Source organism: Moraxella ovis, from assembly GCF_900453105.1.
Lineage (GTDB): Bacteria > Pseudomonadota > Gammaproteobacteria > Pseudomonadales > Moraxellaceae > Moraxella > Moraxella ovis.
Genome location: NZ_UGPW01000001.1, coordinates 1,152,827 through 1,268,169 on the forward strand (window position 1 = coordinate 1,152,827; position 115,343 = coordinate 1,268,169).

At 45.7% G+C, this 115,343-nt stretch carries 103 protein-coding genes, 1 other RNA gene and 4 pseudogenes (2 of these 108 running past the window's edge); 47 read left to right on the plus strand and 61 right to left on the minus strand.

Annotated features, from left to right (window positions below; all coding sequences use genetic code 11):
- The 7 genes from DYD54_RS05525 to DYD54_RS05555 all read right to left on the minus strand — a co-directional run.
- Positions 1-153 carry the 5' portion of a hypothetical protein gene (locus DYD54_RS05525; RefSeq protein WP_063514083.1) on the minus strand. The gene continues 324 nt to the left of window position 1, outside the view, so only the first 153 of its 477 coding nucleotides appear in the window; the start codon lies at positions 151-153; its stop codon lies off the left edge, out of view.
- 41 nt (positions 154-194) lie between these two features.
- Positions 195-446 (minus strand): hypothetical protein, encoded by a 252-nt coding sequence (locus tag DYD54_RS05530; protein ID WP_063514084.1) that lies wholly within the window; start codon positions 444-446, stop codon positions 195-197.
- A gap of 391 nt (positions 447-837) precedes the next feature.
- On the minus strand, positions 838-2,478 hold the full coding sequence (locus DYD54_RS05535; RefSeq protein ID WP_063514085.1) for a dihydrolipoyllysine-residue acetyltransferase: 1,641 nt from the start codon (positions 2,476-2,478) through the stop codon (positions 838-840).
- 11 nt (positions 2,479-2,489) lie between these two features.
- Complete coding sequence (gene aceE / locus DYD54_RS05540; RefSeq protein WP_063514086.1) at positions 2,490-5,315, minus strand: pyruvate dehydrogenase (acetyl-transferring), homodimeric type; 2,826 nt, start codon at positions 5,313-5,315, stop codon at positions 2,490-2,492.
- Positions 5,316-5,668: 353 nt separating this feature from the next.
- Complete coding sequence (bfr, locus tag DYD54_RS05545; RefSeq protein ID WP_063514087.1) at positions 5,669-6,142, minus strand: bacterioferritin; 474 nt, start codon at positions 6,140-6,142, stop codon at positions 5,669-5,671.
- 42 nt (positions 6,143-6,184) lie between these two features.
- Positions 6,185-6,679 carry a bacterioferritin gene (gene bfr / locus DYD54_RS05550; protein ID WP_063514088.1) on the minus strand — a complete coding sequence of 165 codons (495 nt, stop codon included), beginning with the start codon at positions 6,677-6,679 and terminating at the stop codon, positions 6,185-6,187.
- A 415-nt stretch (positions 6,680-7,094) separates the two neighbouring features.
- Positions 7,095-7,289: a (2Fe-2S)-binding protein gene (locus DYD54_RS05555; RefSeq protein ID WP_063514089.1), complete on the minus strand. Its 195-nt coding sequence runs from the start codon at positions 7,287-7,289 to the stop codon at positions 7,095-7,097.
- A gap of 302 nt (positions 7,290-7,591) precedes the next feature.
- On the opposite strand from DYD54_RS05555, the gene DYD54_RS05560 reads away from it, so the two are divergent.
- Complete coding sequence (locus tag DYD54_RS05560; RefSeq protein WP_063514090.1) at positions 7,592-9,004, plus strand: L-serine ammonia-lyase; 1,413 nt, start codon at positions 7,592-7,594, stop codon at positions 9,002-9,004.
- Between the two features lie 76 nt (positions 9,005-9,080).
- Here the strand turns inward: DYD54_RS05560 and DYD54_RS05565 are convergent, their stop codons facing one another.
- The 12 genes and pseudogenes from DYD54_RS05565 to xthA form a co-directional block, all read right to left on the minus strand.
- A complete protein-coding gene (locus DYD54_RS05565; protein WP_063514091.1) occupies positions 9,081-9,482 on the minus strand; it encodes a DUF4377 domain-containing protein in 402 nt (133 codons plus the stop codon).
- Positions 9,483-9,714: 232 nt separating this feature from the next.
- A complete protein-coding gene (locus DYD54_RS05570) occupies positions 9,715-10,347 on the minus strand; it encodes a 3-oxoacid CoA-transferase subunit B (protein ID WP_063514092.1) in 633 nt (210 codons plus the stop codon).
- A 9-nt stretch (positions 10,348-10,356) separates the two neighbouring features.
- The gene (locus DYD54_RS05575) at positions 10,357-11,058 is read right to left on the minus strand and encodes a CoA transferase subunit A (RefSeq protein ID WP_063514093.1); all 702 of its coding nucleotides are present in this window, start codon (positions 11,056-11,058) and stop codon (positions 10,357-10,359) included.
- 31 nt (positions 11,059-11,089) lie between these two features.
- On the minus strand, positions 11,090-11,878 hold the full coding sequence (locus DYD54_RS05580) for a 3-hydroxybutyrate dehydrogenase (RefSeq protein ID WP_046696598.1): 789 nt from the start codon (positions 11,876-11,878) through the stop codon (positions 11,090-11,092).
- A gap of 23 nt (positions 11,879-11,901) precedes the next feature.
- Positions 11,902-13,284 carry a GntP family permease gene (locus DYD54_RS05585; protein ID WP_063514094.1) on the minus strand — a complete coding sequence of 461 codons (1,383 nt, stop codon included), beginning with the start codon at positions 13,282-13,284 and terminating at the stop codon, positions 11,902-11,904.
- Positions 13,285-13,405: 121 nt separating this feature from the next.
- Positions 13,406-14,582: pseudogene (locus DYD54_RS05590) on the minus strand (thiolase family protein).
- Positions 14,583-14,610: 28 nt separating this feature from the next.
- Positions 14,611-15,948, minus strand: coding sequence for a short-chain fatty acid transporter (locus DYD54_RS05595; protein WP_063514095.1), 1,338 nt, complete (start codon positions 15,946-15,948; stop codon positions 14,611-14,613).
- A gap of 287 nt (positions 15,949-16,235) precedes the next feature.
- A pseudogene (locus DYD54_RS05600) lies at positions 16,236-16,790 on the minus strand (malate:quinone oxidoreductase); the annotation flags it as partial.
- Entirely contained in the window at positions 16,786-16,986 is a 201-nt protein-coding gene (locus DYD54_RS05605) for a malate:quinone oxidoreductase (RefSeq protein ID WP_063514097.1), read from the minus strand. The pseudogene DYD54_RS05600 and the gene DYD54_RS05605, both read right to left, overlap by 5 nt.
- Before the next feature lie 187 nt (positions 16,987-17,173).
- Complete coding sequence (locus DYD54_RS05610) at positions 17,174-17,356, minus strand: NF038104 family lipoprotein (RefSeq protein ID WP_046699990.1); 183 nt, start codon at positions 17,354-17,356, stop codon at positions 17,174-17,176.
- Positions 17,357-17,507: 151 nt separating this feature from the next.
- The gene (gene argJ / locus DYD54_RS05615) at positions 17,508-18,722 is read right to left on the minus strand and encodes a bifunctional glutamate N-acetyltransferase/amino-acid acetyltransferase ArgJ (RefSeq protein WP_063514098.1); all 1,215 of its coding nucleotides are present in this window, start codon (positions 18,720-18,722) and stop codon (positions 17,508-17,510) included.
- A gap of 189 nt (positions 18,723-18,911) precedes the next feature.
- Positions 18,912-19,727 carry an exodeoxyribonuclease III gene (xthA, locus tag DYD54_RS05620; RefSeq protein WP_063514099.1) on the minus strand — a complete coding sequence of 272 codons (816 nt, stop codon included), beginning with the start codon at positions 19,725-19,727 and terminating at the stop codon, positions 18,912-18,914.
- A gap of 118 nt (positions 19,728-19,845) precedes the next feature.
- Here xthA and DYD54_RS05625 point away from each other — a divergent pair, with 118 nt between their 5' ends.
- The 4 genes from DYD54_RS05625 to DYD54_RS05640 are packed head-to-tail and all read left to right on the plus strand — an operon-like array spanning position 19,846 to position 21,631.
- A complete protein-coding gene (locus tag DYD54_RS05625; protein WP_063514100.1) occupies positions 19,846-20,289 on the plus strand; it encodes a thioesterase family protein in 444 nt (147 codons plus the stop codon).
- Positions 20,289-20,609 (plus strand): ATP-binding cassette domain-containing protein, encoded by a 321-nt coding sequence (locus DYD54_RS05630; protein ID WP_084260625.1) that lies wholly within the window; start codon positions 20,289-20,291, stop codon positions 20,607-20,609. Before DYD54_RS05625 ends, DYD54_RS05630 begins: the two co-directional genes overlap by 1 nt.
- A complete protein-coding gene (locus tag DYD54_RS05635; RefSeq protein ID WP_084260626.1) occupies positions 20,594-20,968 on the plus strand; it encodes an ATP-binding cassette domain-containing protein in 375 nt (124 codons plus the stop codon). The genes DYD54_RS05630 and DYD54_RS05635 overlap by 16 nt, the downstream gene beginning before the upstream one ends.
- A gap of 30 nt (positions 20,969-20,998) precedes the next feature.
- Entirely contained in the window at positions 20,999-21,631 is a 633-nt protein-coding gene (locus DYD54_RS05640; protein ID WP_228703618.1) for an ABC transporter permease, read from the plus strand.
- Between the two features lie 26 nt (positions 21,632-21,657).
- Here the strand turns inward: DYD54_RS05640 and DYD54_RS05645 are convergent, their stop codons facing one another.
- From DYD54_RS05645 to DYD54_RS05655, 3 genes are all read right to left on the minus strand, one after another.
- Complete coding sequence (locus DYD54_RS05645; protein WP_063514102.1) at positions 21,658-22,524, minus strand: SDR family oxidoreductase; 867 nt, start codon at positions 22,522-22,524, stop codon at positions 21,658-21,660.
- A 117-nt stretch (positions 22,525-22,641) separates the two neighbouring features.
- Entirely contained in the window at positions 22,642-23,607 is a 966-nt protein-coding gene (sohB, locus tag DYD54_RS05650) for a protease SohB (RefSeq protein WP_063514103.1), read from the minus strand.
- A gap of 119 nt (positions 23,608-23,726) precedes the next feature.
- Positions 23,727-25,580, minus strand: a complete 1,854-nt coding sequence (locus DYD54_RS05655) for a potassium/proton antiporter (protein WP_063514104.1) — start codon at positions 25,578-25,580, stop codon at positions 23,727-23,729.
- Positions 25,581-25,993: 413 nt separating this feature from the next.
- On the opposite strand from DYD54_RS05655, the gene aspS reads away from it, so the two are divergent.
- Genes aspS through DYD54_RS05670 form a run of 3 tightly spaced genes read left to right on the plus strand, consistent with a single transcriptional unit; the run spans position 25,994 to position 29,459 of the window.
- A complete protein-coding gene (aspS, locus tag DYD54_RS05660; protein WP_063514105.1) occupies positions 25,994-27,790 on the plus strand; it encodes an aspartate--tRNA ligase in 1,797 nt (598 codons plus the stop codon).
- A 14-nt stretch (positions 27,791-27,804) separates the two neighbouring features.
- On the plus strand, positions 27,805-28,716 hold the full coding sequence (locus DYD54_RS05665) for a lysophospholipid acyltransferase family protein (RefSeq protein ID WP_063514106.1): 912 nt from the start codon (positions 27,805-27,807) through the stop codon (positions 28,714-28,716).
- Positions 28,713-29,459 carry a hypothetical protein gene (locus DYD54_RS05670; RefSeq protein WP_063514107.1) on the plus strand — a complete coding sequence of 249 codons (747 nt, stop codon included), beginning with the start codon at positions 28,713-28,715 and terminating at the stop codon, positions 29,457-29,459. Before DYD54_RS05665 ends, DYD54_RS05670 begins: the two co-directional genes overlap by 4 nt.
- A gap of 67 nt (positions 29,460-29,526) precedes the next feature.
- On the opposite strand, the gene DYD54_RS11405 is transcribed toward DYD54_RS05670, so the two are convergent.
- A complete protein-coding gene (locus DYD54_RS11405) occupies positions 29,527-29,694 on the minus strand; it encodes a hypothetical protein (RefSeq protein WP_162888273.1) in 168 nt (55 codons plus the stop codon).
- Between the two features lie 187 nt (positions 29,695-29,881).
- Positions 29,882-31,378 carry a DUF3360 family protein gene (locus tag DYD54_RS05675; RefSeq protein ID WP_063514983.1) on the minus strand — a complete coding sequence of 499 codons (1,497 nt, stop codon included), beginning with the start codon at positions 31,376-31,378 and terminating at the stop codon, positions 29,882-29,884.
- A 405-nt stretch (positions 31,379-31,783) separates the two neighbouring features.
- Here DYD54_RS05675 and DYD54_RS05680 point away from each other — a divergent pair, with 405 nt between their 5' ends.
- The 4 genes from DYD54_RS05680 to DYD54_RS05695 all read left to right on the plus strand — a co-directional run bounded on the left by DYD54_RS05680 (position 31,784) and on the right by DYD54_RS05695 (position 36,519).
- Positions 31,784-31,984, plus strand: a complete 201-nt coding sequence (locus DYD54_RS05680; RefSeq protein WP_084260627.1) for a DNA gyrase inhibitor YacG — start codon at positions 31,784-31,786, stop codon at positions 31,982-31,984.
- 30 nt (positions 31,985-32,014) lie between these two features.
- Positions 32,015-33,178: an aspartate aminotransferase family protein gene (locus DYD54_RS05685; RefSeq protein ID WP_046696610.1), complete on the plus strand. Its 1,164-nt coding sequence runs from the start codon at positions 32,015-32,017 to the stop codon at positions 33,176-33,178.
- Positions 33,179-33,348: 170 nt separating this feature from the next.
- A complete protein-coding gene (locus DYD54_RS05690; protein ID WP_063514108.1) occupies positions 33,349-34,995 on the plus strand; it encodes a phospholipase D family protein in 1,647 nt (548 codons plus the stop codon).
- A 147-nt stretch (positions 34,996-35,142) separates the two neighbouring features.
- On the plus strand, positions 35,143-36,519 hold the full coding sequence (locus tag DYD54_RS05695) for an MFS transporter (protein WP_063514984.1): 1,377 nt from the start codon (positions 35,143-35,145) through the stop codon (positions 36,517-36,519).
- Between the two features lie 283 nt (positions 36,520-36,802).
- Here DYD54_RS05695 and rpiA read toward each other — a convergent pair whose 3' ends face one another.
- The 7 genes from rpiA to DYD54_RS05730 form a co-directional block, all read right to left on the minus strand.
- Positions 36,803-37,468, minus strand: a complete 666-nt coding sequence (rpiA, locus tag DYD54_RS05700; RefSeq protein WP_063514109.1) for a ribose-5-phosphate isomerase RpiA — start codon at positions 37,466-37,468, stop codon at positions 36,803-36,805.
- Positions 37,469-37,593: 125 nt separating this feature from the next.
- Positions 37,594-37,690: signal recognition particle sRNA small type (ffs, locus tag DYD54_RS05705), an RNA gene on the minus strand.
- 63 nt (positions 37,691-37,753) lie between these two features.
- On the minus strand, positions 37,754-38,257 hold the full coding sequence (locus DYD54_RS05710) for a SixA phosphatase family protein (protein ID WP_063514110.1): 504 nt from the start codon (positions 38,255-38,257) through the stop codon (positions 37,754-37,756).
- Positions 38,254-39,579 carry an NAD(P)H-dependent glycerol-3-phosphate dehydrogenase gene (locus DYD54_RS05715; protein ID WP_063514111.1) on the minus strand — a complete coding sequence of 442 codons (1,326 nt, stop codon included), beginning with the start codon at positions 39,577-39,579 and terminating at the stop codon, positions 38,254-38,256. The genes DYD54_RS05710 and DYD54_RS05715 overlap by 4 nt, the downstream gene beginning before the upstream one ends.
- Before the next feature lie 49 nt (positions 39,580-39,628).
- A complete protein-coding gene (locus tag DYD54_RS05720; protein ID WP_063514985.1) occupies positions 39,629-40,207 on the minus strand; it encodes a nitroreductase family protein in 579 nt (192 codons plus the stop codon).
- A gap of 11 nt (positions 40,208-40,218) precedes the next feature.
- Positions 40,219-41,322: a cell division protein ZapE gene (gene zapE, locus DYD54_RS05725; protein ID WP_063514112.1), complete on the minus strand. Its 1,104-nt coding sequence runs from the start codon at positions 41,320-41,322 to the stop codon at positions 40,219-40,221.
- A gap of 8 nt (positions 41,323-41,330) precedes the next feature.
- Positions 41,331-41,978, minus strand: a complete 648-nt coding sequence (locus tag DYD54_RS05730; protein ID WP_063514113.1) for an alpha/beta hydrolase — start codon at positions 41,976-41,978, stop codon at positions 41,331-41,333.
- 225 nt (positions 41,979-42,203) lie between these two features.
- Between DYD54_RS05730 and DYD54_RS05735 the strand changes: the two genes are divergently transcribed.
- Positions 42,204-42,557: a hypothetical protein gene (locus DYD54_RS05735; RefSeq protein WP_063514114.1), complete on the plus strand. Its 354-nt coding sequence runs from the start codon at positions 42,204-42,206 to the stop codon at positions 42,555-42,557.
- Between the two features lie 165 nt (positions 42,558-42,722).
- Here the strand turns inward: DYD54_RS05735 and DYD54_RS05740 are convergent, their stop codons facing one another.
- From DYD54_RS05740 to DYD54_RS11905, 3 genes and pseudogenes are all read right to left on the minus strand, one after another.
- Positions 42,723-43,094, minus strand: a complete 372-nt coding sequence (locus DYD54_RS05740) for a winged helix-turn-helix transcriptional regulator (protein WP_063514115.1) — start codon at positions 43,092-43,094, stop codon at positions 42,723-42,725.
- Between the two features lie 41 nt (positions 43,095-43,135).
- Entirely contained in the window at positions 43,136-43,756 is a 621-nt protein-coding gene (locus tag DYD54_RS05745; RefSeq protein WP_063514116.1) for a hypothetical protein, read from the minus strand.
- Between the two features lie 77 nt (positions 43,757-43,833).
- Positions 43,834-44,001: pseudogene (locus tag DYD54_RS11905) on the minus strand (hypothetical protein); the annotation flags it as partial.
- Between the two features lie 261 nt (positions 44,002-44,262).
- On the opposite strand from DYD54_RS11905, the gene DYD54_RS05750 reads away from it, so the two are divergent.
- From DYD54_RS05750 to DYD54_RS05770, 5 genes are all read left to right on the plus strand, one after another.
- Positions 44,263-44,688: a hypothetical protein gene (locus tag DYD54_RS05750; protein WP_063514117.1), complete on the plus strand. Its 426-nt coding sequence runs from the start codon at positions 44,263-44,265 to the stop codon at positions 44,686-44,688.
- Between the two features lie 397 nt (positions 44,689-45,085).
- Positions 45,086-47,080, plus strand: a complete 1,995-nt coding sequence (locus DYD54_RS05755) for a BCCT family transporter (RefSeq protein ID WP_063514118.1) — start codon at positions 45,086-45,088, stop codon at positions 47,078-47,080.
- A 136-nt stretch (positions 47,081-47,216) separates the two neighbouring features.
- Positions 47,217-47,417 (plus strand): tautomerase family protein, encoded by a 201-nt coding sequence (locus DYD54_RS05760; RefSeq protein ID WP_063514119.1) that lies wholly within the window; start codon positions 47,217-47,219, stop codon positions 47,415-47,417.
- A 302-nt stretch (positions 47,418-47,719) separates the two neighbouring features.
- Positions 47,720-48,091, plus strand: coding sequence for a nuclear transport factor 2 family protein (locus DYD54_RS11575; protein ID WP_218563645.1), 372 nt, complete (start codon positions 47,720-47,722; stop codon positions 48,089-48,091).
- A gap of 227 nt (positions 48,092-48,318) precedes the next feature.
- A complete protein-coding gene (locus DYD54_RS05770; RefSeq protein ID WP_063514120.1) occupies positions 48,319-49,101 on the plus strand; it encodes a hypothetical protein in 783 nt (260 codons plus the stop codon).
- A gap of 50 nt (positions 49,102-49,151) precedes the next feature.
- On the opposite strand, the gene DYD54_RS05775 is transcribed toward DYD54_RS05770, so the two are convergent.
- The 6 genes from DYD54_RS05775 to DYD54_RS05800 all read right to left on the minus strand — a co-directional run bounded on the left by DYD54_RS05775 (position 49,152) and on the right by DYD54_RS05800 (position 56,507).
- Positions 49,152-50,912: an amino acid ABC transporter ATP-binding/permease protein gene (locus DYD54_RS05775; RefSeq protein ID WP_084260630.1), complete on the minus strand. Its 1,761-nt coding sequence runs from the start codon at positions 50,910-50,912 to the stop codon at positions 49,152-49,154.
- A complete protein-coding gene (gene cydD / locus DYD54_RS05780) occupies positions 50,909-52,738 on the minus strand; it encodes a thiol reductant ABC exporter subunit CydD (RefSeq protein ID WP_084260631.1) in 1,830 nt (609 codons plus the stop codon). The genes DYD54_RS05775 and cydD overlap by 4 nt, the downstream gene beginning before the upstream one ends.
- Positions 52,739-52,842: 104 nt before the next feature.
- On the minus strand, positions 52,843-53,148 hold the full coding sequence (locus tag DYD54_RS05785) for a hypothetical protein (RefSeq protein ID WP_063514121.1): 306 nt from the start codon (positions 53,146-53,148) through the stop codon (positions 52,843-52,845).
- Positions 53,149-53,163: 15 nt separating this feature from the next.
- On the minus strand, positions 53,164-53,592 hold the full coding sequence (locus DYD54_RS05790; RefSeq protein ID WP_063514122.1) for a hypothetical protein: 429 nt from the start codon (positions 53,590-53,592) through the stop codon (positions 53,164-53,166).
- A 54-nt stretch (positions 53,593-53,646) separates the two neighbouring features.
- Complete coding sequence (locus DYD54_RS05795; RefSeq protein ID WP_084260632.1) at positions 53,647-55,662, minus strand: DUF262 domain-containing protein; 2,016 nt, start codon at positions 55,660-55,662, stop codon at positions 53,647-53,649.
- Positions 55,662-56,507 carry a DUF7834 domain-containing protein gene (locus DYD54_RS05800; RefSeq protein WP_147285072.1) on the minus strand — a complete coding sequence of 282 codons (846 nt, stop codon included), beginning with the start codon at positions 56,505-56,507 and terminating at the stop codon, positions 55,662-55,664. The genes DYD54_RS05795 and DYD54_RS05800 overlap by 1 nt, the downstream gene beginning before the upstream one ends.
- Positions 56,508-56,634: 127 nt before the next feature.
- Between DYD54_RS05800 and DYD54_RS05805 the strand changes: the two are divergent.
- A pseudogene (locus DYD54_RS05805) lies at positions 56,635-56,733 on the plus strand (IS3 family transposase); the annotation flags it as partial.
- Between the two features lie 72 nt (positions 56,734-56,805).
- Here DYD54_RS05805 and betA read toward each other — a convergent pair.
- Together betA and betB are read right to left on the minus strand one after the other, a co-directional pair.
- Positions 56,806-58,518: a choline dehydrogenase gene (betA, locus tag DYD54_RS05810; RefSeq protein ID WP_063514125.1), complete on the minus strand. Its 1,713-nt coding sequence runs from the start codon at positions 58,516-58,518 to the stop codon at positions 56,806-56,808.
- Between the two features lie 38 nt (positions 58,519-58,556).
- Positions 58,557-60,074, minus strand: coding sequence for a betaine-aldehyde dehydrogenase (gene betB, locus DYD54_RS05815; protein ID WP_063514126.1), 1,518 nt, complete (start codon positions 60,072-60,074; stop codon positions 58,557-58,559).
- A gap of 345 nt (positions 60,075-60,419) precedes the next feature.
- Between betB and betT the strand changes: the two genes are divergently transcribed.
- The 3 genes from betT to DYD54_RS05830 all read left to right on the plus strand — a co-directional run bounded on the left by betT (position 60,420) and on the right by DYD54_RS05830 (position 63,055).
- Entirely contained in the window at positions 60,420-62,447 is a 2,028-nt protein-coding gene (gene betT, locus DYD54_RS05820; RefSeq protein WP_063514127.1) for a choline BCCT transporter BetT, read from the plus strand.
- Positions 62,448-62,564: 117 nt separating this feature from the next.
- Entirely contained in the window at positions 62,565-62,846 is a 282-nt protein-coding gene (locus DYD54_RS05825) for a helix-turn-helix domain-containing protein (RefSeq protein ID WP_063514128.1), read from the plus strand.
- Entirely contained in the window at positions 62,846-63,055 is a 210-nt protein-coding gene (locus tag DYD54_RS05830) for a hypothetical protein (RefSeq protein ID WP_063514129.1), read from the plus strand. The genes DYD54_RS05825 and DYD54_RS05830 overlap by 1 nt, the downstream gene beginning before the upstream one ends.
- Positions 63,056-63,141: 86 nt before the next feature.
- Here the strand turns inward: DYD54_RS05830 and fumC are convergent, their stop codons facing one another.
- Positions 63,142-64,533 (minus strand): class II fumarate hydratase, encoded by a 1,392-nt coding sequence (gene fumC / locus DYD54_RS05835; RefSeq protein WP_063514130.1) that lies wholly within the window; start codon positions 64,531-64,533, stop codon positions 63,142-63,144.
- A 132-nt stretch (positions 64,534-64,665) separates the two neighbouring features.
- Between fumC and DYD54_RS05840 the strand changes: the two genes are divergently transcribed.
- On the plus strand, positions 64,666-65,229 hold the full coding sequence (locus DYD54_RS05840) for a 5-formyltetrahydrofolate cyclo-ligase (RefSeq protein WP_063514131.1): 564 nt from the start codon (positions 64,666-64,668) through the stop codon (positions 65,227-65,229).
- 4 nt (positions 65,230-65,233) lie between these two features.
- Here DYD54_RS05840 and pdxA read toward each other — a convergent pair whose 3' ends face one another.
- Entirely contained in the window at positions 65,234-66,301 is a 1,068-nt protein-coding gene (gene pdxA / locus DYD54_RS05845) for a 4-hydroxythreonine-4-phosphate dehydrogenase PdxA (protein WP_063514132.1), read from the minus strand.
- 120 nt (positions 66,302-66,421) lie between these two features.
- Here pdxA and dnaB point away from each other — a divergent pair, with 120 nt between their 5' ends.
- The 11 genes from dnaB (at position 66,422) to DYD54_RS05895 (ending at position 80,883) form a co-directional block, all read left to right on the plus strand.
- On the plus strand, positions 66,422-67,912 hold the full coding sequence (gene dnaB / locus DYD54_RS05850) for a replicative DNA helicase (RefSeq protein ID WP_084260736.1): 1,491 nt from the start codon (positions 66,422-66,424) through the stop codon (positions 67,910-67,912).
- Positions 67,913-67,938: 26 nt separating this feature from the next.
- Positions 67,939-69,096: an alanine racemase gene (gene alr, locus DYD54_RS05855; RefSeq protein ID WP_063514133.1), complete on the plus strand. Its 1,158-nt coding sequence runs from the start codon at positions 67,939-67,941 to the stop codon at positions 69,094-69,096.
- 99 nt (positions 69,097-69,195) lie between these two features.
- Complete coding sequence (argF, locus tag DYD54_RS05860; protein ID WP_063514134.1) at positions 69,196-70,116, plus strand: ornithine carbamoyltransferase; 921 nt, start codon at positions 69,196-69,198, stop codon at positions 70,114-70,116.
- Between the two features lie 159 nt (positions 70,117-70,275).
- On the plus strand, positions 70,276-70,845 hold the full coding sequence (locus DYD54_RS05865) for an SIMPL domain-containing protein (RefSeq protein WP_167541390.1): 570 nt from the start codon (positions 70,276-70,278) through the stop codon (positions 70,843-70,845).
- On the plus strand, positions 70,748-70,987 hold the full coding sequence (locus DYD54_RS11410) for an SIMPL domain-containing protein (RefSeq protein WP_323807411.1): 240 nt from the start codon (positions 70,748-70,750) through the stop codon (positions 70,985-70,987). The genes DYD54_RS05865 and DYD54_RS11410 overlap by 98 nt, the downstream gene beginning before the upstream one ends.
- A gap of 79 nt (positions 70,988-71,066) precedes the next feature.
- The gene (locus DYD54_RS05870) at positions 71,067-72,134 is read left to right on the plus strand and encodes a L,D-transpeptidase family protein (protein WP_063514135.1); all 1,068 of its coding nucleotides are present in this window, start codon (positions 71,067-71,069) and stop codon (positions 72,132-72,134) included.
- A 202-nt stretch (positions 72,135-72,336) separates the two neighbouring features.
- Entirely contained in the window at positions 72,337-75,924 is a 3,588-nt protein-coding gene (gene putA / locus DYD54_RS05875; RefSeq protein WP_063514136.1) for a bifunctional proline dehydrogenase/L-glutamate gamma-semialdehyde dehydrogenase PutA, read from the plus strand.
- 389 nt (positions 75,925-76,313) lie between these two features.
- Complete coding sequence (gene nrdA, locus DYD54_RS05880; RefSeq protein ID WP_063514137.1) at positions 76,314-78,590, plus strand: class 1a ribonucleoside-diphosphate reductase subunit alpha; 2,277 nt, start codon at positions 76,314-76,316, stop codon at positions 78,588-78,590.
- A gap of 122 nt (positions 78,591-78,712) precedes the next feature.
- On the plus strand, positions 78,713-79,045 hold the full coding sequence (locus DYD54_RS05885; RefSeq protein WP_063514138.1) for a YbaB/EbfC family nucleoid-associated protein: 333 nt from the start codon (positions 78,713-78,715) through the stop codon (positions 79,043-79,045).
- Position 79,046: 1 nt separating this feature from the next.
- Entirely contained in the window at positions 79,047-79,640 is a 594-nt protein-coding gene (gene recR / locus DYD54_RS05890; protein WP_063514139.1) for a recombination mediator RecR, read from the plus strand.
- A gap of 7 nt (positions 79,641-79,647) precedes the next feature.
- Positions 79,648-80,883, plus strand: a complete 1,236-nt coding sequence (locus DYD54_RS05895) for a ribonuclease D (protein WP_084260636.1) — start codon at positions 79,648-79,650, stop codon at positions 80,881-80,883.
- Between the two features lie 76 nt (positions 80,884-80,959).
- Here DYD54_RS05895 and DYD54_RS05900 read toward each other — a convergent pair whose 3' ends face one another.
- Positions 80,960-85,351: an NAD-glutamate dehydrogenase gene (locus tag DYD54_RS05900; RefSeq protein ID WP_063514140.1), complete on the minus strand. Its 4,392-nt coding sequence runs from the start codon at positions 85,349-85,351 to the stop codon at positions 80,960-80,962.
- Positions 85,352-85,614: 263 nt separating this feature from the next.
- Between DYD54_RS05900 and xseA the strand changes: the two genes are divergently transcribed.
- From xseA to DYD54_RS05915, 3 genes are read left to right on the plus strand one after another with little or no spacing between them, the layout of a single operon-like run.
- Entirely contained in the window at positions 85,615-87,132 is a 1,518-nt protein-coding gene (gene xseA / locus DYD54_RS05905; protein ID WP_063514990.1) for an exodeoxyribonuclease VII large subunit, read from the plus strand.
- A gap of 43 nt (positions 87,133-87,175) precedes the next feature.
- On the plus strand, positions 87,176-87,298 hold the full coding sequence (locus tag DYD54_RS11910; protein ID WP_084260737.1) for a nitroreductase family protein: 123 nt from the start codon (positions 87,176-87,178) through the stop codon (positions 87,296-87,298).
- Positions 87,299-87,307: 9 nt separating this feature from the next.
- On the plus strand, positions 87,308-87,814 hold the full coding sequence (locus DYD54_RS05915; RefSeq protein ID WP_147285073.1) for a nitroreductase family protein: 507 nt from the start codon (positions 87,308-87,310) through the stop codon (positions 87,812-87,814).
- Between the two features lie 44 nt (positions 87,815-87,858).
- Here the strand turns inward: DYD54_RS05915 and DYD54_RS05920 are convergent, their stop codons facing one another.
- Together DYD54_RS05920 and gpmI are read right to left on the minus strand one after the other, a co-directional pair.
- Positions 87,859-89,184, minus strand: a complete 1,326-nt coding sequence (locus DYD54_RS05920) for a S41 family peptidase (RefSeq protein WP_063514141.1) — start codon at positions 89,182-89,184, stop codon at positions 87,859-87,861.
- A gap of 17 nt (positions 89,185-89,201) precedes the next feature.
- Positions 89,202-90,773, minus strand: coding sequence for a 2,3-bisphosphoglycerate-independent phosphoglycerate mutase (gene gpmI / locus DYD54_RS05925; protein ID WP_115265739.1), 1,572 nt, complete (start codon positions 90,771-90,773; stop codon positions 89,202-89,204).
- Between the two features lie 258 nt (positions 90,774-91,031).
- Here gpmI and DYD54_RS05930 point away from each other — a divergent pair, with 258 nt between their 5' ends.
- A complete protein-coding gene (locus tag DYD54_RS05930; protein ID WP_063514143.1) occupies positions 91,032-91,727 on the plus strand; it encodes an AzlC family ABC transporter permease in 696 nt (231 codons plus the stop codon).
- Positions 91,728-91,736: 9 nt separating this feature from the next.
- Positions 91,737-92,066, plus strand: coding sequence for a branched-chain amino acid transporter permease (locus DYD54_RS05935; protein WP_063514144.1), 330 nt, complete (start codon positions 91,737-91,739; stop codon positions 92,064-92,066).
- Here the strand turns inward: DYD54_RS05935 and DYD54_RS05940 are convergent.
- The 3 genes from DYD54_RS05940 to uvrB form a co-directional block, all read right to left on the minus strand.
- Positions 92,043-92,636 (minus strand): uracil-DNA glycosylase family protein, encoded by a 594-nt coding sequence (locus tag DYD54_RS05940; protein ID WP_063514145.1) that lies wholly within the window; start codon positions 92,634-92,636, stop codon positions 92,043-92,045. The genes DYD54_RS05935 and DYD54_RS05940 overlap by 24 nt on opposite strands.
- 98 nt (positions 92,637-92,734) lie before the next feature.
- Positions 92,735-93,319: an OmpW/AlkL family protein gene (locus DYD54_RS05945; RefSeq protein ID WP_063514146.1), complete on the minus strand. Its 585-nt coding sequence runs from the start codon at positions 93,317-93,319 to the stop codon at positions 92,735-92,737.
- A 178-nt stretch (positions 93,320-93,497) separates the two neighbouring features.
- On the minus strand, positions 93,498-95,627 hold the full coding sequence (uvrB, locus tag DYD54_RS05950) for an excinuclease ABC subunit UvrB (protein ID WP_063514147.1): 2,130 nt from the start codon (positions 95,625-95,627) through the stop codon (positions 93,498-93,500).
- Between the two features lie 228 nt (positions 95,628-95,855).
- Between uvrB and DYD54_RS05960 the strand changes: the two genes are divergently transcribed.
- From DYD54_RS05960 to ppk2, 6 genes are all read left to right on the plus strand, one after another.
- Positions 95,856-96,020, plus strand: coding sequence for a rubredoxin (locus tag DYD54_RS05960; RefSeq protein ID WP_036362848.1), 165 nt, complete (start codon positions 95,856-95,858; stop codon positions 96,018-96,020).
- Positions 96,020-97,021, plus strand: a complete 1,002-nt coding sequence (locus tag DYD54_RS05965) for an alpha/beta fold hydrolase (RefSeq protein ID WP_084260638.1) — start codon at positions 96,020-96,022, stop codon at positions 97,019-97,021. The genes DYD54_RS05960 and DYD54_RS05965 overlap by 1 nt, the downstream gene beginning before the upstream one ends.
- Positions 97,022-97,075: 54 nt before the next feature.
- Positions 97,076-97,678, plus strand: a complete 603-nt coding sequence (locus tag DYD54_RS05970) for a fumarylacetoacetate hydrolase family protein (protein WP_063514149.1) — start codon at positions 97,076-97,078, stop codon at positions 97,676-97,678.
- Between the two features lie 78 nt (positions 97,679-97,756).
- A complete protein-coding gene (gene purD, locus DYD54_RS05975) occupies positions 97,757-99,034 on the plus strand; it encodes a phosphoribosylamine--glycine ligase (RefSeq protein WP_063514150.1) in 1,278 nt (425 codons plus the stop codon).
- A 143-nt stretch (positions 99,035-99,177) separates the two neighbouring features.
- Complete coding sequence (locus DYD54_RS05980; RefSeq protein ID WP_063514151.1) at positions 99,178-100,530, plus strand: ABC1 kinase family protein; 1,353 nt, start codon at positions 99,178-99,180, stop codon at positions 100,528-100,530.
- Positions 100,531-100,767: 237 nt separating this feature from the next.
- The gene (gene ppk2, locus DYD54_RS05985) at positions 100,768-101,766 is read left to right on the plus strand and encodes a polyphosphate kinase 2 (protein ID WP_370446609.1); all 999 of its coding nucleotides are present in this window, start codon (positions 100,768-100,770) and stop codon (positions 101,764-101,766) included.
- A gap of 22 nt (positions 101,767-101,788) precedes the next feature.
- Here the strand turns inward: ppk2 and DYD54_RS05990 are convergent, their stop codons facing one another.
- The 8 genes from DYD54_RS05990 to DYD54_RS06025 form a co-directional block, all read right to left on the minus strand.
- Entirely contained in the window at positions 101,789-102,124 is a 336-nt protein-coding gene (locus DYD54_RS05990; RefSeq protein WP_063514153.1) for a hypothetical protein, read from the minus strand.
- A gap of 67 nt (positions 102,125-102,191) precedes the next feature.
- Positions 102,192-102,533: a hypothetical protein gene (locus tag DYD54_RS05995; protein ID WP_063514154.1), complete on the minus strand. Its 342-nt coding sequence runs from the start codon at positions 102,531-102,533 to the stop codon at positions 102,192-102,194.
- A 37-nt stretch (positions 102,534-102,570) separates the two neighbouring features.
- Positions 102,571-102,903, minus strand: coding sequence for a 2Fe-2S iron-sulfur cluster-binding protein (locus tag DYD54_RS06000; protein ID WP_063514155.1), 333 nt, complete (start codon positions 102,901-102,903; stop codon positions 102,571-102,573).
- A gap of 103 nt (positions 102,904-103,006) precedes the next feature.
- Complete coding sequence (nrdB, locus tag DYD54_RS06005; protein ID WP_063514992.1) at positions 103,007-104,137, minus strand: class Ia ribonucleoside-diphosphate reductase subunit beta; 1,131 nt, start codon at positions 104,135-104,137, stop codon at positions 103,007-103,009.
- A 157-nt stretch (positions 104,138-104,294) separates the two neighbouring features.
- The gene (locus tag DYD54_RS06010; protein ID WP_063514156.1) at positions 104,295-105,176 is read right to left on the minus strand and encodes an EamA family transporter; all 882 of its coding nucleotides are present in this window, start codon (positions 105,174-105,176) and stop codon (positions 104,295-104,297) included.
- A gap of 17 nt (positions 105,177-105,193) precedes the next feature.
- Positions 105,194-106,087, minus strand: coding sequence for an SEL1-like repeat protein (locus tag DYD54_RS06015; RefSeq protein WP_063514157.1), 894 nt, complete (start codon positions 106,085-106,087; stop codon positions 105,194-105,196).
- A gap of 106 nt (positions 106,088-106,193) precedes the next feature.
- A complete protein-coding gene (locus DYD54_RS06020; protein WP_063514158.1) occupies positions 106,194-107,435 on the minus strand; it encodes an O-succinylhomoserine sulfhydrylase in 1,242 nt (413 codons plus the stop codon).
- A 148-nt stretch (positions 107,436-107,583) separates the two neighbouring features.
- Complete coding sequence (locus tag DYD54_RS06025; protein WP_063514159.1) at positions 107,584-108,516, minus strand: branched-chain amino acid transaminase; 933 nt, start codon at positions 108,514-108,516, stop codon at positions 107,584-107,586.
- A 169-nt stretch (positions 108,517-108,685) separates the two neighbouring features.
- On the opposite strand from DYD54_RS06025, the gene DYD54_RS06030 reads away from it, so the two are divergent.
- Both DYD54_RS06030 and DYD54_RS06035 read left to right on the plus strand, forming a co-directional pair.
- On the plus strand, positions 108,686-109,522 hold the full coding sequence (locus DYD54_RS06030; protein WP_063514160.1) for a threonine/serine exporter family protein: 837 nt from the start codon (positions 108,686-108,688) through the stop codon (positions 109,520-109,522).
- Position 109,523: 1 nt separating this feature from the next.
- Positions 109,524-109,976, plus strand: coding sequence for a threonine/serine exporter family protein (locus tag DYD54_RS06035; RefSeq protein ID WP_063514161.1), 453 nt, complete (start codon positions 109,524-109,526; stop codon positions 109,974-109,976).
- Between the two features lie 63 nt (positions 109,977-110,039).
- On the opposite strand, the gene DYD54_RS06040 is transcribed toward DYD54_RS06035, so the two are convergent.
- The 3 genes in view from DYD54_RS06040 to DYD54_RS06050 are tightly spaced (at most 9 nt apart) and all read right to left on the minus strand, a layout consistent with a single transcriptional unit that may run on beyond the window.
- Entirely contained in the window at positions 110,040-111,656 is a 1,617-nt protein-coding gene (locus tag DYD54_RS06040; protein ID WP_063514162.1) for an efflux transporter outer membrane subunit, read from the minus strand.
- A gap of 9 nt (positions 111,657-111,665) precedes the next feature.
- Positions 111,666-114,815, minus strand: a complete 3,150-nt coding sequence (locus DYD54_RS06045; protein ID WP_063514163.1) for an efflux RND transporter permease subunit — start codon at positions 114,813-114,815, stop codon at positions 111,666-111,668.
- An 8-nt stretch (positions 114,816-114,823) separates the two neighbouring features.
- Positions 114,824-115,343 carry the 3' portion of an efflux RND transporter periplasmic adaptor subunit gene (locus tag DYD54_RS06050; RefSeq protein WP_063514993.1) on the minus strand. The gene runs 881 nt beyond the window's last position, so 520 of the gene's 1,401 nt are visible here — the last part of the coding sequence; its start codon lies beyond the right edge, outside the window — the gene reads right to left on this strand; it ends in the stop codon at positions 114,824-114,826.

The following is a 115,343-nucleotide window of genomic DNA, read 5'->3' on the forward strand; positions in this document are numbered from 1 at the left end:
ATCAGCGTGGTAACGCATTAGACCTTTGTTCTTTTGGCCTTGATAATCGATCTGGCATAACCAATCACCAACCACATCAGCACGTGTAAAGCTCATCGCATGACTTGGCAGTGCCAAAGCCATCAAGATGGCACTTATTAATAATCCTCTCACTGATACTCCTTATTCGTGTGTCATCATCGTTCATGGGTGAATTAAAGTACGTGCTTGCAATAACCCTGTTCTACAAGCAAAAAATCTTCCTCTACAGATGTGTAGATATAGGTATTCTTGTCAATAAATTTAATCTTTGATGACAGATCATCAACCATAGATTTCTCTAATTCGGCACGATTGATGACGGTGTTAAATATCATAAAACCATATTTTGATATGCCTGTACTTTCTTCGTCATAGTTTGGCATGTCCACTTCATAATAACTGATAACAACATCATAGAAGCTCATGACATCATCATCGAGCGCCCACTTAGAGATGAGTTTTGTCTTGTTGATTTGATAATATTCAGACGCCTCATATCATCAAAATACATCACGGAGTTTTCGCTATGTGTGCCATCCGCTCGATTCTCGATGACGGATTCGGCACGAAACTGCAATCCTGGATCATGATCATAACATTCTCATTTGCCGATCAAATCATCCTTAGTAAAGGAAATGTCTGCAAAAGCTGTATTGCTGATGCAAGTCGAAGTAATCACAGCTAACGTCAATGATTTGAAAAATAACTTCATGCATAAGTCCAAGCAAAAAATTTAGTATAGCCAAACAATGCCTATTTTACAATCATCCATACACAAAAAAGGCGGCATGACACCACCTTTTTTGTTTGTTTTTATTAAAGCAAGATTTTACGCGGGTCAGCCAACAGCTTAGCAATATAGCGAGTGAACACCGCCGCATCCGCTCCGTTAATCGTACGGTGGTCGTACGATAGAGACAACGGTAGCATAAGACGTGGCTCAAACTCTTTGCCGTTCCAGCGTGGCTGATAAGTAGATTCAGAAATTCCCAAAATCGCCACTTGCGGATGGTTGACAAGTGGTGTGAAATAAGTACCACCCATGTTGCCTTGGCTTGAAATGGTGAATGACGCACCTTGCAAGTCTTTGGCAGACAGTTTCTTATCACGGGCTTTTTTGGCAAGCTCGCCAATCTCAATGGCAAGCTGGCGAATGCCTTTGGCTTGGGCATCACGAATCACAGGCACAATCAAGCCATCATCAGTCGCCACTGCAATACCCATGTTCACCGATTTACGGATAATCATTTGGGTGTTGTCATCCGACACGTGGCTGTTGAATTTAGGGTGCTGGGTCAGAGCATACGCCACCGCCTTAACGATAAACGCCAAAATGGTAAGGCTGACGCCTTGTGCCTTAAACTCGGCTTTTAACTCGTTACGCATGGCTTCGGTGTCGGTAATGTCCGCCAAATCAAACTGCGTAACCTGTGGCAAAAGCGTGTTTAGGTTAAGCTGCGGAATAGAGACTTTTTGTAGGCGCGTTAGATCAACCGTCTCAATCTCACCCCAGATTTCTTTATTGCTCATGTCAGGCAGTGGTGGCAAGCTGATCGCTGGACCGCTTGCAGCAGGTGCTGCTTTTGGTGCAGCTTGCGCACCCGTCATCACCGACTTGACATAGCCGAATAGGTCTTCTTTTAGGATGCGACCGTGGGCAGCTGTACCTTTGACGGTGCTGATGTCTACGCCCAGTTCACGTGCAAGCTTACGTACCGCAGGCCCTGCGTGAGCGTCTTTGGCTCGTGCGTTAACTTCTGCTTCTGGCAGTTTGGCGCTGCTTGATGATGCAGGTTTTGGCGACTCATCTTGGACAGGTGCTTTTGGCGCTTCTTGTTTTGGTGTATCTTTTGGCGCAGCTTCTGCTTTGGGTGCTGCCGCCCCTTCTGCCTTGATGACAATAAAGGCTTGACCATTAGATACACTATCACCAGCATTGACTAAGATCGACTCGACCACACCACTGACAGGTGCTGGCACTTCAACCGATGCTTTGTCAGATTCTACCAACAGCAGTGGCTGATTCTCTTCCACTTGATCGCCAACGCTCACCATAATCTCAGCGATCTCAGCACTATCAACACCTAGATCAGGTAGATTATGGGTTTGGCTACCACCAGCAGGTGCAGACTGAGCTGATTCGGCAGGCTTAGCCTCTTCTTGAGCAGGGGCTGGTGCTTCTGATGTCTTCGCTGGTTCGTCGTTTGGGCTTTCAGAAGCTGCCGCGCCATCCGAAGCTTCAACGCTAAGTAAGACGCTGCCTTCGCTAACACTGTCGCCAACATTGATGGCAATGCTGGTTACCTTGCCAGAGATAGGCGACGGTACTTCTACCGACGCTTTGTCTGATTCTACTAGGATAATGTTGTCATTTTCGTTGATGATGTCGCCAACTTTAACCAAAATTTCGGCGACTTCAGCACTATCTACACCCAAATCAGGGGCTTTAATTTCCATTGATCGTCTCCTTATTTAGGTTCTGCGACATTGTTGTCATTTAGGATCGGTGCATCTGCTTTATTTTCGGCACGCCCTTCGCTGCTGATGGCGTCATCAGAATCTTCCACAAAATCTGGAACTGGCGTTGGGTTTTCGTTCACGGCAGCGGCAGGCGCATCCGGGAAATAATCATAATGCGGCTGTGGTTGCCATGCAGGTGCTTGATCCACATCGATGTCAAAGCTGTTGATTGCATCTTGAACCAGACGAACATCGATCTCGCCTTCATCAGCCAACTTCTTCAGTGTCGCCACGACAATGTGTTCAGCATTAACATGGAAGAAGTTGCGCAGCTGCTCACGGCTATCAGAACGACCAAAGCCATCCGTGCCCAAAGTGGTGTATGGGCGACTGTCAGGTAGCCAGCCACGGATTTGCTCTGAGTAGTTACGCATGTAGTCAGTTGCCGCGACCACGATGCCTTGATGTGAAGCAAGCTGTGAAGTTACCCATGGGGTCTTAGCTTCTTGGGTTGGGTGCAGACGATTGTAGTCGTCGCATGCCATGCCATCACGAGTCAGCTCGTTGAAGCTGGTGACGCTCCACACGTTTGCCTTGATGCCAAAGTCGTCATTTAGGATACGAGCGGCTTTTTGAACTTCGCGTAGGATAACACCAGAGCCCAGAAGCTGAACTTGGCTTGAGCCATTGTCTTCTAGCAGGTACATACCGCGTTTGATACCTTCTTCGACACCTGGTGGCATGGCTTCGTGCTCGTAGTTCTCATTCATCAGTGTGATGTAGTAGTATACGCGCTCACCTTCGCCATACATGCGTTTTAGACCGTCATGCATGATAACGGCAAGCTCATAGCCGAAGCAAGGATCGTATGTAACACAGTTAGGCACGGTGCCAAATAGAATGTGGCTGTGACCATCTTGGTGTTGTAGGCCTTCACCGTTTAGCGTGGTACGTCCTGCAGTCGCCCCGAACAAGAAGCCTTGTGCCTGCATGTCGCCAGCCGCCCAAGCTAGGTCGCCCACGCGCTGGAAACCGAACATTGAGTAGTAGATGTACATCGGAATCATCGGCAAGGCGTTGGTTGAGTAGCTGGTTGCAAGGCTAATCCAAGAACTCATCGCGCCTGCTTCGTTGATACCCTCTTCTAGCATGTGACCGTCTTTGGCTTCTTTATAACCCATCAGTGCTTCAGCGTCTTCAGCGACGTAGTTTTGACCGACTGATGAATAGATACCAAGCTGACGGAACATGCCTTCTAGACCGAACGTACGTGCTTCATCTGGTACGATAGGCACGACATATTTGTTCAGTGCTTTGTCTTTTAATAGTGCTGACAATAGACGCACGAATACCATTGTGGTCGATTGTTTTTTGCCTTTTGAGCCTTGTAGTACTTGATCAAAGATAGACAGCTCTGGGATTTGTAATGGTGTGTGACCACTACGACGTGCCGGCAAGTGTCCGCCCAATGCTTGACGACGACCCATTAGGTATTTGTATTCTGCTGAATCTTCTGATGGACGATAAAATGGCAGCGTCTTAAGATCTTCATCGGTAAATGGCAGATCAAAGCGATCGCGGAAGTATTTTAGACCACTTTCGTCAAGTTTTTTGATTTGGTGGGCTTTGTTAACCGCTTGGATTTGGTTTGATAGACCATAGCCTTTGACGGTTTTTACTAGAATAACCGTTGGCTGGCCTTTGGTTTTCATGGCTTCAGCATAAGCAGCATAGACTTTTTTCGGGTCGTGACCGCCACGGTTTAGACGCTGAATCTCATCATCGGACAGATCTTTTACCAGTTCTTCAAGCTCTGGGTATTTACCGAAGAATTCTTTGCGGGTAAATGCACCATCACGCGCTTCGTACAGCTGATAATCACCATCAACCACTTCTTCCATGCGGTGTTTTAGTACGCCTGTGGTGTCTTTAGCAAGTAGCGGATCCCAATGATCACCCCAGATCACCTTGATCACTCGCCAGCCTGCGCCGCGGAATACAGATTCTAGTTCTTGGATGATTTTGCCGTTACCGCGCACAGGACCGTCTAGACGTTGCAAGTTACAGTTGATGACCCAGATTAGGTTGTCAAGCTTCTCACGGCCTGCCATTGAGATCGCACCCAAGCTTTCAGGTTCGTCCGTCTCGCCGTCGCCCAAGAATGCCCATACTTTGCGGTCTTCGTCTTTGATGAGGCTGCGGTGCGTTAGGTATTTTTGTGCGCGTGCTTGGTAGATAGACATCAATGGACCAAGGCCCATCGATACTGTTGGGAATTGCCAGTAGTCAGGCATCAAATATGGGTGTGGATAGCTTGATAGACCTTTACCGCCCACTTCGCGGCGGAAGTTTTTGAGTTGGTCTTCGCTTAAGCGCCCTTCTAGGAATGAACGCGCGTACATGCCTGGTGCGCCGTGACCTTGATAATAGATCATGTCGCCGCCAAAGTTCTCATCAGGTGCACGCCAAAAATGATTAAAACCTGTCTCATACAGTGTCGCAGATGATGCGAAAGTCGCCAAGTGACCACCCAGCTCATCGTCATTTTGGTTAGCACGCATCACCATCGCAAGCGCATTATAACGAATCAATGCGCGCAGCTTACGCTCCATGTGAAGGTCGCCAGGATAGTTCGGCTCATCTTCAGCAGGAATGGTATTGATATAAGCAGTGTCTAATCGGTTAAACGGTAAGCCTTCTTGTACCGCCATGTTGTATAGTGCTTTTAGTAGAAATTGAGCGCGTTCTTTATCAGCGTTTTTGATAACCGAGGCGAATGCGTCAAGCCACTCTTGGGTTTCGACATGGTCGGCATCTTTATAATAAGTGGTCATAAAGGTATCCTAATTAAAATTTAGCCAAATATTGGCGGTGAATTTAAAATGTACAATCGTCGTCGCGTTGCCAGTCAAGTAAATTACACGTCTTTTATGGCAAAATGATGAAACTATTAATAGCACACTTTAAAGATCATTTATATTATAAAGGCTTTTTCCAAAAAAGTTTATCGTTTTTAGAAAATGAAAAAATTATCAATATTTTTTTAAAAAATACTTATTTTAAATCAATTCATTATGGCATATTTTTATATTATAAATAAGAATTATACTTATTTAGAGTCATTTTATTGCCATTACAAGAACCGACAAACCCATATATGGTCTGTCGGTCATAGATCATGCCCAAATCAATCTTCAGTGGATTGGATTTGGATGTAATTTTGAATGCCGATGTCTTCGATTTTCTCTTGTTGAGTCTCAAGCCAGTCTTCGTATTCTTCGTTACCGTCTTTTAGTCTGATCAACAGCTCACGAGAAACGAAATCGCGTTTTTCGGTGCATACGCCGATGGCATCAACAAGCACGTCATGCTTACGTTTCTCTAGACGTAAATCACATGCCAAAATCTCTTCTACGTTCTCACCGATGAGCAACTTGCCAAGCTCTTGCAAGTTCGGCAGACCTTCTAATAGTAGGATGCGTTCAATAAGCTCATCAGACCATTTCATCTCTTGGATGGACTGCTTATAAAATGCGTCGTTTAGCTCTTTAACGCCCCAATTCTTCACAATGCGTGCATGCAAGAAATACTGGTTAATCGCGATGAGCGACTGACCCAGCACGCTGTTAAGTGCGCGGATGACTTCTTTATCACCTTTCATGGTTACCCTCCTAACAAATGTCCAAATTTAGCAATCTGCAAGTTAGTGTGCAGCGCCAACCATTTTCGGTTCAGCAGTCTGGCTTTGTAGGTAGTTTTGAAGACCCATAAGCTCGATTAGGCGAAGCTGTTTTTCTAACCAGTGCGCGTGATCTTGTTCGGTATCTTCTAATTGGCGCACCAGCATATCACGAGTGACATAGTCGCGCTCAGCTTCACAGATGGCGATACCTTCTTTTAGATGCTCTTGAACGGTGTATTCTAAGTTGAGATCAGACTGTAGCATGGCAGGCACGTCAGCACCAATGTTAATCTCGCCCACTTGCATGTTAGGTATGCCGCCTAGCATGATGATGCGATTGATGATAAGGCGTGCATGCAGTGTCTCATCTTCCATCTCGTGATAGATGCGATCGTGCAGCTTGCCAAGTTCCCATTCCGCATACATTTGAGAATGGATAAAATATTGATCGCGCGCGCCTAATTCGCCAGTTAATAGAAAGTTTAGATAATCAATGACTTTTTGAGAAGATTTCATCTGTTGCTCCTGTTTGTGTTAAGAATACAAGACGATGGATGTAGCTACCCATCATCAAGTTGAGTATATATTAACATAAATACGACAAATATCACCCTAATAATTGTATAACAAATGAACTGATAACGGAATGCAATCTGCGAATGGCTCTCACATTGAGAACGTATTTAACTGAGGTTTTGACATAAATTTAAGATAAAATCATTCTCAAATAGGTATTATAAGTATTTGATTTCACTAATATAAATAAAAGAATAACAGCTCACAATAGCAAGCTGTTATCATTTAAGGATAATTTTATTTTATTAGTTTAATAATGATTATCGATTAGTAGGATCAATCAATAAGAATGATTGTCACATGGATGCGTCCTGCATTACTTATAGAAATATTAGCGCAACATATTTAACTTCAATTAACCTGCCATGACATCAATCACAGGCAAGCTGGCTTGATGTTCGTCAATCAGGTCTTGCACCATAGGCACACAACAGCCGCAGCAAGTGCCGACCTGTAATGCATCTTGAAGACCTTGTAGGGTGTTGATGCCTTGGGTCATGGCGGTGTTGATTTGAGTGTCTTTTACATCGTGGCAGATACATACGTACATGATGGTCTCCTGTAATAAGCGGTGATTGACCGCCCTTCCTCATGCTAATGATAAAAATCAAAGCCCGTCATTGATTTGATGAATACTATAACAGGAACAATTCTTGTTTTCAACATTTTTTAAGAATTTTTCTTATTTAATAAAGAAAACAAATAACAATCGCATTAATGGTAAATAAAACAAAACATTCCTGACTATTTTAGTCGGAAATGGATGAATATATCAGTATGTAAACAGATTTATTTTATGGCATAATATCGCTGATAATTTGTCTATACCTAAAATCTTAAAAAGGAATTCGCATGATTAGTGTTTTTGATTTATTTAAAATTGGCATAGGCCCTTCAAGCTCGCACACGGTCGGACCTATGGTGGCGGCGAACCGATTTCTAGAATTGCTTGGTGACGATGTGCATTTGGTCAATAGCATACGGGTGGATCTGTATGGTTCACTGTCCGCCACGGGCAAGGGACATGCCACAGATACCGCAGTGATGTTAGGATTGCTCGGTCATCAGCCGCGCACCATGGACACGACGAAGACGGATGATTATTTAGCGCCCATCATGAATGATGGTGTCTTGCTGCTGGGCGGTGTCAGGCAAATCTCGTTTAACTATGGCAGTGACATCGTCTGGTATGATGAAGTCACCCTGCCCCATCATCCTAACGGCATGAGCATTAGTGCTTTTTTGGATGATGATAAAATTATCTCGCAGACTTATTACTCTATCGGCGGCGGCTTCGTCGTGGATAAGGATGAGATCATGGCTGATGAGCCCATAGATGAAGACATTAATTTTCCTTATCCTTTTGAAATGGCGTCAGAGCTGTCCGCCATCTGCGAAGCCAAATCTCTAAACATCGCCGAGCTCATGATGCTAAATGAATCAGTAATTCGCCCAGAAGAAGAGATTAAAGACTATCTAACCGAGATATGGGAGGTCATGCAGGCATGTGTAACCCAAGGCTGTCAAAAAGATGGCATCTTGCCAGGCGGGCTTAATGTCAAACGACGCGCCAAGGGTCTATATGATCAATTATCCAAAGAATATGGCCGCTCTTCTGATGGTGGCCTTTTGGCGATGGACTGGGTGGATTTGTATGCCTTGGCGGTCAATGAAGAAAACGCTGCAGGCGGTAAGGTCGTCACCGCGCCGACCAATGGTGCCGCAGGAATCATTCCTGCTGTACTGCACTACTATCGTGGTTTTATCCCGTCGTTCAGCCATCAAGGGGTGCGTGAGTTCTTATTGGTGGCAGGTGCGATAGGCGCGCTCATCAAACACAACGCTTCAATCTCAGGTGCAGAAGTCGGCTGTCAAGGCGAAGTGGGTTCTGCCTGTGCCATGGCGGCGGCTGGCTTGGCTCATGTGATGGGCGGGTCAGTTGCGCAGTGCTTGAACGCTGCTGAGATTGGGCTTGAGCATAACTTAGGTCTTACCTGCGACCCGATAGCAGGATTGGTGCAGGTGCCTTGCATCGAGCGCAACGCCATGGCATCGGTTAAGGCGATCAATGCGGCGCGTCTTGCACTTCGAGGCGATGGCTCGCATCATGTGTCACTAGATAAAGCCATCCTGACCATGAAGGAGACTGGTCGCGACATGATGGATAAATACAAAGAAACCGCACGCGGTGGTCTGGCCGTCTATGCTGATAGTCGCATTCCTACTGCCAGCATTGGCATTAATGTGGGCTTTAGTCAATGCTAAAATGTCGATAATACTAATATTTCACCCAAACAAAAAGATCTCTAATTGTAGAGATCTTTTTATGAAAGACAAGCGATTAGTTGATAATTTCTGGTGTTTTAGAGATTAGCTTGTTTAGTGTCCATACAGGTTTTACATTATTGCCTTCGGCAACCCTTGTTTGCTTAACATCTAGCACATAACGGAAACCTTCTTCGTATTCAAAACCTTGGATTTCACCGCTTAGCACGTTAAAGTTACGATCGATGGTGCGACGATATTGTAGGCATTCGCCAGCAACTTTAGTACCAGTTGTACTGGTTAGTTCGCACACAGCTTTACGTGGTGCGATCTCTACTTGGAAGCTCGGGATTTCAATGATTTTAACTTCTTTGGTTTGACCTTCTAAAGTCATGACACGCGTATCATTTAGGTTGTTTGATGCACAACCTGTCAGGGCAATAGCGGCAGCGGTCAATGCGATGGCAAATTTTTTCATGATTAATCTCCTTGATTGTGATTTATTGATAAAAATTAATATCAATATAAAGTTAGAAAATCTTAATCTTAACTCTGTATTAATTTAAGTAAAATATTTACTCGATTTAAATAATAGCACGCTAATATTGCTATGATGTAACAGATTCACGGTAACATTGTATAATAAATAGGCAATGCACAAAAAAGACAGCATAAAATTAAGCTGTCTTTTTATGTCATATGGTGTGATATTAAGATTGGTGTACGGTAACCGGTGTGGCATTTTGAACATCTTCAAATGTCACGCCATCAGCAAGCTCCACCAAAACAAGCCCCTTATCGGTAACGTCATACACCCCAAGTTCGGTAATGATGCGATTAACCACGCCCTTACCTGTCAGAGGAAGCTGGCACTCAGGCAAAATCTTCGGCTCGCCATGTTTATTGACCTGCTCCATAAGCACAATAACACGCTGGACACCTGCGACCAAATCCATCGCTCCGCCCATGCCCTTGACCATTTTGTTTGGTATCATCCAATTTGCCAAATCGCCCTTTTCGGAAACTTCCATTGCCCCTAGGATGGCAAGATTGACCTTGCCGCCCCGTATCATGCCAAAAGACTGCGATGAGCTAAAAAAGCTCGCCCCCTGTTGAGCGGTTACCGTTTGCTTACCTGCGTTGATTAAATCAGCATCAATCTCGCTTTCGGTGGGGAACGCCCCAATGCCCAAAAGTCCATTTTCTGATTGAAGCATGACCGTCATGCCATCTGGAATGTAGTTGGCAACCAATGTTGGCAAACCAATGCCCAAATTCACATAATAACCGTCTTGTAATTCCAAACTGGCACGGCGTGCCATTTGCTCTCTTGTCCAGGCCATGATTTTCCCCTATGATTGTTGTCTAATGGTGCGTTGTTCAATGCGTTTTTCGGGCGTGGCATTGACCACGATACGATGTACATAAATGCCTGACAGATGAATCTCGTCAGGGTCAAGCTCGCCTATCTCCACAAGCTCTTCGACTTCCACGACCGTGATTTTACCTGCGGTCGCGACATCGGGGTTGAAGTTACGGGCAGTTTTTCTAAAAATGAGATTGCCCATTTTGTCCGCTTTATATGCCTTGACAAGCGACACATCAGCGACAAGTGAGCGTTCCATGAGATATTCTACCCCGTCAAATTCAAGCACTTCTTTGCCTTCAGCAACCTTTGTTCCCACGCCTGTTTTGGTAAAAAAAGCAGGAATGCCCGCCCCGCCTGCACGAAGTTTTTCGGCAAGCGTGCCTTGTGGGGTAAGCTCCACTTCAAGCTCGCCTGACAAAAATTGGCGTTCAAATTCCTTGTTTTCGCCCACATAAGACGCGATCATTTTTTTGATTTGGCGACTTTTTAGAAGTAGCCCAAGCCCAAAATCATCCACGCCTGCGTTATTACTGATACAGGTTAGGTTTTTTACGCCTGTGTCTCTCAGGGCGGCGATCAGGGCTTCGGGGATGCCGCACAGCCCAAACCCACCCACGGCAATCGTTTGATCATCTTTTACAATATCAGCCAGAGCGGTTTGGGCGTTGTCATATACTTTTGTCATGATGACTCCTAAGGTTAAAAGTATGGTTGATTTATTTCATTGACCAGCCATGACTGGCAATAAAGGACTGTCCTGTAAATACATTGGTTGGAAAACTTGCCAAAAACAATGCCAAAGCTGCCACATCATCAGTGGTAGTAAACTCACCATCCACAGTAGAGCCTAACATGATATTTTTTACCACCTCTTCTTCACTAATGCCTTTTTCACGAGCCTGTTCAGGGATTTGTTTTTCTACCAATGGTGTTTTGACAAAACCAGGACAGATAACATGAGAGCGGACATTATGTTTTGCTCCTTCTTTGGCAAGCGTGCGGCATAATCCCAAAAGTCCATGTTTGGCGGTAACGTAAGGGGATTTTAAAGCTGATGCTTCGTGAGAATGCACCGAACCCATATAAATGACAGTGCCAGAGTTTTTTGCATACATATGTTTTAGGGCGGCTTTTGTGGTCAAAAAAGCACCATCCAAATGTATGGCAAGCATTTTTTTCCAATCATTATAAGCAAGCTTATCAATGGGATTGATGATTTGAATGCCTGCATTGGATATTAAAGTATCCAAAGCCCCATATTCTGCCACAAAATCATCAATGGTTTGATTTACCTGATTTTCTTGTGTGACATCCAGCAATATGGCTTTTGCTTGACCACCTAAGGTTTTTATTTCATCGCAAACACCATGGGCGTGGTCTAAGTTTATGTCAGCCACACCAATCGTTGCCCCTGCTTTTGCAAATTCAAGTGCAATTTGCCTTCCAATACCACCACCTGCCCCTGTAATAAAAGCGGTTTTGTGTTTTAGGTCATGATTTATCATTCATACTCCTTTGTGTCATGATATTAAAAAGAATCAAAGAATGTGCCCAGCATAATAACACATATGGTTGCTAGAATTGGAATAGCTATGGTAACAATAGCAAGATTTACATAAGATTGCTTGTGTGTTAGGTGACAAATGGCAAACAATGTAATGACCGCACCAGAATGTGGTAGGGTATCTAGACCGCCTGCCGCCATGACAGCAACTCTATGTAGCAACTCTGGATCTATGTTATGCTCAATGGCAAGTCTCAGGTAATCTTCGCCGAGCGTTTGTAGGGCGATGCTTAGCCCACCTGATGATGAGCCTGTAATGCCTGCCAAAACACTCATGGCAACCGCTTCAGAAACCAAAGGGTTGTTTGGTGAAATGTTAAGAATGTTATCCCGCATGATGGCAAATCCCGCCATCGTGGCAATGACTGCTCCATAACCGACTTCTGATGCGGTATTAAAAATAGGCAGCATGGAGCCATAGACGCCTTTATTAACTGATTCTTGTAGCTTCTTGAAGTGTCTTAAATTTAATAAAATAAGTACAGAGCATGATGTTAATAGAGCGATGATGATAGACCATAAGCCAAGATTGGCTTTGATTTCAAGTTCGGGGAATTTGGCAGTAATCGCCCCAAAATCCATGTTGGGAAACACGCCATAAGTCAGTAAAGCATTGATGGCAATCACTAAAATAAGTGGAAGTGCCGCCAACACAAATGACATGTTGGAACTTAAAAGTTTGGTGTCATCATCTATATGGTTGCCATAGCCTTCTCCTGTTTTTTTGGCTAAGTTGGCACGGCTTTGCAACCACCAAGTTCCCAATACAAACATGATACAAGCACCAATTAACCCCAAAATAGGTGCGGCAAAGGCATTTGTCTGATAATACGGAATAGGGATGGCATTTTGAATAGCAGGCGTGCCAGGTAAAGCGGTCATGGTAAAGGTAAACGAACCAAGAGCAATACTGGCAGGTATTAAGCGTTTAGGTATGTCTGCTTGCCTAAATAGAGCTTTTGAAATGGGATAAATAGAGAAAGCAACCACAAAAAGTGACACACCGCCATAGGTCAAGATGCCACAAACCAAAACTACCACCAAAATTGCCCTGCTAGCACCTAATTTTTCGGTAATAGTATTGGCAATAGTCGTAGCTGCACCAGAATCCGCCATGAGCTGTCCAAATAACGCTCCTAATAGAAATATGGGGAAAAATTTTAATAAATATCCGCCTAGCGCCTTCATGAATGTTTCAGTGTAGGCAGGCAAAAGCAAAGTGCCATCCCCGGATAGAATAACCGCCAATGCTGCCATGAGTGGAGCTAATATTAATACAGACCAACCTCGATAAGCAAAGTACATTAAAAGCACAAGAGAGATAATAATAGCCAGAATACTCATGATAAATCACTCCATGATTGTCATGTTTGGATTGGGTTGATTTTTTTGTGAGTTTCATAAACATCATAAAACATTGAGTAAAAACCCACTAAATTAACCCTGTACAGTCCTTGAAAATCAAAAATCAAGGCAACTCAATCGCCATAGCCACCGCCTCACCGCCACCGATGCACAGGCTTGCAATGCCTTTTTTACCACCCACTCGTTTTAGGGCGTGAATGAGCGTTACCAAAATTCTTGCCCCTGATGACCCCAAAGGATGCCCTAAGGCACACGCACCACCATGAATATTAACCTTATCAGCGTCCAATTCAAAAGCATCAATGGCAGATAATGTGACCATGGCAAAGGCTTCGTTAATCTCCCATAAATCTACGTCTTTTGCCATCCACCCTGCTTTATCAAGCACCTTTTGCACCGCGCTGACAGGGGCAATGGTAAACTCGCTTGGGTGCTGGGCGTGGCTTGCGTGGGCAACAATCCGAGCCAGTACAGTCAGGTTATTGGCTTTGGCAAATTCAGCGCTTGCCACCAGCACCGCAGACGCGCCGTCTGAGATAGAGCTTGCATTGGCAGGGGTGATTGTGCCGTCTTTGGCAAAGGCAGGTTTTAGGGTTGGGATCTTATCGATATTGGCGTTGGCAGGCTGTTCGTCCGTATCCACCACGACATCGCCCTTGCGAGTGCTGACGGTAACAGGGCAAATTTCGTCTTTAAAATAACCGTTATCAATGGCATTCATGGCTTTTTTTTAGCGATGAAATGGCAAACTCGTCCATTTGGGTGCGAGTATAGCCCTTTTTGTCCGCCATTTCTTGGGCATATACACCCATGAGCTTGCCTGATTCGGCATCTTGTAAGCCGTCAAAAAACATCAAATCAAGAACTTCACCATGCCCCATACGAAAGCCCCCACGAGCCTTAGGCAAGGCATATGGGGCGTTGGTCATGGAGTCCATGCCTCCTGCGATGACGGCAGATTTGTCGCCTGCTTTGATGGCATTGCAGGCGGTCATGACAGACATGAGTCCCGAGCCACAGACTTTATTTATCATGGTTGCCCCCACGCTGTCGGGCATATTGGCAAGTCGCATGGGTTGGCGAGCGGGGGCTTGTCCCACACCTGCTGACAGCACGCATCCCATGATGACCTCATCTATCTTATCATCGGACACGCCTGCTTTATCCAGCACCGAACGAATGGCAACCGCCCCAAGCTGTGGCGATGATAGACTGGCAAACGCCCCTTGAAACGCCCCCATGGGCGTGCGAGATGCTGAGATGATGACCGGATTTGACATAAAAACTCCTTATTTGTTTGTCAAAAAATTAAACTAGAAAATAAAACCCACCTGCTATAATCAATCCTGATACAATCAGCACCATAAGACAATAGCCCATAATCGCCCTTGCGTCAAGACTTGCAATGCCTAACAATGGCAACGCCCAAAACGGCTGTATCATGTTCGTCCATGCATCACCCCAAGCAATCGCCATGGCGGTAACCTCAGGCTTAACCCCAAGGGCAAGACCTGCTGGCATCATGATAGGACCTTGCACCGCAAACTGACCACCCCCTGACGGCACAAAGACGTTCACAACCCCTGCACTCAAAAACGCCAATATGGGAAAAGTGTCGCTAGATGCATGATTTAAAAAGAAATTGGTAACTTGCGTGCCAATGGATATGCCGTCCGCATTCGCCCCTGTAACCACACCCATGATTCCCCCATAAAAAGGAAACAACAGCACAATGCCTGTAATACCACTGATACCGTCATTGACGGCACGATAATAGCGTTCTAGCGTACCATGAGCAAGTAGCCCAATGAATAAAAACAATCCAATGACGATATTTAAGCCAAAATTCATGCTTTTGCTAAATTCTACGGCAAAATACCCCACTGCTAACATCATCAAAAGTATCATCATCAGACGGTTATCGTCTAGTTTTTGGGCGGGCGTGTTGGTTGGTGGTGGCACGAAAGGATTGTCCTGTATTAATTCTGGATCAACAAGCGTTGGATTTTTTGGGTGCATGAGTGCATTTAATATCGGCACAATGAGCAAAATCAGCCCTGCAATAATAAGATTGTAAGATGAAAAAATGGTTGCAGAAATCGGCACGACATCACTCAATGTACCACCAGATAATTTGGCAAGTGTCTCACCGCCCGTGCTTAATGTGAGTGGCACAGAACCTGATAGTCCACCATGCCACACCAAAAATCCTGAATAAGCAGAAGCCACAAGCAGCGGATAATCCACGCCTCGCACTCGTTTGGCAAGGGCTTTGGCAAATACTGCCCCAATCACCAGTCCAAAACCCCAATTTAACAAACAACCAATCATCGCCACCAAAGTAACAACCACAATCGCTGTTATAGGTCGATGAACTTTACTTGCCAGCTTATCCAATAGCTTTTGAAAAATAGGGGCGTTGGCAAAGGCATAGCCCGTTACCAAAATCAGTGCCATTTGCATGGCAAAGCTATGAAGCGACCACAAACCATTACCCCAATGATGAGCCAACGCCAAAGGGGATTGACCCTTCAAGACAATCCCTGCAATAAAGGCAATGAATGTCAAGACCACAGAAAAGACAAAAGGGGATGGTAAGTAGCGATTGACCAGTTGTACGCTAAGGTTGGTAAGAGTGGCAAACATAAACATTCCTTGTTATAACTAAAAACTAAACCAAAATTCATTTTTTATTATCCTAAACCAACTTACTATTCTCTGCAAGCACTTTTTAAGTATTCAACCGCTTTAAAACAATAAAAAAGAGCGAATCTTAGTCCGCTCTTTTTTATTGTTTTAAAATATTATGCCGCTGGTTTTTGTGCGTCAGGTTCGATCACAATCACTGGCTTTTTGGCATCAGGAGATGGATTGAACTGGGTTGGTGCTGGTACGGTAGCGCCATCTTTTGGTGCAGGCAGTGTGCCGGTCTTTGAGGCGTACACCAGACCTAGAGTGCGACTGGTCTCGGTACGTACTTGGTCTAGTGGCGCAGGGTTTTTGGCTAAATCTTGACCGTATGATGGGATGATTTGTACCAGTTTATTACTCCACTCGCCTTCTACCTTGACTGGGAATGCTTTTGCCAGTAGATCAAGCATCATATAAGGCGAGGTAGATGCGCCAAGCAATGCGGTCACAGAGGCATCTTGTGAGACAAATAGCTCAGTACCGAACTGTAGCTTGGTTTTTTCACCTGGGGCGGTTTTGATGATCTGAACACGCTGACCGCCTTGGGCTTCAGTCCAATCTTCCCACTTGGCTTCTGGGTAGTATTTTTGAAGTTCGGCAAGTTTTTGATTGTCAGACAATGACACTTGGCTAACCAGATATTTCACCAAGTCCAAATTCTCAAGACCGGCGGTTGCCATTGGTACGGCATTGTCTTTGGTGGCTGATGCCATTAGGTCGGTTTGTGAGCCATTTTTTAGGAACTTATTAGAGTAAGTTGCAAATGGGCCAAACAAGACATATTTTTTGCCGTCAATCTTGCCAATTTGGCTCAAGCTCAGTTAGGTAAGTACCAAGCGTTGCCGACATGATGCCGCCACCGATCAATACCACATCGACGGTCTCACCATTAGCAGCGACTGACTTTGAGGCCACAGGACGATATAAGAATGCAATGATGGCAATCAATAGAATTGCCAACAAGATTGCAATCGTAATCAATATTTTTTTCATAAAAAATCCAAAGGCGAAATCGCCTTATGTTGTGAAACAAAAAAGATTTGGGTTACATTAATCGGTCATAAACCAATTGATATAAGCCAAATCCATGCTAAAAATGTGCTATTATATACGAAATAAACCAAAAAACTTAATTTTAAAACTTTATATCATTTTAAATTAGCAAAAATTAACAATAAATCTAATCATCGTCCTTTTTGCTGTCGCCTGGCACGACCGCTTTGACGACTTTGGTGGTGCCTTTAACCACACCTTTGGTCGTTTTGTAGGCGACTTTTACGGGTACGGTGACAACTTTATGGACGCAGCCTTGTAGGATAAAGGCAGATAGAGCGATGGTTAGTAGGATAGAAATCTTTCTCATGATACATCTCAAATGATGGAAAATTGGCGGTATTTTAGTGGTTTGTGATGATTTTTACAAACAGTTTTTAAATTAACTTAGTGACTGCATACAATTTGGGGCAGTTTTCACCACCCCAATGAAACAATCATGACAATAGGAACTGAAAGATTTAGCTGCGATAATCAGCATTGATACTGACATACTCATGCGACAAATCACAAGTATAAACCGTATCGGTACAATCACCCTGCCCCAAATCGATGCTGACGGTTATCTCAGGGCGACTCATGACCACTTGCCCCTGCTCTTCGGTATAACCGTCCGCCAGTCCGCCACGCTGACAAATGGCAATCTCGTCTAGCGACACGCTTACACGGCTTTGGTCAAATGGCACGCCTGCATAACCCACCGCCGCCAAAATCCGCCCCCAGTTCGGGTCGGACGCGAAAAATGCCGTCTTGACAAGGGGTGAGTGAGCCACCGCATAAGCGACTTTGGCACAGTCGTCCGTACTCTTACCGCCTGCTACCTTGACCGTGATAAACTTGGTCGCCCCTTCACCGTCTCGTACGATGAGTTGGGCGATTTTTAACATCACATCTTTAATAGCTTGGTAAATGGCTTGATAATGGGTATGGTTTTCGCTGTCTATCAAGTCCCCCACCTTGCCTGTAGCGATGAGTGTACAACAGTCATTGGTGGACGTATCGCCGTCAATGGTAATGCGGTTGAAGGATTGATTAGTCAAATCCACCAAGATTTTCTGTAACAGCTCTGGGCTGATATGAGCGTCTGTCGCCACAAAGCCAAGCATGGTCGCCATGTTCGGGCGTATCATACCCGCCCCTTTGCTGATGCCTGTTACCGTGTAAGTCGTGCCGTCTATCGTGGTCTGCACGCTATGTCCTTTGGGGGTGGTGTCGGTCGTCATGATGCTGTGGGCAGAGCTTAGCCAGTTATCGGCTGTCAAATCCGCCAACGCCTTATCCAGCCCTGCAATAATCCGCTCGCTCGGCAAGGTCTCGCCTATCACGCCCGTAGAGTATGGTAGTACTTCGCACGCATTCACGCCTGTTTTGTCCGCCAACGCCTGACAAGTCGCCAACGCCCTATCTATGCCGTCCTGCCCTGTGCCTGCATTGGCGTTGCCTGTATTGATAAGTAAATAGCGTGGCGTGTGCGTTTGGATATGTTTACGCACCACTTGCACAGGGGCTGCCACAAAGTAGTTTTGCGTGGTAACAACCGCCACGCTCGCCCCGTCCTCTATCTCAAACACCGTCAAATCACGGCGGTTTGCATAGCGGACACCTGCTTCACAAATGCCGATTTTTACACCATCAACGGGTAACAATGGCACAAGACTAACATCACCGACTGGCATGGGCTTCTCCTTAGATTTTTAAAATAAGTAACGATGAATTGTACCAAAGGCTTTCGCATTTTGCGAATGGGAAATTTATGTTTTTGGAGCTATCTGATTTATGTTCTAAATTTCACCTAGGTAAATATAGGAACATAAATAAAAAGCGACATACAGCCGCTTTTTATTTATGTTTGTATTAAAACGACTTTATAAACCGAACTTCGCCCAAATTGGCGCATGGTCAGACGGCTTTTCAAGTCCGCGAATGTCATAACTGATGCCAGCATCCACGCAGTCCGTGATAAGCCCGTCAGTGCATAGGATATGATCAATGCGCAGACCACGCTTTGGCGTGTCTTCAAAGCCCTTTGAGCGATAATCAAACCAGCTAAATTGATCGGCATTATCTGGGTTGAATTTACGATAAGTGTCGTGCAGATTGCGACTCATTAGGTCACTGTACCATTCGCGCTCTTCTGGTAGGAATGAGCAGGTACCATTTCTAAGCCAGCGCTTAGCATTCGCATCGCCAATACCCACATCATTATCATGCGGAGAGATGTTCATGTCGCCCATGACGATCAGCTCGCGTCCTTGTCCTTTTAGCTCATCGATATAAGTATTCAAATCCGCATAAAAAGCACGCTTCATCGGGAATTTCGTCTCGTGGCTGCGATTCTCACCTTGGGGAAAATAGCCATTAATTACATCAATCTCACGCCCATCAATGTCAAAGCGTGCATGAATCAGACGTCTTTGCGCGTCTGGATCGCCAAATGGGAAGCCTTTTTGGACGAAGATCGGCGCATTTTTGGATAATATCGCCACGCCATAATGTGCTTTTTGTCCAAAAAATTCCACATGATAGCCCAAGCTTTGCACATCTGCCAAGGGGAATGCTTCGTTATGCACTTTGGTCTCTTGTAGGCCGATGATGTCAGCACCCAGCATATCACGCACGGCGATCAGCTGATGAGGTCTGGCACGAAGTCCGTTAATATTAAAACTTACAAAAGTGGTCATGTTTGGCTCTTTATTGCTTCTTAAATCATGGCATATTGTAACAAATTCTTGTGAAAAAATTTTAAAAATTTATCAAAGTCAGTGTACAATAATTTCAAATTCTAGCGAGGAAACATGAATGAGCACACCGATTTTTCATGCCAATTATAAGGTTTATATCAACCACACGGATGCAGGTGGCATTGTCTATCATGCCAATCATTTGACCTTTTTTGAAAACTGTCGTAGGGATTGGCTCACATCGCTTGGCTTTGATGGCTATTTTTTTGACACAGACGGCATGGCAACTGGCACGGACGGACATACGGGCAAGGTGCATTTTGTGGTGAGCCGTGCTGATTTGACGTATAAATCACCACTATTGGTGGATGATATGATTGTCGTTACGGTAACGGATGTGGTCAAAAAATCCGCAAGCCTTATTCTAAGCCAGCACATCTACCGATGTGATGATGATTTCAAAAATGGCAAAATCGCCACCGCAGGCGTGATTACCCTTGCCTGCGTGATGAACAGCGAGAAAGGCATTCGTCCGCATCGCCTGCCTACGGCATTTCGCTGATGGCAGTCTCTCTACTTAGTGTTAATCGGCTGTCCTATCATGCCGCTGATCGCACGCTGTTAGATGATGTGACTTTTGATTTAAATTTTGGTCAAAAAGTTGCCCTAGTCGGTCGCTCTGGCTCTGGTAAATCGGTGTTGTTACAAGCCTTAGCCGATTTGTTACCTTTGGATAATGCCGTTACCGATAGGATTATGTTAAATAAAAATGGGAAACTAACATCCCTTAGTCAAATCCCCCCCCACCCGATTATCGCTCTGCCGTTGCCCTATTTCATCAAACGCCCAGTCTATCGGACGGCACGGTGCTTGACAATCTAACCGCCCCCTTTGATTTTAAATACCACCAAAACAAAACCTTTGATAAAAATTGGCATTTACAAAAACTTGCCACACTTGGCAAAAATGACAATTTTATCGACCAATCAACCCATGAGCTGTCAGGGGGCGAACGCCAAATCGTGAGCTTTTTGCGAACGTTGCAATTTAACCCAACGGTTGCCCTATTTGATGAGACCACGTCCGCCCTTGATGATGAAACGGCACATTTGCTCATTGGGTTCGTGCTAGATTGGCATGATGACACCAAAGCCTTGATTTGGGTTACGCACACACCAAGCGAACAACAAGCGTTGGGGGCGGATTTGTGGCGTATGGATAATGGTGTGTTGGCGGTGTAAATTATAACAATCACACTTACCCTAACCGACATCGCCCTAGCCAGCACCCTACTGCTTATCACGATAGGCGTGTCGGCATACCTGCGACTTGGCTTAGTCGGTACGCTCATCATGGCAGGGGTGCGGACGGTCGTGCAGTTGTCCATGATTGGGCTGATTTTGGCGTGGGTGTTCGCTCGGGAGAGTGAGTGGCAGGTGCTTGCGATTTTAACCATCATGACACTCATTTTAAAGGTGTCGCCTTGGTATCGCCCCCAGTACATCATACCGATTTTGGGGCTGATTTTGGGCAATTCTTTGACCGCCATATCCTTGACCACCAACGAACTTGTGAACGCCATGCACGACAAGCAAGCCCTTATCAAATCTCGCCTATCGCTGTCGGCGACCCCCTTTGAAGCGGTGCATGAGCTTGTCAAATCGGCGGTGCTAAATGGCCTAACCCCAACCATCAATTCCATGCTCGTGGTTGGACTGGTGAGCCTGCCAGGGATGATGACAGGGCAGATACTGGCAGGGGCTGACCCCACACAGGCGGTACACTATCAGATTGTTACCATGTTTTTTATCTGTGCGGGCAGTACGCTGTCGGCGGGGCTGGTGGTTCAGCGGTTTTTTGATGAACGTGGGCGGTTTGTGGTGAATGCAAAAACAGCTCCATGATAGAAGCTGTTTTAATTTAAGCAAGATTACAAAAACTTCGTAATCAGTCGCAATGGCAAATATTTCATGCCCAGCCCAATCGGTAGCCACGGCCACGCAGGGACATAGGCTTCATCGACTTTAGCTTCAATGGCTTTGACAATCACGTCTGCCCCTTCGTCTTCTTCGACTTCAAAGGGCAGATATTTTGCCCCGATATTTAGGTCGGTACGCACATAACCAGGGTAAATGGTGGACACCGTAATCGGCAGTTTTTCGCTAATGGTGTCGGCTCGTATCCCCTCGGCAAGAGCTGCCAAACCTGCCTTAGCGGCGGCGTAAGTGGTCAAATGACGTGGCAGACCACGCACTGCAGACATGCTAGATATGACCACCAAATGACCGCTGTTTTGACGGCGGAAAATCTGCATGGCGGATTCACATTGAGCAAGGGCGGAGATAAAATTCGTCTCGGCAGTCGCACGATTAATGGCAAACCGCCCATGCCCAATGACACGACTGTCGCCCACGCCTGCGTTTACGATGATTTTATCAAGTATGCCGCCATCATTTTCGATGTCTTTGACAAATTCTTCAAACACGTTAAAAATATCATCATAGGCTGTCACATCAAGTGTGCGCACATAGACCTTGATGCCAAATTCTTTTTCAAGCTCGACTTTTAAGGCTTCTAGTCGGTCAAGGCGTCTGGCACAAATCGCCAAATCATAACCCAAAAAGGCAAATTTACGAGCCATCATTGCCCCAAGCCCCGAGCTTGCCCCTGTAATCAGTACGGTTTTGCCTTGACCGATACCACGAATATCATTCAAATCTTTAATTTTATTAAACTTATTAGCAACCACTCGCCCGAATTTATCGGCTTTGGCAAATACTTCTTCTAATTTTTTCATAATAAATCCAAAAAATAATGAAATAAAAATAGCGAATCAAATAAGCTCGCTATTTTAACGTATTTTTAATAAAATTCCCAATGGTTTAATGTGTACAATCAATCACATGCACAGCGCTTATGGACGGTTTAGCTTGCTGATTAGCTTGGCTGCTGATGCACCCGCACCATCTATCAAGGTATCAATTGATGAGCTCATTTGTTCGGTCAATCCCAGCTTTTCTGCCAATGTAGGCTTACTTCGTAATTGTAATGAATATACATTGTGGTTATCCATAAGATTAAGGACATAAGCATCAGAAGTACCCACTTCATCCACAAGGTTCAACGCAAGTGCATCTTCGCCGAACCAAAATTCACCTGTAGCGATCTTATCGACATCAAGGCTTGGGCGATGTTTTTTGACGAATGCTTTAAATAACTCGTGGATTCGGTCGATTTCCTCTTGATATTTGGCGCGATCTTCGTCAGTGTTCTCGCCGAATACTGTCACGGTACGCTTATACTCGCCTGCTGTGAACATCTCATAGCCGATGTTGTGTTTTTTCATCAGTTCGTGAAAATTGGGTAGCTGGCTTACCACACCCACCGAGCCGATGATGCCAAAGTCAGAGACAATGATTTTATCTGCGACACAGGCCATCATGTAGCCACCGCTGGCTGCGATTTTATCCACGCATACTGTCAAGCCTAACCCTGCTGATTTGATGCGATCAAGCTGTGCTGCCGCCAGACCATAAGCATTGACCTGACCGCCGCCACTTTCTAGGCGCAGAACCACTTCATCGCCTGCTTTGGCTGTTGTGATGATGGTGCTGATCTCTTCGCGCAGATGCGCAACCGCGCTTGCTTTGATGTCACCATCAAAATCTAGCACGTAGATGGTGTTGGCATCATCTGCAATATCAGATTGATCTGTGCCTTTTTTGCTTGATTTGGCCAATTTACACAGCTTAGAGAAGCATGACTGTTTGTCTTCTTTGGCTTCTTGGGTTGCCTCGAATTGCTTTTGGCGTTTTTGCTTGACTTTATTTAGGTGAATGATTTGTAATTCAACGGGTTTTTTTGATGAATGAAATAGCATAAATTTTCCTGCGATTTATAAAAAGTATAATGTGATGAAATGAGTTAAGTTTACATAGGGCTTAATGCGTCAATTTACAGCAACTTATACAAAAAATAACAAACTAAAGCCCGTGCGGTCTAATCATCGGACAGATTCTTTAGGCCGATGCCGCGCAGTCGTCCTCGACCGTCAATATCACGAACGATCAGCGACCAAGAGTAATTTAAGCGCACCTCATCTCCTTTGACGGGTTCTGTCTTAAAGTGCGCCATCATGAACTCTTCGACAGTTTTGTCGCGCGCTTCGCTTAATTTTTCCATCAGCTCATCATCAATGCCTGACAGCCCTACCGCATTAGGTGGTAAGGTGAATATGTCAAGTGCTGTCGCCATGGGTGCCATTTTGCCCAGACGATTCTGACTAAGTGCGCGCGTGGCGAGATTATAAAACGGCAGATCCATGATACGTGCATGCGGTGACAGCAGCCAATCCCCGTAGAATTCGCTGTTCTTTTGGTATTGTGTGGCGAAGTTGTTGAAGACTTTGGCGATGTTCGCAGCCCAGTCGCCTGACAGTGCATACCACACGATGTCACCGACTTTTAGAACGGTGTCTTCATCAACCTTAATCAAATGCTCTCCGCGCACCACTGCAAATACAGCAATCTCATGCGAATTAACCTTACTTGAGATGTCTTGGGGGTGACGCCCGATGGCAAAAGCACCAACTTTAACCTCAAATTCATAGAGTGTGATGTTCGCCTGATCGCCCACCCAGATTTCATGTTCCGCCTTAGGCTCGGCATCTGTCGGCACCCACACCTTAAAGACGCGCGACATGAACGGAATGGTCGCGCCTTGTGCTAGTAGCGACAGGATAACGACGCCAAAGGTAATATTAAACGCCAAACTTGCGCCCTGTACGTTGCTCATCACAGGAATGATGGCAAGTGTAATAGGCACCGCACCGCGCAAGCCAACCCATGAGATAAATCCGATTTCTTTTAATCGAAACCCAAAAGGTAAAAGACTCGTAGCCACGGCAACAGGACGCGCAACAAACAACAAAAACAAGAAAATAATCAATGAATAATGCCAAACTTTCAGCATCTCAGATGGTGTGACGAGTAGCCCCAATACAACAAACAGTATCGCCTGAGACAGCCAAGCGAAGCTATCCATCACGCGCAGTACATGCTCGGTGGCACGTACCTTGGTATTACCGATGATGATACCGGTCAGATACACCGCCAAAAATCCACTACCACCCAGCAGGTTTGTAGCACCGAACACCGCAAGGCCAGCTGACAGAATCAAAATGGCATACATACCATCTGCTAGATACACCTTTGGCAGCAGGCGAGAGATTGCCCAGCCAGCCGCCAGACCTACCATCAAACCCACGCCAATCTGCTGAATGAGCATGGCGATCACACTGCCAATGCTCTGACTCTGCGGATCTAGATTTAGCGCGATCATCACCGTTACTAATAGAATCGCTAAGGGGTCGTTCGCGCCTGACTCTAGCTCTAGCGTCGCCTGTACACGGTCATTTAACTTGACCCCGCCATTACGCAGTAGACTAAATACCGCTGCCGCATCGGTACTACCGACAATCGCCGCCATCAAAAGGCCTAATCGCCAATCAATGTCCAAAAGCCAAGTGGCAAAAAACCCAAGCGCAAGAACAGTCGCCAATACACCCCAAGTCGCCAAAGTGATGGCGGGTCTTAATCCCACACGAAATGAGTTCAATGATGTTCTAAGACCACCGTCAAGCAAGATGCAAGCAAGCGCTGCCTGCCCAATAAAGTTCGCCACTGCATATTCTTGGAACTGAATGCCAAGCACGCCCTCTTCGCCTGCAAGCATCCCCACGCCCAAGAAAAAAAGTAATAAAGGAACTCCCAGACGCGCCGAGAGCGTGCTGGTCATGATGCTAATAAAAAGCAGGGCTGACCCCACCAGATAAATAATATTTAACGCATCCATTGGGCGTGATTTCCCCCTTGTTTTTGGCGATTGGATTGATGAATTTACTGTCTTTAAAATAAATTATTAAACAAAAATTAAAACTTCTTAAAAACAGTCAATCGTAACACAATTTTTACCCAAAATTCCATAGAAAATTCATTCGTTTAGCGTATTTTTCAATATTTTGATTTTTATATCTTGGGCATTGTTTAGAATATACGGCGTTGGAAGATAATCATAAGCCATAATGAAACACTTGCACAGACGGCAATAAATCGGCATAATGTGGCGTTTTTATTTATTTTTATTGAAAATCTTGGTTTTTAACAAATTTAGATTAACATTTTGGCGTATTTTTGCTAAAATCCTTAAATCTATCTTTGTATTTTATTTTTAGATTTTTATCGTTTCGTTTTTAAGGCAATTACTCTATGATGCGCAGTCATTATTGCGGTCTTGTGACCGAAGAACTCATTGATCAAACCATCACCATCGCAGGCTGGGTACATCGTCGTCGTGACCACGGTGGCGTGATTTTCCTAGACATGCGCGACCGTGAAGGCTTATTGCAAGTCGTGATCGATCCAGATACCCCAGAAGCATTTGCAACTGCTGATGCTGCGCGATCTGAATACCTACTAAAAATCACAGGCCGTGTTCGCCGTCGCTATGAAGGCACCGAAAATGACAGCATGACCAGCGGTCAAGTTGAGCTATTGGGTAAAGAGATTGAGCTGCTTGCTAAGGCAGACACCCCGCCTTTCCCGCTTAATGATGACAGCGTTAACGTTTCAGAAGAGTTGCGCTTAAAATATCGCTTCTTGGACATTCGTCGCCCTGAGATGCTAGATCGCCTGCGTTTCCGTTCAAAAGTCACCAATCTGATTCGTAACTACCTAGATGAGCATGGTTTCTTGGATGTTGAGACACCTATTCTAACTCGTGCCACGCCAGAAGGTGCGCGTGACTATCTGGTACCTAGCCGTGTATCTAATGGCGAGTTCTATGCCCTGCCACAATCACCGCAGCTATTTAAGCAGCTGTTAATGGTGGGCGGTATTGATCGTTACTATCAAATCGCTAAGTGCTTCCGTGATGAAGACCTTCGCGCTGACCGCCAGCCAGAATTTACCCAAATCGACATCGAGACTTCATTCCTAGATGATAACGACATCATGGACTTGATGGAAGGCATGACCGTTAAGCTGTTTGATGAATTGCTTGGTGTGAAATTTGACAAGTTTGAACGCATGCCTTATTCAGTGGCAATGCGTGACTACGCTTCTGACAAGCCAGACCTTCGTATTCCACTTAAACTGGTGGATGTGGCTGACATCATGCAGAATGTTGAATTTAAGGTGTTCTCAACCCCTGCTAAAGACCCCAAAGGTCGTGTTGTTGCATTACGTGTGCCTAATGGCACAGAAATCAGTCGTAAGCAGATTGATGAATACACCAAATTCGTTGGCATCTATGGCGCGAAAGGTTTGGCATACATTAAAGTAAACGACGTTAACAACATCAATAACGGCGTTGACAAAGAATCTGGCCTACAATCACCAATCATCAAGAACATGACCGATGAAGTACTTGTAGAGCTTATCAAGCGTGCAGGCGCAGAATCTGGAGACATCATCTTCTTTGGCGCTGACAAAGCAAAAGTAGTCAATGATGCGATGGGTGCACTGCGTGTTAAGCTTGGTCATGACCTAAATCTATTAACTTCAGAATGGGCGCCGCTGTGGGTGGTTGATTTCCCAATGTTTGAAGAGACCGATGATGGTAAATGGACTTCTGTTCACCATCCATTCACACTGCCAAAATCAAGCGTAGAAGATGTTAAAAACAACCCAGGTGAGGCACTGTCTGTCGCCTATGACATGGTACTAAATGGTACCGAAATCGGCGGTGGCTCACTACGTATCTACACCCTTGAGATGCAAAAAGCCATCTTCGAAGCGCTTGGTATCGGTGAAGAAGAAGCCGAAGAGAAATTCAGCTTCCTATTAAATGCCCTAAAATATGGTGCGCCACCTCATGGCGGCTTGGCATTCGGTCTTGATCGTCTGATCATGCTGATGACGGGCTCATCATCAATTCGTGATGTGATCGCCTTCCCGAAAACCAAGACCGCAGAATGCCCATTAACTCAAGCGCCTGCTGCTGTAGACAGCAAGCAACTTCGTGAACTTGGCATTCGCATCCGAGAAAAAGAAAAGTCGGAATAAGGCATCTTTTTTTGATGTACGGTTTAATTAGATTTGTGCCACTACCGCTCATGCGCGTGGTGGCACAAATTGCCGCTTGGCTCGCCAAATTGACGAATGCCAGCATCTATCGCAGTATTGACAGGAATCTGATGTTGGTCAATCCCAATATTATAGATGCAGACAGAGTTCAATTAGCGACAGAAGCGCTTCATCATCAGATGATTAGTACTGCTGACAGCTTAAAGAGTTGGGCAATGCCTCCAGAATGGTCTATCAAGCAGATTAAAGCCGTACATAATATTGAGATACTAAAAGAAGGATTATCTCATCCTAAGGGCATGCTTGCCATCGTACCCCACATTGGTACGTGGGAGATGATGAATGCATGGATTAATCAATTTGGCAAGCCTGTCATCATGTACAAGCCAGCCAAATCTGAAGCCATGGATCAATTCATCCTGCAGGGTCGCCAAAGATTGAATGCCACCCTCGTACCGACCGATGGCACAGGTGTTAAGGCGATATTTAAGACCTTAAAAGAAGGTGGCTTTAGCATTGTCCTGCCTGATCATGTCCCTGATCCTTCTGGCGGAGTTATTGTGCCATTTTTTGGGATACCGACATTAACCAGTACCTTAGCCTCAAAGCTTGCCCAAAAGACGCAATGCGCTCTTGTGGGCCTTAGTTGCATTCGCCGTGATGACAATGATGGCTTTGAGATCTTTTGCTATCGCTTAGATGATCCTGATTTATACAACAAAGACATCAAAGTTGCAACTTTGGCATTAAATAACGCCATGCAGCGTATGATCGAGCCGCATTTTAGTCATTATATGTGGGGCTATCGACGGTTTAAATTCACGCCTTTTGGTGAGAATCCTTATCTACTGTCTTTTGATCATCTATATCGCCAAGTAATCACCTATAAGGATGGGCACTCATGAGTGATACCAATTATATCATTTGCATGAAATGGGGCACCAAATACGGCTCAGAGTACGTAAACCGCCTTTATAATATGGTGGCGCGCAATCTGACCCTGCCGTTCACTTTTGTCTGCCTGACGGACGACTCAAGCGGTATTCGTGATGAAGTGGTGTGCTACCCCATCCCCGAGCTAAACCTACCAAGCAACATCCCAGAGCGTGGCTGGAAAAAACTCACCACATTCAAGCCTGATCTATATGGACTTAAAGGCACAGCATTATTTTTAGATATTGATATCGTCATTGTGGATAATATTGACTGCTTCTTTACGCATCAAGCAGAACATGATGACAGCGTGATGATTATCAGAGACTGGAAAAAGCCTTGGCGCATGGTGGGTAACAGCTCTGTCTATCGATTTAAGGTTGGTTATAATACCTACCCTAACCTTCTAAGTCATTTCGAACAGAATTTTGAAAAAATCCGCAACGAAGTAAGGCATGAACAAGCCTATCTGTCAAATTATCTGCGTGAGCACCATCATCTTGAATACTGGGATCCAACCTGGTGTGTCAGTTATAAATATCACTGCTTACAAAAGATTCCTCTGGCATACTTTAAACCACCTGTGAAGCCAAAAGATGCCAAGATTGTCATATTCCATGGTGAAATTAACCCACCTGATGCGATCAATGGCGGTGGCGGCAAATGGTATCGCCACGTTCTGCCCAGCCAATGGATTAAGGATGCATGGCAATAATTATAATTAACTTACCCGTCTTGAAAAATAAAAAAGCACTCAAATGAGTACTTTTTTATCGTCATGATTAACGCTTAAACATGTCACCTTGGCGGTTCTTTTTGACGTATTCGATCATGCAGTCGCGAAGTAGCTGGCTTGCGGTACGGTTATTGTCACGCGCTGCCTGCTTAAATTGTTCTACGAGATTTTTATCGACGCGCATGTTAAATGTGGTTTGTTCGTTATGTGCCATGATGGACCTTATTGGATGAAACAAGAAAATAAAACAGGCCGCAATTATAACAAGCTTTGTGTATTTTGCAAGGGTTTTGGGCGTGATTTTGCATAAAATTCGCACATTTTTTGTACATTTTATGTCATCACAAAATCCATGCAATGAAAAAGCCGCTCAATGATGAACGGCTTTTGTTAAGAGTTAATTAAACTCTAAATTGTGGTAAGAACGCATCGATACCAGGGAACATACCCACGGCACCCATCGCCACACACAGAATGATAAACCCTACCAAAGGAATCATCACACGTCCAGAGAAGCCCAGATCGCGGCTACGCTGCTTGTCACCAATTAGACCTAGGTTGTCTAGCAACATAGTCAAAGACCAACCAAACACAGGGTTAACTAGCGCTGAGGCGAATACGACAATCGCAGCTGATTGCGTGGTTTTACCTTTACGGGTCATCTCCATGCCAGCTTCTAGTAGTGGCACGAATACCGCAACGATAAGTGCTGTACTAAGCACAGGCTGCCATACCGCCAAGTCCATTGGATAGCCCCAAATCGCTGCTACGATACAGAACACTGCTGTCAAGATCGCACCCGCTGGAATAGGACGCTTGGCGATCGCTGCAGGAACAATATAAGTACCCCATGATGAACAGAAGTTCGCGCCACCCAGTACTGAGCCTGTAATCTGACGAGCAGAACAGCCGACCATGGTGTCATCGATGTTCATGTAAGTACGCTCACAGCGTGGTGGATAGCTGATTTTTTGGAATACTTGATGGCCCAAGAAGTCAGGCGACCACATGGCAACTGCCAGCACCGCGAATGGGAAAGCAACGATAAATGCTTTTAAATCAGGTAGACCCAGTGTCCAACCAGTATCTTCACCCCACCAATACATTGGGCTTAGCGGCGGCAAACCAGGATCAGTCTTAAATTCAAATGGCGCACCTAAGAAGAATGCCAAAGCGCCTGCCAGTGCACAGCCAATCGGTACGGCAAGCCAACGTTTTTGGAAATGCTCAAGTAAGGCATACATCACAATGGTTGCGATGATGATGACAAAGGCAATGTGTGGTAGTCCAATCTTGTCCGCCCAAGCAATCATGTTCTTAACCTGCGCAATGGTCCCAACGAAGCCCAAATAGAGCAACAGACCCCCTGCCACGCCGTTACTCGTCAGGCGCGCCATGAGACTGCCGCCCTTGAATAAGGCGAGAATCACACCAAACACACCCATCAATAGACCAAAAGCAAGCGGGTGGCCGCCAGCGGCGACAACGATAGGAATCAAAGGAATCAAAGGACCGTGCGTACCGGCTAGGTTTGCGGTCGGCAAGAGAAAGCCTGATAGGATAAGCACAAAGAATGCTGCAATCAGCAATTCATAACGTACGTTTTCAAGAACGAATGCCTCAGATAGACCCAAAGGTGCCGCAAAAGCTGCGGCCATCGCACCAACCATCACAATTTTACCGATGGTGGCCGCCATTGCTGGGATGGCGTCTTCTAACTCAAAGCGATAATCACGGAAAGGTAAATTTGCACGCCAACGTTTTGGTTGCATGATTTGTAGCTCGTGCTGCAAATATTCACCACGTGTGGCAAATTCTGAACTAGGTTTGTGAAGTTCGACGTAGCTTTTGCCGCCTAAATCACTAAGAACGCCGTTACCAGCTACTGAATCATCAATTTTATCAGTCACAATACATACTCCTTACCATTGTGATGATTTGAAACATCCAACAATCCTGTCCTTCCCATCATCTTGATGCTGGAAAAACACTTTTTGGATGCCGATTATCTTTTTAAAACGAGCATCGATAAGCAGCTGTATGATGAATTTCTAAAAATAACCAAACCTTGGATGACGTCATAATCAAACAAATTGCCATTGAAATTTGTTCATTTTTTGAAATATCTCTAAACACTATTTAAACCGTAAATACAGTGCCATCCATGTCCGCGGATGATTATAGCTTGTCTGATTCGTTATGTCATGCATTATTTTTAAAATTTCTAAAAATTTAGCCACATATCCGTGATAAATTGCCGCTTTATGATACAATAATTTCAAATTTTAATATCAAAACCGATCATGAATCACCCACAAATGTACCCTTGCCCAACTTGCAAAACCCCAACAAAATGGCAAGACAATCCTACTAAGCCTTTTTGTTCCAAGCGTTGCCAGCTTATAGACTTGGGCGAATGGGCATCTGCGAATTATAAAATCGCAAGCAGCGATACGCCATTTAGCGATGAACTCAACGATCCACAAAGCTCAACCATTAATTAAAATTGTTAGTAAATGTAAATAGGAATTATCATGAGTTATTTAATGCCGACATACGCTCGCCAGTCTGTTAATTTCGTGCGTGGCGAGAGCTCTTATTTGTTCGATGATCAGGGCGTAGCGTATTTGGATGCATTGACAGGTATTGCGGTATGTGGACTTGGTCATTGCCATCCTGCCATTAGCCAAGCGATTAAAGAACAGGCGGATACACTGATTCACACCAGTAATTTATTTGGCATTCCTTGGCAAGAAAAAGCAGGCGAAATCCTATGCCAAAAAGCAGGTATGGATGAGGTATTTTTTGGTAATTCGGGTGCCGAAGCCAATGAATGTGCGTTAAAGCTTGCCAGACTCTATGCGCACAACAAAGGCAAACAACGCCCGAAAGTAATCGTGATGGAGCATGCCTTTCATGGTCGCACCCTTCTAACTGTTACCGCTACCGCCAATCCGAAGGCTCGAGAGGGTTTTTATACATTGAATGATGACTTTATTCGTGTGCCATTTGGTGATAGCGATGCTGTGCGCGCATTAAGCGGTGATCAGGACATTTGTGCTGTCTTTGTTGAGCCAATTCAAGGCGAAGGCGGATTGCATACACCGCCTGAGGGTTATTTAGAAGCGCTGTCAAAAATCTGCGATGAGAATGATTGGCTATTCATGCTTGATGAGGTGCAGACAGGAAATGGTCGCACAGGCAAACACTTTGCCTATCAGCACAGTAGCGTCAAGCCCGATGTGCTTACCACCGCCAAAGGTCTGGGTAATGGTTTTCCTGTAGGGGCGTGCATGGTGTCAGGCCGTGCTAAGGGGTTGTTTGCGGCTGGCTCGCATGGCTCAACCTATGGTGGCACGCCACTGGGCTCTCGCATCGTTTGTGCTGTGTATGAAGCATTAACTGAAGAAGTTCTGGGTAACGCCGCAAAGCAAGGTCAAGCCATCAAGGATGCCGTCATTGCTAAATATGGCGATAAAGGCATTACCACGCGTGGACTTGGTATGATGATTGGCATTGTCATGCCAGATGGTGTGGATTGCAGTCGCCTGGTGGATATCGCCCGTGATCGCCATCAACTGATCATCAATGTCACCGGCGGTAATGTCATTCGCCTATTGCCAGCGCTTAACATCAGCGTGGACGACACAAATGCTCTTATCGAGAAGCTAACCGCCCTGCTTTATGAAGTTTTGTAAGTCATCATAGCAATAAAAAAACGCCCAATTTAGGGTGTTTTTTTATTGCTTGGGATTTTCGCCATTATATTTATACATTCACAATTTTACTATAATCAAGGGCTTTATATTTATCAAATATTTGCTATTATAGGGCGATTTTTTGTCTTTTGGTGATGGTGAGGTCTGTCATGATTAACGCACTTCATGCGTCTTATACTCGTTTGATTGCGATTGGGCTGTGTGCAGCATTGCTTAGTGCGTGCCAATCTTTGCCGAACGTGGCACACCTTGATAAAAGCCTTGCCATCACTCAAAAATCACAACTCGCCCATGCACAACAGATTCAGACCCAAAGAGTGCCTGTCGCAGTATCTGGGTCAGATTTGCGGCTTGGTGATGTCATTGATGAACAACGCCAAGATAACCCCTATCTATCAGGATATTATCCCATCGCCACTGGTGCTAATGCCTTTGCATCGCGCAGCATCCTATCAGACATGGCAACCAAGACCATCGATATCCAATATTACATCTGGCATAATGATGAAGCTGGACAGATAATGGTTAAAGACCTATGGGAAGCTGCAGAGCGTGGCGTGATGGTGCGCCTTTTGCTCGATGACTTTAACAGCTCGCCTAAGCTTGATGAGCTGTTGCTTGCCTTTGCTAAGCATCCCAACGTTGCGGTGCGCCTTGCCAACCCTATGGTGTATCGCAAGTTTCGCACGGTGAATTACCTAACCAGCCCTACTCGCATCAATCGCCGCATGCACAATAAGAGCATGACCTTTGATAATCAGCTTAGTATCATTGGCGGGCGCAACATTGGCGATGAATACCTAAATAACGCCAAAAATAACAACTTTGCTGACATGGATGTTCTACTGATCGGACCTGTGGTGGATGACATTACCACAAGCTTTGAGGAGTATTGGGCGGCGGCATCAAGCTATGACATCGAAACCATCGTCAAACCATCAGGCAAGACCATTACGGATGTGATAGATGCCGCCATCTTACAGAATAATTATGCCGCCATGGGTCAGCAAGCTCATGCCCTAAGAACGTATCGCCGTGCTGTGGAGACATCTACGATCAGCGAAGATCTGTTGAATAAGCGTGTGCCATTTCGCTGGGCGAAGATTGAATTCTTGGCAGATGATGCTGGTAAACTTACCAAGACCGCTGATCTGGATGCGCATTTGGTGGGTTTATTACAAGAAAGATTGGGCCGACCTAATCAGCGGCTCAGCATCATCTCATCCTACTTTGTGCCGACCAGAAATGGCGTTCGTACATTGAAACACCTTGCCAAAAGCGGCGTAAAAATCAGCATATTAACCAATTCATTCGACGCAACCGACGTCGGCGCGGTGCACGCAGGCTATGGGCATTGGCGTCATGACCTGCTAAGCGCTGGTGTTGACCTGTACGAACTTAAATCCACCGCTGTCAATGACAAACAGGACGACAATAAATTTTGGCGCACCAAACAAATCACCACTACCAGCCTTCACGCCAAAGCGTTCGCTGTGGATCATGAGCAAGTTTTTATTGGCTCTTATAACATCGATCCACGTTCTGCCAACTTTAATACCGAGCTTGGCGTGATAATCTACGATGAGAGTCTGGCAGAGCAGTTGCACAATGCCCTGCGCAATCAACGCCTACTCAATCAAGCCTACAAGGTCGTCTTGACCAAACAAAACACCTTAGAATGGCACACGTTAGAGGATGGGGAATACTTCATTCATAAGAGCGAACCGAACATGAACCTAAAAGATCGGGCTGGCGTTGCCATCATGGGAACGATGCCGATTGATTGGTTGTTATAAAAGATTGGCAATACTATTTTGGATCCAGTGGCATCATTTGGTGTAATTAATTGAAATTTTGGTATTATTTTTGTAAAAATTAAGATACAATTTGTATAGATGTTCGCCCAATTATTCAACGGGCGCATCCCAAAGATGGTTTTAATTATGCACACTCACACAACTGAACTTCTAACCTCAAAACATTATCACATCATCGGCATTGCAAGCTTATGCGCAGGCATTGCTTTTTTTGATTTTGCCTTATTTATTTACTTGTCCGATTTATTATCCAAAGTGTTTTTTGGTAAGATTTCTGAATTCTGGGTGAGTCAATTGCACCTGTTCACGCTATTTGGTGCAGGTTACCTTGCTAAACCCATTGGTGGAGTCATGCTTGGCAGATTGGGGGACACCCAAGGCAGGCGGATCGTACTAATTACAGGACTATTCGGCGCGACCATCTTTACGTTTGCCATTGCACTGCTCCCCACTTATTCATATCTTTGGATATTTGCATCGCTTGCGCTTATTACCGCCAGATTCTTTCAAGGGTTTGCGATTGGTAGTATTGTGCCTGCATCATGGGTTTTTGCCACAGAACACCTACCTAGCAAGAACCTAGGGCTTGGGTGTGGCATCATTTGCGCAACCTGTATGCTGTTCTTATTAGCACTGATGGGATTGGTGAATTTTGTGGAAAACACCTTAAGCTCCGATCAGATGTTGAGCTATGGTTGGCGCATTTTGTTCGTGATTGGCGGTATTATTAGCCTATCAGCGACCTTATTAGTGCGACAGTTTGATGAGACGCCCATATTCAAGTCACTATCAACGCCTAACAAAGAGCTTGATTCGTGCATCGATGGCATCAGCCTTGAGAATGAACCCATCACGAATAATCAAGCCAGCTCTACAGCCCTTCATAAGCCCACTAAGCTTGAAACCATCAAATCCTTATTCAAATATAACAGCTTTGGGTTTGGTGCTGCGATTTTGGTCTCATGGATCATCGCTAGCTTATCTATCTTCATCCCGATGCTACTTACCCCACTTATTGTCAGTAACTTTCGTATTTCTATGGATGACATTTATTTTGGTAGTGTCATCGGATTGATCTTTATGATGTTCGGCGCGGTTTTCTTTGGGTTCTTGGTGGATAAAATGAACGCTGGGCGCGTACTTTTGTTTGGTGGCATGTTTCTTATCAGCCAAGCACTGCTCTTCTTTTATCATCTGCGTGCTGGTGGTGAGTTAATATTGGCATGCTTCGCCTCACTTGGCTTTGCCAGCGGTCTGATTGGCGCTCTTCCTTCGGTGCTGACCAGATTGTTCCCAACCAAGATCCGCCTAACTGGCATTGGCCTGTCTTATAATCTGGTGCATTCCTTGGTGGGTGGTGTTTTACCATTTGCGCTGGGTTATGCCAGTTTCTATTTTTCGTTCGCCCCTGCCGTATATCTTACGTTGATTGGACTTTTGGCAATATTTATTAGCTTCTTTGTGTATTACATTCCCCGCTCGAACAGGGATCTGAGTCGTTAGCGTTAATTAGAAACGCATCCCAAGTCAAAAGATAAATCGTCTCCCACTGAATAGACGGAATGAAACGACGCAAAAATCTCACATCGGAGATCAGCACATAGACCAATGCTGCTGTCATGATTGATATGATCAGATGGGTGCTATTTCTTAACAGCTGCTTTAACTTATCAAATGCGTTGTCTTTCATTTGCTTTTTAAACATTGGGTGATGTGGTTATTAATAAAATATCACATATTATAAAACCCGCCAATGACGGGTTTTTGATGCATGTCTTACCTGATATTAAAACCGTACGGTATCCACGCCTTCGTCGCCTGCCTTTAGCATGATGTTCGCTGACTGCGCTGCAAAGATGCCATTACAGACCACGCCAACGATGTTATTTAGCGTCTTTTCAAATTCGTCAGGGTTACTGATGTCCAAATCATAAGTGTCCAAAATCACATTGCCATAATCGGTAACAAATCCTTCACGATAGACCGGATCACCGCCTAACTTGACCAGCTCTCTGGCAACGTATGATCGCGCCTGTGGCAAGACTTCTATTGCAACTGGGAATTTGCCAAGCTTTTGCACGACCTTAGAATCATCAACCATGCACACAAAAGACTTGGAAGCTGCTGCGACAATTTTTTCGCGTGTAAGCGCACCGCCACCGCCTTTGATCATGTTGCCCTGCGCATCAATCTCATCTGCACCATCGATATACAGATCAAGCTCACCCACAGTGTTTAGATCAAAAATCTCAATGCCTAAAGCGCGAAGCTTATCTTCGGTGACTTTAGATGATGATACTGCGCCTTTTAGTCGAACATCTGCCAATAACTCAATCAAGCAATTCACCGTGCTGCCCGTGCCAACACCTAAAATCATGCCATCTTCGATGTAGCTTAAGGCGGCTTTGGCAGCGGCTTGTTTTTGGGTGAGTTTTGGATCGACTGTGGTCATGATGCACCTATGACTAATGTTTATTGAGGAAATATTATTTTACGATAATTACATCAAAAATGATAGCATTCATTAAAATAATGAATAAAATCATATACTTATATGAAATTTAGGCAAAAAAATGACTTCATCAGCACATCTTCGGCACACTTTGTATCTACTACCGTTGCTACCTTCCGGTCCTGGCGGGGTTCATAGTACACAGTTGCGAAGCTACCGATGAAGCCAAGCCCATATTATACTTAAAAAATCATAATTTGCAAGTATATTTTTACGTTGCGCTGATCAAGGCTGTATTGGGATGAATTGGGCAATCTGCTTAGCAAGTTCGGGGGCTATGACTTCGGTGCCAAACACGCGGCATTCAGCCAGCTCAAAGCCACTAGGTGACAACCCATCTAAAATCGCCGCCATGCGTGCAACGATCGGCATATGACAAACGATGATTACCGTAAGCTCATCGGTCTCCATGCCAAACTTATGACGGATGGCGCAGTCAATATCATCAAGTCCGATGTTTGGATCATCATCCGGCGTGATGCTGCTGATGGTGATAAAGGCAGGATTCTGTTCTGCATCCACCAATGACTCAAGGATAATCGTTGCGGTCTGATTAGCGCGGTTATATGGACTGGCAATGATCACATTAACGGGCGATTCTTTGCTGTAATTTACCAAAAAATCTGCCGTCTCATGAGCTTGCTGTCTGCCAAAATCTGTCAAATCGCGACTAGCATCATCAGCACAATATGGCCCTGCTTGACCATGCCTTACAAAGATTAGCTTCATGTTGGCTCTCCATCATTGTCATTATCAACCTTAGCGGACTTGGCGTCTTTACTTGCCTTTAGCACTTCATCGAATTCTTCACTAAGGCGCGCGTTACTCTCATCGTGCGGCATGACGAATTCAACATCACTTCTAAATCCAGCCTCCATGAGATTTAAAGCGATACCAAGCGGTGCTTTATCTTCATATAGCACAGCATGCAGCGCATGAGTGATGGGCATGTAGATGCCCAGCTCTTTGGCGCGCTCATTGACTTGAAGGATGGTATTTACCCCTTCGGCTGTCTGTCCTAGTTTTTTGATGGCGTTATCAAGGCTGATGCCCTTGCCAAGCATGTTGCCAATGCGATAGTTGCGACTAAGCACTGAATTACAAGTGGCGTATAAATCCCCGACACCTGATAAACCCAAGAAGGTCAAAGGATTGGCGCCTACCGCCGCACCAAACCGACTCATCTCCGCCAAGGCGCGCGTCAATAGCATCGCCTTAGTGTTATCCCCTACATCATAAGCCGCTGCCATGCCCATGGCGATGGCATAGATGTTCTTCAAGGCGCCACCAAGCTCCACCCCTTTGACATCATCAGAGGCAAATACTCTAAAAAATGCACTGTGTAACGCTTCTTGCACTGCCATACGAAGCGCTTCAGAATCACTGGCGATCACGGTGGCAGATGGCATATTATCCATGATCTCAAGTGCAAGGTTGGGTCCGCTCACCACACCAAAATTCACCTGTGGCAGTACATCAGTGATAATGTCACTCATCATGGCGAAGGTGTATTTCTCCATGCCTTTAGTCAGTGAGATGACTGCCTGATGCGTGATGTATGGCTTGATCTGATGTAGCATCTCTCTAAACGCCGAGCTTGGCACAGCCACAAAGATGATGTCTTTGTCCTCAACCGCTGATTTTAGGTCATGGCTGAATTTAAGATTCTCATCGAGCTTATGATTAGGCAGGTATTTTTTGTTAATGCGGTTTTTTTTCATCGCTTTGACAGTGGCTTTATCGCGCACCCAAAGGGTTGTATCACAGCCATTACGCGCTGCCATGTTTGACATGGCCGTACCAAAGCTGCCACCGCCCAAGAACACCAATCTCAGCGGCGCGCCATCTTGAGTGTTTGATTCATCAATGCCAAGCTTAGAAGGGTCCATTTTTTTCTTTTTTAAGCCTGCAAATTCAGCGATGTTCGAGATGATGGGCGCGTTCTCTATGCCGGAATCTTTGATGGCATGCACCGCTTCATCAATGCTACTGCTTGCAGCATCGACGATTTTTTTTACTTTTGGATTGTTAATCGCTTTGGGTAATTTCATGGCAAGCCCTTTGATGATTGTTATGATCCATTAATATGATAAACATGAATTAATCGCGAAAGCTCACAAAGTCATTGATGTCAATGCTCTCACGCACAGGCATCTGTACGTCGCTTGAGCCAACATAAACAAACCCACAAATCGTGTCTTTATCCGCCACATCAAAATGCGCTTTTACTAATGGTTCATTACAAAGTGGCCCTGTACGCCACACCGTGTGATAGCCCAATGATTCTAGTGCAAGCAGTAGGTTCTGAATGGCGGCACCTGCACTCAATAACTGCTCAAATGGTGGGACTTTTTCGTGTTCTTTGACGTCAGTCGCCACCGTGATAATCATTGGCGCGCGCATTGGCATGTTTAGTAGCTTTTGGCGTGCGGTGTCATCAAGGGCATCAGCTGGCGCGTTTACTTCTTCTGCTTGTAATAGCACTCTGCCAAACTCAATCAAAGCCCGTCCAGTAAGCACGGTAAATTTCCAAGGCTTTAGCTGCTTATGATCAGGCGCAGCAAAAGCAGCTTGCAATGCGGCAGCAAGCTCGTCATCGTTTGGTACGGGTAGAACAAGCTTACCGATGCTGCGACGCTGATGTATGGTGGTTAATACGGTGTTGTTTTGGTTATTCATGGCAATTCTCATCATCTTTCTACTCGATGCTCTTCAGCAAGATAATCCTCAGACTGCATCTCAAGCAGGCGAGAACGCGTACGCTCAATCTCAAAGGCAAGCTTCTCACCTTGATACAGCTCCAATATCGACTGTTCGGCACGCACCAGCAGCTTCACACGGCGGTCATAGAACTCATCGACCAAGTAAATAAAGCGGCGCACAGGATCCATCAAAGTATCGTTCAATGCAGGCACGTTATCGACCATCACTGTATCAAAATCATTGGCAATCTCGATAAAATCCGCCGCTGAACGTGGTTGCATACATAGGGCGCGAAAATCAGCAAGCAGCATGGTTTCTGTACGTTTGATGATGGCAATCTCACGACCTGCAATGGTGATTGGCGCATCTGTCACCGTCTGCCCTGCCGCCAAAGTATCAAAACGCTCTGACAGCCAGCCTTTGGTATCATCTGACAGAGGATAAGTGTATAGCTTGGCTTGTTTTAATAAACGTAAGCGGTAATCAATACCAATATCAATGTTCATCACGGTGGTGTTTTTTTCGACCTGCTCGATGGCTGGCAAGAATCGATTACGATGAATGCCGTTCTTATACAGGCCTGCCGGCTCAATGTTCGATGTCGCAACTAGGGTAATGCCACGCTCGAACAGCATGGTAAATAAATCACCCAAGATCATCGCATCAGACACATTCGACACAAAAAACTCATCAAAACAAATAACGATCGCCTCTTCGTGGATGATGTTGGCAACTTTTTGAAGCGGATCAGATTGACCTTGAAGCTTGACCAGCTCGGACTGTACAAGCTGCATAAAGTGGTGAAAATGCATGCGCATCTTACGCTTGATGGGTAGGCTCTCATAGAACATGTCCATCATCCACGTCTTACCACGGCCAACCCCGCCCCACATGTATAAACCCTTTGGTGGTATTGGTTTTGATTTGAACAGGCTGGCAAAAAATCCTTGCTTGTTATTCTCATCTGCACGCACAATTTCGTGATGCAGATTGTCAAGATAAGTCATCGCCTGTAGCTGTACCTGATCTTCACTAAAATTCCCTGTTGCAAGTGCCGCTCGATAACGCTCTAACGGAGTCTGAATGGTCATAACTATCCTTAAATCTTGGTATGTGCCGCTAAGGCATTCTTTAAATCAGTGAGCTTACCATGAAAAAGATGCCCAACGTCTGGCATCACAGTGCTATCAAATCCTCGTTCGTTGGCAAATTGCTGCAGCAGACTAGGCGCAACCAACCCATCCTTATCGCCATAGATAACAAAAGTATTATTGGCTTCGATGGACAACTGACTGGCATCGTTACGAACGATGGAAGGTGCGATCAATGCAAGGTTATCAAGGCTAACATCATCAAATACTGATGATTTATGAATCAGATCCGCCATGCGACATGCCACAAAGCCGCCAAAGCTAAACCCGCCCATCCACAATCGTCTGGCCCCAGTCTTCGTCAATGCCCAAGCCAACACCGTCTGAGCATCGACAAACTCGCCATCGCCATACTCTGAAACACCTGTCGAGCGCCCCACCCCGCGATAGTTAAAACGCACCACATCCATGCCCGCATCACGGCAGAACCTGTACATGGTACTTACCACTTTATTATTCATCGTACCGCCATCTAATGGGTTGGGATGACAAATAAGCGCAAGCATGTCAGAAGGCTGTCTGTCCCCATCCTGCCAAATCGCATCGACTTCGAGTACGCCATGAGGTGCATTTATAAGCGTGATTTCGTTTTTCATGATAAAAATTTAATAAAAATTTACTTAAATTCTGCATTATAACACAATTTTTTGATAAATGAGTTGTGTGGATTCTGTGCATTTTTTGATAAATACCGCAATGATTGCTAAGGCTGGGTAATCTTATTCACAAATTTATTACAAGGTCTGCCATGAATATTAAGTATAATCGAGCCAATCTCATGGTATTTGAGATTACTCCATTATTACCCATAAGGAAAACCCATGAAAAAATTAGCTCTTATCGCATCAGCAGCTATATTATTAAGTGCTTGTGCCAGCACCCAAAGCACATCGCCGGTCATCGCCCGTGGAGACGCGACTTTCGAGACGACAGGACTTGGCAAAACCAAACTCATCGCCCAAGAAAACGCCCTAAACGCCGCCAAAAAGCAATGTGGCATACGCACCCCTGTTATCGTTAAAGACAGCACCACCTATAATGGTGTCATGGATGAGCGCACGGGCCGTGTCATCGAACAAGGCATCAACGTGGTCGGTGCGATTTTTGGTACTGCGGCACCTGGGCTTAGCCGCGATGATGATTATGAGTACAACATCAGCTTTAAATGCCAGTGAGTCCAAACCAATCTAAGCCAACTACAAAACAGCGTGATTAAACTCTAATACAAATCGCTGCACAAAAAAACGCAAGCTTTTATCTTGCGTTTTTTAATTTAGTCGAGATGCATTGCGATCAAAGACTCTGTATTTGCGCAATCCAACAAATTGATGGCTTATTTATCATGCTGTTTTTGGTGGGTTTTGACTTGCCAAAATATCATTCAAATTGACTTCAAGCCACTCCACCAAATCCGCCACTTTGTCGCTTGCCTGTTTTCCCCAGTCGGTCAAGGTATATTCTACATGGGGCGGAACGGTGTCAAAGGACTTGCGAATGAGCATACCGTCTGATTCTAGCTGTTTTAGGGTCTCAGACAGCATACGCTCGGACACGCCTTCTATCTCGCGGCGTATCTCGCTAAATCGTTTCGTGCCTGATTGTAACACAACCAGCACCAAAATTCCCCAACGGCTCGTTAGGTGGTTTAAAATCGCACGGCTTGGGCAGTCTTTGGCAAGAACTTTGCCTCGGTCATCATCGTGGTGTTGCATGGGTTTACCTTTTATTAAATTAAACATTCTGGTTTGAAAGCTTAAAAATCTTGTTTTTTATCATTTTTCAACTCCTCCAAAAATATTGCACAATTGTCTTTTTGGCTTTCGTGCATATATATTTCTGAAATGTTTTTATGACAAAAGTGATGACAATTGAAGAATAATATAATATTAGACTCTTCTTTATCATCCAGATTTGTAATAATTTTTCTGCTTTTAGTAATTATATAGGATTTACATGGACTGACATTAAAAATAATCGTTATAAAACCTTCAGGTTTGCCAAAATAAACTGGAACATTTGATATTATTAGTACAGGTTCGTTAAATTTATACTCTTTAATAAAAATTTCCCTTTCTTTATATTTTTTAATAATTTCATTTGACCAAGATTTCTGATTTTGTAAGCTAATTTTATATAAAAAAGCAAATAGATTCTTATGTTTTTTTATTTTTTCTAAATCCTCTTCGCAAAATCCAATCTCTTTCATTGCAAGTCCAGCCATAGTAACTAAACCGCTTAAATATCCTTGTTCAAATTCAAAAAAATCATCCTTACCAATATCATCTTCTAATTGATTAAAAATTTCATTCTTTAAAAATGATTCATCTTGATATGATTTTAGTTTCTTAATTTCTATTGGATTTCTTAAATGCAATAATAAAATAAACTGTATAATTTTTATTTTTTCATTTCTTGTAAGGCTTTCAAGTGGATAATCTCTTGCTTTATTAATTAAAGGACTAAATTAGCTATCAATAAAGGTGTGATGAATACGCTTTCAATTTCGCTATCAAATTTATATAAGTTATTTTGATTTGCTAAATTTTTTGGGGCAACTAAATCAAATCTATCGCTTTGCTTGCGAAAGCAATAAATCCTACCTTCTTGATTCTGCCAATTTCTTAAATAAAATTATGGCATAAAATGATGTTTGACGGGATTTGACATAAAAATTTTCCAAGATTAAGGATTTGGTAAAATTCCAAATCAATGGTTTAATGAAAACTTACCAAAAATTAGTACATGCCATTTAAAACCACCTTATCACAAACAACTTACCAAATTTTTGCACTCCTTTCCCATACTTACAAATAAGTAAGTACTACCCATAAACAACCATTTACCCTATAATGCACGGTTTTACATTCACTTGGAAGAATGATGTCATCGCCCAAAAATTCAGAGTTGTTTTTACTGTTATTACTTGGTGTTTTATCCGCCTTTGGTCCGTTTGTGATGGATTTGTATTTGCCAAGCCTGCCACAGCTTGCCGACTTTTTTGCCACGTCCACGTCCATGACACAATTAACGCTTACAACCGCCATGCCAGGTTTGGCTGTCGGTCAGCTGTTTTTGATAGGGCTGGTGTTGCCTGCCATATCGGCACTGGCAATGAATAGCGAAAGGCAAAATGCAGGGTCGGCTTCCGCTCTGCTTGGCTTTGCTCCGTTTTTCTTAGGGGTGGTGGTGTCGCCCTTGGTGGGGATTGGCGATATTTTTGTGGCAACTGCGGTAGTGATGGGCGTGTGTGCGGTGCTGGCGTTGGGCGTGTATTGGGGGATAAAAGATAGGATTGAGAATTTGTAAAAGTAAAAGCCGTTTGAATATTCAAGCGGTTTTTCTTTTGGTTTATAAACGCACAACACATTAGAAACAATCCAAAAAACCAAAACCATCCATTCATGATATCGCTTAAATTAGCATAAAATTTGGCTGTGCCATCACCTAGTAACAGGCTAAATTTGCCACCAAAATTGGTGGTGTCATGCCCTGTAAAATCCGCAACAATCCAACGCAAATTTTATTTTTTGGGTCAAATATGTTACAATCCCTTGAATATTAACGATTTTATTTGCAGATGCGCATTGTGCGGCAATGCTAATTTTGCAGGATTTGTTATTTTTGGTGTCATAAAATATGGATAGTAACCTTGGCTTATTCATATTTTATCGCACTGCCATTCATCAGAATTGAAGGAGTGTCTATGAGTACGCCCGTACCCAAAAAACACAAACATGGTTTAAATCCCGCGGTGTTCTTGACATCAGCGGGATTAATTGCATTCATCAGCCTATTCGCAATCTTGGTGCCAGATTTGGCGGATGCGACATTTAAGGCGGTGCAGTCCGCCATCGTTGATAATGCCAGTTGGTACTATGTGCTGACAGTGGCGTTGATATTGCTGTTTAGTGTCTATTTGGGATTATCTCGATTGGGTAATATCAAGCTAGGTCCCGATCACTCACAACCAGACTACAGCAATCTATCATGGTTCGCCATGCTGTTCTCAGCTGGTATGGGTATTGGTCTGATGTTCTTTGGTGTGGCAGAACCGGTCATGCACTTCTTGACGCCGCCACACGGTGATGGTAGTACGATCAGTGCGGCACGTCAGGCCATGCGTTTGACCTTTTTCCATTGGGGATTACATGCATGGGCGGTATATGCTGTTGTTGCTTTGATTTTGGCGTTTTTTGCTTATCGTCATAACCTACCACTTACTCTGCGCTCGGCACTGTATCCGCTGATCGGAGATAAGATCTACGGCCCTATCGGTCATGCAGTTGATGTGTTCGCGGTGGTGGGGACGCTATTTGGTCTGGCGACGTCACTTGGTTATGGTGCATTGCAGGTCAATACGGGACTTAATCATCTATTCCCATTCATCCCCGTGGGGACGACAAGTCAAGTAGTGCTGATCGCCAGTATCTGTGCGTTGGCATCCATCTCTGTGATGTCAGGACTGGATAAGGGTGTAAAGTTGCTCTCTGAGCTAAACCTGGGTCTGGCCGTGATACTCATGCTATTCGTGCTATTGGCAGGCTCTACAGTGTTCCTATTGCAGGCCTATGTTCAGAACGTCGGTTCGTACATCTCGAGCATTGTCAGCATGACCTTTAATCTATACGCCTATGACAAGACCGATTGGTTCGGTGGTTGGACCATCTTATACTGGGGCTGGTGGTTAAGCTGGGCGCCATTCGTTGGTCTGTTTATCGCTCGTGTGTCTCGTGGTCGTACCATTCGAGAGTTTGTATTTGGTGTGCTATTCGTGCCAGCTGGCTTTACCTTCCTGTGGATGACGGTGTTTGGCAACTCTGCCATTGACATGATTCTAAACCAAGGCAATACCATGCTTGGCGAAGTCATCAATCAAGACGTATCTTTATCACTATTTGCTTTCTTAGAACAGCTGCCCATGTCAGGCATATTTAGCTATGTGGCGCTGCTGATGATTGTCGTATTCTTCATCACGTCTGCTGATTCGGGTGCGCTCGTTATGGACATGCTGTGCTCACATGGCAAAGGCAGTAAAGGCGTACGTTATCGTCTGTTTTGGTCGATTGGTGCAGGCGTGATGGCCATTGCGCTACTATTAGCAGGTGGACTGAGTGCATTGCAGACCATGGCGATCGCCAGTGGATTACCCTTCGTTACCGTGCTGATGATTGCGATGTATGGACTGCTAAAGGCGCTGAACGTGGACGCCCAAAAGCAAGAAATTCTACAACAAAATCTAAGCGTTCCCCTACCTGCCCAAGGTAGTGGCGCGTGGCGCGAGCGACTGCATGTAATCATGAATTTCCCAAGCCGTCAGGCGGTGAGTCAATTCATCGATACCACAGTCAAAAAAGCCTGCGAAGATGTCGCAGCAGAGCTTCGTGAGCTGGGCGTGGATGTGCGTGTTCTCAACGAAAAACGTGGCAGCGTCGTGCTACTGACCAACCATGGCGATGAGATTGATTTCGTCTATAAGGTTCGTGTATCGAGCCATGCACAGCCTGGATTCGTCAATAGCGATGACGATGAAGACTCAGCCGAAGATGCCAATGACACTCAGACCTACTACCGTGCCGAAGTACATCTAGGCGAAGGCGGTCAGGACTATGACATCATGGGCTGGAGCACCGAAGGAGTCATTAATGACATCGTCAGCCAATATCATCGCCACATGCACTTTTTGCATAGTTTGCGTTGATGGGCTAAAAACCGTTTGAGCAATCAAACGGTTTTATTTTAAAATAATTTCATACTTACAAAAATGTTAGTACTTATCAAAAGTTTATTTATGCTTTATAATGCCCCAATTTCACCCCAAAAAAACGGGGTAAATCATGCCTTATGTTAATCTAAAAATCTCAACCCCAGAGCCAAGCGAAGAGCGGTTACGCCAAGTTGTTGAAGAATTTACCGATACCATCGCTCGTGTATTGGACAAAAACCCTGCTGATGTCATGGTATATATTGACATTACCCCACCAAACGCTTTGGGTTTTGGTGGCAAGACCTTGCAGGACATTAGAGACGGTAAATAAGCTGTCGTATCGAAACCAAACCGTTTGAGCAATCAAGCGGTTTTTTATTTTAAAATCAAGGGGTTGTGAATTTATTAAATCGTAAGGTGCGTACCACGCACCATTTACTAAGCTGATTTTATCGATGCATATGACGCACCCAATATTGGTTTTATTTAAAAAACATTAAAAATCAATAACTTAAAAACTTTTTTAAATTATTTTCATACTTACAAAACTGTAAGTATGAAAATAAATTTACTCCCTATAATACGCTCATCAACACAAACCAACCCAATCGAAGTTAATTTATAAAAGCCATTTTGTTATCAACCGTACTAGCAATCACCGCTTTGACAGGTTGCCAAGTTGCTCACAGCACTCAGCCAAACACAATCACCAAATCCGTTCCAGGCAAGGTTGTTCAGACCCAAACCGAACAGAGTAAAGCCGAGCGCAATAAAGCCAACGCCCTTACCTTTTATGAAATGGCGTTCAATCAGCACAAAGTCGCCGAAGCCACAGCTAAATATGTAGGCAAAACCTACCTGCAACCCAACCCAACGGTGGCGGATGGAGGTCAGGCATTTGTGGACACATTTGAGCCATTTTTAAAAGAGCACCCACAGTCAAAAGCAACCGTTCATCGTGTGATTGCCGAAGGCGATTTGGTGGTGTTGCACGTGCATGGCTAGCTTGATGATAATGACATTGGTGAATCGGTGGTGGAGATTTTCCGTTTTGATTGGAGCATTGAGACACCATTCAAGCCGTGCCGGAGACAACCGTGAATCGTGGTACACTAATCATGGATGATAATCTATGTTAATATTTAACAACCCAACACTTAATTGCCCAAAAAAATTTTGCGAAAACATGGCGAAATTTGTTACAATGGATGAAATTTTAACTTATTATTGACATGACAACGCATTCACACAGTAAAGAGCCACAGGATAAGCCCCAAGGATTATTAGAGAATTTCGCCCAAATTAGCGGATTAGACAGTGATCGACTGGCAGAAGATCTGTTCGTGACTTGGCAGCAGACACTTGGCAGCATCAAGCACAGCTATGCCGCCGCAACGAGCAATCTGATTGATGAGATTCAGGTGCCCGTCATGCAGTCGCAGATTAATGATGCGCTATATACTTATGTCGTTAAGAAAGTCGGCATGGTTCACGATCTGAAGCTTGAGATTCATGAGGGCTGGCTACGTTTGTCAACGACGGTGAATTTTAACGGGATTTTTGCCAGTGTGGCGACTAACTTTGAATTGGTGCATCTACAGCTTGATCGCCACACTCAGCGTGTCGTATTACGACAGATCAGCGATACAGACGTGTTGGAGCTGCACAGCAAATCATGGTGGCAAGCGCCTTTGGCAAAATTTGCGGTCAATACCTATCGCACGCTACTTAAAAAAGACCCCCTGCCTTTTATCTTGAATAAGATCAAAATCAAAGGCGTTCCTTTCACCGAGCATAAAGGCAACGTGATCTATCTTGAGATTGGGCGCTGGCTAAAAAACAGCGAGCAAATCATGAACATCATCAAAAAAGTGCAAATCAATCAAGGCATTCTAGCCAAAGAACAGCTTATCTTACGTGCTAAGCCTAATTTTGGTGAGATTCTAAGCTTGGGCGATCAGAATAGCCCTGTCATCACCGAAAAAGATAACCCAAATAAACCATCCAAAAAATAAACCCAATAAAAATAAAAATCCCCGATTTGGGGATTTTTATTTTTTGATTATTAGCCGACACGCAGTATGTCAGCATTCATTCCATCCCATAGCTGATGAGTGGCGATGGCAAGTACGCCTATGTCGCCTTGTTGTTGCATGTCAGTTAGACTCTGCCACACTCTTAGACGAGTGGCAGAGTCTAGCCCTGCAAAAGGCTCATCAAGCAATAAGATGCTTTTTGGCGACAGCAGTAGGCGAGCCAACGCCACGCGGCGACCTTGACCGCCTGATATTGCCATGCCGTACTCACCCAGTGGGGTATCTAGCCCCTTGGGCTGAGATTTTGCCCAGTCAGACAGCCCTACTTTATCCAGTACCGCCCACAACTCATCATCACTCGCCGCAGGCTTACCAAGACGTAAATTATCCGCCAGACTCTGATCAAAGATATCCACACTCTGCCCTAAGAATCCCAGCGAGCGACCAAAGTCCACACTCTGATAATCAACGCCATTAATCTGTATCCGCCCACCGACTAACGGTATCTCACCTGCTAGCGTAGCCAGCAAGGTGGACTTGCCCGCCCCCGATGTCCCGATGATGAGAGTGGGCGCATGATGGGTTAGCGTGGCATTGATGCCTGTCGCCACCATGACCGCTGTTGGCATTTTCACCGAGACATCAGTTAGTGTGATGGTGGGACTACCGGTTAATGTCTGCTTAGGCTCATTGGCATTGACCATCATCAACTCGTTAATGCGCTCTTTGGCATTGACGCTTCTGCCGTATGCCAATGGCTCACCAACCAGTGCAGAGATGATTTCCATGAGTCCGAACACTCCCAGAGTTAAGGCAAGGATGATGGCAGGATTTAGATCGGCATAGCTGTTTAACGTCTCTACACGAAATGGAACAATCGCATTCTGCTCAAAATACTGCCCTGCCACTGCCAATAACGCCACCACAGCTAAGGCGATGATCAGCTGAATGAGTGCTTGGGTGCGTCTTTTTAGACGCAGCACATTAGCGGTATGCGTTGAATGCTTGGCATCAAGGGCGTTCATCTGCGTTACCGCATCACTCCATCTGCCCCATGTCAGTAGCGAAGTCAATGCTGGTAGTGTGTTTAGTAGGGTATTTTTACGTTCGACAATGAGCTTATTCTCTGTTTTAGCAAGTGTAATGCCGCGGAGCAAAGTCATGATGGCAAGCACCAACGATAATGCCATACATACTACCGTCATGACAGCCGAAGGTAAGCTTATTAGCACCAACAGCGACAACACGATGACAGCCACGCTTGCCACGATGAGCGGCGACACCACGCGCAACGGGAATTCATCCAAGACATCAATGTCTCCGACCAGACGCTGCATCGTCTCGCCACTGCTGCGCGTCATCGCATTGTTGTTCATGCGTGCCGATAAGGGCAATCTCGCCCAATGCGAAAAAAATCGAACCCGAAGATCCTTTAACAGTCCAAATACCGCATGATGCGACACCATTAGATCGCCATAACGGGCAAAGGTTCGCACGATGGCAAAGCCACGAATGATGGCAGATGGCATCAGGTAGTTAAAGGCATGACTGCCTAGAGCAATAATCCCCGCCACACTTGCCATGGTGATAAACCACCCTGCCAGTATGACCAGCCCTAGCACCGAAAGCACGGTTGCAATGCCCAATACCCACGCGATGAACCACGGCATCTTTTGACTGGCGAACAGTTCAATCAGACGAAAAGGTCGCTTGCTGATGTTGGTCTGATTGAGGTGACCAGCTTGTTTGTCCAAAAGTTCTTGCACGTCTTGTCTGCCTTGTCCATTCATGCTGCACCGCCTTGCTGTTTACCAAGATCATAAACTTTTTCAAAATTATCAGCAGCAACCTGCGCCTTGTCATGCGTTACCCAGATTACGGTCTTACCGGCACTTAATCTGGCCAATAACGCCCAAATCATCGACGCCGTCTCAGGATCTAAATGCTCAGTCGGCTCGTCAAGCAGCCAGACTTTAGCATCTTGGAGCAGTAGCTGAGCAATCGCCAATCGGTGACCTTGACCACCTGATAGTCCGCCGCCACGCTCAGCAAGCATAGTGTTTATGCCATTTGGCAACTGATTGACAATATCCCACAGAGCGACATCTTTGAGAACTTGGACGAGCTCATCATCGCTGGCAGACGGCTTAGCAAGGCGTAAATTATCCGCGATCGACATCGGTAGCAGCGGCACGGTCTGAGACAGATAGCCGATATCAGCGCGTAGTCTTGATACATCAAGATCAGCATAACGCATCAATTTACCATCAGCATGGACGATAACATCGCCCTCAAAGTCACCAAAGCCAAGCAAAATATGCAGCAGTGTTGACTTACCCGCGCCGCTCTCGCCCATCACCGCGGTACGTTCACCCGCACCAAATGTCAAGCTCGTGGGTGAGAGACGCACACGTCCATCATCGCCAAATGCCGTAATGTTCTTAAGTTCAAAGGCAGGCGGGCTCTTTAATGTCATGGCAATGTCACCCAAAGCCTTGGTCTTAAAACCAAGCATTGGAGCGATCGATTTGGCAGATGCCGTTGCTTGCCCTTTAACGTGATATTCCGCCCCCAGACGACGAAGTGGCGCATAGAGCTCAGGCGCGAGTAGTAGGATAAATAATGCCGTGCTATAGGTTGTCAGTAGCTGCCCTTTCGCCCATGGTAAAATCCCCATCAAGCCAAAGCCCAGATACACCGCCACCAACGCTATCGATAACGCTGATAAGAACTCTAAGACCGCACTGTTTAAAAACGCGATCTTAAGCACATCCATCGTGCGCTTGCGGTAATCTTCTGAACTATTGGCGATGTCTGATACGGCAATGTCCACCGCTCCGAGTCGTGACAAGGTATTCACCCCACGAATCCAGTCTAAGAATCGCCCGCCAAGCTGTGCCAAGGCATCCATCTGCTCACGGCTCTTGCGAGTGGTGGCGATGCCAATAATCGCCATAAAAATCGGCACAAGCGGCGCCGTCACCAGCAAAATCACCGCCGCCATGGGGCTATAAAACGCCACACATCCCGCCAAAATCAAAGGGGTGGTCACGGCAGTCATTTTTTGAACATTAAACCGAGCATAGCCAATCAGATGATCAGGCTCATCAATTACCTTTGTCGACAACGCGCCATCTGCGCCAAAATAACGTCTCGCCTGCCCAAGCTCGCCTAATTTACCCAGCAGCTTGGCACGTACTGAGCTTGCTACTTTTAGACCTGCATCACTTAATAGATGATCTCTGGCATAACCGATGCCAATACGCCCTGCCATACACCCAAACAATAAAGCCAAATTCAACCACAAACCACTACCTGTCACCCGATCAGGTAGTGGCACGCCCTGCACAAAGCTCGTCAGCCACCCATCAAAGAGCCACACGAGCACACACGCCTGCCCTACCAGCACCAACACACTGACAATGTCAAGCAAATACGCCATCATCATGCTTTTTTTGACCGGTTTAAAAGTCGCCTTCAAAAATGCATTCGCCGTGATGTCTTCTTGGGAACGTCTGGGTTTTTTGCGTTTTGGTTTTGAAGATTGTGGCGGTATTGATTGCCCTGCGTTGGGTGGTGCCGTGGGCGATACGGTCGGAGTGATTGGCTCGGTCATGGTATTATTATTGTTAAAATTTAGCGTTACATTATCGCTAAATTTGGGGATAATTTCAAGGTAAAAACAACGCTCTACAAGTCAAGCCATCAAGACCATCACACTCATGCCATGCATCGCACCACAATCAGACTGACGTTATCAAGCCATGCCTTTGCTCCAGATTGTTTTAGCTGTTTGATGCTGTTATTTAGCCATTCTTTTAGTGGCAGATCTTTTGTTATTGGCAAAAAATTACCTTCCAACACATCAGAAAAGCCATCACTACATAAGAGTGAACATTCGCCTGCCTGTAGCTTGATATTTTGATGGCTTGACATCGCCACAGCCGATTCATCACCCAATCCATCAACACAAAAATAACCTGTCAGCGCTCCATAACAACTGGCATGATCACCGCCTTCTGCCAAATTCTGTGCTTTTAGTTAATTAATAAAACTGTGGTCTTGGGTTAAGCCATGCCAACCATCACGATATAAATATGCTCGACTGTCGCCCAAGTGCCGCATCATCACACCGACATTGTCAGTATAAGCACACACCAGCGTGCTACTACTACCTTCAAAGCCTGCCTTGTCTGCCAAAGCAGCGTTCAGCCGACATTGCAAAACACCAAAATCCACCGCCCCTTGCTCATCATACATAGTCTGCACAAGTTGAAGCAGCGTGCGTGATGTGATGCCTGATTTAGGACTGCTTGCCACACCGTCCGCCACCGCCACACAAAACTCATCGCATTCGCCAAGCGTCGAGATAACGCTCTTGTGCTGATAAATCTTGGTGTTCACAAGCACAGCGTCCTGTTGATACGGCATACCGCCACGCCACGTTAGGGCTTGGATTTGGTAGGTCATACTCTCTCCTAATAGTCCAAAAATGGGCTATTTTATAAGAGGATAAATTATCATCTATGTAGAAATCTTCTCATTTAAAAGCTTAATCATTTTTTCACCGTGTTCTTGAATACTATCTTTATCCCACGCCTTATAGGTAAACATCAGCATTTGCTTAATGCTTAAAGACTGATGACGAGCAACATTGTCTTTATAGCCTGACTTTTTTTCATCGGGCATTCTGTTATTTAGTGATGAATTTTGGCTATGATTGATTAAGCACAGATTGCCAAAATTATTAAGAATTTTTCCATTCTCATCATCATTGTCTGATAATTTTTCGCCATTGATTGGATTTTGCGGATAATAATGCTCCACCGAATTTCTGGAAGTGAATTTAAATTCTTTTAAGAATTTTGATAAATCTACGCCTGTTTTAAAATTTTCATCATTTCGCCAACACCATTTGGCTTGCTTTTTCCACAAAATATAATCCAATCGGTTAAAGATAAAATTCTCAACAGCGGTGCCTTGATGTAAAAAATCACAATTTTTAACAGGTTTCAACCCATCGCCACTCCGATAAATAATGTCAAAATAGTCATCGCCCTTGCCATCATTATAAAAACGATTAAAATAAAATTTATCACACAATTTTTCTAAAAACTTAATATTATCATCTGCTGACAGAACAACCGCACAGCCTTTATCCTGACAACCTTTCAGCTTCTCTTTGCTTTCATTATTAAGATTAAGCCATTTTAGGTAGGCAAATAGCCAATATTTATAGTTTTTGGCTGGGAATGAATAATGAAACATGGTTTGTAGCATTTTGATTTGCTTATCTTGATCGGCAATATCAAAAGCATTTGCATGATAATTATTTGAATTATTTTTATCAGATTTTTTAAATTGATAGATATACCAATCATCTTTATTATCAAGCCCATCGTGTTTAATGACATAACGGTCAAATAATAAGCGAATATTTAATAAATGCACGGCAAATTTTTTGATTCCATCTTCATTGCCATATAAGCCCGCTTCATCAAATTGTTTATTTAAATTACCTGCGTCTAAGCGATGTATATCAGCGTTAATGCAATTTTTATCTTTTAAGAATAAATACAAAACTTGCACTAAAAAGTTAGGGAAATCAATGATAGAAGTAAAACGCTCATATTGATTGTCTTTGTTTGATTTTAAATTTTTTGGCAATGAAAATTGTTCATCTAGGATATCACTTAATTTTTTAGATTCTTCATTATGTTTGCTTATCTTATTTTCATCATCACTATTTTTTGTTTTTTGAAAATTTTCTTTTAAATTGTCAAAATTTTCATAGAGCCAAAAATACTCGCCTTTATCTTGAAAAAGCTCATGACGCTCATTAGCAGAAAAAGATGACACCGCATAGCGACTCATGTCCGAACAAGCATTCCAAACCGCAGAAAAAATCGCTCTATCATCAACATCTAGCTTACTCATCAATTTTGCCTTGATGACTTCATGCTGTTCTAATTGCTCGCCACGGTTATTCATGCGTTCAAAATATTGGTTTAAATCAGCATTGTTGGGCAGTTCTACTTGCATGATTTGAACATTTCCCCAAATGGCTTGCCAATAATCATCTGCGTTTCCATCTTTTATGATAAATAGACTGTCTTTATTCTTAATCAGATAATTATAAACTTTGGCAATTTGACTATCGCCAGTTAATTCTCCTTGTTGTTTGATGATATTAAGTTCATCGCTTGAATTTTGGCGATGTTCAAAGGCAAGATTTAGGTTAAAGTTTTCGCCCAGTACCGATAAAATCAAAAACAGCGTGGTCAATCTTTGTTGTCCATCAATGACTTCAAAAGCATTATCTGCACGCTTTTTAACCGTTAAAGCCCCAAGATAATAATTATTGCCATCATGATTTTTGATGTCGTTAATCAGCTGAACCACTTCTTCTATGTCCCACGCATAATTACGCTGATAAATGGGAATAATATAGCGATTATCGCCATCAAAAAAGTTTTTGACGGGTGACGATTTGGGTGCATTGCTGTCATTGTTAATTTGGTTGGTCATTGTATTCTCCATTAGTTGCTAATAAACTCTTTCAAAAAGGGCATTAAATACCCATCAGCACTTTTAAAATCGTGCTTAACTTTTGCTATTTTAAAATTTAATATCTCATCGGCTCTTTGGGTAAGGCAAATGGTATGATATAGGCTATTTAGTTCGGTTTGCTCAATGTCTTTATAACCAAAATCTTTCATTGCATAATTTTCAATGGTGGCAAATGAAATCCTTGTTTGGCTCAATCTTAGGCAATATACCCATTGAGCAATTTTTTTAACCGCTTGTTCAAGTCTATAATCGCCAAATTTATCATAATAGACCATGACCATAATGCGAAACAGCGTAAATAGATAAAAATCGCCTACTGGTCCAGTATTGGCTTGCAAGGTTTTAAATAAAGGTTTAGCTTCTTTCCTTTCATCATTTTTGTCTTGAATGGCTAGGCAAATTTTATCATTATTTACCTTACCATTGTCGCCAAACAATTCATCATACAGACAGCGATAATAAAAGATGTATTCAAAAAACCCATCACCATCAATAAAAGTCATCGCCATATCATTGTACCGTGCTTGACCCAATGCACGATTTGGATAGTTTTTTTGTTCGTCTTTATTTAAGCCCTGAAAGGTATTGCTGTTATCTTTAATGAGCTTTTCAGCGTGTTGAAACTTTTTCCAACGGCGATGCCGATACAAAATATCATTCATAATGAGTTTTAGCGATATTGGGTGCGTTACCGCACGCTCCCATTCTGCAACGGTTGTATTTATTTTTGGTGTATTAGTTTTATTGATTTTTTGGCTAGATTCGCCTTGCATATGCCTTAAATGATACGCCTTTAATAAATCATACGCTTCCAAACTTTTGCCACGAGATTTTTGCGAATCAAAATACTGAAAAGCTTCGTCAATGTCGGTTAAAATAACGGTAGCAAAGGTGCATTTGCCAAGGATAAAGTTCTTAAAATCATCACTGTACCGGTACAATGAGTACATTCATTATTACAATTATGATAGAATAAAGACCAAACTAAAAGGACTAAGTCCTGTCAGATACAGAAACTTAGTCCTTGGTCAAAACACTTAGCTTTATTAACCTAACCTTTAATCTTGTGTCTAAGATTTGGGGGTCGGTTCATAACTCGCCCTTTATAAACCCCTAAAGCATCATACTCGGGTCAAACGCTCGAACAGGCTCTTGTCTTAGCACATTGGGGTCGGCTTTGTAGTAACCTGCCGTTGATTTTGGCAATTTTTGCCCACGCATGACATCGGCGATTTTTTCCGCCATCATAATGGTAGTGGCATTTAGGTTACCTGTGATGATAAGGGGCATGATAGACGCATCAACGACACGCAAGCCTTCTAAGCCATGCACACGCCCTTGTCCGTCCACCACCGCCATATCGTCCATGCCCATTTTACAACTACAAGACGGATGATAAGCGGTCTCGGCATGATTACGCACAAATTCATCAAGCTCGGCATCGGTTTGTGCATGACGACTTGGGCTAATCTCACGCCCACGGTAGTCATCCAAAGCAGGCTGGTGCATAATCTCACGAGTGATACGGATGCCGTCTCTAAACTCTTGCCAGTCTTGCTCGTGCGACATATAATTAAACAAAATGCTGGGGTGGTCGTGGGGATTTAGCGATTTTAGGCGAATACGCCCACGAGACGGCGAACGCATGGAGCCAACGTGTGCTTGAAAACCATGCTCTTCTACGGCATTTGAGCCGTTGTAGTTAATGGCAACTGGCAAAAAGTGATACTGGATATTTGGCCATTCAAATTCAGGACGGGTACGGATAAAGCCCCCTGCCTCAAACTGATTACTTGCCCCAATGCCCGTTCCCAAGAACAGCCACTCTGCCCCAATGGCGGGTTGATTGTACCATTTTAGGGCAGGATACAGCGATACAGGTTTTTTGCATTCGTATTGTAGATACATCTCCAAATGGTCTTGCAAGTTCTCGCCCACCCCTGGTAGGTCATGCACGACAGGGATTTTAAATTCATCAAGCAAATTTTTTGCCCCAACGCCCGAACGCTGTAAAATCTGTGGAGATGCAATCGCCCCTGCCGAAAGTATCACTTCTCGCTTGGCGTGGACGGTTGTGGGATTTGTGTCATTGCCTTGTAGATACTGCACGCCAATGGCACGCTTACCTGAAAATAGGATTTTGTCGGTTACGGCATGGGTTTTTATGGTAAGATTGGGGCGTGATTTTGCCATGTCTAGATAGCCCCGAGCCGTGCTAGAACGGCGTCCTTTTGGTGTAACCGTTCTGTCCATAGGTCCAAAGCCTTCTTGCTGATAGCCGTTCAAATCATCGGTGCGTGGATAGCCTGCTTGCACGCCTGCTTCTACCATGGCATTAAACAGCACGCTACTACCAATTGCCGTGCCACGCTGTGAAGTTGTTACGCTCACAGGACCTGTACCACCGTGATAGTCATTTTCGCCCACATCACGGGTCTCGCTCTTTTTATAATAGGGCAAACAGTCGGCATAGCTCCAATCTTCTAGCCCGTCCATTTTTGCCCAATTGTCCAAATCCATGGCATTACCACGAATATAGCACATACCATTGATGAGCGATGAACCGCCAAGCCCCTTACCACGTCCGCACTCCATACGGCGGTTGTTCATATAAGGCTCAGGGTCGGTCAGATACGCCCAATTGTAGCGTTTGCCTTGCAAGGGGTACGCCAGTGCCGCAGGCATTTGCGTACGAAAATCCAAGCGATAATCAGGACCACCTGCTTCCAAAAGTAGCACGCTCACATCGCTGTCTTCTGTCAGACGCGTGGCAAGCACATTACCTGCCGAACCTGCTCCGATGATGATATAGTCATATTCTGCCATGAGTATTTTCCTTGTGGTTTGATAAGTTTTAATTGATGTTATTTAAAAATGGATTCAAATTTACCCATCTCCACCTGAATGGCTTTGACTTGGGTGTAATGATCCAGTGTCATCATGCCGTTTTCACGCCCAACGCCTGATTGCTTATAGCCACCCACAGGCATTTTGGCATCCGACTCGCCCCATGTATTGACCCAGCAAATGCCCGCTTGCAAGGCGTGGGTAATGCGATGAGCTTTATTTAAATCAGACGTAACCACTCCCCCTGCCAAGCCAAAAATCGTGTCATTGGCACGCTCTATTGCTTCATCTTCATCATCATAAGTCAAAATACTCATGACGGGCCCAAAAATCTCATCGGTAACGATACTCATCTCATCGGTGCAATCAGTAAAGACGGTCGGTAGCACAAACGCCCCCTTGGACAGCGACTCGCCATGCTCGGCAAAATCATCCGCCACCGCACGCCGTCCACCAAACAGCACCGTTGCCCCTGCTTTTTTGCCCTGCTCCATATAATCAAGCACTCGCTCCATGTGGGCAAAGCTCACCAAAGGACCCATGTTGGTTGTCTCATCAGTTGGGTCGCCCAAGCGAACCTTGGGCAGGCGTGCCAAAATGGCTTGTTCAAAGGCGTGTTTTTTGGCACTTGGTACAAAAACTCGTGTGCCATTGGTACACACTTGTCCTGTGCTATAAAAGTTTGCCATCATCGCCACGTCCGCTGCCAGTTCAATGTCGGCATCATCACAAACAATCAAAGGCGACTTACCGCCAAGCTCCATGGTTACGTCTTTTAGTGATGATGCTCCTGCAAGGCTCATCACTTTTTTGCCTGTTGCCACCGAGCCTGTAAATGAGATTTTGGCAATGTCAGGGTGTTCGGTCAGATACGCCCCCACATCACCACCACCTTGCACGACATTAAACACCCCGTCAGGCACGCCAGCTTGGGTATAAATCTCGGCAAGTTTTAGGGCGGTCAAAGGCGTAACTTCACTCGGCTTAAAAATCATGGCATTACCAGATGCCAAGGCAGGGGCGGATTTCCATAGGGCGATTTGAATGGGATAATTCCACGCCCCAATCCCTGCCACTACGCCAAGCGGTTCTCTTTGAGTATAAAAAAAGCTCCCTTCTTTGCCCGTGCGAAGTGGCACTTGCACTCCTTCAACGGCGGTTGCAAGCCCTGCATAATACTCCAAGACGTCCGCCCCTGTAACAATATCCACATAAGCGGTCTCGCTGATTGCCTTACCTGTGTCCGCCGTCTCAAGGCGTGCCAGCTTATCATTTTGTTCACGCAAAATTGCCACCGCTTTTAGCAGTATCCGAGAACGCTCCACCGCTGTCATGCTTGCCCAGATTTTTTGTCCTTCTTTGGCACTTTGTACCGCTTTATCCACGTCCGCTTTTGAAGCACTTTGCAGTTTGGCAAGCGTGTCTGCTGTAGCAGGATTGACTGTCTCAAAAAACTCCCCGCTACTGGCGGATGCATACTTTCCGCCGATGTATAGCGATGTTTGTTCTACGTTTGGTAGTGATGACAATGCCATAACAAGACTCCTATATTTTTAAAAATTTATCATCAAAACTTATAAATTTTATTCAAAGGTTGATGAAACCAAAAAGATAGGTTATGATAACAAAAAATCATCTATAACGCAAATAATTGATTTTTAATAACTTTCTTGTTTAATTTGTATAAAATGATTGTATATTTCGAACTGATTTTTGTAAACGTTTTGTAAATTTATTAGGTTTTTTGAAAACCATTTAGGGTGTGTTAAACCTTGATAACATTCTCATAAAATAAGATGAAAATTTAGCACACCCTAGCAATTTTATATCATTAACGAACTTGGAAGTTTATATCATTAACGAATTTGGAAGGTAACACTATGGAAGATACCAAACCCAAAGACGGTCGCCTAAACCGAACGGTGTTTATCTGTTCGGCGGTGATTATCGTCTTTTTTAGCTTATATACCATGCTGTTTAATGACAGTGCGTCCGCCATTTTGGACAGTGTGCTGGCGTGGGTAAGTACCACTTTTGGTTGGTATTACTTTTTTGCCGCATCGGTGTATATCTTGTTTGTGCTGTTTATCGCCTGCTCTCGCTATGGCAACATCAAGCTAGGTCCCAAGCACTCCCAACCCAAGTACAGTCTTTTGACGTGGTCGTCCATGCTGTTTGCCGCAGGGATTGGCATTGACATCATGTTTTTTTCGGTGGCAGAGCCTATCATGCAGTACATGAATCCGCCTGTTGGGGACGGTCAGACCACACAGGCGGCTCGTGAAGCCTTGATGTGGACAATTTTTCACTACGGACTGACAGGTTGGTGTATGTATGCGTTGGTGGGCATTGCCCTTGGCTATTTTGCCTACCGCTACAATCTACCCCTAACCATTCGCTCGGCATTGTACCCCATGATTGGCAAAAAGATTGATGGACCTGCCGGTCATGCTGTGGACGTGGCGGCGATTTTGGGGACGATTTTTGGTATTGCCACCACTTGCGGTATCGGGGTTGTGCAATTAAACTACGGTCTGCACGTTATTTTTGATTTGCCTGAAAACTTACTTTGGCAAATTGGGCTTATCGCCCTAGCGGTCGCCATTACCATTGTGTCGGCAACCACAGGGGCATCCAAGGGCATCAAAATCCTATCGGAGCTTAACATTTATTTTGCCTTGGGACTTATCTTATTTGTGCTGTTTTTGGGCAATACCGAATTTTTGCTAAACGCCATTGTCATGAACGTGGGCGACTATCTTAGCCGTTTTCCAACTTTGACACTAGACACCTTTGCCTACAACCAAACGCCCGAACAAAAACAATGGATTCAAGACTGGACGCTGTTCTTTTGGGCGTGGTGGATTGCGTGGTCGCCTTTTGTGGGGCTGTTTTTGGCTCAAATCTCAAAGGGTCGTACCATTCGTGAATTTGTCATCGGCACCTTGTCCATTCCCTTTGTGTTTACGCTTGCTTGGCTGTCAGTCATGGGCAACAGTGCCTTAAATGAAGTCTTAGGAGGCAATCTTGCCTTTGCCGAAAAAATCATCGCACGCCCTGAGATTGGTTTTTATGAGCTGTTATCCACTTATCCGTGGTTCTCGGTAACGGCAATCATCGCCTTTGTCTCAGGACTTTTGTTTTATGTAACATCGGCAGATTCTGGGGCGATCGTGCTTAGTAATTTTAGCTTCAAAAGCCAAAAAAACACCGACACGCCCCCCATTTGGATACGCCTGTTTTGGGCGGTGGCAATCGGCATGCTGACGGCCGCCATGCTGATGACGGACGGCATCACCGCCCTACAAAAGGCGACTATTGTCATGGGCTTGCCATTTAGCTTTGTCATGTTTTTTGTCATGGTGGGGCTGTTTAAGTCGTTACGCCTTGAAGATTTTAGAGAAGAGATTACCAAAATCAATGCCGTGCCTGTGGCAGGGGGCGTGGACGTGAGCGACTGGCAAACTCGTCTGCACCGCATTACCGCCTATCCTGACACCCCAGAGACAAAAGCGATGATGACAAATGTCTGTCTGCCTGCCCTAACTGACGTGGCGGACGCTCTACGCCAAAAGGGACTGTCGGTGCGTGTGGAATCGGTCGCCTTAGACGATGAGCCAAGCCTTGTGCAACATATGCTGACGGTGGATTATAAGGACGAGTATAACTTCGTGTATGGCATCGTCCCCGTTAAATACCCTGTGCCAGAGCGTCCAACGGTTGATGATGGGCAAGAGTTTTATTATCGCTTGGAGACGTATTTGTTTGAAGGTTTGCAAGGCAATGATTTGTCAGGCTTTAACAGCGAGCAAGTCATCAATGATGTGCTTGACAAATACGAGCGTCATCGGGCGTTTCTGCACTTAAATCGTGAAACCCCCGGCAGCCGCCCTGTGTTTCCTAAGTGATTTATCCCAAAATAAAAGCGTGTCAAAAACGAACCGCACCCCAAAGCTCGCCACTCACACACTAACCTTTGGGGTGCTTTCTATGGCAAAATACACCACCGACTTTAACTGTCTGTGATGGCTTACTATCAAAGCAATCACAGCTACAAATGCACAGCAAAACACTTTAATCTACCCACAGACAGTATGATCAAGCAGTGGGTCAAACTCTATCAAACACATGGCATTGATGGTATTCAAAGACGAAGTACCAAAGCCGTCTATGACGCCACCTTTAAACTTAACGCAATCAAACAACTTCAACATGGCAAATCCTTAACCCATCGTGCCATAGAGCTTAATCTACCACAACCTGCTTTACTGTCAAACTGGTTAAAGTCTTATCAAAGCTTTGTATAATGGGACTCACCCCCAAACCCAAAGGTAGAAAAGCTGTGTCAAAAAAACACAACGCCAATCAAAACAAATTAACAAACAAAACAACAAGCAAACCAAGTTGGCAAGCCAAACCAGACAATGAAAAAGCGTTGATGACTTACTTGCTGAACTTGCCTATCTTAGAGCAGAAAACGACTTGTGCCAGTACAGTCCTTGGTCAAACCACTTAGCTTTATTAACCTAACCTTTAATCTTGTGTCTAAGATTTGGGGGTCGGTTCAAAATCCGCCCTTATTTACATACCCTTGATTGTTGATTACTTTGGTGCAACCATGTCTTCAGGTCGTACCCATTCATCAAATTCTTGCTCGGTTAGCAATCCAAGCTCCACCGCCACTTGTTTTAGGGTTTTGTTTTCTTTATAAGCGGTTTTGGCAATTTTGGCGGCATTTTCATAGCCCACATGACGGTTCAGGGCAGTTACTAGCATGAGTGAGTTGTGTAAAAAATAATCAATCTTTTCACGATTTGGTTCAATACCCACCGCACAGTTGTCATTAAAGCTATTACAAGCATCTGCAAGCAGGCGAATGGATTGTAGTAGATTATAACCAATGACAGGCATAAAGACGTTCAACTCAAAATTACCGCTCGCCCCTGCCATGTTTATCGTTACATCGTTGCCCATGACCTGAGCGACCACCATGGTCATGGCTTCTGACTGCGTGGGGTTAACCTTACCTGGCATGATAGATGACCCTGGTTCGTTCTCGGGAATGGTAATCTCGCCCAGACCACAACGAGGACCACTAGATAGCCAGCGGACGTCATTGGCGATTTTGTTTAGGCTACCTGCTAGGGTTTTTAATGCCCCAGAGGCGAACACTTCGGCATCACGGCTTGCCAACGCTTCAAATTTATTAGGAGCAGTTACAAAAGGCAAACCTGTCAGCTCACTGATTTTTTGAGCGGATTTGACGGCATAGTCGGGGTGGCTATTTAGCCCTGTACCCACAGCAGTACCACCAAGTGGCAACTGATACAAGCCTTGCAAAGCGTTGTCAATTCTTACCAGTGCCAAGTCAAGCTGTGCCACATAACCGCCAAATTCTTGCCCAAGCGTGAGCGGTGTGGCATCTTGCAAATGAGTGCGTCCGATTTTGACGATGCCTGCAAAGTCGGCAGACTTTTTGGCAAGCGTATCACGCAACGCCTTGACGGCAGGGATAAGCGAGCGGTTAATTTCTACCGCTACTGCCACACGAATGGCGGTGGGGAAGCTGTCGTTGGTGGATTGGGCGTGGTTTACATGGTCGTTGGGGTGGACGGGTTTATAAGTGCCTTTTGGATTGCCTGCGATTTCATTGGCTCGGTTGGCGATGACTTCATTCATGTTCATGTTGGACTGCGTGCCAGAGCCCGTTTGCCACACGACAAGCGGAAACTGGTCAGCAAGCCCGCCTGCAATCACTTCATCGGTGGCTTGTACAATTAAGTCTTTTTGGCTATTTTCAATACGTCCAAGCTCGGCATTGGTAATGGCAGCAGCTTTTTTGACGGTTGCCATAGCGACAATGAGTGGGCGTGGCAGGGTCTCACCCCCGATTTTAAAATTATCACGGCTACGCTGGGTTTGAGCCCCAAAATAGGCATCAGCAGAGACTTGCACTTCGCCCATGGTGTCTTTTTCAATACGGAAGTCGGTCATAAATTTTCCTTGTTTGGTGGATAAAAACTGCTAAAATGTTGATGTTACTATAACACCATCAAAAACAATTTTCAATCACAAATCATTCTCATTATTAAATGATAAAATTTATAATATTAATTGGAAAAACTCATGGATAACGCCTTATTAAGAAAACAAATTCGCCGACAAAGACGAGATCTCACCGCCAAGCAACGCCAGTTTGCCGCCCTATCAGCAAGTTTATATTTGTCCAAGCTATTGCCTTATTTGCCCAAGAATGCCAAGATTGGGCTGTATTTGGACGATTTTGGCGAATTGCCCACCGCACCGATTTTGGCATTTTGTCAAAAGCATGGTTTTACCTCGTTTTTACCGATTACCATTAAGAATAAGCCTTTACGCTTTGCCCCTGTGTTTTTGCCATTAGCCAAAACACCCCTAAAGCGCCACAAACTTGGCATGAAAGAACCCTTTGCCAGATGTGGCATAAGTGCAGATAACATGGACATGATTATTTGCCCGCTTGTGGCGGTGGATAGGCAGGGTAATCGGCTTGGCATGGGGGGCGGATTTTATGACCGCACCTTTGCCCGCTTTCATGGCTTAAAAGTGGGTTGGTGCTATCATTTTCAAGTTTTTGAAAATTTAATGATTAATGAGTGGGATGAGGGCGTGGATATGGTGATAACCGATAAAGGCATTCTGCGATTTTGATGATTTAGCTGCACATTTGACAGGCAATGAGAATGGCCTGAATGAGACTGCTTGCGCTCGCCTTGCCTGTGCCAGCTAGATCCAGCGCCGTGCCGTGGTCAACGGACGTACGCACATAAGGCAAGCCCAGCGTAATATTAACCGTGTCGCCAAAACCGTGCGACTTTAAGGGAGCAAGTCCTTGATCGTGATACATGGCGATGATGACATCGGCTGATTGCAGATATTTATCAGTAAATAATGTATCAGCAGGCATGGCAAGACTAATGTCCACCCCATCATCAATGAATTCTTGTAGTACAGGGTTGATGGTCGTCATCTCTTCATCGCCCAGATAGCCGCCCTCCCCCGCGTGTGGATTGAGTCCGCACACTAAGATCTTAGGGTGCTTAATGCCAAATTGCGTGCGCATGGCTTGCTCTGTAATCACGACGGTCTGACGAACTTCATCGCGTGTGACGGCATTCGCCACATCCCTCAGGGGAATATGTGTGGTAACAAGCGCCACACGCATTTTGGCATTGGCAAGCATCATCACTACCTTCTCACACCCTGCCTTATGCATAAAGTACTCGGTATGACCGCTGAACATCTCGCCGTTATCTAGGCGTACATCGGCATCGATGAGGACTGATTTTTGGATCGGGGCGGTAACGATCGCCCCGATGACGCCATCATTTGCCAAAAGATGAGCAATCCTCAACTGCTTCTCCACCATTGGGGCGTTATGAGTGCATAATTCGCCCGCATTTACTTTGTATTTGCATGATATATTAATAATAAATACATCTTGCTTTGTCGATGACGCCTGAGCCAAACCCAGCAAATCGCCACCATGTATAATGTCATCAAGCTCAATCACCCCAAATCTTGGCGCATGGCTAATCTCACCCACTTCTTGGAGCATTGTGATACGCTCTTGCCATGCGTGTATGTCAGCCGTGATAAAAATTGGCTTTGGTGGCACATCACCATGATGACAAAGCACGTCGATCACGATATCCATGCCAATGCCGGCTGGCTCGCCAGTGGTAATAAGTAGCGGCTTTGTGTGGGAGGCTTGGACATTCATGGATAACTTTTCCTTATTAAATATTCGCTTTTAATCATTAAATTTTACCGTTATTATACCGCTTTTATTTTGCTTTTATGCTAAAATTTGTACCCATCATTGTCACCATCTCAATTCATCATGACTGATTTACAAGACACCGCCAAAGCCGTGAATTCCGCCTTTGAGAATGCGATCAACGCCTTCAAGAATAACAAAGATAAATCAGCGCCTGCCACATCAAGCGCTGGCGATGATCTGTTGAGCCTACAGCCACCGCACAACATTGAGATTGAGCGAGCTTTGCTTGCGTCATTGATGAGCATTGATGAGTCTTTTGAGAAAGTGGACAGCATCATCAGGGATGAGGATTTTTATGGGGAGCGTCATAAGCACATTTTTCGTGCCATCACACACTTATCTAGAGTGAATCAGCCTTATGACAGTCTGATGGTGCATGACTATCTAAGCGCACAGAACCTGCTGAACGCTGCTGGCGGTGAAGAGTACCTGATGCAGATCAACCAAAGTCCTGCGACGCTGTTCAACCTTGTGCCTTATGCTGAGCGCGTGCGTGAGTTTTCGGTGTACCGCCAGCTGATCAAGGCGGCGAATAACATGCTAAATCTCGCCTACCATCCCAAAAAACAAACCGTCAGCGAGATTCTAGACACGGTTGAGGCGGATATTTTTCGCATTAATGAGAATTACACAAGCGGCGTGGGCAAACAAGGCGCGCAGAACATCGTTGACATTCTACAAAATGTCGTCGTACAGCTCGATGAACTCAAAAAACGTGACGGCTCGATGATCGGTCTTGCCACGCCATTTGAAGAACTTAACAACAAAACTCAAGGTCTACAAAAAGGTGACATGGTCGTCGTGGCGGCTCGTCCATCGATGGGTAAGACAACTTTTGCGATGAATTTGGCAGAATCGGTACTCATGCAGGGCTTGCCTGTGGTGGTGTTTTCTATGGAGATGCCTGCCGAATCTATTGTCACGCGTATGCTGTCGTCACTTGGGCAGATCAATCAGACCAATCTGCGCTCGGGCAACATGAGCGAGCAAGAGTGGGCTCAGTTCTCAACCGCCGTCACCATGCTCCAAGACAAGCATCTATACGTCGATGCCCGTAACAACCTACCCCCCACCGAGGTGCGCTCTACTTGTCGACGCATCGCCAAGAACCATGAAGGCGGGCTTGGCATGGTCATTATCGACTACCTGCAGCTCATGAAAGTCCCCGGCATGGAGAACAACCGCGTGGGTGAGATCGGTGAGATCAGCCGAAGCCTAAAAGCCCTAGCTCGCGAGATGAACTGCCCTGTCGTCGCCCTATCTCAGCTTAACCGAAGCCTAGAGAACCGACCGAATAAACGTCCTGTCATGTCGGATCTGCGTGAATCAGGTGCGATCGAACAGGATGCCGACCTCATCATGTTCATCTATCGCGATGAAGTCTATAACAAAGACAAGGCGGATAATAAAGGCTTTGCTGAGATCATCATCGGTAAACAGCGTAACGGACCGATTGGCACTGTTCCCTTACGATTCGAAGGTCAGTTCACTCGATTTGCCAATTTCATCGCAGGCGGTTACATGCCTGAAGATTACGAAGACGATGAATAATAAACCATTAATACGGATACTCTTTCATGCGAAACACCGCACTGACCATCGATCAAAGCGCGCTGGCTCATAACTTATCCACCATCAAAGACACACTAAATCCCAAAGCACCCGCCAAAGTCATGGCGATGGTCAAGGCGAATGCGTATGGACATGGCGTGTCATATGCACTGGCAGGCCTAAAACAGGCCGACGCGTTTGGCGTGGCATGCATGAGTGAGGCATTAGAAGTCAAAAAAACCTGCCAGACTATCGGCATCAATAAACCCATCGTACTCATCGAAGGGGCGTTTGGCACCGATGAATGGCTGACTGCCATCAATCAAGGGTTTGGCGCGGTAATTCATAACGAATATCAGCTCAACGATGCCTTAGAACACACCCCTGATCCTGACAGCTTCACCAACACCATCTGGCTAAAATACAACACCGGCATGAACCGCCTTGGCTTTAATAGACAGAACACCATCGCTGCCGCCAAGCTACTACACGACAAAGGTTATAAGCTTATTCTAACCAGTCATTTTGCCTGCGCAGACGAAGATGATAGCCCCATCACAGCGCGGCAGATCAGTCGTTTTAATGATCTATTGGATGAACTGCGTGATACGGTAAGCCCTGACATTATAGGGTCATTATGTAATTCAGCAGGTATATTTAAGCATGCAGATCAGCATCATGATTGGGTGCGTGCAGGTATTGCCTTATATGGCTCAAGCCCATTTTCTCACATCGATGCACGCACGCTTAATCTTAAGCCTGCAATGATATTTAGCACGCACATCATGGCAGTTCAGCACGTCGAGACAGACGAATCGGTCAGCTACGGCGCTCTATGGCACGCGCCAAAGCCTAGCCGGATCGGCATCGTAAGCTGTGGCTATGGCGACGGCTATCCGCGCGTGGTTCATCAGGCATTTGTTGGCGTTATGGTTAATGACATCATCATCCGCGCACCCATCGTTGGGCGAGTCGCCATGGACATCATGATGGTAGATCTGACCGACACGAATGCTGACGTCGGGGCAAAAATCATCCTATGGGGTCAAGATGGCGCACCGTCTATTGATGAGATTGCCACCTGCGCAGGGACGATTGGTTATGAGCTCATGTGCCGCACCACCGCCCGCCCGATTCGTCAAGTGCTTACCGAGCTCTTGGTGAATAATCCTTTATCAGAATAAGGTTTTTTATTGATAAGGCTAGTTATTTTAATATAGCTTTGTTATACTTGCTTTTTTACTATTTTTGCCAATGCACCAAACACCCCACAAGGAGTTGATATGAGCAGCCCTCGCCACTTTCTTACCTTAATGGATCTAAGCCCTGAAGAGTTACGCACGGTCATCCATCGCGCCTCTGAACTCAAAAAAATGCAGCATAATGGCGAGATTTATCGTCCTTTTGTTGGTCGCACGCTTGCGATGATTTTTGAGAAATCAAGCACCAGAACGCGCGTGTCTTTTGAGACAGGCATGGGTCAATTTGGTGGTCAGGCACTGTTCTTATCTCTGAATGACACTCAGTTGGGGCGCGGTGAACCGATCGAGGATTCGGCGCGCGTCATCAGCAGTATGGTGGACATCGTCATGATTCGCACCTTTGCACATGAGCGCGTGCAGACTTTTGCCGACTACTCTAGCGTGCCCGTGATTAACGCGCTGACCGACGATTATCATCCTTGTCAGTTATTGGCAGACATGCAGACATTCTTTGAGCATCGAGGCGACATCAAGGACAAAACTGTCGTGTGGGTTGGCGATGGTAACAACATGTGCGCCTCTTATATGATCGCTGCGCATCAGTTCGGCTTTAAGCTTCGTGTTAGCGTACCGGACGGTTATAAGCCAAAACAAGAGCTTCTTGATAAATACGCACATTGCGTGACTTTGGTCGATGACCCTCTTGAAGCCGCCAAAGGCGCTCACCTTATCGTTACCGATGCGTGGGCGAGCATGGGTCAAGAAGAAGAACAAAAACAACGCGAAAAAGACTTTGCTGATTATCAAGTCAACAAAGCCATCTTAGACGCTGCTGATGCAGATATGCTGTTCATGCACTGCCTGCCTGCGCACCGCGGTGAAGAGATCAGCGAAGATCTGCTTGATGATCCTCGCGCTGTGGTGTGGGATGAGGCGGAGAACCGTCTGCACGCCCAAAAGGCATTGATGGAATTCTTACTAAAAGAAAAAATCAAGCTTTAATCCATTCATGAAGACGCACCGCCTTGGTGCGTTTTTTATTACAATTTTATAAAATAGGCCACAAACAGCACTCACAAATCTGCTTTATTTTTGCCCAAAATTACCAAATATCCGAACGCTAACTCTTATAATAAATCATTTTTAGCAATGGGGATTATTATGATCAAACCGTCAAAAATCATCAACTTACTTGGCATCAGCGCACTTGCAATGAGTACCTTAGGTGTTGCCCACGCCCAGAGTGGCGACAATTATAATCGCATCAGTTTTAGTGTTGAAGCGAAGACACAAGTTGATAATGACGAGATGCGTGCTACTTTAACCAAAACCACCGAAGCAAAGACCGCCAAAAAAATCGCCAAGACTTTAAACGATACCATCAATAATGCCCTTGCCATCACCAAAAAATATCCTGATGTCATCGCCACGACAGGCCGCCACAGCACCTATCCGCGCTATGGCTCGAATAACAATATTAGCGGCTTTACAGGCAATGCATCCATCCAAATTAAAAGCCAGAACTTCGAGCAATCAAGTCAGCTCATCGCCGATCTACAGACCATGATGGCGCTGGATCATTTGTCTTTTAATGTGTCTGACAAGACCCAAGACAACCTAAAAACAGCTGACCTTGGATGCCGCCAAGCAATTTCAACAAGAAGCAGCAACCATCGCTCAGGCCTTTGGCGCCAAAGACTACAAGATCGTGAATGTACAGCTGGGCAATAACGATAACTACTATTCTCATGCCATACCAACTGCCATGTCGATGGCTCGAAATGAAAGCACAGACATCGAGAACTTAAACCTAGAAAGCGGAAAAGCAACACTTAGCTACAACGCCAGTGGCACAATCGAGCTGATTCGTTAAACGCACATATTTAGCAAAACTTTTAAGCCAACCAAAACTGTGCTATGATAGACAGGTTTAATCATATTGGAAGATTATTATGCTACTTAAAAAAACATTTCTAGCAGCCACCCTACTGACCCTAAGTTTGGGCGCGCACGCCCAAGAGCTTACCGATGGTGACATCGTTGATGGTGAAGTGGTACAGTCAGCTACTGTAGATAATTCAGCCATCCAAAGCATCGAGCAAGATGGCAAACGTTACACCACCGTCAACCTATCAGATTATGCCAAGCAAGTCAACGAAGCAACGTGGTCGCCGAACATGAAGGTGAATACTGCAATGACTGTTAAGATGCAGGTATTGCTTGATTGGAACCATGCATCTCCTGGTCCAGTCGATGGCGGCTGGGGCATGAACAGCAAAAAAGCACTGGTTAACTTCCAAAAAATGCGCAATCTAGAGCCTACCGGCAAGATGGATGAAGCGACTTGGGTAGAGATGACCAAGAAAATCGATCCAAATCAGCCTGTATTGGTGTCATACACCATCACCAAAGAAGACACCAAAGGTCTATATAAGGCACTACCAAGTGATGCTGAATCACGCTCTAAGCTTAAAGCTCTTGGGTATGAGAGCATCCAAGAGATGCTCGGCGAGCGTTTTCATATGGACGTTGCTTACCTAAAGAAACTTAATCCAAATAAAAAATTCGTTGAAGGCGAGACCATTACCGTCATCAATCCAGGCAAACCTTTTGAAGGTCGCGTCACTCGCGTGGTCGCTGATCGTAATGATAAAATCCTATACGCCTATGATGGCGATACCCTAGTCGCCACCTATCCGACCACCATCGGCAGCGCTGCAACCGCCACTCCAAGTGGTAAATTTAAAGTCATTAACAAGGTTAAGATGCCGCACTACAAGGCAACAGTAAACCGCGAGAGCGAAACCAACAAAAAAACCTTCATCCTACCACCAGGCCCTAATAGCCCTGTTGGTGTTGTATGGATGGGTTTAAACAAACCAAGCTACGGCATCCACGGTTCGCCAAAACCAGAAGGCATCAGCCGTCAAGCGTCACTTGGCTGCATTCGCCTGACCAACTGGGATGTGCTAGAATTACACGCCAACATCCAAAATGGCGCAAGCGTCGAAATCCGCTAATTACGCTTTCCATCCAAAAAGCCAAAAGCATGTACTTTTGGCTTTTTTGCATTTTTCAAAATTTGACATTGATAATTTTTATCAATATAATGGCATAATAATCAGTCATAAGCTGCCTTTGCATAATAATTATTCAAACCAATAATTATTTTAAAATATTCTAATAAAGCGCTTATTTTTACCACTTTATGAAGGAAAACCCATGTTTAACTTTGCGCATGTTCAAACTCCGTTGCGTGATGCGATCACGTCTGCCTATCGTCTAGATGAACCAACTGCGGTTCAAAACTTGGCGAATACGCTTAATTTTACCCAAGAACAAAAAAATGAAATCACCGATCTGGCGCGTCGCCTAATCACACAGGTAAGAGCCGACCGCAGTAAGTCATCAGGCGTTGATGCGTTGATGCACGAGTTTTCTTTATCTAGCGAGGAAGGCATTGCGCTCATGTGTCTCGCCGAAGCCCTGCTTCGCATTCCTGATAACGCCACTCGCGACAAACTTATCCGTGATAAATTATCTGATGGTGACTGGAAAAGCCACGTCGGCAACAGTCCATCGATGTTCGTAAACGCTGCGGCTTGGGGTCTTGTTCTGACCGGTAAACTAACCTCAGATGTCAGCGAAAAATCCCTAGGTTCGGCACTGACTCGCGCAATCCAAAAAGGCGGCGAACCATTCATCCGTGGTGGTGTTAATTACGCCATGAAGATGCTGGGCAAACAATTCGTCACAGGTCAAACCATCCAAGAAGCTCTAGATAATGGCAAAGAGCGCGAGAAATTAGGCTATCGTTTCAGCTTTGACATGCTAGGCGAAGCAGCCATGACCGAGGCAGATGCTGACCGTTATTATAATGACTATGTGACCGCCATCCACGCCATTGGCAAAGATGCCCAAGGTCGCGGCGTGTATGATGGCAATGGCATCTCAGTTAAGCTATCTGCCATTCATCCACGCTACTTCCGCGCTCAACATGACCGCGTGATGAACGAGCTGCTGCCACGCCTAAAAGCCCTATTCGTTCTGGCCAAAGAATATAACATCGGTCTAAACATTGATGCTGAAGAAGCCAACCGCTTAGAACTGTCGCTTGATCTGATGGAAAAACTGGTGTCAGACCCAGATCTGGCAGGCTTTAATGGCATTGGCTTTGTCGTACAAGCATATCAAAAACGCTGCCCTTATGTGATCGATTACCTGATTGATCTGGCGCGTCGTAACAACCAAAAACTAATGATTCGTCTGGTTAAAGGCGCATACTGGGACAGCGAAATCAAATGGGCACAAGTCGATGGCATGGATGGCTATCCTGTCTATACGCGTAAGGTTCACACCGACGTGTCTTATCTTGCATGTGCACAGAAGCTACTTGCCGCTCAAGACGCCATTTTCCCACAATTCGCCACACACAACGCCCAAAGCCTTGCCACCATTTACAAGATGGGCGAAGATAAAGACTTTGAATTTCAATGCTTGCACGGCATGGGTGAGACTCTATACGACCAAGTTGTCGGCGAAAAGAACCTTGGTCGTCGCGTGCGCATTTATGCACCAGTTGGTACACATAAGACTTTGCTTGCCTACCTAGTGCGTCGCCTACTAGAAAATGGTGCCAACTCATCATTCGTTAACCGTATCGTTGATGACAAAGTAAGTATCGATGAGCTGACTGTGTCGCCACTAGATGAGATTGATGTTAATAACATTACTACCAACCCACTAACGCCTAAGCCACGCCACATCTACGGCGAGCGACTTAATTCTTATGGCATTGATTTGTCTAATGAGCATGTATTATCCGCACTTCAAGCTGACATGAATGCTGCGCTTAACATTGACTTTGGCAGTGTTAAGTCTCTAACCAGCATTCCTGTGCTACACAACCCAACGCACGCCGTTCTAAACCCGGCTGATCACAGCGATATTGTCGGTCATGTATCATTCATTAAGGTTGATGCGATCTCTAATGTGATTGGTGCCGCCATCAGCGCCCAAAGCTCATGGCAAAGCACTTTACCAAAAGCGCGCGCTGATATCTTGCGACGCTTTGCCGATACGCTAGAATCACCCAAGTACATGGCACTGCTGCTGATGATCGCTGTACGCGAGGCTGGTAAAACCTTATTGAACGCCATCGCAGAAGTTCGTGAAGCGGTTGATTTTTGTCGTTATTATGCCGATGAGACCGAGCGTCTAAACCTAAACAGCCCAGTTGGTACTGTCGTTGCGATCAGTCCATGGAACTTCCCGCTTGCCATCTTTGTGGGTGAAGTGGTGTCAGCACTGGCCGTGGGTAACACCGTCGTTGCCAAGCCCGCCGAACAAACAAGCATCATCGCCCATCTGGCAGTGACATGGCTACATGAAGCTGGCGTACCAAAGGATGCGCTTCAACTTGTTCTGGGCGCAGGTGACGTGGGCGCGGCATTGACAAATGACCCACGCATTGATGGTGTGATCTTTACAGGTTCGACCGATGTCGCCAAGCGCATCAACACCATCCTAGCTGCACGTACTGACAATCCTGTATTGATCGCTGAGACGGGCGGCATGAATGCGATGATTGTGGACTCTACCGCACTGCCTGAACAGGTATGTACTGACGTACTGGCCTCTGCCTTTGACTCAGCTGGTCAGCGCTGCTCTGCCCTGCGTATTCTATGCATCCAAGAAGACATCGCTGATCACATGATCGAGATGATCAAAGGCGCCATGGATGAGCTTGTGGTGAATAATCCAGCTTACCTAGCAACGGATGTCGGTCCTGTGATTGATGCAGAAGCCCAAGAGAACCTGCTTAGCCACATCAATACTCTTAAGCAAACGGCACCTTATCATGAGGTGAAAGTACGCTCACACGCCCAAGGCACCTTCGTCGCGCCAGTAATGTTCGAACTTAAGAACCTATCGCAGCTCAAAAAAGAAGTATTCGGCCCTGTGCTGCACATTGTTCGATTCCATGCGCATGAGCTTAATGACTTGATCGATAACATCAACAAAAAAGGCTTTGCGCTGACGCACGGCATCCACAGCCGCATCGATAGCACGATTGATAATATCACCAGCCACATCGAGGCAGGTAACGTATACATCAACCGCAACATCGTTGGCGCGGTGGTTGGTGTGCAGCCATTTGGCGGTCATGGCATGAGTGGCACAGGCCCTAAAGCTGGCGGTCCATTCTACTTACAGCGCCTAAGCAAGCTTGACACTTGGCACGCGCCAAAGGTTGATTTTCCTGCGCGCGTGGATGAGATGGCACTTAATCAAGTGCTTAGCACTGCAAAAGTCCTAAGCCTATCAGTAGACGAACTTCACTCATTGGAAGCCATCGCTGATCAAGCACGAAAAAACTCGCTTAACGAGGCATATACCGTGCTTCCAGGACCAACAGGCGAACGCAACACCTTATCATGGCGTGCACCGCATTCTGTGGCGCTATACGGCGGTACAGCAGCTGCATCCGTAGAAGCATTGGCGGTATTAGCAGCTAACGGCATCACAGCACACATCTTGCCAAATCATATCTTAGCCGCCAGCGTTGATCTCTTCGGGGATAGCCTGGTGGTGAGCGAGCAGGCTGGCTTAGATGCGCATAACATCATCATCGCCTTAGAATCGATGCCAAGTGACGAACAAGTACGCTTAGCCACCCTAGATGGTTCGATTCGCCGCGTTATCGATGCCACTCACGGCTTAGACGTTACCCGTCTATATCATGAAATCAGCCAAAGTTACAACACCACGGCTGCTGGTGGTAACGCAAGTCTGATGGCAAGCGCGTAATCTGATTGTTAATATAGACCATAAAATACGCATCCTTTTGGGTGCGTATTTTTTCATAAATTACCCAGCAATCAAAAGATAAACCATTAAATTTGACAAAATTTATCACAAAAAATTTTAAAAACCGCTTGACAAACCCGCACCCCTTGCCAGATTTAGCTTTCGCAAATTTTCCAAAATAGATTCATAAAATCACAAAAAAAACAAGCTAGCATTTTAAAAATTTTTAGGCTATATTGTGCTACATCAAACAGAATACACCTAGATATAGTGATTAAATTTTATGCGATGGGTTGATTAAGTTGATAAAAATCATATCATCAAGCCATCGAAAAACACCATATCTGAAGATTTTTAACGATTTTTTGACGAAATACGCAGGATACATCATGGTACATATTGACAAAATCCAAGTCACCAAACGCGATGGCAGATCAGAACCAATTGACCTAGAAAAAATCCATAAAGTCATCACTTGGGCGGCTAAAGACCTAAAAGATGTATCCGTATCCCAAGTGGAATTAAAGTCACACATCCAGTTTTATGATGGCATTCGCACCAAGGACATTCATGAGACCATTATTAAAGCTGCCGCCGACTTAATCTCTGCATCGACACCAGATTATCAATATTTAGCAGCGCGTCTTGCCATCTTCCATCTGCGTAAAATCGCTTATGGCGATTACGAGCCACCACACCTATACGACCACGTCTCTAAATTGACCGAAGCAGGCAAGTATGACAAGCACATCTTGGCTGACTACACTTATGAAGAATTCGATGAGCTAAATAACTACATCGATCACGAACGCGACATGAATCTTGCTTATGCTGCTGTTGAGCAGATGATGGGCAAATACCTGGTTCAAGACCGCGTCACCAAGCAAGTCTATGAAAGCCCGCAGTTCCTATATGTACTGGTTGGTATGTGTTTGTTTGCCGCTTATGATAAGGCGGAGCGTTTGGATTATGTGAAGCGTTTTTATGATGCAACGTCTAACTTTTATATCTCTTTGCCAACGCCCATCATGTCGGGCGTGCGCACACCAACACGTCAGTTCAGCTCGTGCGTACTGATTGAGTGCGGTGACAACCTAGACAGCATCAACGCCACCACTTCTGCCATCGTGCGCTATGTCTCACAGCGTGCAGGCATTGGCATTAACGCAGGCGCAATACGCGCCCTAGGTTCGCCAATTCGTGGCGGTGAAGCGCAGCACACAGGCTGTATTCCATTCTTCAAAATGTTCCAGGCTGCGGTTAAATCCTGCTCACAAGGTGGTGTTCGTGGCGGTGCAGCGACTCTATTTTATCCAATGTGGCATCTAGAAGTTGAAAGCCTACTCGTCCTAAAAAACAACCGTGGCGTTGAAGACAACCGCGTGCGCCACATGGATTACGGCGTTCAAATCAACAAAACCCTATATGCACGTCTGATCCAAAACAAAGAAATCGCTCTGTTCAGCCCATCAGATGTACCAGGACTGTATGAGGCATTCTTCGCTGACCAAGCAGAATTTGAGCGCCTATACACGCAGTACGAGAACGATGAAAGCATCCGCAAACGCAAGATTCCTGCCAGAGAGCTATTTAGTCTCATGCTTCAAGAGCGTGCGAGCACAGGTCGTATCTATGTACAGAACGTCGATCACTGCAATACACACAGCCCATTCGACCCTGCAGTTGCACCGATCCGCCAGTCAAACTTATGTATGGAAATCGCCCTACCGACCAAGCCTCTAGATAACATCAACGATGAGAATGGCGAGATTGCTCTGTGCACATTATCCGCAATTAACTTAGGCAAAATCAACGACCTGTCTGAGATCGAAGAGCCCGCCGAACTTATCGTGCGTGCGCTTGATGCCTTGTTAGACTACCAAGACTACCCTGTCATCGCCGCCAAAAAAGGCAGCATGAATCGCCGTACGCTTGGCGTTGGTGTGATCAACTACGCTTATTATCTTGCCAAGAATAGTACGCGCTACTCAGACAGCGCAGCGCTTGGCTTGACTCATCGCACCTTTGAGGCGTTGCAATATTATCTATTAAAAGCCTCTAACAAGCTTGCACAAGAGCAAGGTGCTTGCCCATGGTTTGATCAGACGACTTACAGTCAAGGCATTCTACCAATCGACACCTATAAGTCGGACCTAGATGGTATCTGCAACGAGCCACTACACCTTGATTGGGAAGGTCTTCGCGCTGACATCAAGGCACATGGACTGCGCAACTCCACACTGTCTGCGCTTATGCCATCCGAGACCAGCTCTCAGATTGCCAACGCAACCAACGGCATCGAGCCGCCTCGAGGTCTTGTTTCTATCAAGCAATCAAAAGATGGCATCTTAAAGCAAGTTGTGCCTGACATCGAATCACTGGCTGACCAGTATGAATTGCTATGGCAAATGCCTGACAACAACGGCTATCTACGCCTTGTCGGCATCATGCAAAAATTCATCGACCAAAGTATCTCTGCCAACACCAACTATGATCCTTCTAAGTTTGAAGGCAATAAAGTGCCGATGAAAGTGCTGATCCAAGACCTGCTGACCGCTTATAAATTTGGTGTAAAAACCCTATACTATCACAACACGCGTGACGGGGCAGATGACAGCCAAAGCGACATCGATGATGGCTGTGCAGGCGGCGCATGTAAATTGTAATTGCACCGTATTTATCATTAAAATCCAAGTAAGGTCATGGTTCTGCTTGGATTTTTTTTGTCAAAATATGCTATAATTAGTCAAATTTTCGTCCTTTTAATCATTAAAAACTAGGAATAATCATGAACATTCAAGCCCTAATGCAACAAGCTCAAGCCATGCAAAAGCAAGTTGAAAAAAATGTCGAAGCTGCCAAAGCAAGCCTTGCCACCAAAGAAGTGCATAGTGAGTCAGGCAATGGTCTGGTTAAAGTTACCATGACAGGTCGCCATGTGGTAAAACGCATCAGCATCGACCCTAACCTAATGGATGATGAGCCTGACATGATTGAAGATTTGGTTGCAGCGGCAATCAATGATGCCGTTCGCCAAGCTGATGAGCTGTCTGAGGAAGTCATGGCGGGCGCGACCACGGGTATGGGGCTACCAAAAGGCATGCAAGGTCTGTTCGGCTAATATGCTCACCCCAAAATTTGATCAATTGGTAAAAGAGCTACAAGTACTGCCTGGCGTCGGTCAAAAATCAGCACAGCGCATGGCTTTGCAGCTACTTTCCAAAAAACGTCTACAAGGCATCAATCTCGCTGCAGCGCTTGATATTGCCATGCGTGACATCATAGAATGCCGACACTGCCATTCTTTTAGCGATGATGAAATTTGCCCCATCTGTGCCGATCCACGTCGAGATGGCACCCTTCTGTGCGTGGTTGAGAGCGCTTCAGACGTGATGGCGATTGAACAAAGCGGCGCCTATCGTGGTAAGTATTTTGTGCTAGGTGGGCATTTATCACCCATTGATGGCATCGGCGCGGATGATCTGCACATTGATGAGCTGATTTTTCGCCTCAAAAACGAAACCGTCGAAGAGCTGATACTGGCTACAGGCGCGACCGTTGAAGGTCAGACCACGGCATTTTTTATTACAGATGCAGCGCGCCCTCATGTCAAAAAAATCACCCGTCTTGCCCAAGGCATTCCTATGGGCGGCGAATTGGAATATATCGATAGCCTAACCCTCCACCAAGCCCTCCAAAATCGCGCTTTTATTTGATACACTTATGACAACCACCCTTACTGATGATGAACGTTTTGGCTTCTTTCGCGCCAATGACGTTGATTTCGATTCCTTAGATGACCTGCCTACCGTATGGGTGCGCACCGAAGATGAGCTTTATGAGCTTATCGATGAGATTGATTCTGTTGATGTCGTCGCACTTGATACTGAATTCATCAAGCGCACCACCTACTACCCAATCTTAGCCCTCGTTCAGGTCAATACTGGACGAGCCATTTACTTAGTGGATGCGCCACGCCTAGATTTGACAGAATTTTGGCAGGCTTTGATCGAAGTGCCGACGATGGTGTGGTATGCCTGCGGTGAGGACTTGGGGATTTTTTATTTACTTGCCAAGAATGCCCCTTTGACGAATATTTTTGATGTACAAATCGGCGTGGCGTACCTGACAGGCAAGCTTCAAGCAGGCTACAGCCAGGCAGTTTCTGAGATTCTAGGCATTGATTTGGATAAAGGCGAAAGCCAATCGGATTGGCTGGCACGCCCATTAAGCCCCACCCAAGAGATGTATGCGGCGAATGACGTGCGTTATTTGTTGGCACTTTATCAAGCGGTGCAAAATAAATTAGCACAAAATCAAGTGCTCGACTATGTCATAGAAGACAGCAATCTATACGCCAAAGAGCTGCATCATACCGCCAATATCAGCGATGAGGTGCTATACCTTGATTTTACTGCACCCGAATACAATCGCCTACAAATCGGCGCGCTAAAACAACTCGTGATGTGGCGAGAAGCCCTAGCACGAGCCACAAATGAGCCGCGCACTTTTATCATTAATAAGCAGGCCATGCGTGAGATCATAGAGACGCTGCCTGACAGCATCAAATTATTAGCCAGAACCACCATCAATCGTGGCTCACTACGCAAATACGGCGATGAAATCATACGCATCATACGCATGGTAAAAGCACAATCAGTTGACAGCTTACCGCCATTGCCACTACCTGTTTATAAGAGCAAAGAAAAAACTTTCAAAAAAGCCCTAGATAAAGCAGCCCATGATCACAGTCATGCCATCAATGTGCCTGAAAACCTACTGCTTCGCGGTCGTTGGATTCATGAACTGCTGTTAATGACCGCTTATGATCACCCCATTGATCAGCTACCTGATGGCTTAAAAGGTTATCGCCGAGCTTGGGTGGTGGGTGTACTTTTGCCATTATTGCATGAGTATAAAGCCCAAATCATAGCAGGATTGGAAGCGCCCAAACCATAAACAATTTAAATTGTATTAATTAAAAAATCAGGATGTATGCACATCCTGATTTTTATTTATTACAGAGTTAGGCTGCCTACTTAATGGCTGCTATCTGCGCAGGTAGTCTGGCAAATAGTGCAGCAGATGCCGCCGGCACACCTTGACCTTCAAGCTCCGATTGATAAAATTCATCCACGCCATCAGCCGCACCTAGATGCTGACCCACTAATGTCGCCACATCAAGGTCGTCATTAGCATTAAGTAGTGAGATAATGGCAAATTGAAGGCTGCGACGAATCTGAATCTCGATATCAAGCTGTAGCTCGGCTGAGATTTGATTATCCAGAGCTTCGATCTCATTCCAAAGCATCTGCACCCCAAAGACATCGCGAACCACCGCATAAGCGCGTGTAATATCTGCGATCGAACGATCAGTCTTACGATAAATATCGAACACCGTCTCAATGCCAAGTCTATTTACCAAGCCGTTGGTTAGGTAGGTGCTGATGATTTCTCGATGCAGGCGATGTTTTACCATCTCATCAAAATACGGCTCATCCAGCGCATCTGGGAAGTATTTCTTGAGTTCATTTAAGAAATAAGCATCATTCGCTAAGTCGCTATCAAGCATCTCATCATATACCCACATCTTGCCATAGGCCAACAGAATGGCAAACTCTGGATTGGTCAGCCCTTGAGTTAAAGCTTGGCGCTCTTTGATGGCTTCATCACTTGGCAGGTATTCGATGGCGCGATCTAGTCGACCTGCATTCTCAAGGAACTGCATGAATTGATGGTGTTCTGGCAGTCGGGTTGTGGCTTCACGAGCGGATAACTCGATCGCTTGTGGCTGTAGGTAGTTCTGGCGAAGCACCAATTGAGCCACTTCATCAGTCATGCTCTCAAGCAGGGTATTACGCTGTTTGATGGTCATCTCATCTTGTTCAACGACCGCGCCCAGCAGAATCTTGATATTCACTTCATGGTCAGAGCAGTTCACACCCGCTGAGTTATCGATGGCATCGGTATAGATGCGACCACCGTTTTGAGCGTATTCGATGCGACCCTTTTGGGTGCAGCCTAAGTTACCGCCTTCGCCGACAACCTTGGCGCGCACCTCATTACCATTGACACGAATCGCGTCATTGGCATGATCACCCACATCGCTGTGCTCTTCGTCAGATGACTTAATGTAGGTGCCGATACCACCATTCCAGATCAGATCCAGAGGGGCCTTTAATAGCTTATTAAGTAGATCATTCGGGGTTAGGCTATCTTCTGCAATATCAAAAGCAGCCTTCATCTGTGGCGTGATGCTGATGGATTTATCTGTGCGGTTAAACACGCCACCACCTTCACTGATGAGCTTAGCATCATAATCTGTCCACATAGAGCGCGGCATGTTGAATAGGCGCTCACGCTCGGTAAATGAAACCTTGGCGTCTGGATTAGGATCGATAAAGATGTGCAGATGGTTAAAGGCGGCCAGTAGGCGCGTGTTTTTCGACAGCAGCATTCCATTGCCAAATACGTCGCCTGACATATCACCAATACCCACCGCGGTAAACTCATCGCGAGTCTGAATGTCTTTACCCATGAGGCGGAAATGACGCTTTACGCTCTCCCATGCGCCACGAGCAGTGATGCCCATGCCTTTATGGTCATAACCTGCCGAACCACCAGAAGCGAAGGCATCTTGTAGCCAAAAGCCATATTCGGCCGACAGCCCGTTGGCGATGTCAGAGAACGTCGCCGTGCCTTTATCAGCTGCGACCACCAGATAAGGGTCGTCTTCGTCATGGCGCACGGTATTGCTTGGCGGTACGACCTTGCCATCGACCAAATTATCTGTCAGATCAAGCAGTCCGCGGATGAACGTCTTATAGCATGCCACACCTTCAGCTTGCCACGTCTCGCGATTGGCCGCCTTGCTGCGATCTTTACACACAAAGCCGCCTTTTGACCCGACAGGTACGATGACGGCATTTTTGACCATTTGCGCTTTTACCAATCCTAACACTTCGGTACGATAGTCTTCCATACGATCAGACCATCTTAGACCGCCACGCGCCACTTTACCGCCGCGCAGATGTACGCCCTCGATGCGCGGAGAATACACATAAATCTCAAACATCGGCTTGGGCTTGGGTAGGTGCGCAATTTGACTTGCGGCAAATTTAAAGGAAACTCGGTCTTTACGATTACCCTCTTCATCTACTTGATAATGGCTGGTGCGTAGCAACGCCTGAATCAAATCTAAGAACCAGCGAATGATACGATCCTCATCAAGACTGCTTACATTCGCCAGCTGAGTATCGATGGCATCTTTGGCGCTTTGAACTGCACTGTCACGATTATCCACATCTGGCGACATCTTAGCGTGGAACAGCGACACAATAAGGCTTGCAAGTTGTGGGTTATTCACCAAGGTCGCATGGATGTATTCATTAGAAAATGGTGCTCGTGCCTGCACGATGTAGCGCGATAATGCACGCAATAATACCACGTCATAAGCATCTAAATTGGTGGTTAGGATTAACTCGTTCAGCTTATCTGATTCAATCTTACCCTGCCAAATCTCGCGCAAACTGTCCTCAAACTGGGTGCGCACCGCATTTAGGTCCACAGTAATGCCATCGCGCAGTTTTAGCTGATATTCTTGAATCCAAGCGCCATGCGCGTTATCAAACTTGAACGAATCTGCGTTCAAGACCAGCACGCCAAAATTCTCCAAGATAGGCAAAACATGCGACAGGATAGACGGTTCGCCTTGACCATAAAGTTTTAGGGTTAGCTTGTCAGCACTTTCGCCAACGGGCTGATACAGTCGCCAAGCCATTGGTTCTTGGCTATTGATGGCCAGCAGGCGTTTGGTGTCTGCCACAGCCGTATTGGCATCATAGCACTCCTTATAGGCAGCAGGCACAGAGTCGCCATAATTGCTGATGATGCGATTCGCCTCACTCTCACCCATCTCCTCACTTAATGCGCGCGCATACTCGTCAGACCAGTCTTGCATGAGCGCACCAAGCTTGTCTTCTAGCAGCGCGGTATCGACAGGCTTCACCTTACCAGGAATGGTACGCACATGAATGTGTACGCGCGCGTGATGTAGCTCGTTAAATTCTGTTGTGAAGTTGGATGATTCACCGCCAAAGGCTTGGGTCAGCAAGTTTTGAATCTTAATACGAAGCTCGGTGTCGAACTTATGACGCGGGATATATACCAAGCACGACACGAAGCGTTGATAATGGTCAATTCGCGTGAACAGGCGTAGGCGATTCTTATCCTGAAGCTGACTGATCGCACTCACCATCGGGTACAGCTCATCGATACCCGCTTGGAATAAATCATCGCGCGGTAGTGTATTGATGATATGAGCCAGCTTAAGGTAGTTATGGCTGTTCTTAGCAAAGCCTGACAGCTCAAGGATTTGATTGGCTTTCTCACGAAGTAGTGGAATATTACTCGCTCGCGTCTGATACGCGCGCGATGTCAAAAGACCAACAAATCGATATTCACCGACCAGCTTACCCTGCTCATCGTATTTATGAATACCCAAAAAATCCATATACACAGGACGATGTACAGGTGATTCATGGCGTGATTTTGATAATAAAATCGCACGTGGCAGACTTAGCATTCCCTTTAATTCGCGTGGCAAGCGATGAAAGCTCTGAGACAGCGAATCTTCTGATAAGCCTCTTAGTACGCCCAATCCACTGCCGCCGACTGAGTACAACTCAGCATCCTCGCCAAGTCCATCGAAGCGGTATTCGCGAAAACCCATAAAGATAAAGTTCTCATCACCCACCCACTCCAAGAAGTCTAGTACCTCTTCTTTTGAATTGTATTCGGTAGGTACAGGTACGCCCGCCATCTCTTGGCAGATGCTGTTTAATTTATCGCGCATCTGCGACCAGTCAGCGACGATGACATCCAATGTATTGATCTTAGCAAGCAGCGCATCATGAATCTCGGCAAGCTTTGCCACATCTTGACGAGCGATTTCGCAGTGGAATAACGAATATTGCTGTGAAATATTGGCATCACTCTCATCAGCGCCGATCACATCGACGATATCGCCTGAAGTATCGCGAACCACTTTGACGATATTGGTATAAATACGATGCACCGCCACGCCTTTTTTCTCAAGGCTCATGAGCATGGTATCAGTCAAGAATGGACGGTCAAACGCCACCATCTGAATCACGCTTTTTTTATTTGAAAAATAATGCTCATCACTCACAGGATTGATGACTGCCAGTCTTGGGCTTTGACCGTTATGATTTTTTAATAGACTAAAATGATGCAACGCCATGCCCGCAAGATCAGCATCGCTAATGCTCTTAGCGACATCGTGATGCAGATATTGATAATAAATGTGGATAAACTTCGTCAGCAATGCCTCACTCTCACTACTCTTAGCGGTGGCTATTCGAGCAATGGCATCAATGCGTGATTGGTCAATCGTTAGGTTGTTCATATATTTTCCATGATTGTTTGAATGATAATTTTAAAAACTAAAACGCCACACCACAACAAAAGTACGGTCGTACGCTCTTATAAATTACATTAACGCCCATTGAAAAGCAAATGGGAAATTGTTGTTTTAATATTAATAAATATGATAAATATGGCTTTTTTATGCATTTGTACTAATAAATAATCGCACCCAAAATCCCATGATGGCAGTTTTATTCATGGATAGACTGTGATATAGTGATGATTTTAATTATTCTAATAATCATGAATCAACAAGCCAAACGTATCGCAGACTTGGTGGAAAATCTATACGAACCCAGTCAAGACGTCGATAAATTACACGCCAAAATTGCTGCTGAGCTCAGCGATTTACAGACTCAAAACGACACTCAAACACAGCTACAAGGAGTTCAGCTGGCGCTGAGTGATTATCTAGAAGCCGTTAAGATGGTGATCAGTGATACTTTTGATCACGAGGTATGGATTCGCGCCGAGATACGCTCGATGTCATCCAAAGGCGGGCATCATTATTTTGAATTGGCAGAAGAGAATGACGATGGGCAAATCATCGCCAGCTGTCGAGCGACCCTGTGGCGTTATCGGGCATCAAACGTACTGTCTAAATTCCACCAAAGCACGGGGCACGCTCTAGAAGCAGGCGCAAGCGTCCTGATTAAGGCATCAGCCAGCTTCCATGCACAGTACGGCTTTAGCATCAACATCAGCGACATTGATCCGAATTATACTTTGGGCGAATTGGCAGCAGCTTATAACGCCATGCTAAAACGCCTACACGATGAAGGTCTAACCCAATTAAACAAAGCCTTGTCCGCCCCCTTCGACATTCGCCATGTGGTCGTTATCGCGCCAGAGAATGCCGCAGGCTTGGGGGACTTTCGCGCAGAAGCAGATCGATTGGCGGCAGCGGGCGCTTGTCAGTTTCACTATCATCATGCGACTTTTCAGGGCAATCGCGCACCCAATGAGATTCGCATTGCCATCACGCACGGCATGCGTCAGTTTATCGACACTTATCAGCATCTGCCAGACCTGCTTGTGGTCATCCGCGGTGGTGGCGCAGTGGGTGATTTGGCATATCTAAATGATTATGAGCTGGCAGCACTCATCGCTGAACAGCCTGTGCCTGTCTGGGTGGGCATCGGTCATGAGCGTGATAAGGTGCTTATTGATGAAGTGGCGCATACACGATTTGACACACCATCCAAGGTCATTGGCGCGATCGAACGTCAGCTCATGAGCATCACCCAAGATGCCAAAATCGCCATGCAGAAGATCCAAACATTAAGCCAAAAACAGCTCATGCACGCCAAAAATAATAGCGCCAATTCAATGCTAAGCATCCAATCATCCACCACAAAGCTGGTATTCCTTGCCAAAAAAGACAGCCATCATGAGATGAATCGCACCAAACTCATCGCCAATCATCGCCTGGACAAACAAAAAACCCAAACCAATACACTTTATCAAGCCGTACAAGCAAATGCTGCCAAACAGATCAATCACGCTAAGACTCATACCAGCGCCCTGCTTGACAGCCATCGCAATATCAAGGATAAACTAAACCACCTAAAGAACCATTGTCGCCACCTACAAAGCCTAATCATGATTCAGCACCCCGCCAGAACTCTAAATAAAGGCTACGCACTCATTCATCAAGAAGGTCGCATTGTGTCATCTTCTACCAAGATAGACGCCAATCAAGACCTGCAAGTTGAATTTCATGATGGCAAGATTTCCGCCACACCGCATTCATTCAAATAACACAATAATAACACAATAAGGCAACACTCATGAGTAACCTTCCATCGCACAATCACGCTACACTTGCAAAGCTTACGATCCGACCAAGCGAATCGATGATACTACTTTGGATCACATCCTACAAGCGTTACGCCTTGCGCCATCTTCCATCAATATTCAGCCTTAGAAATTCTTGGTGGCCGCCAATGATAATACCAAAGCCATCACCGCAAGCAGCATGACCGGCTCAGATGCACATAATGCACCAAAAGTATTGAACGCCTCGCACACCATCATCCTATGTACTCGCACACAGTTTAATGATGATCATCTAGATAAGGTGTTAGACGCAGAATCACATGCAGGCAGATTTAGAACGCCAGACAGCAAAACCGCATGCCAAAACTTATGCCGGAACTACCTTAGCGAATACACCAAAACACCTGCCAAGCTATCACAATGGGCTGAACAGCAGATCTTCATCGCGCTTGGGCATCTGCTGCTCGTTGCTGAATTGGCAGGCGTTCAAGCGACGCCAATTGGCGGATTTGATCAAAACCTTTTAAATGATGCTTTTAATTTAAATAGCCAAAATCTAAACGCTTCTGTGGTCGTTACCTTAGGTTATGCCAGTGATGATGATTTTAATAAGGCTCTGCCAAAGGCTCGTCTTGATTTTGATGAAGTTATTCGATTTATTTAAATCCAAAAAACGCGCCAATGATCGGCGCGTTTTTTATTAAACCCTTAAAATCCACCAACAGGCGCAAACTCAACCCCTGTGGCAAGCTTACCCTCTTGCATGATGACCAAAGCGCGCTCCAGCCACCCATCAATCAACCCATCTTGATGATCGACCTGAGGGAATGTAACATCGGGCTTAACACCGATTTTATCAATCTTCTCACCCGTGGCGGTTATGTAATGCGCTGTGGTTAGTTTTACCGCCTGATTATCGCCAATTGGAATAATAGACTGCACCGAACCTTTGCCATAACTAGCTTCACCCAATATCAGTGCACGACCTTGAGTCTGTAATCCACTAGCCAATACTTCGGCGGCAGAGGCAGAATATCGATTTTGCAGGATGAGTAGCGGAATCTCATCAAGTAGCGGGGAACCTGATGTATGCATGACACGCTCAATGCCATGACGCCCTTCGACTTGAGTGACGACCTCATTACGCATAAAAAGCGAAGCCACATCTACCGCCGAATCCAGCACACCGCCCGGATTATTACGCACATCGATGATCATCCCTTGTACGGGTATCCCTGCTGATGAGACACCATTTAAGATCTGCTGGCGTGTGTTGGTTTGAAATACGGGCAGCTTAACGATCACGATGCCGTCACGCACCAGAATCTCAATGTTTGACTGCGTGCTGTGGGTACGCTCAAGGGTTTTGGTTAGTTTTGACCGACCTGCTTTGGAGAAGGTGACGTCCACTTTAGTATTAAGAATGCCACTTAAAAGCTGCGCAACATCGTTTTGGGTTTGGCTGCCTGTCAGACGGACATCACCGATCTGATACAGATAATCACCAATAGCAATGCCTGCTTTGGTCGCGCTAGATTCAGCCTCAACCTTGGTAACCACCCAACGCCCTGCACGCTCCTGCCATACCGCTGTGATGCCAACATCGCCAACATTACCCGTGGTGAATGACTGAAGATTATTAAATGCTTTAGCATCCAAAAACTCAGCATGACTATCCACCTTGGTTAGCATGCCGTTAATGGCATGATAAAAAAGCTCATCATCATTCTTATGGTCAGGATATTCACGGCGCACTAAATCCACCACCGACACGAAAGTCTTTAATGTATTTGGTGAGATGGCATTTAATGGTACACGCCCCTGATGTAGCCCGTCGATACCATGCAGAACATTTGGCTGACTGTCTAGCACACCCAAATCAATCTCAGAAGCATCACCCTCCTGATCTTCATCAGCCTGTGAATTAGGCTCAGATAGCACAGGCGCAGAATCAGAAAACTCATTCTGCGCAACCGATGACAATGGCACAGCCGTCATCATAGAGAGCAACGTTAATATTAGCAGCTTTTTCATGAGATCCTCGCGAATGCTCAGCCTTCGATTAATAGGCTCTCGCCTGTCATTTCGCTAGGCTTTGGCATACCCATCAAATGCAGGATCGTCGGTGATACGTCGCACAGTTTACCACCTTCACGTACACTAACTTTCTTATCGCCCACATAAATGAACGGAACAAGCTCGGTCGTATGCTGTGTGTGCACTTGCCCACTTTCATAGTCTTGCATCTGCTCGCAGTTGCCATGATCGGCGGTAACCAGCAAATGCCCACCCATCTTTTGTACACTATCAGCGATCACACCAATACACTCATCGACCACCTCAACAGCTTTCACAGCTGCCTCGAATACGCCTGTATGCCCCACCATGTCGCCATTGGCGTAGTTAATGATGAGTACGTCAAATTCACCTGACTCAATGGCTGCTTTTAATTTATCAGTAACCTCATAAGCACTCATTTCAGGCTTTAGATCGTAGGTCTTCACTTCAGGGCTGTTCACCAAGATGCGCTTTTCACCGTCATATAGCTCTTCACGTCCACCACTAAAGAAGAACGTTACGTGAGCGTATTTTTCAGTTTCAGCGATGCGAAGCTGAGTTTTGCCGTTATTTTGTAGGTATTCGCCCAAAGTATTAGCCAGACTGGTTGGATAATAGGCGATGGTGGTTTTTGGGTTGTTTTCTAATTCATCTGAATATTTGGTCAGCATGACATAGGCGGACAGCTCTGGCGCCACTTTACGCTCAAAACCATCAAAGTCATTATTAACGAAGGCCTGGCTGATTTCACGAGCACGGTCTGCACGGAAATTCATGAAAATCACCGCATCATTATCACAGATAATGCCGTTATCATCGATGATGGTCGCCTGAATGAATTCGTCAGTCTCGTCCGCTGCATAAGCTTGTTTTACCGCGTCGATGGCTGTGCCCGCTTCACGTACAGCATTGGCTTGGGTTAGAAGTTCGTAAGCGGCTTGGACACGATCCCAGCGCTTATCACGATCCATCGCGAAGAATCGACCGATCATGCTGGCAATCTTCGCCTCGCCATCGTATTGGCCGCTGATGTCCGCCAAGAACACTTCAAAATCTGCCACATAAGCCTCGGCTGACTTCGGCGGCGTGTCACGCCCATCCATGAATCCATGCACAAATACTTGTAGTGCACCCTGCTCTAATGCCATGCGTACAGCCGCCTTCATGTGATCGATGTGCGCATGGACGCCACCATCTGACAACAGACCCAAAATATGAACCGCACCTTCTGCCTCATTGGCAGCTTTAACAGCACCGACTAAAGCTTCATTCTTAAAAAAATCACCCGTATTAATATCATTCATGATACGAGTTGAATCTTGGAACAAGATACGCCCTGCACCTAAGTTCATGTGACCCACTTCAGAGTTACCAAACTGACCATCGGGCAGACCCACATCCATGCCAGAGCCAGAGATCAGACCGTTAGGGCAAGTCGCGGTTAGCTTATCCAAGTTGGGCGTATTCGCCGCCAGAACTGCATTATCTCGTGGGTCGGTGCGATGTCCCACACCATCTAGAATCATCAATACATGCGGGATTTTTTTATTGGTCGCGTCAGTCATGAACATACTCAAAATTCAATGTAAATTTCATGATATTGTAGCATAAATCAATATAAAAAAAGACATTAATTTACCAACATCGGTAACTACAATCATGAAAGTTAATCATGCCAAATATGATCGCTAACTTGCATAAATAGTGCTTTTGACCAAGGATTAAATTTGTATTTTTATGGGCTTTTGGTTGCAATTGAATGGTTTTAATTTATAATAGCGGTTTGCCATTTTTGATTATTCATAACTTTTAGCTTGTAGCCGATGCAACACCTAAAACCCACCATAAAATCCGCCTTTATTCAGAGCTTGCCTATTTTATCGGGCTTTTTGTTTTTGGGAATGGCATATGGCGTCTATATGCGTTCGCTTGGCTTTGGGGCGATTTACCCCATTGCGATGGCGTTTTTTATTTTTGCAGGCTCGGTTGAGTTTGTCATGGCAAGCGTGTTATTGGCAGCATTTAACCCCTTATCTGTTCTGCTGCTGATCGGCATGATTAGCGCTCGGCAAATTTTTTATGGCATTTCGATGCTGCATAAGTTTAAGGGTATTGCAGGCTTTAAAAAGTTTTATCTCGTGTCAGCCATGACCGATGAATCTTTTGCCATCAACTACTCAGCCAATATTGAAGATGGTATCGACAAAACGTGGTTTATGGTATTTATCACGATTTTTTTACACATTTATTGGGTGAGTGGTGCGGCACTTGGGGCACTACTGAGTGATGTTTTACCTTTTGATTTGAAGGGCTCAGAATTTGCCATGACGGCTTTATTTTTGGTGATTTTTATGGAGCAATGGCTCAAAGAAGACAGCCACATCAGCTCAATCATCGGGCTTGGTATTAGCATCGTTTCTTTGGTAATTTTTGGCAAGGACAGCTTCTTGATTCCTGCGATGGCTGGGATTTTGATCTTGCTCGGCGCTTTCCGTACGCGCTTGCGTGCCTACCATTGAGGATGAGTCATGAGTATTGAACAACAAATAATCAGTATCCTTATCGCCATCATCGCCGTACAGATCTGTCGCTGGCTTGCCTTTATCGCCTTTCCAGAAAACAAACCCATCCCCAAATTCGTACAATATCTAGGCAAGGCACTACCCTCTGCTGTATTTGGGCTTTTGGTCGTGTACTGCTATAAGAACGTCGATCTGCTCACGCCACATCATGGCGCACCAGAATTCATCGCAGGGATCGTGGTAGTCGTACTTCACATTTGGCGACGCAACATGTTTTTATCCATCGGTGCTGGCACCTGCCTATATATGTTTTTAATCCAAAAAATCTTCATCTAAATCAAAGATTTCATCAAATACGGCATGATAATATGCCGCTTTTTTATCCAATGCCAAAGGATAGGCACGCGAAGATGACGGCAGTCTGCGCAATGTCACTATTTTATCATTGATGGGTAATTGCACTGACTCGCCAATTTTTGGCGGATTTAAATCATGATCTGACAGCAGAATTTCGGTCGCCTTTTCGCCCGTGGTGATAATATGTGCGCATTTTGGCATCTGAGCAAGTAGTTCAGAGACATCAGAGGGCTCGATGATGGTTAAGAACTTATCCGATGCATTGTCCTGCTCGCGTATCACCGCTTTGGCAACATCAAAAATGGCAATGCCTCGCTCCCTCAAAAAATCCTCAATCTTATCCTGATAAAAACACTTATTCGACACATCAATAAAGCATTCTTTATCGCCAAAAAACACCAGTCCCATGATGCGCCACATGTCATTATTAAAATTCGGATAATAAAAATCCATCTTCCAGCGCGACTTTGGCGGTGGAAAGCTACCAAGCATTAATACCTTGGCATTCTTTGGTAAAAATGGAAACAAGGGATGTTTTTCAATATTCATGGAAATCGCGACCATCAAGATAGATTTTTATCTATTAATTTAAAGTAAGCATTAAAAAAAGCCGACAACACGGTCGGCTTTTTTATTCCAATCAGAGATTAGAATGATTTAACGAATGATACGCCATAAACCCATGGGCTTAGGTCTAGTTCGCCTTTATCTACGCCATCAATTTTAACATCAGTTTTAAGATCGATGTAGCGCGCGTCTAGACGAACTGCGTCACGGTCAGTTAGTTTCAAGTCAACGCCAACGTGGCCAGCTGCACCCCAGTTGTCTTTTAGTTCAAGATCTGAACCAGCTAGGTGCTCTTTGAAGAAAGTAGTGTAGTTTACACCAGCACCGATGAACGGTACAACTTTACCACCGTTGTCGAAGTGGTATTGTAGAGATAGAGTTGGTGGAAGTAGTTTAACTGAACCAACTTCCTTGCCCTTAGACTCGATGTCATGCTTGAATGGGTGTGCCGCTAGCAGTTCGATACCAACATTTTTAACTGGAAAGTATTCGAAAGTAATGCTTGGACGAACATCTTCATCAACAGATAGTTCTAGACCTGGATTGCTCTTAGGATCAACGTAAGCAGCGCCCGCGCCGATGGTCCAAGTGCCTGCAGGTGCGGCAACAGCAGCGGTAGTTGCAGTAGCAGCTGCTAGCGCAAGTGCGATATTTTTTAGTTTCATGGCTATTCTCCAACATGGAAAGTGGCTAAAAAGATAAAAAGAGCCCGCGTATTGCAAGCCCTCTTGCGAAAGTATATCATCACTCTTCATAAATGACGGTTTAAACCTTGTCATCATTTTATAACAATCGGCAAAAAAATCAACAACTTTTTAAGACTTTTAAGACTTTTGTGACTTTTTAGTCAATTAAACGCTCTTTTAGTGCCAATACAACATCACGAACGCGCGCTGCTTCTTCAAATTTAAGTTCAGCTGAGAGTGTGCGCATTTGTTTTTCTAGGCGATTGATTTCTTTAACGATAAGCTCAGGTCGTCTTAAAATCTCTTCGTCCACGCCAGCTATCGCACTTTGGGCGATGACCGCACTGCCTAGGGCATGCATGGCTTCTTCTTCGCCTGTGTCAATCTTATCGGTGATGGCACGGCTTGCCGATTTTGGCGTAATGCCATGTTCGGTATTAAAAGCGATTTGTTTGGCTCGTCTGCGTTCGGTCTCATCTATCGCCTTTTGCATACTAGGAGTAATGCTATCAGCGTATAAAATTGCCTTGCCATTAACGTGCCGTGCTGCTCGCCCAATGGTCTGAATGAGCGAACGCTCCGAGCGTAAAAAGCCTTCTTTGTCCGCATCAAAAATTGCCACAAGCGACACCTCGGGCATATCCAAGCCTTCACGAAGCAGGTTAATCCCCACCAGTACATCATGCACGCCTGTTCTGAGTTCGTGAATGATTTTCATGCGTTCTACCGTGTCAATGTCGCTGTGTAGGTAGGCGACTTTTACGCCATATTCTTTTAAGTAACTGGTCAAATCCTCCGCCATGCGTTTGGTGAGCGTGGTAATCAGCACTCGCTCGTTTAAGGGTTTACGCAGGTTTATCTCACCAAGCACATCGTCCACTTGGGTAAGCACAGGGCGGATTTCTAAGACAGGGTCAATCAGTCCTGTGGGTCGGACGACTTGCTCCACGATGTTTTGGGCTTTTTCAAGCTCATATAGGGCAGGCGTGGCGGACACATAAATGGTGGACGGCTTGATACGCTCCCACTCTTCAAATTTCATCGGGCGGTTATCCATAGCGGACGGCAAGCGAAAGCCATAGCTAACAAGCGTCTCTTTGCGCGAGCGGTCGCCCTTATACATTGCTCCGATTTGTGGGACGGTAACATGACTTTCATCAATAAACAACAACGCATCATCAGGCACATAGTCAAACAGCGTGGGCGGAGCAAGCCCAGCAGGTCGCCCTGATAGATGACGTGAGTAGTTCTCAATGCCGTTGCAGTAGCCTAACTGTTGTATCATCTCAAGATCGTATTGGGTACGCTCTTTGATACGCTGGGCTTCGATGAGCTTGTCATTATCTCTAAAATAGTCAAGCCGTTCAGCAAGCTCAGCTTTTATGGTGTCGCTTGCTTGTTCCAATTTTTCTCGTGGGGTAACGTAGTGCGATTTTGGATAAATGGTAATGCGTGGGGCGGTGCGGACGTTTTTACCAGTCAAAGGGTCAAACCAGACGATTTTTTCGACTTCATCATCAAACATCTCAATGCGTACGGCAAGGCTCTCACTCTCGGCAGGATAAATATCCAAAGTCTCGCCACGAATGCGATACGTCCCTCGCCCAAAATCCAGCTCGTTGCGTTCGTATTGTAGCTCAACCAAACGTTTGATAAGGGCGGTTCTATCCACGACATCGCCCACCACCACATGAAGGAGCATTTTTAGGTAGCTCTCAGGGTCGCCCAAGCCATAAATGGCGGACACAGAAGCCACGATAATCGCATCTCGGCGTTCTAGCAAAGCGCGAGTGGCGGACAGTCGCATTTGGTCAATGTGGTCGTTAATGGCAGAGTCTTTTTCTATAAAAGTGTCGGACGCAGGCACGTACGCTTCTGGCTGATAATAGTCATAATAGCTGACAAAATATTCCACCGCATTATTGGGAAAAAACGCCTTAAACTCGCCATAAAGCTGGGCGGCTAGGGTCTTGTTATGAGCCATGATTATCGCAGGTCGCCCAAGCTCGGCGATGACTTTTGCCATCGTGTAAGTTTTACCCGAACCTGTCACGCCAAGCAATAGCTGCTCTGTTCTACCTGCCTTGACACCGTCTACCAAGCCAGCTATGGCGGTGGGCTGATCGCCTGCCGGCTCGTAGTCGCTGACAAGGTCAAAGGCTTGACTGCTGATCTGTGTGCCTGACACATTGACGCCTGTCAGTTCGGCGCTTTCTTGGAGTTGCTTGGCAAGCTGGTTAAGATGTCGCTCTTCTCGCGTGGTATTTTTGATGTCTGGGATTCTCATGATGGTCCGTGATGACGATTATTCAATCCTTTATCATTGGGATTTTTGGCAAAATTTAAAGACAGTGGGACATTTTCATTTAAATATTTCAACACAAATCTCAACCAATCACATCTTTTTACAAAATTTACTTGCAAAAAATCGATACATCTGTAAACTAAGCACAGTTTTTAACATGACAATCACCCACATCGATTTGTACCAAATCGTCTAGGCATAAGGTTTATTATGAAAAAATATCAATGCATCGTCTGCGGCTGGATTTATGATGAAGAGCTTGGCTGCCCTGAAGAAGGTCTTGCGCCAGGTACCCGCTGGGAAGACATTCCAGATGATTGGACTTGCCCTGAATGTGGCGTCACCAAAGAAGATTTTGAGATGGTAGAAATCTAATGGACACCCCCTTTCATGTGCAGCCGACAGATTTGCCAGAGAGTTGGCAAAAGTTCGGACAGATAGACTGGCAACCGTCTGATCTCTCTGAACATCTGTATCAAGCCATCATCGACATCGGCGAAGGCATGTCGCTGTGCGTGGAAGCTGGGGGTGACCCTGCACATCCTGCGATGATTTTTATCACGGGTCTTGGGTCTCAAATGCTGTTCTGGTCGGATAAGCTGCTTAAGCAATTCATTGATGCTGGCTATTTTGTGATTCGCTTTGATAATCGTGATACAGGCCTGTCTAGCAAAATTCGCATCGATGGCCTGCCCAAGGTGAACACCCTAAAGATGATGCTCAAGGTGCAAGCAGGTCTGTCCAACCGGCAAGAGCCTGTCGCCTACACACTCACTGACATGGCAGAAGACGTCGCCAGACTCATCAAGACCATGAATCTAGATAAAGTCAATCTGGTGGGCGCATCGATGGGCGGGATGATCGCACAGATCGTCGCAGCGCGTTACCCTAAATATGTGGATAATCTGGTGCTGATGTTCACCAGTAGTAATCGTGCTTTCTTGAGGCCACCAAATCCCAAGCAATTCATGACTTTCGTGCGTCGCCCAGAGAGCCACTCCGAAAGAGACATGGTACGTCATAGCGTGTGGTTCATGACAGCAGTCGGCTCACCAGGACATCTAGATATTAAGGGTACTCGCGCCATCGCAGAGAAACGCTATCAGCGTAATTTTCACCCGCTTGGTGTCGCCCAGCAGCTAAATGCCATCTTAGCCTCCGGCTCTATCTTGCGCTTTAGTAAGCAGATTCGCGCGAACACCCTCGTACTACACGGCAGCAAAGACGGACTGCTTGCCCCCAGTCATGGTAAGTTCTTAGCCAAGATCATTCCAAATGCTCGCTTTGAGCTCATCGACGGCATGGGTCACGACATCCCGCCTTATTATTATCCTTATCTTGTGAGCATCATCGCAAGGCACTGCCAAGCCGATTGATGTTTTGTGAGTTAGGACTTATAATGCTCCTACATCCATTCACAAGGGGACATCATGCATACCATCACATTGGGCGATGCCAGCTATCGCATCAACACCATCTACTGCATCGGACGCAGCTACGTCGAACACATTTATGAGCTTGGTAATGCCGTGCCTGATGAGCCGCTAGTATTCCTAAAGCCGAACAGCAGCATCGTCACTAGCGACACCATCACCCTGCCCGACTATTCAGATAACGTCCATCATGAGACTGAACTTGTCCTACTCATCGGTGAAGATAAGCAAATCGTCGCGGCCACCGTTGGGCTAGACTTGACAGCCAGAGATGTACAAAGCATCTGCAAAGAAAAAGGTCTGCCATGGCTCAAGGCTAAAGGCTTTAAGAATGCCTGCTGGCTTGGCGACTTTATGCCATTTGAAGATAAGACCTATCATCTGTCGTTGTCAGTCAATAGCGAGATGCGCCAAGATGATAGCACGGATAAGATGATGTATAGCTTTGATTATTTGGTTGAATATCTTGATGAGCTATACGGGCTACAGGCAGGTGACATCATCATGACAGGCACACCCAAGGGTGTCGATAAGCTGATGAGCAGTGATAAATTAACAATAAAATTGGATGGTTCAACCTACCAAGTTAGCGTTAAATAACCACCAAAAGCGGATTTTTTATCAAAATTTTGTTACAATAAGGCTTTTTAAAATCCTCAATCCACAAGGAAATCCTCCATGAATATTCTTGTACTTGGTACAGGCGGACGCGAACACGCACTGGCTTGGGCATGCGCTAAAGACACCAAAGTCGATACCGTCTATGTCGCCACAGGCAATGCAGGCACAGCAATAGAACCAAAACTACAAAACATCGACCTAGATGTCGTCAACCACGATGCTGTTATCAAGTTCTGTCAAAATAATAATGTTGAGTTTGTATTAGTTGGCCCAGAAGCACCCTTAGTGGAGGGCGTCGTCGATGACCTTCGCCGTGCCAACATCAAAGCATGGGGCCCTACCCAATACTGCGCACAGCTAGAAGGCTCCAAGGCATTCGCCAAGGATTTCATGAAAAAAGTCGGCATTCCTACCGCATTTTACGAAGTATTCACCGAGATCGAACCTGCTAAAGAATTCGTCCGCACCAAAGGCGCACCGATCGTCATCAAGGCAGATGGTCTGGCAGCAGGCAAAGGCGTCATTGTCGCGATGAGCGAAGAAGAGGCCTTTAATGCCATTGATGACATGCTGTTGGGTAATAAATTCGGTCAAGCAGGCTCTCGTGTGGTTATCGAGGAGTTCTTGGCAGGTAAAGAAGCTTCTTTTATTTGCATGATTGACGGTGACAACATCCTGCCAATGGCGACCAGCCAAGACCACAAGCGCATCTTTGAAGGCGATACAGGCGCCAACACAGGCGGCATGGGCGCCTACTCGCCTGCACCTGTCGTGACAGCTGATGTACACACCAAGGTCATCGAGCGCGTGATTCGCCCCGTCGTCGATGCCATGAAAGCCAATGGCACGCCCTATACGGGATTCTTGTACGCAGGTCTTATGATTAATGAGGCAGGTGACCCTTATGTGATTGAGTTTAACTGCCGATTTGGCGATCCTGAGACTCAGCCGATCATGATGCGACTACAGTCATCATTGGTCGATTTGATCACAGCTGGTCTAGATGGTAAGCTTCCCGCATCTGCCGAATGGGATGAGCGTGTGGCGCTAGGCATCGTATTGGCAAGCCGTGGCTATCCTGAGACTTCATCAAAAGACGATGTCATCACAGGTCTACTAGCCATCGATTCACACGATGACCTAAAAGTCTTCCATGCCGGAACCAAAGAAGCCAACGGACAAATCTTAACCAATGGCGGTCGTGTTCTATGCGTAACAGCTCTAGGCGCTACTGTCGCAGAAGCACAGGCGCGTGCTTTAGCAGGCTGTGGCAACATCAGCTTTGATGGCATTCAATACCGTCGTGACATCGGCTGGCGTGCGATCGAACGCTAATATTGATCATAATCAATCGAGCTCTTTTAAGCACCGCCTTAAAAGAGCTTTTTGTTATACATCAAGCACAAATACGACATAATGGCTTGATTTTTTGATATAATAACCCCAATTTATGAGACAAAATATCACAACAAGACATCATGACCAAACCGCTAAATACCCTAAAAACAACCCCACTACAACGCAGACTTTCCATCGCCAAGACCTCATTGAACATCGGGGCGACTTGGGCAAAAAGCGGCGTATCGGGGTTATTTTTAAGTAAAGAGGCGCGAGAGACCCAAAAGCACGCCCTACTCCAAGAACAAGCGGATTATCTGGTCAGCGAACTGGGCAAACTAAAAGGTTCTGTGGTCAAGATTGGGCAGATGCTTGCGCTGTATGGCGAGCATTTTTTGCCGCGCGAAGTCATCAATGCCCTGCACACACTTGATGCCAACACCGCCCCACTCTCATGGCACATCATCTACGACACCCTAAAGCATGAGCTTGGAGATCGCATTGATGATTTTGAGATCGAGCGCAACCCCATCGGTACTGCAAGCCTTGCCCAAGTCCATAAAGCCACACATAAATACAGCGGACGTACCGTCGTCCTCAAGGTTCAATATCCCAATGTTGCTAACGCCATCGATTCTGACCTAGCGATTTTTAGGCAGCTACTTAAGATTACAAATGCTGTCCCACAGACCAAAGCGCTGGATGATTGGTTCTTAGAGATCAAAGAGCTGCTACATACCGAAGTGGATTATCGTACTGAAGCTAAGACCACGAAGCAATTTGCCGCTTATCTGGCGGATGATGATCGCTATATCGTGCCGACCATTTATGACAATTACAGCACTGATCGCTTGATTTGTATGAGCTATGAAGCAGGCATTCCTTTGAATGACCCTGCGCTTCTGCAGCTACCCCAAGAACGTCGTAACACCCTTGGTCAAGCCGCCATCGAGATCGTCATTCGCGAACTGTTCGAATGGGGGGAGATGCAGACCGATCCTAATTTTGGTAATTATCTGGTGCGTAGCGAGAATGACACGGATCGCTTGGTCTTGCTGGATTTTGGCGCAGTAAAGCGCTTTGACAACCATCTACTAACCATCGCAAAAAACTTACTCACCGCAGGCTATCATCAAAACAGTCAGATGATGAAATCAGCCATGACAGGTTATGATTTTTTTGATAAATTGACTGGCAAGCCAAAAGACGACATGGCTAAGGTTTTTTTGATGGCGTGTGAGCCTTTTGCCAAGGCAGAACATGTTAATAATGCTTATCTTGATGATAATAATCGCTACCTGTGGGCAGGCAGTCAGCTTTATAATCGCGTGATGACTTCTGCCAAAGATGGCATGACCTCGCTTGAATTTAGCTTACCACCCAAAGAGATGATGTTCATCAGTCGTAAATTCATCGGTGCATATGCCCTACTGGTTGCGCTGGATGCTCGCACAGACAGTACAGAGCTCATCGAACCTTATCTCACCCCTTGACATATAACGCCTTGATGCTCATTATTAAGGCGTTTTATTCATGAGTATTTTGTATATATTCATCAGATAATTGACATTGCGCAACCATTCACAAGATGCTAACATAAAGGATCAACCTAACCTCAACCAGCTAAGGAGTGACTCATGCCAGTTAATGATCAAGACACCAGCAGCACCCAAGCAGCACCTAAGACCACCCTAGCCAAAAAATCCACCACCAAGACCGAACCAAAAGTCATGCCAAGCACAGCCGCACAGCTTGAAGAGCTGCTGATGCATGCCACACCTGATGATTTGGTTGAACTTGGTCAGGTGCTGAACGATTATCTGCCTGTAACACAGATCGTCGGTCAACTGCGCGCTGACAAGTCAAAGGACACACAACTGTCAGACAACTGGCGTGAAGGCGGTTACCCCTACAAACATCGCCTTAGTCGCAAAAACTACGAAGCTCAAAAATACAAACTCCAAATCGAACTATTAAAACTACAACACCACGTCAAAGCCACAGGTCAAAGACTGGCTATCCTATTCGAAGGTCGTGATGCTGCCGGTAAAGGCGGTACCATCAAGCGCTTTATGGAGCATCTAAACCCTCGTGGCGCGCGTGTTGTCGCTCTTGAGAAACCCACCGAACAAGAAAAAGGCCAATGGTATTTCCAGCGTTATGTACAGCACCTGCCTACCTCTGGCGAGATCGTACTGTTTGACCGCTCTTGGTATAACCGTGCCGTTGTTGAGCGCGTGATGGGCTTTTGTACCGAACAAGAGTATCAAATCTTCATGCATCAAGTGCCTGAATTCGAAAAACACCTGATCGAATCGGGCATTCAATTGGTGAAATTCTGGTTCTCGGTATCGCGAGAAGAACAAAGAGCCCGTTTCGCCAGCCGTCAGAACGACCCACTAAAACAATGGAAACTCTCTCCTGTTGATAAAGCCTCTTTGAATAAATGGGATGACTACACCCTAGCCAAAGAAGCAATGTTCTTTAACACCGATACCGCCGAATCGCCATGGATCGTCATCAAATCCGACTGCAAAAAACGTGCTCGACTAAACGCCATGCGCTATGTGCTAAATAAGCTCAACTACGAGAACAAAGATCCTGCCCATATCGGCAACATCGACCCTCTAATCGTGGGTCGTGCAGGTGCACTGTATGAGATGGATGAGCGTACGGATCTGGTAGTCTCATCACTAAGACCGACCAGCCCAGTCCAAAACAACTCTTAAATCACCATCAATAAAATACCGCTCAGATGAGCGGTATTTTATTGATGGTGATTTTTAATAATGACTCAAACTCAACTTGGCTTAGTCCTTTGGCATTAATGACATAAAGCCTATCTTCATGAACGAAACGCGCTTTTTGATAATTCACGGCTTTTTTGTCAGTCAGATGCTCATATAGCACCGGTGTGCCTGCGATTGTTTTGTTCATTAATTCGTGGTACATAACGACTGGCGAATTTTCTAAAATTTTGGTCTCAATAATCTCTATGCGAGATTTATTGCCAGGATTTTCAAACAACCGATACAAGGTATCATAACCATGCTCACCGAGTACGCCTTCATACTGCCTGCCCGTCAAGAAAAACCTGATAATTCAACCTTAGTCGGTTCAAAGCTAAGCGGCTGCTTGCGTCCAAATCGATAAGTTATTTTGGCATGCGTGGCCTGCTTGAATCATCAGTTAGCACACCACCTGATAGACTACCTGTGCGCTTAAGATGATTTAGTTGTTTTTTTAGCTGTTTTCGTTCAGCTGCATTAATGCTGCCATCATCAATGGATAGGTAACGCACCGCTTCTACTTTGGCCTTAACAGGCTCGCTGACCGACTTAGGGATGCTTAGCATCGACAGATCTACATCAGGCATCACATCAGACTTGGCTGGCTTAGCACCTGGGCGTAAGTACCACGCCCCACCAATCACCACGAGACCGATCGCTGTTAGTATCAGCGCCTTATTAGTAAAATTGTGTTTATCTACGATCATCACACCCTCCAGCACTCATGAGCGAGCCACCAGTGTCTTAGGCCAACTTAAAGAAACCGACATCCGAGACACTTTTATCTTCGAATAGACTTAGCTGCTCGCCTTCCATTCTAGGCGCATAGGTCACACACATGGTGCCTGTCGCCTGACAGCAGCAAGCCAAAACTTCATCCTCTTCAAGCATGGCAATTGGCTTTTTTGTCATGAACAGCTTACCAGTCTTTGCGGTCACTCGCATTTTGCACGAGCCACAATACCCCTGCTGACATTCAAAACGAACCGTCTGATGACCTGTACGTCTCATGCCCTCTAATAGCGTTTCATTTTCGTGTAAATAAAAGCGCATCTCGTCGGTAAATACCCAGCCCATTGTACACCTGTTTTCTTACAAAATCTTAAATCAATTATTATTTTTATAAACTGTCTTTATCGATTTTTAAACCGCCAAGCAGCTTGACGGTTTAAGTATTAATTTATAATTCAAAATCATCCAAATCCACATCATCCAGATCAGAATCAATCTGACCAACCAAATAAGTGGTAATCTCTGTCTCTTGTGGTGCTACCTGCACATTATCAGATGACAGCCACGCGTTAATCCATGGAATCGGATTCGACTTGGTCTCAAAGATCGCAGGCAAGCCAATCGCCGCCATGCGTGTGTTCGTGATGAATTCGACATATTGGCACAGGATGTCTTTGTTAAGTCCAATCATTGAACCGTCTTTGAACAGATATTCCGCCCATGCTTTTTCTTGTTCGGCAGCACTTCTAAAGATATCAATTGCTTCGTCTTCACAAGACTTTGCGATCTCAAGCATCTCAGGATCGTCACGACCAGAGCGCATCAGGTTAATCATGTGCTGTGTGCCATTTAGATGCAAAGCCTCATCACGAGCGATCATCTTAATGATCTTAGCATTACCCTCCATGACTTTGCGCTCAGCGAACGCAAACGAGCAAGCAAACGACACATAGAAACGAATCGCTTCAAGGACATTCACCGCCACAATGCACAGGTACAGCTTTTTCTTAAGGTCTTTTAAGGATACCTCCACCGTCTCACCGCATACGGTATAAGTACCCTCACCGTGCAAGTCATACAACTGTGCAGCGCGATGCAGATCGTCATAATATCGCGCGATGTCACTGGCACGCTCTAGAATGTGCTCATTTTCGATGATGTCATCAAAAATCTTACTCGGATCATTCACCACGTTACGGATGATATGTGTGTAACTGCGGCTGTGAATCGTCTCGCTAAACGACCAAGTCTCGATCCAAGTCTCAAGCTCAGGGATAGACACCAACGGCAACAGCACCACGTTCGGGCTACGACCTTGGATACTGTCAAGCAGCGTTTGGTATTTTAGATTTGACAAAAAAATGTGTTGCTCATGCACTGATAAGTCAGCAAAGTCGATGCGATCACGCGACACATCAATCTCCTCAGGTCGCCAAAAGAACGACAGCTGTTTTTCGATTAACTGCTCAAAAATCGGGTGTTTTTGTTGGTCGTAGCGTGACACATTGACAGGCTGACCAAAGAACATGGGTTCTTTTAGGACATCATTTTTTGTTTGGCAAAAGATAGAATAATGCATGGTAATATTTCCCAAAGTCGTTGTTGTTGATTTATATAAAAGCTGACTTAAATCAATATATAGTATGATATTTGGAAATTTACACACGATATAGTGTAAATTTGCGGTCATTGTACCACAAATTTGGCCAGCGCGTATATTTTTTTAATAATTACTCTTATTTAGATGATGAATTGAATAAGCGACGAGCGCCAAAGACATGCACCATCAGCGCCAACATGACAACGATCACACCTAACCAATGCCAAAAATTAAGCTTCTCTGACAGGAATACAAAACCCACCAACAGCGCAATCACGGGCACGAGTAATACCAAAGGGGTAACCTGGCTGGCGGGATGCTTAGAGAGTAGGTAACCCCAACCTGCATACCCCAATAGGCTGGCGGCATAAGCCAGATACAGCACACTCGCCCAGCCGCCCCAAGTCAGATTCTGAACCTGCGCACTCAAACCATCTATGCCATATAACCACAATGAACCGACAGCAAAAGCACCCAATGCCGAGATATTGCCCCACACTACCAATGATAACGGATTAACCGCGCCCAGTTTTTTGACGACAATATTACCCACCGCCCAAGAGAATGATGCCGCCAACACCACCCACAGACCAACCAAAGGCGAGTTGCCTTGATACTGCCCAACACCGATTAACGCCAATCCGACAGCTGCTGCTATCATGGCGATCAGGTGGTATCTTAGTACAGCTTCTTTGAACATGATCGCAACCAGCAGTACTGTCATGAAAACCTGACTTTGGTGCAGTAGTGCAGCCAGCCCTGTCGTCACATCCATCGATAACGCCAAGAACATAAAGGCAAATTGTCCAAAACTAATGGTCAATCCATACAAAATAAGCCAGCGCCAAGGCACATCTGGGCGCTTAAAAAAGAAAATGACAGGGAAAAGCAAAAAGGCAAATCGAAGCAATCCAAGCACCATGGGCGAGATGTCCATCAAGGCAAATTTCATGAACATGAAATTAATACCCCAAGCAAACACAACACCCACAGCGATCAGCCAATCCCTAGCATTCATATCATCACCCTTAATAATTATTCTTGTGATGCTGTTAATTTATTGAGCAATTCTGTGGCTGGCTCGTGATCTTTTTGGGCGGCTTTTTGTAGCCACAGCTTGGCTTCATCGGTTGATTTTGATACGCCTTTACCATCTAGATAGCAAAGCGCCACTTGATGCATGGCAGGCGCAAAGTCAGCATTGGCAGCTTGTAAGAAATAATCAAACCCCACTGTCAGATCCTGCGCGACGCCCTCACCACGTTGATAGTGCACAGCCAGATTGTACATGGCTTCTGGAATATCTCCTGCCGCTGCTTTTTTGAAGCATTCTATAGCCTCGGTATAATCTTGCGGAACGCCGCGCCCTACACAGTACAGATTACCCAAATTCAGATACGACAGACTCACCCCTAGATCGCCTGCTTTTTTGTGCCATTTTACCGCTTCATCTTCATCTGCTGCCACACCCACGCCATATTCATACATCAGTGCGATGTTATGACAAGACTCAGCATAATCGTGATCGGCAGCTTGCTTATACCAAGCAAATGCCCCTTCATGGCTCTGCTTGACACCAAACCCATGGTAATACATGACGCCCAGATTATGACATGCCTTAATGTTGCCTTGCTCGGCTGATTTTTTTAGAAGTTCATGACCTTTTTCGTAATCTTGGCGCACCCCTAAGCCCTGACAGTGCATCACACCAAGACTGCGCTGGGCATCGGCAAGACCCAGCGACGCTGATTCTAACAGCAAAGTCGCCGCCTCTTCATAATCACCTGCTTGATAATGCTCGGTCGCCTCATCGTACAGAGCTTGCGCGCGCGCCATGTCTTGGCTAACATCATCAACAGATGGCTTTCTGTATTCAGCGATAGAATCGTTTTCGTTGGATTTTTTGAATAATTTGGTTAAAAAACTCATGGCGAACTCTGATGATAAAAGTACCTTATTATACTTGAAAACCTTGTCAATTTACCAATAAAAACCAAATCCAAATGGACTTGGTTTTTAAAATCACACAACAACATTACAAAGCATCCAGCCCACGCTTTAGGTCGTTGATAATGTCTTTGGCATCTTCAAGCCCTACCGACAATCGAATAAGCCCATCGGTCACGCCCGCCTCCAATCGCTGCTCAGGCGTCATGCGAAAATGCGTCGTACTGGCTGGATGTGTAATGGTGGACTTAGCATCGCCTAAGTTATTGGTGATGCTGATGACTTGGGTGCTGTCGATTACCTGCCAAGCGCTGTCCTTATCACGAACCTCAAAGCCAATAATCGCCCCGAATGCGCCGCCTTTTACATCTAGATGTTGATGCTGACTCTTGGCAAGTTCATGGCTTGGGTGGTCATGAAGCCCTGAGAAGTGTACTTTGGCAACATTGGGATGATTTGATAAAAACGCAGCGACTTGATTGGCATTCTCACAATGCGCTCTCATACGCAAGTTTAACGTCTCAAGCCCCTTTAATAGCACCCACGCATTAAATGGCGACAGACTGATACCACCGGTACGCACCACGCCGAATGCCTTCTCCATAAGTTCATCAGAGCCTACCAACGCCCCACCAATCACACGACCCTGACCGTCGATGTATTTACTGGCAGAATGGATAACAACATCCGCGCCCAGCTCTAGCGGCTTTTGGATGGCTGGCGTGGCAAAGCAGTTATCCACGATCAGCAGCGCATCATTTTGATGAGCAAGATTCGCCAAAAACGACAAATCAGCAATCTGCGCCAGCGGGTTAGAAGGACTCTCACAGTATAGCACGCGAGTATTAGGCTGAATGGCATTCTCCCATGCGTCATTGTCAAAACAATCCACATAACTGACAGAGACACCAAACGCCTTAAAATAAGTATCAAATAGCGCAACAGAGGAACCAAACAACTGCTTAGCACATAACAAATGATCGCCCGCCTTAAGATAGGCTAAGCACATCGTCAAAATCGCACCCATACCACTTGCGGTAGCGACACAGCGCTCACCACCTTCAAGCAACGCCAGACGTCTTTCAAAGGCACGAACGGTAGGATTGGTGTGGCGGCTATAGACGTTGCCCTTCTTCGTGCCATCAAAATGATCAGCAGCATCTTTGGCAGATTTATACACATAACTGCTGGTGGTAAAAATCGCCTCACCATGCTCACCCTCGTCCGTACGATGATAGCCACCGCGCACCGCCAAGGTCTGACTAAAAAACCCCAAAGCAGGGTCTAAGGCATCGGATTGCCAGTTATCATCTAAGATTGGTTTTGTCATGATTGCGCCTTTTTATTGTTTGATAAATTTGCATTATGATACCACAAAATAACGGGTGTAGTTTTTCTAAATTAGAATTTTAATTAGGTATCAAACTTATATCCCAAAATAAAAAAGACGACCTAAGCCGTCTTTTTGATTATATGTATTAAGCATCAACAAAGGTCAGCCAATGCTTGTATTTCTCGTTGCGGCCTTGAACCACATCAAAATACAAGGTTTGTAGCTTCTCGGTGATCGGGCCGCGAGAGCCATCACCAATAACGCGATCATCGTATTCACGAATCGGGGTAACTTCGGCTGCGGTACCCGTCATGAAGATCTCATCAGCCAGATAGAATTCATCACGAGTGATGCGACGCTCAATCACCTTAATACCAAGATCGTTGGCAAATTCAATGATGGTGCGGCGAGTGATGCCATCAAGCGCACCGCCTGCCAAGTCGGGCGTATGTAGCTCGCCATTTTTTACCAAGAACAAATTCTCACCCGAGCCTTGACACACATAGCCTTGCGGATCCATCAAGATCGCTTCATCATAGCCCGCCTTGGTCGCTTCTTGGTTAGCCAAGATAGACACAGGATAGTTGGCAGCGGCTTTGGCTTTACACATGGTGACGTTAGGATGGTGATGGGTATAGCTAGATGTCTTGGCGCGGATGCCGTTATTGATGCCATCTTCACCAAGATATGCACCCCAATGCCACGCAGCCACTGCTGCATGAATGCTGTTATCCTTGGCGGCGATGCCAAGCTTCTCTGAACCCACCCAGATTAACGGACGAATGTAAGCACTTGCCAAGCCATTTTGACGGACGACATCTTTTTGGGCTTGTGCTAGCTCTGCATGGCTATAAGGCACGTTTAATTGGAAAATCTTAGCAGAATTTAATAGACGCTCGGTGTGCTCTTTTAGACGAAAGATCGCAGTGCGACCGTCTGGCGTCTCATACGCACGCACACCTTCGAACACCGCCAAACCATAATGCAAGCTGTGCGTCAATACGTGAACTTTCGCTTCAGGCTGATCAACGAGTTCGCCATCAAGCCATAATTTGCCTTGTTGGGTTGCCATATTCATAAGTTATTCCTTATATTTTGGGATTTACAAAAAGTGAAAACTATCGCGTGATTATAGCACCGTTTAAGGCTTTTGCAATGATTTGTTGAAATTTTTGGTGTAATTGTGGTGATTTTTTTGATGATTGGCTTTACAATATGTCAAAATTTATACAGCTCTTATTCTACCCATGTCCAGCAGCGAAAACACCCCACGCCGATTGCCCTACATCTCTCACGAAGAGCAGCAGCGCATCACCAGGCTATGTGTACGCTGCGCCCTGCTATTTATGCAGTATGGCGGAGAATCAGCAGTCGTGGTCAATCTAACTAAGCGTCTTGGTGTGGCGCTTGGGGTTGGTGGGGTTGAATGTGCGCTGTCATTTAATGCGGTGACCCTAACCACCTTATACAATGGACGCTGCATCACCACCGCCCGCAATACCGTACATCAAGGCATTAACGTCAGCATTCTAGTTCAAATCCAGCAAATCGTGCTATATGCCGAATCCGCCACCAAAGATGACGCACTCATCGATGACATCGAATCACGTTTTGATGACATTAATCGCACCACTTATCCCAATAATCTGATGTCATTATTCGTTGGGCTATCTTGTGCCTGCTTTGCTTATTTAAATAGTGGTAATCTCATCATCTCAGCCATTACATTGGTGGCGGGGTTCTGCGCGATGCGAATGCGCGTGTATTTGTCCGCGCATCATTTCAACCCGTTTGTGGTGGTTATTATTACGGCATTCGTGGCGACGTTGCTCGGGGCAACGGCGTATTTCTTGGATTCATCGCAGATCGTGGCACTAGGCCATCATGCTGACATTGCGGTCGCTGCCAGCGTGCTTTTGCTTGTGCCGAGCTTTCCTATTATCAACGCTCTGTCCGACATGTTAAAAGGATATATCAATATGGGTGTGGGACGATGGATGTTCGCAACGATGCTGACATTATCGGCGTGCGTAGGTATTGTGATTGCGCTTATTTTGCTACAGATACCGCACTGGGGAATATAATATGTGGCTAATCTCTGACATGCTATTATCATGCGTCATCACTCTAGGCTGGTGCTTAATGTTCACGCTACCAAGTCGCTATATTATCTATTGTCTTATCATGACCGCGCTTGGTTTTGGTGCTAAGAGCATCATGGTAAATATGGGCGTTCACTTGGCGGTGTCGACATTTTTTGGCTCGATGCTTGCAAGTTTCTTGGGTGTACGGTTCGCCCAACAATTTCGCCTACCCCCCAAGGCGCTCATCGTCCCTAGCGTCATCTGCCTCATGCCTGGTATTCCCGCCTATAAGGCAATGGTTAGTATGGTGCAGATTGGTTACTTTGGCTTTGATATGAGTTTATTTGTCGTGATGATGAGTTATTTTTTTGAAACGATATTTGTGATTTCTGCCTTGGTATTGGGCCTATCCATCCCTGGTATTTTATTTTATCGCAGAAAGCCAATCGTCTAAAATTACCCCAGCAGCAAATAAAAAACGCTCACCATTGGATGAGCGTTTTTTATTGTCAGATCATTATTGAATACTGATAGGTGTTGAAATACCATCAGCATTAGCAGGCTCGATCACATTCAATGTCGCAGGTGCAGGCTGTACGATCTCGACACCAGCATCGGCCGCATCCGCACTCACAGTCGTAAGCTGCTCTTTGGTCGCAAGTTCAGCCGTACGCATCGCTTCACGCTGCTTTTGTAGGCTGGCGATCTGTTCAGCAGTTAATGTTGCGCCGCCACCTAATGCTTGATACAGCTGAATCTGACTTAGGATTTTTTGTAATTCTAAGTTTAGGATGTTTTGCTGATTGGCGAATAATGAGCGCTCCGCATCTAGCACGCTTAGATAATCATCCAAACCTGAGCGGAAACGCGCATGGGCGATTTGATAGGTTTGTTGATAATTATTCTGAAGCTTATACTGAGATTCTAGCTGTCTGCCAAGCGTAGCACGGCTTGCCAACACATCACCTACTTCTTTAAAGGCGGTCTGAATGGCTTTTTCGTAGGTGACTAATGCGCTCTTTTGGGCGACTTCTGCCACTTCGTAATTAGCACGTCGAACACCTGCATCAAAGATTGGTAGATTAATCGAAGGGCCAACAGACCAAGCAAAAGCGCTCGACTCTAGCAGATTACTTAGGCTAGATGAACTGAATCCTAAATTACCCGACAGTCTGATCGATGGGAAATAGGCAGCACGTGCCACATTGATGTTCGCGCCTGCTGCTTTTAATGCGTGCTCCGCTTGTACGATGTCAGGACGATAGTACAGCAGTTCGCTTGGAAGACCTGTGCTAAATAGCGTCTGGGTCGTGATGTTATCTACCGCCATGTCAGGCATCAGCCCATCAGGGACTGGTGCGCCAAGTAGCAGCTGTAGTGCGTTACGCGCTTGTAGAATGCCAGTATCAGCTTGATAAATCGCCAACTTCGCCGCTTCTAGTGACGCTTCTGCCTGTAAGCTGGGTGAGCGTGCATCAATCCCCGCTTTAAAGCGCTTATTCGTGATGTCTAGTGAATGCTCACGAGTCTTTAATGTCTCAACAGCAAGCTGACGCTGAGCCAATGCATAGCTTAGATTGACATAGCTTTGCGCGATGTTGGAAATCAAAGAAATCTGCACCGCGTCTTTGGCTGAATTGGTCGCAAGATAGTTATAAAGCGCTGCGTCTTTGGCGTTCGCCACTTTACCCCAAAAATCAATCTCGTAGCTAGACATGGCAAGACCGACATTGTAGCCACTGCTGGCATTACGATCGGCAGGCGATGCTGAACGAGTCGCACCACCAGATGCGCCCAGCTTTGGAATGCCGTCAGCTTCGGTAATCTGATACTGAGCACGCGAGCTTTGGATCGCCAGAACAGCTTTTTGTAGGTCTTTGTTGTTGTTCAGACCAAGTTCGATCAATGACTTAAGTTTGGGATCGGCATAGAAATCCTGCCAGCGCATCGATGCCACGCTTGGTGCTTCTGCCACGCTGATGGTCTGTTGATCTAGCACTTGGTAAGCCTGATCCACTGCCAAATTTGGCTGAGCCACCATGGTCTGGGCTGATTTTGGAATCGTGCTACACGCCGATACCCCCAGCACTAGGGCTGAGAGTGTGAACAGGCGAACTGTTTTGGTTGTTTTCATAAATTCTCCTTACTCGTGTTCGCGTACAGCGACGGGTTTGGCAAGATTTGGCTTATATGGGAATACTGAACGCACCCACACATAGAACATCGGGATAAAGAACACGCCTAGGAAAGTCGCTGTGATTACCCCGCCGACCACGCTCGTACCGACTGCGTTCTGGCTACCAGATCCTGCGCCTGTGGCAATCATCAAAGGCACAACACCGATACCAAAGGCAAGAGACGTCATAATAATCGGGCGCAGACGCATTCGAGCTGCTTGCATGACCGCATCTTTTAGACTCGCCCCCGACTCTTGAATCTCTTTGGCAAATTCAATAATCAAAATCGCATTCTTCGCGGACAGACCAATTACCGTGAGCAGGCCCACCTGTAGATAGACGTCGTTAGCAAAGCCTCGAAGCATGGTAAAGATAACCGCACCAATAACACCCAATGGAATAACCAACATCACCGAGAATGGTACCGACCAGCTCTCATATAGCGCTGCCAGACACAAGAATACAACAACCATAGAGATCGCATATAGTGTCAAAGCCTGACCGCCAGTCTTACGCTCTTCTAGTGATAGACCTGTCCACTCATAACCGATACCTTCAGGCAGCTGGGAGATCATCTGCTCCATGGCAAGCATGGCATCACCCGTACTCTTACCAGGCGCAGCAGAACCCTGAACGTTCAGTGATGACAGACCGTTATAACGGTTAAGGCCAGGGCTGCCATATTGCCATTCACTGTTAGAGAACGCGCTGAAGCTGATCATCTCACCTTGGCTGTTACGCACATACCACTTATTGATGTCTTCAGGTGTGGCACGGCTATCAGGAGCGCCTTGCATATATACTTTCTTGATACGGCCACGATCAATGAAGTCATTAACGTAGCTACCACCAAAGGCTTGAGCCAGAACGCCATTCACTGTTGCCATATTTAGGTTATAGGCAGCTGCCTGCTCTTGGTTGATGTTTACTTTAAGCTTAGGTGCATCCTCTTGACCATTTGGACGTACACCTGCCACATTTTCATTTTGGGCTGACATGCCCAAAAGCATGTTACGGGCCTCTAGAAGTTTCTCATGACCCACACCACCAATGTCTTGAAGCTGTAAATCGAAACCACTCGAGTTACCAAAGCCTTGGATCGCAGGTGGTGCAATCGGATATACCAACGTCGCTTCTGGAATCATGACATTCAATGCCATGGCGCGATCCGCGATTGCTTGAGCTAGGCTTTCATCTGAAGTACGCTCACTCCAGTCTTTTAGTTTAACGAAAGCCAAGCCGGCATTTTGACCACTGGCACCAAAGCTAAAGCCAGAGATGGTAAATACCGACTCGATATTGTCTTTTTCTTGTTCGTGGAAATAACCACCGATCTTCTCCATCACTTCTGCGGTCTGATCAAGCGTCGAACCTGCAGGCAGCTGAACCAATGTCATCAAGACACCTTGGTCTTCTTCTGGGACGAATGATGATGGTAAGCGCGTGAACAATAATGCCATCACAGCGATAACCGCAGCATACACGATCGCAAAGATCCACTTGGCATTAAAGGTGTTACCTACGAATTTCTCATAGCTACGGCTGGCCTTGAAGAAGAAACGGTTAAACCAACCGAAGAAGCCTTTTTGAGTATGGATGTCTTTGTGCGCTTGGCGTTTTAGGATGGTCACACACAGCGCAGGTGTGAAGATAAGCGCAATTACTGCTGACAATGACATACTGGTGATCAGTGTTGCCGCAAACTGACGGTAAATCACACCAGCCGAGCCACCAAAGAAAATCATCGGTACGAATACCACTGACAGAATCAGTGCAATACCGATAACAACTTTACTGATCTCACCCATCGACTGGATGGTGGCATCTTTGACTGAGATGTTTGGATCTTCTTCTAAGATACGCTCCACGTTCTCCACGACAACGATCGCATCATCGACGAGCAGACCGATGGCAAGCACCATCGCAAACATGGTTAGGATGTTAATGGTAAAACCAAATAGCAATAATACCGCAAATGTACCTAGAATAACAACAGGTACCGCAAGTGTCGGGATGATGGTCGCGCGCCAGTTCTGCAAGAACAAGAACATAACCAAGAACACCAGCACAATCGCCTCAAGCAGCGTCATAACAACTTGCTTAATAGACAGCTTAACAAATGGTGTGGTGTCGTAAGGCACAACAATTTTTAGACCTTTAGGAAAGCCTTGTGACAACTCATCAAGACGCTCCTGTACTGCTTCACGCACCTCAAGGGCATTGGCACCAGAAGCGAGCATGATACCCATACCCGCAGCTTGTTGTCCATTATAGAGAGTTTTTACCGCATAACTCTCTGAACCCAGCTCAATATCCGCCACGTCTCGTAGATAGACTTTTGCGCCTGAAGGGTCAGATTTAATTAGGATGTTGCCGAATTGCTCTGGCGTCTGCAGGAAGCTTTGCACACTCACCGTCGCGTTAATCACTTGACGATCTAGGTCTGTTGGTAGGTTAGCAAGCTGACCTGCTGATACTTGCACGTTTTGTGATTGAATCGCAGCTGAGACATCAGATGGCATCAGCGCATAAGAAGAAAGCTTGGCAGGATCTAGCCATATACGCATGGCATAAGGCGAGCCAAACACGTTCAGCGAGCCCACACCATTAACACGGCTTAGACTATCCACCACATTCGAGTTAATATAGTCAGCGATGTCCGACTGTGTCATGCTGCCATCTTCAGAGATGAATGATGCCACCATCAAGAAGCTACTGCTAGACTTATTAACCGTCACGCCTCGACGCTGTACATCAGCTGGCAGTGAACTGGTCGCTGCTTGTAGCTTGTTTTGTACTTGTACCTGCGCGGTGTCAGGATTTACGTCATTTTCAAAGGTTAGCGTAACAAAGGCCAAGCCATTCGCTGATGAGCTTGATGACATGTACATCAGACCATCCAGACCTTTCATCTGCTGCTCGATGACTTGCGTTACTGTGTTTTCTACCGTCTCAGCATCAGCACCAGGATAGACAGCACTCACCGAAACTGTCGGCGGTGCAATCTGCGGATACTGCTCAATGGGCAGACTGCGAACCGCAATAATACCCACCAGCATGATCAAAATGGCGATCACCCATGCAAAGATGGGGCGCTCAATAAAATACTTAGACATGACCGCTCCTACTGTACTTTAGGCGTATCTTGAGCAGCTTGCGACTGTTCGCTTGACTCATCTTTTGGTGCTACCACGCTGTTTTGAACTGCCTGCTGTGGCGCTTGAGCGTTTTGCGCTTGATTGCCTGCTGCGCCCGTTGGTGGCAGTGCACGCACTTCTACTGCTTGGTCAGGCTTAACTTTAGCACCGCCCATCACGACAACTTGGTCGCCATTTTGTAATCCACTGCTGACCACCCATTGACCGTTAAAGGTACCTGAAGTTTCAACTGGACGAACTTCGATTTTCTTGTCTTTATTTACGACATAAACTTGGGCTTCGCCTTTAGGTGTGCGTGTGATGGCAGTCTGTGGCAGCAGAACAGCGTTGTTCATAATAGACTGCGCAAGATTGGCATTAACATACATGCCAGGGATGAGGACACCATCAGGGTTCGGGAATGCCGCTCTTAGCTTAACCGCGCCAGTCGCTTTATCGACACTCGCATCAGACAGAGCCAGACGTCCGATGATTGGGTATGTGCTA

Bases quoted from the DNA above. Each gene is read 5' to 3' on its own strand.
- DYD54_RS05530 (WP_063514084.1), bottom strand. From the start codon at position 446: ATGAGCTTCTATGATGTTGTTATCAGTTATTATGAAGTGGACATGCCA.
- DYD54_RS05535 (WP_063514085.1), bottom strand. From the start codon at position 2,478: ATGGAAATTAAAGCCCCTGATTTGGGTGTAGATAGTGCTGAAGTCGCC.
- aceE (WP_063514086.1), bottom strand. From the start codon at position 5,315: ATGACCACTTATTATAAAGATGCCGACCATGTCGAAACCCAAGAGTGG.
- bfr (WP_063514087.1), bottom strand. From the start codon at position 6,142: ATGAAAGGTGATAAAGAAGTCATCCGCGCACTTAACAGCGTGCTGGGT.
- bfr (WP_063514088.1), bottom strand. From the start codon at position 6,679: ATGAAATCTTCTCAAAAAGTCATTGATTATCTAAACTTTCTATTAACT.
- DYD54_RS05555 (WP_063514089.1), bottom strand. From the start codon at position 7,289: ATGTACGTATGTATCTGCCACGATGTAAAAGACACTCAAATCAACACC.
- DYD54_RS05560 (WP_063514090.1), top strand. From the start codon at position 7,592: ATGATTAGTGTTTTTGATTTATTTAAAATTGGCATAGGCCCTTCAAGC.
- DYD54_RS05565 (WP_063514091.1), bottom strand. From the start codon at position 9,482: ATGAAAAAATTTGCCATCGCATTGACCGCTGCCGCTATTGCCCTGACA.
- DYD54_RS05570 (WP_063514092.1), bottom strand. From the start codon at position 10,347: ATGGCCTGGACAAGAGAGCAAATGGCACGCCGTGCCAGTTTGGAATTA.
- DYD54_RS05575 (WP_063514093.1), bottom strand. From the start codon at position 11,058: ATGACAAAAGTATATGACAACGCCCAAACCGCTCTGGCTGATATTGTA.
- DYD54_RS05580 (WP_046696598.1), bottom strand. From the start codon at position 11,878: ATGATAAATCATGACCTAAAACACAAAACCGCTTTTATTACAGGGGCA.
- DYD54_RS05595 (WP_063514095.1), bottom strand. From the start codon at position 15,948: ATGTTTGCCACTCTTACCAACCTTAGCGTACAACTGGTCAATCGCTAC.
- DYD54_RS05605 (WP_063514097.1), bottom strand. From the start codon at position 16,986: ATGAAAAAAATATTGATTACGATTGCAATCTTGTTGGCAATTCTATTG.
- DYD54_RS05610 (WP_046699990.1), bottom strand. From the start codon at position 17,356: ATGAGAAAGATTTCTATCCTACTAACCATCGCTCTATCTGCCTTTATC.
- argJ (WP_063514098.1), bottom strand. From the start codon at position 18,722: ATGCCAGTCGGTGATGTTAGTCTTGTGCCATTGTTACCCGTTGATGGT.
- xthA (WP_063514099.1), bottom strand. From the start codon at position 19,727: ATGACCACTTTTGTAAGTTTTAATATTAACGGACTTCGTGCCAGACCT.
- DYD54_RS05625 (WP_063514100.1), top strand. From the start codon at position 19,846: ATGAGCACACCGATTTTTCATGCCAATTATAAGGTTTATATCAACCAC.
- DYD54_RS05630 (WP_084260625.1), top strand. From the start codon at position 20,289: ATGGCAGTCTCTCTACTTAGTGTTAATCGGCTGTCCTATCATGCCGCT.
- DYD54_RS05645 (WP_063514102.1), bottom strand. From the start codon at position 22,524: ATGAAAAAATTAGAAGAAGTATTTGCCAAAGCCGATAAATTCGGGCGA.
- sohB (WP_063514103.1), bottom strand. From the start codon at position 23,607: ATGCTATTTCATTCATCAAAAAAACCCGTTGAATTACAAATCATTCAC.
- DYD54_RS05655 (WP_063514104.1), bottom strand. From the start codon at position 25,580: ATGGATGCGTTAAATATTATTTATCTGGTGGGGTCAGCCCTGCTTTTT.
- aspS (WP_063514105.1), top strand. From the start codon at position 25,994: ATGATGCGCAGTCATTATTGCGGTCTTGTGACCGAAGAACTCATTGAT.
- DYD54_RS05665 (WP_063514106.1), top strand. From the start codon at position 27,805: ATGTACGGTTTAATTAGATTTGTGCCACTACCGCTCATGCGCGTGGTG.
- DYD54_RS05670 (WP_063514107.1), top strand. From the start codon at position 28,713: ATGAGTGATACCAATTATATCATTTGCATGAAATGGGGCACCAAATAC.
- DYD54_RS11405 (WP_162888273.1), bottom strand. From the start codon at position 29,694: ATGGCACATAACGAACAAACCACATTTAACATGCGCGTCGATAAAAAT.
- DYD54_RS05680 (WP_084260627.1), top strand. From the start codon at position 31,784: ATGAATCACCCACAAATGTACCCTTGCCCAACTTGCAAAACCCCAACA.
- DYD54_RS05685 (WP_046696610.1), top strand. From the start codon at position 32,015: ATGAGTTATTTAATGCCGACATACGCTCGCCAGTCTGTTAATTTCGTG.
- DYD54_RS05690 (WP_063514108.1), top strand. From the start codon at position 33,349: ATGATTAACGCACTTCATGCGTCTTATACTCGTTTGATTGCGATTGGG.
- DYD54_RS05695 (WP_063514984.1), top strand. From the start codon at position 35,143: ATGCACACTCACACAACTGAACTTCTAACCTCAAAACATTATCACATC.
- rpiA (WP_063514109.1), bottom strand. From the start codon at position 37,468: ATGACCACAGTCGATCCAAAACTCACCCAAAAACAAGCCGCTGCCAAA.
- DYD54_RS05710 (WP_063514110.1), bottom strand. From the start codon at position 38,257: ATGAAGCTAATCTTTGTAAGGCATGGTCAAGCAGGGCCATATTGTGCT.
- DYD54_RS05715 (WP_063514111.1), bottom strand. From the start codon at position 39,579: ATGAAATTACCCAAAGCGATTAACAATCCAAAAGTAAAAAAAATCGTC.
- DYD54_RS05720 (WP_063514985.1), bottom strand. From the start codon at position 40,207: ATGAATAACCAAAACAACACCGTATTAACCACCATACATCAGCGTCGC.
- zapE (WP_063514112.1), bottom strand. From the start codon at position 41,322: ATGACCATTCAGACTCCGTTAGAGCGTTATCGAGCGGCACTTGCAACA.
- DYD54_RS05730 (WP_063514113.1), bottom strand. From the start codon at position 41,978: ATGAAAAACGAAATCACGCTTATAAATGCACCTCATGGCGTACTCGAA.
- DYD54_RS05735 (WP_063514114.1), top strand. From the start codon at position 42,204: ATGAAAAAATTAGCTCTTATCGCATCAGCAGCTATATTATTAAGTGCT.
- DYD54_RS05740 (WP_063514115.1), bottom strand. From the start codon at position 43,094: ATGCAACACCACGATGATGACCGAGGCAAAGTTCTTGCCAAAGACTGC.
- DYD54_RS05750 (WP_063514117.1), top strand. From the start codon at position 44,263: ATGTCATCGCCCAAAAATTCAGAGTTGTTTTTACTGTTATTACTTGGT.
- DYD54_RS05755 (WP_063514118.1), top strand. From the start codon at position 45,086: ATGAGTACGCCCGTACCCAAAAAACACAAACATGGTTTAAATCCCGCG.
- DYD54_RS05760 (WP_063514119.1), top strand. From the start codon at position 47,217: ATGCCTTATGTTAATCTAAAAATCTCAACCCCAGAGCCAAGCGAAGAG.
- DYD54_RS05770 (WP_063514120.1), top strand. From the start codon at position 48,319: ATGACAACGCATTCACACAGTAAAGAGCCACAGGATAAGCCCCAAGGA.
- DYD54_RS05775 (WP_084260630.1), bottom strand. From the start codon at position 50,912: ATGAATGGACAAGGCAGACAAGACGTGCAAGAACTTTTGGACAAACAA.
- cydD (WP_084260631.1), bottom strand. From the start codon at position 52,738: ATGACCGAGCCAATCACTCCGACCGTATCGCCCACGGCACCACCCAAC.
- DYD54_RS05790 (WP_063514122.1), bottom strand. From the start codon at position 53,592: ATGACCTACCAAATCCAAGCCCTAACGTGGCGTGGCGGTATGCCGTAT.
- DYD54_RS05795 (WP_084260632.1), bottom strand. From the start codon at position 55,662: ATGGAGAATACAATGACCAACCAAATTAACAATGACAGCAATGCACCC.
- betA (WP_063514125.1), bottom strand. From the start codon at position 58,518: ATGGCAGAATATGACTATATCATCATCGGAGCAGGTTCGGCAGGTAAT.
- betB (WP_063514126.1), bottom strand. From the start codon at position 60,074: ATGGCATTGTCATCACTACCAAACGTAGAACAAACATCGCTATACATC.
- betT (WP_063514127.1), top strand. From the start codon at position 60,420: ATGGAAGATACCAAACCCAAAGACGGTCGCCTAAACCGAACGGTGTTT.
- DYD54_RS05825 (WP_063514128.1), top strand. From the start codon at position 62,565: ATGGCTTACTATCAAAGCAATCACAGCTACAAATGCACAGCAAAACAC.
- DYD54_RS05830 (WP_063514129.1), top strand. From the start codon at position 62,846: ATGGGACTCACCCCCAAACCCAAAGGTAGAAAAGCTGTGTCAAAAAAA.
- fumC (WP_063514130.1), bottom strand. From the start codon at position 64,533: ATGACCGACTTCCGTATTGAAAAAGACACCATGGGCGAAGTGCAAGTC.
- DYD54_RS05840 (WP_063514131.1), top strand. From the start codon at position 64,666: ATGGATAACGCCTTATTAAGAAAACAAATTCGCCGACAAAGACGAGAT.
- pdxA (WP_063514132.1), bottom strand. From the start codon at position 66,301: ATGAATGTCCAAGCCTCCCACACAAAGCCGCTACTTATTACCACTGGC.
- dnaB (WP_084260736.1), top strand. From the start codon at position 66,422: ATGACTGATTTACAAGACACCGCCAAAGCCGTGAATTCCGCCTTTGAG.
- alr (WP_063514133.1), top strand. From the start codon at position 67,939: ATGCGAAACACCGCACTGACCATCGATCAAAGCGCGCTGGCTCATAAC.
- argF (WP_063514134.1), top strand. From the start codon at position 69,196: ATGAGCAGCCCTCGCCACTTTCTTACCTTAATGGATCTAAGCCCTGAA.
- DYD54_RS05865 (WP_167541390.1), top strand. From the start codon at position 70,276: ATGATCAAACCGTCAAAAATCATCAACTTACTTGGCATCAGCGCACTT.
- DYD54_RS05870 (WP_063514135.1), top strand. From the start codon at position 71,067: ATGCTACTTAAAAAAACATTTCTAGCAGCCACCCTACTGACCCTAAGT.
- putA (WP_063514136.1), top strand. From the start codon at position 72,337: ATGTTTAACTTTGCGCATGTTCAAACTCCGTTGCGTGATGCGATCACG.
- nrdA (WP_063514137.1), top strand. From the start codon at position 76,314: ATGGTACATATTGACAAAATCCAAGTCACCAAACGCGATGGCAGATCA.
- DYD54_RS05885 (WP_063514138.1), top strand. From the start codon at position 78,713: ATGAACATTCAAGCCCTAATGCAACAAGCTCAAGCCATGCAAAAGCAA.
- recR (WP_063514139.1), top strand. From the start codon at position 79,047: ATGCTCACCCCAAAATTTGATCAATTGGTAAAAGAGCTACAAGTACTG.
- DYD54_RS05895 (WP_084260636.1), top strand. From the start codon at position 79,648: ATGACAACCACCCTTACTGATGATGAACGTTTTGGCTTCTTTCGCGCC.
- DYD54_RS05900 (WP_063514140.1), bottom strand. From the start codon at position 85,351: ATGAACAACCTAACGATTGACCAATCACGCATTGATGCCATTGCTCGA.
- xseA (WP_063514990.1), top strand. From the start codon at position 85,615: ATGAATCAACAAGCCAAACGTATCGCAGACTTGGTGGAAAATCTATAC.
- DYD54_RS05920 (WP_063514141.1), bottom strand. From the start codon at position 89,184: ATGAAAAAGCTGCTAATATTAACGTTGCTCTCTATGATGACGGCTGTG.
- gpmI (WP_115265739.1), bottom strand. From the start codon at position 90,773: ATGACTGACGCGACCAATAAAAAAATCCCGCATGTATTGATGATTCTA.
- DYD54_RS05930 (WP_063514143.1), top strand. From the start codon at position 91,032: ATGCAACACCTAAAACCCACCATAAAATCCGCCTTTATTCAGAGCTTG.
- DYD54_RS05935 (WP_063514144.1), top strand. From the start codon at position 91,737: ATGAGTATTGAACAACAAATAATCAGTATCCTTATCGCCATCATCGCC.
- DYD54_RS05940 (WP_063514145.1), bottom strand. From the start codon at position 92,636: ATGAATATTGAAAAACATCCCTTGTTTCCATTTTTACCAAAGAATGCC.
- DYD54_RS05945 (WP_063514146.1), bottom strand. From the start codon at position 93,319: ATGAAACTAAAAAATATCGCACTTGCGCTAGCAGCTGCTACTGCAACT.
- uvrB (WP_063514147.1), bottom strand. From the start codon at position 95,627: ATGAGAATCCCAGACATCAAAAATACCACGCGAGAAGAGCGACATCTT.
- DYD54_RS05960 (WP_036362848.1), top strand. From the start codon at position 95,856: ATGAAAAAATATCAATGCATCGTCTGCGGCTGGATTTATGATGAAGAG.
- DYD54_RS05965 (WP_084260638.1), top strand. From the start codon at position 96,020: ATGGACACCCCCTTTCATGTGCAGCCGACAGATTTGCCAGAGAGTTGG.
- DYD54_RS05970 (WP_063514149.1), top strand. From the start codon at position 97,076: ATGCATACCATCACATTGGGCGATGCCAGCTATCGCATCAACACCATC.
- purD (WP_063514150.1), top strand. From the start codon at position 97,757: ATGAATATTCTTGTACTTGGTACAGGCGGACGCGAACACGCACTGGCT.
- DYD54_RS05980 (WP_063514151.1), top strand. From the start codon at position 99,178: ATGACCAAACCGCTAAATACCCTAAAAACAACCCCACTACAACGCAGA.
- ppk2 (WP_370446609.1), top strand. From the start codon at position 100,768: ATGCCAAGCACAGCCGCACAGCTTGAAGAGCTGCTGATGCATGCCACA.
- DYD54_RS05995 (WP_063514154.1), bottom strand. From the start codon at position 102,533: ATGATCGTAGATAAACACAATTTTACTAATAAGGCGCTGATACTAACA.
- DYD54_RS06000 (WP_063514155.1), bottom strand. From the start codon at position 102,903: ATGGGCTGGGTATTTACCGACGAGATGCGCTTTTATTTACACGAAAAT.
- nrdB (WP_063514992.1), bottom strand. From the start codon at position 104,137: ATGCATTATTCTATCTTTTGCCAAACAAAAAATGATGTCCTAAAAGAA.
- DYD54_RS06010 (WP_063514156.1), bottom strand. From the start codon at position 105,176: ATGAATGCTAGGGATTGGCTGATCGCTGTGGGTGTTGTGTTTGCTTGG.
- DYD54_RS06015 (WP_063514157.1), bottom strand. From the start codon at position 106,087: ATGAGTTTTTTAACCAAATTATTCAAAAAATCCAACGAAAACGATTCT.
- DYD54_RS06020 (WP_063514158.1), bottom strand. From the start codon at position 107,435: ATGACAAAACCAATCTTAGATGATAACTGGCAATCCGATGCCTTAGAC.
- DYD54_RS06025 (WP_063514159.1), bottom strand. From the start codon at position 108,516: ATGAATATGGCAACCCAACAAGGCAAATTATGGCTTGATGGCGAACTC.
- DYD54_RS06030 (WP_063514160.1), top strand. From the start codon at position 108,686: ATGTCCAGCAGCGAAAACACCCCACGCCGATTGCCCTACATCTCTCAC.
- DYD54_RS06035 (WP_063514161.1), top strand. From the start codon at position 109,524: ATGTGGCTAATCTCTGACATGCTATTATCATGCGTCATCACTCTAGGC.
- DYD54_RS06040 (WP_063514162.1), bottom strand. From the start codon at position 111,656: ATGAAAACAACCAAAACAGTTCGCCTGTTCACACTCTCAGCCCTAGTG.
- DYD54_RS06045 (WP_063514163.1), bottom strand. From the start codon at position 114,815: ATGTCTAAGTATTTTATTGAGCGCCCCATCTTTGCATGGGTGATCGCC.